The sequence below is a fragment of the Pedococcus sp. P2_D7 genome (genome assembly GCF_056404295.1).
The window spans coordinates 287,572-400,841 of record NZ_JBFUEH010000005.1 but is presented as its reverse complement, the minus strand read 5'-3'; the positions used below and the strand labels follow the sequence as shown (position 1 = coordinate 400,841).

The 113,270-nt window shown below is 69.8% G+C and carries 100 protein-coding genes, 5 tRNA genes and 3 pseudogenes (1 of these 108 running past the window's edge); 46 read left to right on the top strand and 62 right to left on the bottom strand.

Annotated elements, in window-relative coordinates; genetic code table 11:
- The 3 genes from AC1DWJ_RS14320 to AC1DWJ_RS14310 all read left to right on the top strand — a co-directional run.
- Positions 1-835 carry the 3' portion of an FAD-binding oxidoreductase gene (locus AC1DWJ_RS14320; RefSeq protein WP_477621129.1) on the top strand. Its footprint begins 521 nt before the window's first position, so only the last 835 of its 1,356 coding nucleotides appear in the window; the start codon falls outside the window, past its left edge; the stop codon is at positions 833-835.
- Between the two features lie 38 nt (positions 836-873).
- Positions 874-1,410 (top strand): NUDIX hydrolase family protein, encoded by a 537-nt coding sequence (locus tag AC1DWJ_RS14315; RefSeq protein WP_056923590.1) that lies wholly within the window; start codon positions 874-876, stop codon positions 1,408-1,410.
- Positions 1,411-1,534: 124 nt separating this feature from the next.
- Positions 1,535-3,094 (top strand): RNA polymerase sigma factor, encoded by a 1,560-nt coding sequence (locus AC1DWJ_RS14310; RefSeq protein WP_477621128.1) that lies wholly within the window; start codon positions 1,535-1,537, stop codon positions 3,092-3,094.
- Positions 3,095-3,125: 31 nt separating this feature from the next.
- On the opposite strand, the gene AC1DWJ_RS14305 is transcribed toward AC1DWJ_RS14310, so the two are convergent.
- Positions 3,126-3,869, bottom strand: coding sequence for a lysophospholipid acyltransferase family protein (locus AC1DWJ_RS14305; RefSeq protein WP_457255668.1), 744 nt, complete (start codon positions 3,867-3,869; stop codon positions 3,126-3,128).
- 149 nt (positions 3,870-4,018) lie between these two features.
- Here AC1DWJ_RS14305 and valS point away from each other — a divergent pair, with 149 nt between their 5' ends.
- Positions 4,019-6,688, top strand: a complete 2,670-nt coding sequence (valS, locus tag AC1DWJ_RS14300) for a valine--tRNA ligase (protein WP_477621127.1) — start codon at positions 4,019-4,021, stop codon at positions 6,686-6,688.
- Here the strand turns inward: valS and AC1DWJ_RS14295 are convergent.
- From AC1DWJ_RS14295 to AC1DWJ_RS14285, 3 genes are read right to left on the bottom strand one after another with little or no spacing between them, the layout of a single operon-like run.
- Positions 6,619-7,320 (bottom strand): hypothetical protein, encoded by a 702-nt coding sequence (locus AC1DWJ_RS14295; protein WP_457255666.1) that lies wholly within the window; start codon positions 7,318-7,320, stop codon positions 6,619-6,621. The genes valS and AC1DWJ_RS14295 overlap by 70 nt on opposite strands.
- 51 nt (positions 7,321-7,371) lie before the next feature.
- Entirely contained in the window at positions 7,372-7,980 is a 609-nt protein-coding gene (locus AC1DWJ_RS14290) for a TIGR03086 family metal-binding protein (protein ID WP_457255665.1), read from the bottom strand.
- Positions 7,977-8,984: a sigma-70 family RNA polymerase sigma factor gene (locus AC1DWJ_RS14285; RefSeq protein ID WP_457255664.1), complete on the bottom strand. Its 1,008-nt coding sequence runs from the start codon at positions 8,982-8,984 to the stop codon at positions 7,977-7,979. The genes AC1DWJ_RS14290 and AC1DWJ_RS14285 overlap by 4 nt, the downstream gene beginning before the upstream one ends.
- 215 nt (positions 8,985-9,199) lie before the next feature.
- Between AC1DWJ_RS14285 and AC1DWJ_RS14280 the strand changes: the two genes are divergently transcribed.
- The 5 genes from AC1DWJ_RS14280 to AC1DWJ_RS14260 are packed head-to-tail and all read left to right on the top strand — an operon-like array spanning position 9,200 to position 13,281.
- Positions 9,200-9,913, top strand: coding sequence for a DUF4129 domain-containing protein (locus AC1DWJ_RS14280; RefSeq protein WP_457255663.1), 714 nt, complete (start codon positions 9,200-9,202; stop codon positions 9,911-9,913).
- A complete protein-coding gene (locus AC1DWJ_RS14275; protein WP_457255662.1) occupies positions 9,910-10,401 on the top strand; it encodes a hypothetical protein in 492 nt (163 codons plus the stop codon). The genes AC1DWJ_RS14280 and AC1DWJ_RS14275 overlap by 4 nt, the downstream gene beginning before the upstream one ends.
- A gap of 2 nt (positions 10,402-10,403) precedes the next feature.
- The gene (locus tag AC1DWJ_RS14270) at positions 10,404-11,387 is read left to right on the top strand and encodes an AAA family ATPase (RefSeq protein WP_457255878.1); all 984 of its coding nucleotides are present in this window, start codon (positions 10,404-10,406) and stop codon (positions 11,385-11,387) included.
- Positions 11,384-12,760, top strand: a complete 1,377-nt coding sequence (locus tag AC1DWJ_RS14265; RefSeq protein ID WP_477621126.1) for a DUF58 domain-containing protein — start codon at positions 11,384-11,386, stop codon at positions 12,758-12,760. The genes AC1DWJ_RS14270 and AC1DWJ_RS14265 overlap by 4 nt, the downstream gene beginning before the upstream one ends.
- Complete coding sequence (locus AC1DWJ_RS14260) at positions 12,760-13,281, top strand: hypothetical protein (RefSeq protein ID WP_477621125.1); 522 nt, start codon at positions 12,760-12,762, stop codon at positions 13,279-13,281. The genes AC1DWJ_RS14265 and AC1DWJ_RS14260 overlap by 1 nt, the downstream gene beginning before the upstream one ends.
- Positions 13,282-13,450: 169 nt before the next feature.
- Here the strand turns inward: AC1DWJ_RS14260 and clpX are convergent, their stop codons facing one another.
- The 5 genes from clpX to AC1DWJ_RS14235 all read right to left on the bottom strand — a co-directional run bounded on the left by clpX (position 13,451) and on the right by AC1DWJ_RS14235 (position 17,862).
- Entirely contained in the window at positions 13,451-14,725 is a 1,275-nt protein-coding gene (gene clpX, locus AC1DWJ_RS14255; RefSeq protein WP_457255659.1) for an ATP-dependent Clp protease ATP-binding subunit ClpX, read from the bottom strand.
- 197 nt (positions 14,726-14,922) lie between these two features.
- Entirely contained in the window at positions 14,923-15,090 is a 168-nt protein-coding gene (locus AC1DWJ_RS14250) for a hypothetical protein (protein WP_457255658.1), read from the bottom strand.
- 107 nt (positions 15,091-15,197) lie between these two features.
- Positions 15,198-15,851 (bottom strand): ATP-dependent Clp protease proteolytic subunit, encoded by a 654-nt coding sequence (locus AC1DWJ_RS14245; RefSeq protein ID WP_457255877.1) that lies wholly within the window; start codon positions 15,849-15,851, stop codon positions 15,198-15,200.
- A 35-nt stretch (positions 15,852-15,886) separates the two neighbouring features.
- A complete protein-coding gene (locus tag AC1DWJ_RS14240; protein WP_457255657.1) occupies positions 15,887-16,522 on the bottom strand; it encodes an ATP-dependent Clp protease proteolytic subunit in 636 nt (211 codons plus the stop codon).
- Positions 16,523-16,635: 113 nt separating this feature from the next.
- Positions 16,636-17,862, bottom strand: coding sequence for an MFS transporter (locus AC1DWJ_RS14235; protein WP_477621124.1), 1,227 nt, complete (start codon positions 17,860-17,862; stop codon positions 16,636-16,638).
- 85 nt (positions 17,863-17,947) lie between these two features.
- Between AC1DWJ_RS14235 and AC1DWJ_RS14230 the strand changes: the two genes are divergently transcribed.
- On the top strand, positions 17,948-19,036 hold the full coding sequence (locus tag AC1DWJ_RS14230) for a LacI family DNA-binding transcriptional regulator (RefSeq protein WP_457255655.1): 1,089 nt from the start codon (positions 17,948-17,950) through the stop codon (positions 19,034-19,036).
- Positions 19,037-19,051: 15 nt separating this feature from the next.
- On the opposite strand, the gene AC1DWJ_RS14225 is transcribed toward AC1DWJ_RS14230, so the two are convergent.
- Both AC1DWJ_RS14225 and tig read right to left on the bottom strand, forming a co-directional pair.
- A complete protein-coding gene (locus AC1DWJ_RS14225; protein ID WP_477621123.1) occupies positions 19,052-19,564 on the bottom strand; it encodes a hypothetical protein in 513 nt (170 codons plus the stop codon).
- A gap of 115 nt (positions 19,565-19,679) precedes the next feature.
- Complete coding sequence (gene tig / locus AC1DWJ_RS14220) at positions 19,680-21,050, bottom strand: trigger factor (protein ID WP_477621122.1); 1,371 nt, start codon at positions 21,048-21,050, stop codon at positions 19,680-19,682.
- A gap of 433 nt (positions 21,051-21,483) precedes the next feature.
- Here tig and AC1DWJ_RS14215 point away from each other — a divergent pair, with 433 nt between their 5' ends.
- The 3 genes and pseudogenes from AC1DWJ_RS14215 to AC1DWJ_RS14205 all read left to right on the top strand — a co-directional run bounded on the left by AC1DWJ_RS14215 (position 21,484) and on the right by AC1DWJ_RS14205 (position 26,038).
- Complete coding sequence (locus tag AC1DWJ_RS14215; RefSeq protein ID WP_477621121.1) at positions 21,484-22,680, top strand: S53 family peptidase; 1,197 nt, start codon at positions 21,484-21,486, stop codon at positions 22,678-22,680.
- A gap of 290 nt (positions 22,681-22,970) precedes the next feature.
- Positions 22,971-24,278, top strand: a pseudogene (locus AC1DWJ_RS14210) (DUF11 domain-containing protein); the annotation flags it as partial.
- 302 nt (positions 24,279-24,580) lie between these two features.
- Positions 24,581-26,038 carry a dihydrolipoyl dehydrogenase family protein gene (locus tag AC1DWJ_RS14205; protein ID WP_477621120.1) on the top strand — a complete coding sequence of 486 codons (1,458 nt, stop codon included), beginning with the start codon at positions 24,581-24,583 and terminating at the stop codon, positions 26,036-26,038.
- Positions 26,039-26,141: 103 nt separating this feature from the next.
- On the opposite strand, the gene AC1DWJ_RS14200 is transcribed toward AC1DWJ_RS14205, so the two are convergent.
- A tRNA-Gly gene (locus tag AC1DWJ_RS14200) sits at positions 26,142-26,215 on the bottom strand.
- Positions 26,216-26,304: 89 nt separating this feature from the next.
- On the opposite strand from AC1DWJ_RS14200, the gene AC1DWJ_RS14195 reads away from it, so the two are divergent.
- A tRNA-Pro gene (locus AC1DWJ_RS14195) sits at positions 26,305-26,378 on the top strand.
- Here AC1DWJ_RS14195 and trmB read toward each other — a convergent pair.
- Positions 26,360-27,040: a tRNA (guanosine(46)-N7)-methyltransferase TrmB gene (gene trmB / locus AC1DWJ_RS14190; RefSeq protein ID WP_477621119.1), complete on the bottom strand. Its 681-nt coding sequence runs from the start codon at positions 27,038-27,040 to the stop codon at positions 26,360-26,362. The two genes, AC1DWJ_RS14195 and trmB, sit on opposite strands and share 19 nt — an antisense overlap.
- A 144-nt stretch (positions 27,041-27,184) precedes the next feature.
- Between trmB and AC1DWJ_RS14185 the strand changes: the two genes are divergently transcribed.
- Complete coding sequence (locus AC1DWJ_RS14185) at positions 27,185-27,388, top strand: antitoxin (RefSeq protein WP_477621118.1); 204 nt, start codon at positions 27,185-27,187, stop codon at positions 27,386-27,388.
- Positions 27,389-27,477: 89 nt separating this feature from the next.
- Positions 27,478-28,020 (top strand): DUF4395 domain-containing protein, encoded by a 543-nt coding sequence (locus AC1DWJ_RS14180; RefSeq protein ID WP_477621117.1) that lies wholly within the window; start codon positions 27,478-27,480, stop codon positions 28,018-28,020.
- Between the two features lie 55 nt (positions 28,021-28,075).
- Here AC1DWJ_RS14180 and AC1DWJ_RS14175 read toward each other — a convergent pair whose 3' ends face one another.
- From AC1DWJ_RS14175 to AC1DWJ_RS14165, 3 genes are all read right to left on the bottom strand, one after another.
- The gene (locus AC1DWJ_RS14175) at positions 28,076-29,131 is read right to left on the bottom strand and encodes a PP2C family protein-serine/threonine phosphatase (protein ID WP_477621116.1); all 1,056 of its coding nucleotides are present in this window, start codon (positions 29,129-29,131) and stop codon (positions 28,076-28,078) included.
- Between the two features lie 185 nt (positions 29,132-29,316).
- On the bottom strand, positions 29,317-29,784 hold the full coding sequence (locus AC1DWJ_RS14170) for a ribose-5-phosphate isomerase (RefSeq protein WP_477621115.1): 468 nt from the start codon (positions 29,782-29,784) through the stop codon (positions 29,317-29,319).
- A 65-nt stretch (positions 29,785-29,849) separates the two neighbouring features.
- Complete coding sequence (locus AC1DWJ_RS14165) at positions 29,850-30,476, bottom strand: mycothiol-dependent nitroreductase Rv2466c family protein (RefSeq protein ID WP_457255646.1); 627 nt, start codon at positions 30,474-30,476, stop codon at positions 29,850-29,852.
- Positions 30,477-30,615: 139 nt separating this feature from the next.
- Here AC1DWJ_RS14165 and pepN point away from each other — a divergent pair, with 139 nt between their 5' ends.
- The 6 genes from pepN to AC1DWJ_RS14135 all read left to right on the top strand — a co-directional run bounded on the left by pepN (position 30,616) and on the right by AC1DWJ_RS14135 (position 38,631).
- Positions 30,616-33,180 (top strand): aminopeptidase N, encoded by a 2,565-nt coding sequence (gene pepN / locus AC1DWJ_RS14160; protein WP_477621114.1) that lies wholly within the window; start codon positions 30,616-30,618, stop codon positions 33,178-33,180.
- Positions 33,173-34,111 carry a mechanosensitive ion channel family protein gene (locus tag AC1DWJ_RS14155; RefSeq protein WP_477621113.1) on the top strand — a complete coding sequence of 313 codons (939 nt, stop codon included), beginning with the start codon at positions 33,173-33,175 and terminating at the stop codon, positions 34,109-34,111. Before pepN ends, AC1DWJ_RS14155 begins: the two co-directional genes overlap by 8 nt.
- A gap of 58 nt (positions 34,112-34,169) precedes the next feature.
- Positions 34,170-34,580: a globin gene (locus AC1DWJ_RS14150; RefSeq protein WP_477621112.1), complete on the top strand. Its 411-nt coding sequence runs from the start codon at positions 34,170-34,172 to the stop codon at positions 34,578-34,580.
- Between the two features lie 89 nt (positions 34,581-34,669).
- Positions 34,670-36,370 carry a glycoside hydrolase family 13 protein gene (locus AC1DWJ_RS14145; protein ID WP_477621111.1) on the top strand — a complete coding sequence of 567 codons (1,701 nt, stop codon included), beginning with the start codon at positions 34,670-34,672 and terminating at the stop codon, positions 36,368-36,370.
- Positions 36,371-36,403: 33 nt separating this feature from the next.
- A complete protein-coding gene (locus AC1DWJ_RS14140) occupies positions 36,404-37,198 on the top strand; it encodes a glycerophosphodiester phosphodiesterase family protein (RefSeq protein WP_477621110.1) in 795 nt (264 codons plus the stop codon).
- Complete coding sequence (locus AC1DWJ_RS14135; protein ID WP_477621109.1) at positions 37,195-38,631, top strand: MFS transporter; 1,437 nt, start codon at positions 37,195-37,197, stop codon at positions 38,629-38,631. The genes AC1DWJ_RS14140 and AC1DWJ_RS14135 overlap by 4 nt, the downstream gene beginning before the upstream one ends.
- Here the strand turns inward: AC1DWJ_RS14135 and AC1DWJ_RS14130 are convergent.
- Together AC1DWJ_RS14130 and AC1DWJ_RS14125 are read right to left on the bottom strand one after the other, a co-directional pair.
- Positions 38,613-39,242, bottom strand: a complete 630-nt coding sequence (locus AC1DWJ_RS14130) for a DUF8185 domain-containing protein (RefSeq protein ID WP_457255639.1) — start codon at positions 39,240-39,242, stop codon at positions 38,613-38,615. The two genes, AC1DWJ_RS14135 and AC1DWJ_RS14130, sit on opposite strands and share 19 nt — an antisense overlap.
- A complete protein-coding gene (locus AC1DWJ_RS14125) occupies positions 39,242-39,760 on the bottom strand; it encodes an acyl-CoA thioesterase (RefSeq protein WP_457255638.1) in 519 nt (172 codons plus the stop codon). The genes AC1DWJ_RS14130 and AC1DWJ_RS14125 overlap by 1 nt, the downstream gene beginning before the upstream one ends.
- Positions 39,761-39,808: 48 nt before the next feature.
- Here AC1DWJ_RS14125 and AC1DWJ_RS14120 point away from each other — a divergent pair, with 48 nt between their 5' ends.
- Positions 39,809-41,926: a RecQ family ATP-dependent DNA helicase gene (locus AC1DWJ_RS14120; protein WP_457255637.1), complete on the top strand. Its 2,118-nt coding sequence runs from the start codon at positions 39,809-39,811 to the stop codon at positions 41,924-41,926.
- A gap of 72 nt (positions 41,927-41,998) precedes the next feature.
- On the opposite strand, the pseudogene yczE reads toward AC1DWJ_RS14120, so the two are convergent.
- Positions 41,999-42,598 (bottom strand): annotated as a pseudogene (gene yczE / locus AC1DWJ_RS14115) (membrane protein YczE); the annotation flags it as partial.
- A 62-nt stretch (positions 42,599-42,660) separates the two neighbouring features.
- Here yczE and yczR point away from each other — a divergent pair.
- Positions 42,661-44,112, top strand: coding sequence for a MocR-like transcription factor YczR (gene yczR, locus AC1DWJ_RS14110; RefSeq protein WP_477621108.1), 1,452 nt, complete (start codon positions 42,661-42,663; stop codon positions 44,110-44,112).
- Here yczR and AC1DWJ_RS14105 read toward each other — a convergent pair.
- The gene (locus tag AC1DWJ_RS14105; RefSeq protein WP_457255635.1) at positions 44,095-45,060 is read right to left on the bottom strand and encodes a DMT family transporter; all 966 of its coding nucleotides are present in this window, start codon (positions 45,058-45,060) and stop codon (positions 44,095-44,097) included. The genes yczR and AC1DWJ_RS14105 overlap by 18 nt on opposite strands.
- Before the next feature lie 83 nt (positions 45,061-45,143).
- On the opposite strand from AC1DWJ_RS14105, the gene AC1DWJ_RS14100 reads away from it, so the two are divergent.
- From AC1DWJ_RS14100 to AC1DWJ_RS14090, 3 genes are read left to right on the top strand one after another with little or no spacing between them, the layout of a single operon-like run.
- Positions 45,144-46,055 (top strand): LysR family transcriptional regulator, encoded by a 912-nt coding sequence (locus tag AC1DWJ_RS14100; RefSeq protein ID WP_457255873.1) that lies wholly within the window; start codon positions 45,144-45,146, stop codon positions 46,053-46,055.
- Positions 46,052-47,035 (top strand): acyl-CoA thioesterase, encoded by a 984-nt coding sequence (locus AC1DWJ_RS14095; RefSeq protein ID WP_477621107.1) that lies wholly within the window; start codon positions 46,052-46,054, stop codon positions 47,033-47,035. The genes AC1DWJ_RS14100 and AC1DWJ_RS14095 overlap by 4 nt, the downstream gene beginning before the upstream one ends.
- Positions 47,032-47,517, top strand: coding sequence for a GNAT family N-acetyltransferase (locus AC1DWJ_RS14090; RefSeq protein WP_457255633.1), 486 nt, complete (start codon positions 47,032-47,034; stop codon positions 47,515-47,517). Before AC1DWJ_RS14095 ends, AC1DWJ_RS14090 begins: the two co-directional genes overlap by 4 nt.
- Here AC1DWJ_RS14090 and treZ read toward each other — a convergent pair.
- The 3 genes from treZ to glgX all read right to left on the bottom strand — a co-directional run bounded on the left by treZ (position 47,496) and on the right by glgX (position 54,140).
- Positions 47,496-49,394, bottom strand: coding sequence for a malto-oligosyltrehalose trehalohydrolase (treZ, locus tag AC1DWJ_RS14085; protein WP_457255632.1), 1,899 nt, complete (start codon positions 49,392-49,394; stop codon positions 47,496-47,498). The genes AC1DWJ_RS14090 and treZ overlap by 22 nt on opposite strands.
- Before the next feature lie 64 nt (positions 49,395-49,458).
- Positions 49,459-51,978 (bottom strand): malto-oligosyltrehalose synthase, encoded by a 2,520-nt coding sequence (treY, locus tag AC1DWJ_RS14080; RefSeq protein WP_457255631.1) that lies wholly within the window; start codon positions 51,976-51,978, stop codon positions 49,459-49,461.
- A complete protein-coding gene (glgX, locus tag AC1DWJ_RS14075; protein ID WP_457255630.1) occupies positions 51,975-54,140 on the bottom strand; it encodes a glycogen debranching protein GlgX in 2,166 nt (721 codons plus the stop codon). The genes treY and glgX overlap by 4 nt, the downstream gene beginning before the upstream one ends.
- A 200-nt stretch (positions 54,141-54,340) precedes the next feature.
- Between glgX and fabG the strand changes: the two genes are divergently transcribed.
- The 3 genes from fabG (at position 54,341) to AC1DWJ_RS14060 (ending at position 56,174) form a co-directional block, all read left to right on the top strand.
- Positions 54,341-55,096: a 3-oxoacyl-ACP reductase FabG gene (gene fabG / locus AC1DWJ_RS14070; RefSeq protein ID WP_457255629.1), complete on the top strand. Its 756-nt coding sequence runs from the start codon at positions 54,341-54,343 to the stop codon at positions 55,094-55,096.
- A 149-nt stretch (positions 55,097-55,245) separates the two neighbouring features.
- Positions 55,246-55,686, top strand: coding sequence for an ArsR/SmtB family transcription factor (locus AC1DWJ_RS14065; RefSeq protein WP_457255628.1), 441 nt, complete (start codon positions 55,246-55,248; stop codon positions 55,684-55,686).
- Positions 55,683-56,174, top strand: a complete 492-nt coding sequence (locus AC1DWJ_RS14060; RefSeq protein ID WP_457255627.1) for an SRPBCC family protein — start codon at positions 55,683-55,685, stop codon at positions 56,172-56,174. The genes AC1DWJ_RS14065 and AC1DWJ_RS14060 overlap by 4 nt, the downstream gene beginning before the upstream one ends.
- Before the next feature lies 1 nt (position 56,175).
- Here the strand turns inward: AC1DWJ_RS14060 and AC1DWJ_RS14055 are convergent, their stop codons facing one another.
- Genes AC1DWJ_RS14055 through AC1DWJ_RS14045 form a run of 3 tightly spaced genes read right to left on the bottom strand, consistent with a single transcriptional unit; the run spans position 56,176 to position 59,171 of the window.
- Positions 56,176-57,162, bottom strand: coding sequence for an NADPH:quinone oxidoreductase family protein (locus tag AC1DWJ_RS14055; protein ID WP_477621106.1), 987 nt, complete (start codon positions 57,160-57,162; stop codon positions 56,176-56,178).
- Positions 57,163-57,211: 49 nt separating this feature from the next.
- Positions 57,212-58,024: an SDR family oxidoreductase gene (locus tag AC1DWJ_RS14050; RefSeq protein WP_457255625.1), complete on the bottom strand. Its 813-nt coding sequence runs from the start codon at positions 58,022-58,024 to the stop codon at positions 57,212-57,214.
- A gap of 1 nt (position 58,025) precedes the next feature.
- Complete coding sequence (locus tag AC1DWJ_RS14045) at positions 58,026-59,171, bottom strand: acyl-CoA dehydrogenase family protein (protein WP_457255624.1); 1,146 nt, start codon at positions 59,169-59,171, stop codon at positions 58,026-58,028.
- A 115-nt stretch (positions 59,172-59,286) separates the two neighbouring features.
- Here AC1DWJ_RS14045 and AC1DWJ_RS14040 point away from each other — a divergent pair, with 115 nt between their 5' ends.
- A complete protein-coding gene (locus AC1DWJ_RS14040; protein WP_457255623.1) occupies positions 59,287-59,898 on the top strand; it encodes a TetR/AcrR family transcriptional regulator in 612 nt (203 codons plus the stop codon).
- 124 nt (positions 59,899-60,022) lie between these two features.
- Here AC1DWJ_RS14040 and ettA read toward each other — a convergent pair whose 3' ends face one another.
- From ettA to AC1DWJ_RS14015, 5 genes are all read right to left on the bottom strand, one after another.
- The gene (ettA, locus tag AC1DWJ_RS14035; protein ID WP_457255622.1) at positions 60,023-61,705 is read right to left on the bottom strand and encodes an energy-dependent translational throttle protein EttA; all 1,683 of its coding nucleotides are present in this window, start codon (positions 61,703-61,705) and stop codon (positions 60,023-60,025) included.
- A 43-nt stretch (positions 61,706-61,748) separates the two neighbouring features.
- The gene (ssb, locus tag AC1DWJ_RS14030) at positions 61,749-62,348 is read right to left on the bottom strand and encodes a single-stranded DNA-binding protein (protein ID WP_457255872.1); all 600 of its coding nucleotides are present in this window, start codon (positions 62,346-62,348) and stop codon (positions 61,749-61,751) included.
- 161 nt (positions 62,349-62,509) lie between these two features.
- On the bottom strand, positions 62,510-64,201 hold the full coding sequence (locus AC1DWJ_RS14025; RefSeq protein ID WP_457255621.1) for a dynamin family protein: 1,692 nt from the start codon (positions 64,199-64,201) through the stop codon (positions 62,510-62,512).
- Entirely contained in the window at positions 64,198-65,904 is a 1,707-nt protein-coding gene (locus tag AC1DWJ_RS14020; protein WP_457255620.1) for a dynamin family protein, read from the bottom strand. The genes AC1DWJ_RS14025 and AC1DWJ_RS14020 overlap by 4 nt, the downstream gene beginning before the upstream one ends.
- 78 nt (positions 65,905-65,982) lie before the next feature.
- Entirely contained in the window at positions 65,983-66,696 is a 714-nt protein-coding gene (locus AC1DWJ_RS14015) for a hypothetical protein (protein WP_477621105.1), read from the bottom strand.
- A 165-nt stretch (positions 66,697-66,861) separates the two neighbouring features.
- Between AC1DWJ_RS14015 and thpR the strand changes: the two genes are divergently transcribed.
- Positions 66,862-67,428, top strand: a complete 567-nt coding sequence (gene thpR, locus AC1DWJ_RS14010; protein WP_457255618.1) for an RNA 2',3'-cyclic phosphodiesterase — start codon at positions 66,862-66,864, stop codon at positions 67,426-67,428.
- 129 nt (positions 67,429-67,557) lie between these two features.
- Here thpR and AC1DWJ_RS14005 read toward each other — a convergent pair whose 3' ends face one another.
- From AC1DWJ_RS14005 to AC1DWJ_RS13990, 4 genes are all read right to left on the bottom strand, one after another.
- Positions 67,558-68,301 (bottom strand): hypothetical protein, encoded by a 744-nt coding sequence (locus AC1DWJ_RS14005; protein ID WP_457255617.1) that lies wholly within the window; start codon positions 68,299-68,301, stop codon positions 67,558-67,560.
- A gap of 145 nt (positions 68,302-68,446) precedes the next feature.
- Positions 68,447-68,522 (bottom strand) — tRNA-Arg (locus AC1DWJ_RS14000).
- A gap of 13 nt (positions 68,523-68,535) precedes the next feature.
- The gene (locus AC1DWJ_RS13995) at positions 68,536-69,792 is read right to left on the bottom strand and encodes a M20 metallopeptidase family protein (protein WP_457255616.1); all 1,257 of its coding nucleotides are present in this window, start codon (positions 69,790-69,792) and stop codon (positions 68,536-68,538) included.
- 10 nt (positions 69,793-69,802) lie between these two features.
- Entirely contained in the window at positions 69,803-70,993 is a 1,191-nt protein-coding gene (locus tag AC1DWJ_RS13990) for a PrsW family intramembrane metalloprotease (RefSeq protein WP_457255615.1), read from the bottom strand.
- Between the two features lie 126 nt (positions 70,994-71,119).
- On the opposite strand from AC1DWJ_RS13990, the gene orn reads away from it, so the two are divergent.
- The 5 genes from orn (at position 71,120) to AC1DWJ_RS13965 (ending at position 73,728) form a co-directional block, all read left to right on the top strand.
- Entirely contained in the window at positions 71,120-71,689 is a 570-nt protein-coding gene (gene orn, locus AC1DWJ_RS13985; RefSeq protein WP_457255871.1) for an oligoribonuclease, read from the top strand.
- Positions 71,690-71,828: 139 nt separating this feature from the next.
- Positions 71,829-71,904 (top strand) — tRNA-His (locus AC1DWJ_RS13980).
- A gap of 363 nt (positions 71,905-72,267) precedes the next feature.
- A complete protein-coding gene (locus AC1DWJ_RS13975; protein WP_457255614.1) occupies positions 72,268-72,918 on the top strand; it encodes a class I SAM-dependent methyltransferase in 651 nt (216 codons plus the stop codon).
- Positions 72,919-72,973: 55 nt separating this feature from the next.
- Complete coding sequence (locus AC1DWJ_RS13970; RefSeq protein ID WP_457255870.1) at positions 72,974-73,594, top strand: copper resistance CopC family protein; 621 nt, start codon at positions 72,974-72,976, stop codon at positions 73,592-73,594.
- Positions 73,595-73,652: 58 nt separating this feature from the next.
- Positions 73,653-73,728 (top strand) — tRNA-Lys (locus tag AC1DWJ_RS13965).
- Positions 73,729-73,738: 10 nt separating this feature from the next.
- Here AC1DWJ_RS13965 and AC1DWJ_RS13960 read toward each other — a convergent pair.
- Positions 73,739-75,223 carry a tyrosine-type recombinase/integrase gene (locus AC1DWJ_RS13960; protein WP_477621104.1) on the bottom strand — a complete coding sequence of 495 codons (1,485 nt, stop codon included), beginning with the start codon at positions 75,221-75,223 and terminating at the stop codon, positions 73,739-73,741.
- A 9-nt stretch (positions 75,224-75,232) separates the two neighbouring features.
- Positions 75,233-75,439: a helix-turn-helix transcriptional regulator gene (locus AC1DWJ_RS13955; RefSeq protein ID WP_477621103.1), complete on the bottom strand. Its 207-nt coding sequence runs from the start codon at positions 75,437-75,439 to the stop codon at positions 75,233-75,235.
- 520 nt (positions 75,440-75,959) lie between these two features.
- On the opposite strand from AC1DWJ_RS13955, the gene AC1DWJ_RS13950 reads away from it, so the two are divergent.
- The 7 genes from AC1DWJ_RS13950 to bioD all read left to right on the top strand — a co-directional run bounded on the left by AC1DWJ_RS13950 (position 75,960) and on the right by bioD (position 82,435).
- Positions 75,960-76,784 carry a sensor histidine kinase gene (locus AC1DWJ_RS13950; protein ID WP_477621102.1) on the top strand — a complete coding sequence of 275 codons (825 nt, stop codon included), beginning with the start codon at positions 75,960-75,962 and terminating at the stop codon, positions 76,782-76,784.
- A 708-nt stretch (positions 76,785-77,492) separates the two neighbouring features.
- Positions 77,493-77,897 (top strand): response regulator, encoded by a 405-nt coding sequence (locus AC1DWJ_RS13945; protein ID WP_477621101.1) that lies wholly within the window; start codon positions 77,493-77,495, stop codon positions 77,895-77,897.
- A gap of 149 nt (positions 77,898-78,046) precedes the next feature.
- Positions 78,047-79,063, top strand: a complete 1,017-nt coding sequence (gene bioB, locus AC1DWJ_RS13940) for a biotin synthase BioB (protein ID WP_477621100.1) — start codon at positions 78,047-78,049, stop codon at positions 79,061-79,063.
- A gap of 7 nt (positions 79,064-79,070) precedes the next feature.
- On the top strand, positions 79,071-79,274 hold the full coding sequence (gene bsaP / locus AC1DWJ_RS13935) for a biotin synthase auxiliary protein BsaP (RefSeq protein ID WP_477621099.1): 204 nt from the start codon (positions 79,071-79,073) through the stop codon (positions 79,272-79,274).
- The gene (locus tag AC1DWJ_RS13930) at positions 79,267-80,592 is read left to right on the top strand and encodes an adenosylmethionine--8-amino-7-oxononanoate transaminase (protein WP_477621098.1); all 1,326 of its coding nucleotides are present in this window, start codon (positions 79,267-79,269) and stop codon (positions 80,590-80,592) included. The genes bsaP and AC1DWJ_RS13930 overlap by 8 nt, the downstream gene beginning before the upstream one ends.
- 12 nt (positions 80,593-80,604) lie before the next feature.
- Positions 80,605-81,729 carry an 8-amino-7-oxononanoate synthase gene (locus tag AC1DWJ_RS13925; protein ID WP_477621097.1) on the top strand — a complete coding sequence of 375 codons (1,125 nt, stop codon included), beginning with the start codon at positions 80,605-80,607 and terminating at the stop codon, positions 81,727-81,729.
- A complete protein-coding gene (bioD, locus tag AC1DWJ_RS13920) occupies positions 81,722-82,435 on the top strand; it encodes a dethiobiotin synthase (protein ID WP_477621096.1) in 714 nt (237 codons plus the stop codon). Before AC1DWJ_RS13925 ends, bioD begins: the two co-directional genes overlap by 8 nt.
- A 1,108-nt stretch (positions 82,436-83,543) precedes the next feature.
- Here bioD and AC1DWJ_RS13915 read toward each other — a convergent pair.
- From AC1DWJ_RS13915 to AC1DWJ_RS13870, 10 genes are all read right to left on the bottom strand, one after another.
- A complete protein-coding gene (locus AC1DWJ_RS13915; RefSeq protein WP_477621095.1) occupies positions 83,544-84,695 on the bottom strand; it encodes a CaiB/BaiF CoA transferase family protein in 1,152 nt (383 codons plus the stop codon).
- A gap of 3 nt (positions 84,696-84,698) precedes the next feature.
- Positions 84,699-85,151 (bottom strand): hypothetical protein, encoded by a 453-nt coding sequence (locus AC1DWJ_RS13910; protein ID WP_477621094.1) that lies wholly within the window; start codon positions 85,149-85,151, stop codon positions 84,699-84,701.
- Positions 85,148-85,897, bottom strand: coding sequence for an SDR family NAD(P)-dependent oxidoreductase (locus tag AC1DWJ_RS13905; RefSeq protein WP_477621093.1), 750 nt, complete (start codon positions 85,895-85,897; stop codon positions 85,148-85,150). The genes AC1DWJ_RS13910 and AC1DWJ_RS13905 overlap by 4 nt, the downstream gene beginning before the upstream one ends.
- Positions 85,898-86,010: 113 nt before the next feature.
- Complete coding sequence (locus AC1DWJ_RS13900; protein WP_477621092.1) at positions 86,011-87,663, bottom strand: ABC transporter substrate-binding protein; 1,653 nt, start codon at positions 87,661-87,663, stop codon at positions 86,011-86,013.
- The gene (locus tag AC1DWJ_RS13895; protein WP_477621091.1) at positions 87,660-88,496 is read right to left on the bottom strand and encodes an ABC transporter ATP-binding protein; all 837 of its coding nucleotides are present in this window, start codon (positions 88,494-88,496) and stop codon (positions 87,660-87,662) included. Before AC1DWJ_RS13895 ends, AC1DWJ_RS13900 begins: the two co-directional genes overlap by 4 nt.
- Positions 88,493-89,482: an ABC transporter ATP-binding protein gene (locus AC1DWJ_RS13890; RefSeq protein ID WP_477621090.1), complete on the bottom strand. Its 990-nt coding sequence runs from the start codon at positions 89,480-89,482 to the stop codon at positions 88,493-88,495. The genes AC1DWJ_RS13895 and AC1DWJ_RS13890 overlap by 4 nt, the downstream gene beginning before the upstream one ends.
- Positions 89,479-90,339 carry an ABC transporter permease gene (locus AC1DWJ_RS13885; protein WP_477621089.1) on the bottom strand — a complete coding sequence of 287 codons (861 nt, stop codon included), beginning with the start codon at positions 90,337-90,339 and terminating at the stop codon, positions 89,479-89,481. The genes AC1DWJ_RS13890 and AC1DWJ_RS13885 overlap by 4 nt, the downstream gene beginning before the upstream one ends.
- On the bottom strand, positions 90,336-91,295 hold the full coding sequence (locus tag AC1DWJ_RS13880) for an ABC transporter permease (protein ID WP_477621088.1): 960 nt from the start codon (positions 91,293-91,295) through the stop codon (positions 90,336-90,338). The genes AC1DWJ_RS13885 and AC1DWJ_RS13880 overlap by 4 nt, the downstream gene beginning before the upstream one ends.
- Before the next feature lie 44 nt (positions 91,296-91,339).
- Entirely contained in the window at positions 91,340-92,488 is a 1,149-nt protein-coding gene (locus tag AC1DWJ_RS13875; protein WP_477621087.1) for a thiolase family protein, read from the bottom strand.
- 85 nt (positions 92,489-92,573) lie between these two features.
- Positions 92,574-93,584, bottom strand: a complete 1,011-nt coding sequence (locus AC1DWJ_RS13870; protein WP_477621086.1) for a dipeptidase — start codon at positions 93,582-93,584, stop codon at positions 92,574-92,576.
- Between the two features lie 462 nt (positions 93,585-94,046).
- Here AC1DWJ_RS13870 and AC1DWJ_RS13865 point away from each other — a divergent pair, with 462 nt between their 5' ends.
- Positions 94,047-94,346 carry a hypothetical protein gene (locus AC1DWJ_RS13865; protein WP_477621085.1) on the top strand — a complete coding sequence of 100 codons (300 nt, stop codon included), beginning with the start codon at positions 94,047-94,049 and terminating at the stop codon, positions 94,344-94,346.
- A 54-nt stretch (positions 94,347-94,400) separates the two neighbouring features.
- Here the strand turns inward: AC1DWJ_RS13865 and AC1DWJ_RS13860 are convergent.
- The 12 genes and pseudogenes from AC1DWJ_RS13860 to glyA form a co-directional block, all read right to left on the bottom strand.
- Positions 94,401-95,167, bottom strand: a pseudogene (locus AC1DWJ_RS13860) (alpha/beta hydrolase fold domain-containing protein).
- 297 nt (positions 95,168-95,464) lie between these two features.
- On the bottom strand, positions 95,465-95,974 hold the full coding sequence (locus AC1DWJ_RS13855; protein WP_477621084.1) for a MarR family winged helix-turn-helix transcriptional regulator: 510 nt from the start codon (positions 95,972-95,974) through the stop codon (positions 95,465-95,467).
- Positions 95,975-95,999: 25 nt separating this feature from the next.
- Complete coding sequence (locus AC1DWJ_RS13850; RefSeq protein WP_477621083.1) at positions 96,000-97,046, bottom strand: serine hydrolase domain-containing protein; 1,047 nt, start codon at positions 97,044-97,046, stop codon at positions 96,000-96,002.
- Positions 97,043-98,614, bottom strand: coding sequence for an AMP-binding protein (locus AC1DWJ_RS13845; protein ID WP_477621082.1), 1,572 nt, complete (start codon positions 98,612-98,614; stop codon positions 97,043-97,045). The genes AC1DWJ_RS13850 and AC1DWJ_RS13845 overlap by 4 nt, the downstream gene beginning before the upstream one ends.
- The gene (locus AC1DWJ_RS13840) at positions 98,608-99,726 is read right to left on the bottom strand and encodes a DUF2817 domain-containing protein (RefSeq protein WP_477621081.1); all 1,119 of its coding nucleotides are present in this window, start codon (positions 99,724-99,726) and stop codon (positions 98,608-98,610) included. Before AC1DWJ_RS13840 ends, AC1DWJ_RS13845 begins: the two co-directional genes overlap by 7 nt.
- A 471-nt stretch (positions 99,727-100,197) precedes the next feature.
- Entirely contained in the window at positions 100,198-101,046 is an 849-nt protein-coding gene (purU, locus tag AC1DWJ_RS13835) for a formyltetrahydrofolate deformylase (RefSeq protein ID WP_477621080.1), read from the bottom strand.
- Positions 101,047-101,060: 14 nt separating this feature from the next.
- Complete coding sequence (locus tag AC1DWJ_RS13830) at positions 101,061-102,434, bottom strand: L-serine ammonia-lyase (RefSeq protein WP_477621079.1); 1,374 nt, start codon at positions 102,432-102,434, stop codon at positions 101,061-101,063.
- The gene (locus AC1DWJ_RS13825) at positions 102,425-103,033 is read right to left on the bottom strand and encodes a sarcosine oxidase subunit gamma (protein WP_477621078.1); all 609 of its coding nucleotides are present in this window, start codon (positions 103,031-103,033) and stop codon (positions 102,425-102,427) included. Before AC1DWJ_RS13825 ends, AC1DWJ_RS13830 begins: the two co-directional genes overlap by 10 nt.
- Positions 103,023-105,884, bottom strand: a complete 2,862-nt coding sequence (locus tag AC1DWJ_RS13820; RefSeq protein ID WP_477621077.1) for a 2Fe-2S iron-sulfur cluster-binding protein — start codon at positions 105,882-105,884, stop codon at positions 103,023-103,025. The genes AC1DWJ_RS13825 and AC1DWJ_RS13820 overlap by 11 nt, the downstream gene beginning before the upstream one ends.
- Positions 105,881-106,159 carry a sarcosine oxidase subunit delta gene (locus AC1DWJ_RS13815; RefSeq protein ID WP_477621076.1) on the bottom strand — a complete coding sequence of 93 codons (279 nt, stop codon included), beginning with the start codon at positions 106,157-106,159 and terminating at the stop codon, positions 105,881-105,883. Before AC1DWJ_RS13815 ends, AC1DWJ_RS13820 begins: the two co-directional genes overlap by 4 nt.
- A gap of 8 nt (positions 106,160-106,167) precedes the next feature.
- Entirely contained in the window at positions 106,168-107,415 is a 1,248-nt protein-coding gene (locus AC1DWJ_RS13810; protein ID WP_477621075.1) for a sarcosine oxidase subunit beta family protein, read from the bottom strand.
- On the bottom strand, positions 107,412-108,728 hold the full coding sequence (gene glyA, locus AC1DWJ_RS13805; RefSeq protein WP_477621074.1) for a serine hydroxymethyltransferase: 1,317 nt from the start codon (positions 108,726-108,728) through the stop codon (positions 107,412-107,414). Before glyA ends, AC1DWJ_RS13810 begins: the two co-directional genes overlap by 4 nt.
- A 65-nt stretch (positions 108,729-108,793) precedes the next feature.
- On the opposite strand from glyA, the gene AC1DWJ_RS13800 reads away from it, so the two are divergent.
- Positions 108,794-109,480 (top strand): GntR family transcriptional regulator, encoded by a 687-nt coding sequence (locus tag AC1DWJ_RS13800; protein ID WP_477621073.1) that lies wholly within the window; start codon positions 108,794-108,796, stop codon positions 109,478-109,480.
- A gap of 18 nt (positions 109,481-109,498) precedes the next feature.
- On the opposite strand, the gene AC1DWJ_RS13795 is transcribed toward AC1DWJ_RS13800, so the two are convergent.
- The 3 genes from AC1DWJ_RS13795 to gabT form a co-directional block, all read right to left on the bottom strand.
- A complete protein-coding gene (locus AC1DWJ_RS13795; protein WP_477621072.1) occupies positions 109,499-110,185 on the bottom strand; it encodes an adenylate kinase in 687 nt (228 codons plus the stop codon).
- A gap of 214 nt (positions 110,186-110,399) precedes the next feature.
- Positions 110,400-111,863, bottom strand: a complete 1,464-nt coding sequence (locus AC1DWJ_RS13790) for an NAD-dependent succinate-semialdehyde dehydrogenase (protein WP_477621071.1) — start codon at positions 111,861-111,863, stop codon at positions 110,400-110,402.
- 30 nt (positions 111,864-111,893) lie between these two features.
- Positions 111,894-113,234 (bottom strand): 4-aminobutyrate--2-oxoglutarate transaminase, encoded by a 1,341-nt coding sequence (gene gabT, locus AC1DWJ_RS13785; RefSeq protein WP_477621070.1) that lies wholly within the window; start codon positions 113,232-113,234, stop codon positions 111,894-111,896.
- Between the last annotated feature and the right edge of the window lie 36 nt (positions 113,235-113,270).

Below are 113,270 nucleotides of genomic sequence, written 5' to 3'. Positions count from 1 at the left end.
CCGCACCGCGAAGGGAGTGGCCGGCCTCGACCTCACCGGCCTGTTCGTCGGGTCGGAGGGCACCCTCGGGGTGGTCACCGAGGTGACCACCCGCCTGGTGTCGGCGCCCGACCCCGCCCTCACCGTGCTGGCGACCTTCGACTCCCTCGACACCGCCTCCGTGGCGATCGTCGCCCTGCGCCGCGAGCGCCACGTGCCCTCGCTCGTCGAGCTGCTCGACCGCGCCGCCGTGGCGGCGGTGCAGGCGCTCGCCGACTACGGCTTCCCCCAGGACTGCGAGGCGGTGCTGCTCGTCCAGTCGGACCGCCCGGACCACACCGGCGAGGACGTGCAGCGGTATGCCGCGCTGCTCACCGACGCGGGCGCCGTGGACGTGGCCGTGGCCGACGACCCCGCCGAGGCCGACCTGCTGCTGGCCGGCCGTCGCGCGCTGAGCCCGGCGCTGGAGGCCAAGGGCCCGCGCTACCTCGAGGACGTCTGCGTCCCCGTGGGTCGGCTGACCGACCTGATCCGCGCGGGTCAGGCCATCGCCGCCAGGCACGGCCTCGAGATCGTCATGGCCGGTCATGCCGGGGACGGCAACCTGCACCCGAGCATCTTCTTCGACCCGGCCGACCCCACGAGCCGGAGGCGGGCGCACCAGGCGTTCTCCGAGGTGGTCACCGCGGCCCTGCAGATGGGGGGCACCATCACCGGCGAGCACGGGGTGGGCACCCTCAAGGCGCCGTGGCTCGCGGAGGAGCTCGGTGAGCGTGAGCTCGAGCGCCAGCGCGCGGTGAAGGCACTGTTCGACCCGCGCGGAATCCTCAACCCCGGCCGGGTCTACTGGTCCTGACGGATGGGGCGCACGGTTCGACTGGTAGAAACAAGGCCATGAGCAACCTCGAACTCGACCGTAGTGAGGCCTGGTTGACCCGCGAGGAGCTCGACGCCGCGCGGGAGCGGCTGCCCATCCTCTACGTGGACGCTGTGCCGGTGCGGGTCGACGAGCGCGGGGCCGTGAGTGCGGTCGGTCTGCTCCTGCGGGCCTCAGACGGCGCGATCAACCGCGAGCTCGTCTCGGGCCGGGTGCTCTACCACGAGCGGGTCCGCGACGCCCTGATCCGGCACATCGAGAAGGACCTCGGGCCGATGGCCCTGCCCCAGGTCCCCGCGAGCCCCCAACCGTTCACCGTGGCCGAGTACTTCCCCACGCCCGGCGTCACCCCCTTCCACGACCCTCGCCAGCACGCCGTCTCGCTCGCGTTCGTGGTGCCGGTGGCCGGTGACTGCCAGCCGCAGCAGGACGCCCTCGACCTCGCGTGGCTGACCCCCGAGGAGGCCGTGGCGCCCTCGCTCCTGGAGGAGATGGACGGCGGGCACGGCGTGCTGCTCCGCCAGGCGATGGCCCATCTGGGACACCCGCTCTGAGCGCGGCAGGGCGGACCCGAACCACCCTTTGTAAGCCTGTCGACGCCGGTTTCGCGGCGTCATCCGGGCAACATCACCCGAACGGATGACGCGCATTCGCACGCAAGAGGACGAAACTGGGTACGTGCCGGGGGAAATCGCCATATACCTCCTCGGCGCCCAGGGCGGCGTCGCGGACGATTTCGCACGCCTCCACGCGGCCACGAACCCGGTGCTCCTGCGCTACCTGCGGGTGACCGCCGACGGCGACCACGCTGAGCTCGCCCGCACGGCCTGGACGACGGCCCTGCCGCAGCTGCAGGTCTGCCCGCCCGACGACGACGCCTGGCTCGAGCTGGTCGTCGGCGCTGCCCGCACCGCCGTCCTGGCCGGCGACGGCGCCTCCTCGTTGGCGCCCGCAGGCACGTCGACGCCGCCTTCCGACGTCGAGCCCGACGCACTGGGACACGCAGTCGCCGCGTTGCGCGCCTGCCCGCCGGCGGAGGCGGAGGTCCTCGCCATGGGCGCAGTGGCCAACCTCGGCCGCGACGCCGTGTCCCGGCTGACCGGCCTGGAGCCGAACACCGTCCTCACCCTCGTGCTGCAGGGCCAACAGCACCTCGACATGTCGTTGGAGGTGCTGATCGCCTCCCTGCGGGTGCCGGCAACTCCCGGTGAGCTCGCCGACCTGCCCTTCGCCGCAGGACTGTTCGCGGCTGGTTTCCCGGTGCTGCTCAGGCCGGTGACTCCCGCAGGACTGGTCGCGGCGGCGCCGGCGGCGCTGGCGGCTCCGGGTCGCGCGTTCGGCGCGGCAGCCACCGCAGCGCCCTCGATGGTGCCCGTTGGCGCGCTCCAGCAGCCGTCGGTGGTCGACATCCACAGCCTGCAGTCGTCTGCCCCGGCGAGCGCCCAGCGGATCCTCGGCACCCCCAGCCGGTCGGCCCGAGCCGGAGCCGCCGCTGCCGCGTGGCTGCTCGCCGTCGGCGGCATCAGCACGGCCGCAGCCATGAGCGGCCTGCTCAGCGTGGCCATCGACGGCATCCTCGGCCGCGATCGCGGTCCACTCGTCACGGCCGACGGCCCGATCGTCCCCGGCCCGCTGCCCTCGACCGAGACGCCCAACCAGACACCATCGCCCGGGCGGGTGCCCGCCCCGACGGAACCCTCCACCGGCACTCCCGGCTCCGGCGGGGGTCAGGACGGCAGCGGCGGCACCGACCAGGTCGTGAGCTCGCCCCGCGGCACCGAGGTCCAGGTCGTGGTGGCCGTCTTCAACCCGAACCCCGTGACGCCCTCCACGCCGACCGACACGCCGGCTCCCACGCCCACGCCCACCGAGCCGCCGGCCACCCCGACGCCTCCGGAGGTCCCCACCCCGTCGACGCCGCGGCCGCCCGTCGTGCCCACCGGCAACGGCGAGAGCAAGGCGAAGGGCAAGGTCCAGACCATCGGGAAGGGCAGCGGCAAGGCCCGGGGCAACGGGACCGTCAAACCGACCGCGACCGGGAACGGCAAGAGCAAGGCGAACGGCAAGGGCCACGCCAAGCACCAGGGCAAGCACCTCGCCAAGGGCCACGCCAAGCAGCACGGCACGCACCTCGCCAAGGGCCAGGCCACGACGCAGGGGAAGGCGAAGGCCCAGGCCAAGCAGGCCCTACAGGATCAGGCGCACGGCAAGGGTCACGTCAACAAGGGCAAGCACTAGACCCTCGCGGGCTGCGCACCGACCGGCTCGGTCAGTGGCTGCTGCGCCGGCGCCGGTCGGCCCGGTCCATCTCCTCGGCCTCCTCGACGGTGGGGGCCGTGCCCCCGAGCCGGACGGGCAACAGGTGTCGCTCCGCGTCGGGCCAGTGGGGGTAGCGGTCCTGCATGGCGTGCAGCTGCGTCTCCATCGCCGCCCGCACCCGAACCGTGGCCAGGCCCGGCTTCTCGTCGGCGCCGACCACGATGGGGGCGCCGGCCGTGATGAACAGGGGGATACCGTGCCGGCCCATCCTGCGCGGCTGGCCCTTGGTCCAGACGCGCTGCGAACCCCAGATCGTGACGGGCAGGATCGGCACGCCGCCCTCTTGTGCAAGGCGGACGGTGCCGGACTTGAAGGCCTTGAGCTCGAAGGACCTGGAGATGGTGGCCTCGGGGAAGACGCCGATGATCTCTCCGCTGCGCAGCGCGTCGCGGGCGGCATCGAAGGACCCCAGACCGGCCTCGCGGTCGACCGGGATGTGCTTCATCCCCTTCATCAGCGGGCCGGCCACCGGGTTGGACCAGATCGACTTCTTGGCCATGAACCGCACGTAGCGCCCGGCCTTGACACCCACCAACCCGGCATACGTGAAGTCGAAGTAGCCGGTGTGGTTGATCGCCATCACCGCCCCGCCGTGGCGGGGCACGTGCTCGGTGCCGGTCATCGTGATCTTGAGGCCCTGGGCAGCGAAGAGTGCGCGGGCCAACCCGATGACCGGGGTGTAGACGGGTTCCATGGACCAACCCTAGGGGGTGGTCAGCGACCGCCCCTACGGGTCGAGCTTGCGCAGCAGGCGCGCCAGCGTCGCCTGACCGCGCGAGTGAGCCCGCGGCATACCCGCAACCCGTTGGTCACCACTGGTGACGGGATGGGAAGATTCACGCCATGACCGATGCACCCAACACGTCCGGCGCCGCCACCATCCCCGACAAGCCCTCGATCGAGGGGCTCGAGGACAAGTGGGCGCAGGTATGGCGGGAGCAGGGCACCTACAGCTTCGACCGCGCCACGGCGCTCGCCCAGGGGCGTGAGTCGGTCTTCTCGATCGACACTCCCCCGCCGACCGCCTCGGGGTCCCTGCACATGGGGCACGTGTTCTCCTACACGCACACCGACTGCATGGCCCGGTACAAGCGGATGCAGGGCCTGGAGGTCTTCTACCCGATCGGCTGGGACGACAACGGCCTGCCGACCGAGAAGCGGGTCCAGAACTACTACGGCGTGCGGGGCGACGCGTCGCTCCCCTACGTCGAGGGCTTCGAGCCGCCGCACCGCGGTGACGCCAAGAGCCTCAAGGCCGCCGACACCCTCCCCATCTCGCGCCAGAACTTCATCGAGCTGTGTGACGAGCTGACCGTCGAGGACGAGAAGGCCTTCGAGTCGCTGTTCCGCCGGATGGGTTTCAGCCTCGACTGGGAGATCAGCTACCGCACCATCGACGACCACTCGCGCGCCACCGCCCAGCAGGCCTTCCTGCGCAACCTCGCCCGTGGTGAGGCCTACCAGTCCGAGGCGCCCGGCCTCTGGGACGTCACCTTCCAGACCGCGGTCGCCCAGGCCGAGCTCGAGGCCCGCGACTACCCCGGCGCCTACCACCGCGTCGCCTTCCACGGCGCCGACGGCCCGATCCACATCGAGACGACGCGGCCCGAGCTCATCCCCTCCGCGGTCGCTTTGATCGCCCACCCCGACGACGAGCGGTATGCCGCGCTGTTCGGGACCACGGTCCGCTCACCGCTGTTCGGGGTCGAGATCCCGGTGGTGGCCCACTCGGCGGCCGAGCCCGACAAGGGCGCCGGCATCGCCATGTGCTGCACCTTCGGTGACCTGACCGACGTGCTGTGGTGGCGTGAGCTGCAGCTGCCGACCCGGTCGGTCATCACCCGGTCCGGACGCATCCAGACCGAGACTCCCGAGTGGCTGGCCGGGAGCCCGGGTGAGCAGCTGTTCGCCGAGCAGGTCGCGGGCAAGACCACCTTCAGCGCTCGTGAGGCGATCGTCGCCGCGCTGCGCGAGTCCGGTGACCTCGACGGTGAGCCCAAGGCGACCCAGCGCAAGGCCAACTTCTACGAGCGCGGTGAGAAGCCGCTCGAGATCGTCACCTCCCGGCAGTGGTACATCCGCAACGGTGGGCGCGACGCCGACCTCAACGCGGAGATGATCGAGCGCGGCCGGCAGGTCGATTTCCACCCCGCCTTCATGCGGGCCCGCTACGAGAACTGGGTGAGCGGGCTGAACGGCGACTGGCTGGTCTCCCGCCAGCGGTTCTTCGGCGTGCCGATCCCCGTCTGGTACCCGCTCGACGACCACGGCGACCCGGTCTTCGACAAGCAGCTGGTGCCCACCGAGGACCAGCTGCCCGTCGACCCGGCCGCGCAGGCCCCTGAGGGCTACGAGGAGTCCCAGCGTGGGCAGGCCGGCGGCTTCGTCGGCGACCCCGACATCATGGACACCTGGGCCACGTCGTCCCTGACCCCGCAGATCGCCGGACGCTGGCGCGACGACCCCGAGCTGTTCGCCGGGGTGTTCCCCATGGACGTCCGACCGCAGGGGCACGACATCATCCGCACCTGGCTGTTCTCGACGGTCGTGCGCTCGCACTTCGAGTTCGGCTCGGTGCCGTGGCGCAATGCCGCCCTGTCCGGGTGGATCCTCGACCCCGACCGCAAGAAGATGAGCAAGTCCAAGGGGAACGTCGTCACGCCCGAGGACGTCGTCAAGGAGCACAGCACCGACGCCGTCCGGTACTGGGCCGCCTCGGGCCGCCTCGGCGCCGACGCCGCCTACGACACCGGGCAGATGAAGGTCGGTCGCCGCCTGGCGATCAAGATCCTCAACGCCACCAAGTTCGCGCTGTCCTTCGGCGAAGTCGACATCCAGCACAGCGGCGAAATCGACATCCAGCACAGCGGCGAAGTCGACGGCGCACTGGTCGCAGCGGTGACCAACCCGCTCGACCGCGCCATGCTCGCCCAGCTCGGCGACGTCGTCGCCAAGGCGACTGCCGGCTTCGAGTCGTGGGACCACACCCGCGCGCTCGAGGTCAGCGAGACCTTCTTCTGGACGTTCTGCGACGACTACCTCGAGCTGGTCAAGGACCGCGCCTACGGCGGGCAGGGCGAGGGCGAGGCGGCGTCCGCGCGCGCGGCGCTGCGCATCGCGCTCGACGTGATGCTGCGCCTCTTCGCGCCGATGCTGCCCTACGTCACCGAGGAGGCCTGGTCGTGGTGGCACGAAGGCTCCGTGCACCGGGCCCCGTGGCCGACGGCTGCTGACGCGGCGGTCGGCGAAGGCGGAGACCCCGCCCTGCTCATCGCCGTGGGCGAGGCCCTGGCCGGGGTCCGCAAGGCCAAGTCGGAGGCGAAGGTCGGCATGCGCGCCGAGGTGGCGTCGATCGTGCTGGCCGGCCAGGGCGCGTGGACCGACCGGGTCCGGCTCGCCGAGACCGACCTGCGAGCGGCCGGCCGGATCACCGGGACGGTCGACTACGCCGAGGCCGAAATGCCCGTCGTGCGCGACGCGGAGCTGATCCCCGTGGAGAAGCCGAAGGCCTGAATGCGGCGGGTTCCGTTGGGCTGCACCGTGATCCACGGCACGTCCCACCCGGCGATCCGCAGCTCACGACTGGCGAACCTGCCCTCGTCCAACATGGTCACCTGACCCGTCGCCGGATCGTAGACGTCGAGCACCCGGTCGCCGTCACCCGGCAGCACCAGCGTGACGTGGCGTGGCAGGAGGCCGTTGCCGATATAGAGCAGGGCGGGCTCGCCGTCGGCGACGACCTCGACCAGGCGCGCGTGCGCGTCACGCAGCGCGCTGCGGGTGAGCTGCCGGACCACCCGAAGCTCGTACTCGGTCCCCCGCCGCGACGCCCCGAACTCGAGCTCCTTGCGCGCCCCCCAGGGCGGGGTGCCCAGCGACCGGGGCCACGGGATGTTGAGCCGTCCGCCGCCGGAGAACAGGCGGTTGGTGCGCCTCATCACGACCCGCTCGTAGGCCGCGAATCGCTCCTTCTCGGTGGCGCCGGGTGGGGCGTCGGCGCGCGGGCCGTCACCGGAGGTGATCCACCGCGCGAAGACGGGGTTGACCAACATCCTGGCCACCGTGAGGCAGGCCGAACCGCAGGTCACCGGGGACTGCTGGACCGGCCCGATGTCACCGCTGCGCAACCGGTACCCCGAGGACATGCCCTCATCCTCGCGGGTGGCGCCGCAAACTTCCACCAACGGCGCGCCCGGTCACCAGCGGGTCGACCGCCCGGCGTGGGCGAGCAGCCTCGCAGCCGGGGTCGCCCAGTCCGACACCTGGACCGGCTGACCGAACCGGACCGGCCGGTCGGCGTCGGTGATGTGGTCGCGGGCCACCGGCCACAGGTCCATCGCCAGCCCCGGGGGGATCGAGCGCGGCTGGCCGATCGACTCGGCGACGTCCCAGCCGTGCAGGACGATCTCCAGCGCCCCGACCGCGCCGAGGAGGTCCCGCGACAGGCTCAGGTCACCCAGGCCCACCGGGCCGTCCGGCACCTCCTCCACCGGGTGCCAGTGGGCGAGCAGCCCCCGGGCCCGGTGGCAGATGCTGTCGAGCAGGTCGGTGCCCTCGGTCGGCGGGACGGACGGCACGAGGCTGAGCGAGGTGGCCTGCGCCGCCACCGCCATCGCCTCCAGCGAGTCGTCCATGTGGGTGAGCAGGTCGTGGAGCAGCCACCCACGGCACGGCGTGCGGCGCCCGAGGTCGGCTTCGGTCACGAGGACCAAGCTGGCCCGGGTGTAGCCGATCGCCCGCTCGAGCAGCTCGACGGCCCGCGGTGGCCGGCTCTGGCCGGCCGCGCTGGACACCTGCTGCCTCACGTCGGGCCGGAGTAGCCGGCCGGGAGTGAGGCGGGCAGACCGAAGGTCTCGAAGAGCGTCAGGTCGAAGAAGGCGGCGACGTGGCTGACCCCACCCGAGGCCTCGAGGGTGAGCACCTGGAGGTGGAAGGGCGTGAACGTGCCGTCGGGCTGGCGCATGTAGAGACCGAAGGCCGGCTGGCCGTTGGCGCTGGTCGCCACCATCGGCATGTCGTGGCGCTCCCCGGGGCACTGGGTGTCGATCAGGCGGCCGATGTTCTCGGCGCCGGTGTACCAGCCGGTGAAGGGCGGCATCTCCCAGACGGCCTCACGGGTGAGCATGGCGACGATGGCGTTCACGTCCTTGTCCCAGAACGCTTTGACGTAGCGGTCGAGCAGCTCCTGCTGGGCGGCGTCCAGCTCGGCGTGGACCTCGTCCTGGCTCACCTTCGCCTTCGCGATCTGGGCGTGCGCGCGCTGCAGGGCGCTGTTGACCGCGGCCTCGCTCGTCTCCAACGCCTCGGCGACCTCGGAGGCCTTCCAGCGCAGGACGTCGCGCAGGATCAGCACCGCGCGCTGGCGGGCGGGCAGGTGCTGGAGGGCCGCGACGAACGCGAGCCGGATGCTCTCTCGCTGCGCGACGATCGTCGCCGGGTCACTGGCGTCACCCGCGACCAGCGGGTCAGGCGCCGGCTCCAGCCAGGACACCTCGGTCGACTCCACGAGCCGGTCGGCCGCGTCGCTCGACGGCGTACCCAGCCCGGCCGGGAGGGGGCGGCGGTCCTTGCCCTCGAGCGCCGTGAGGCACACGTTCGTGGCGATCCGGTAGAGCCAGGTGCGCACCGACGACCGGCCCTCGAACGCCGCGTAGGCGCGCCAGGCGCGCAGGTAGGTCTCCTGCACGAGGTCCTCGGCGTCGTGGATCGAACCCGTCATCCGGTAGCAGTGGGCGGTCAGCTCGCGCCGGTAGCCGTCGGCGGCCTCCGGGAAGTCCTGCACGTCCACCCGCTCGCGCACCTCGGTCATCGGGTCCTCCTCCGTCGTCCGACCACTGGGCCTGCCCTGAACACCGTGCCCACCTTAGGCACACCGGTACGACAACCACACCGGTACGACAACCACACCGGTGCGACATCAAGGCAGACTCCGGTGGTCGCGCAAACTCATCGGTTCGTCACGAATCGGAGGGGATTTGCCGTGCTCGCTCGCCACCACGGGAGCCGTTGCTAGGGTCGACCATCGTGAACCAGCGTGGTGTGGCAGTGGGTGTGGGGGCAGGGGCGACGCTGCTGCTGGCTGCCTGGGTTTCCGCAGCCGGTCCGGTGGGCGTCTTCGCGCGCAAGGACTTCTCCGGCAAGGAGTCGAGCGCCCCCGGCGAGGACTTCGGGCCGGGCGCCAACCCCTTGCCCACCGGACGAGGTCTCAAGGGCGCGGATGTCCACCATGCCGACCCGTGGCTCGTCACCCTCGTCGAGCTCGCCATGAAGATCGTGCTCGTGGTCGTCATCGTCATCGTGCTGGTCGCCATCGGCAGGGCGCTGCTCGACCGCTGGCGCACGCGCGAGGTCACCGCGGACCTGGTGGGCTCGGTCGACGTCGTGCCGGAAGCGCTCCTCGAGGCCGCGCTCGAGGGAGAGCGCCAGCTGTCCCATGGCGCGCCGGCCAACGCCGTCATCGCCGCCTGGGTGGCCATGGAGGACGCGTGCCGCGCCGCCGGCGTCAGGGACGACGACTCTCGCACCTCAGCCGAGCTCGTCACGGCCGTCCTGCGCTCCCACCGGGTCGACCGTGCGCCCCTCGAGACACTCGCAGCGCTCTACCGCGAGGCCCGGTTCTCCGCCCACCCGATCGGCGAGGAGCACCGGACCTCCGCCCGCGACGCCCTGGTGCAGGTGCAGGCCGACCTCCGGCGCACCATGGCGCGACTCGCCCAGGAGAGGACCGTCACCCGGTGATCCGCCGTCTCGCGGGCCGCTCGCCGGCCCAGCTCTTCCTCGTCGTCCTCGGCGTCACCGTGGTCATCGGCGCCCTCGCGGTGTCGGTGTCTGCCCTGGGCAACGTCGGCCTGCTGATCGCCTCCACCGGGCTGGTCGCGGCGCTGGCGATCGTGGCCCAGTGGCTCTGGCAGGCACGCCAGTCGACGGACTGGGACAACACCTTCACCGACACGGCCACGGCCCGCGGCGTCGACTCCCGGATCAGCAGGCTCGCCACGGACGTGCGCGAAGCCGGCTCCGGCGCCCCCGTCCCGAGCGCCCGACTCCACGCCACGCTCAGCAGCCTGGCCACCGAACGGCTCCGCAGCCGCGGCGACGGGACCATGACCGACGCTGGCGCGGTCCTGGGTCGCGACCTCGCGGCATACCTCGCCGCACCCCCGACCACCCGCCTCACCGCCGCCCAGCTCGCGGCGTTCACCACCACCTTGGAGGAGCTCTCGTGACCCTGACCCTCGACGAGGTCGCCGCACGCGCGACCGCCATCCTCACCGAGGTCGAACGCGCCGTCGTCGGCAAGCGCCAGAGCCTGGAGATCGTGCTGTCCGGCATCCTGGCCGGTGGCCACGTGCTGATGGAGGACTTCCCCGGGCTGGGCAAGACGCTGGCGGCACGTTCGTTCGCGCAGGCGTTGGGGCTCGACTTCGCGCGGGCCCAGTTCACCCCCGACCTGTTGCCCAGCGACCTGACCGGCTCGTTCCTCTACGACCAGCGCAGCCACGAGTTCACCTTCCGCAAGGGGCCGTTGTTCACCGGGCTGCTGCTCGCCGACGAGATCAACCGGACGCCTCCCAAGACCCAGTCCGCGCTGCTCGAGGCGATGCAGGAGGGTCAGGTGACGGTCGAGGGCGAGACCTTCGTGCTGCCCAAGCCGTTCCACGTGCTCGCCACGGCGAATCCCGTTGAGTACGAAGGGACTTACCCGCTTCCCGAGGCGCAGCTCGACCGGTTCCTGCTGCGGGTGAGCTTCGGCTACCCGAGCGCTGCCGACGAGTGGGAGGTCCTCCAGCGGCGGATGGCGCGCCAGCAGGAGGCCCAGGTGGTCGCCAGCGTGACCGACGGTGCGGGCCTCATCGAGATGCAGCGGGCCGTCGAGACCGTCACCGTCGACGAGGGCGTCGGCCAGTACTGCGTGCGGCTCGTCGGAGCGACGCGCACCCACCAGAACCTGCTCATGGGCGCCTCGCCGCGCGCCTCGCTCGCCCTCCTGCTGACGTCCCGCGCGTATGCCGTGCTGCGCGGCCGCGACTACGTCACCCCCGAGGACGTCAAGGCGGTGGCGCACGCGGCCCTCGACCACCGCGTCACCGTGCGTCCCGAGCTGTGGATGAACGACGTCTCCGCGGCCAGCGTTGTCGACAGCGTGCTGTCCTCGGTGCCGACCCCGGCGGCCACGGCAACCGGCCCGCGGACTGGTTTCGAGCGTCCGTGACTACCACACCCGGGCGCCCGCTGGAGGCGCGCTGGCGCGTGACCTCGGCCCACCTCCGGGCGCTGTTCCTGGGGCTGCTGCTGGCCGCGATCGGCGTCCTGCTGCGCCGTCCGGACGCCCTGGTGATCGGCGCCCCGCTGCTCGTCGTCGGGCTGTGGGCCACCGTCACCCGCCCCAAGGCCACCCCGACCGTCGTCGCCAGGCTGGTCCACCCCCTGCTGCGGGAGGGACAGGCGACCAGGTGGCAGGCCACGATCTCGCCCGGCGCAGGGGTCGAGGAGGCCGGCCTCGCGCTCCTGCCGACCCCGCACACCGAGTTCACCCCCGGACACCGAGCCATCGCCGCGGCCTTCGGCGGTGACGACCAGCCCCGCTCCCTCGAGATCATCTGCCGGAGCACGCGCTGGGGTCGGCGCCCCCTCGGGCCGGCGATCCTCGCCGTGAGTGGGCCGTTCGGCGCCTTTCGGTGGGAGCCGCAGTCGGTGTCCCTCCCGGCCATCCCGACCGTCCCGCTCCCCGACACCTTCTCGGCCCGGGTCCCCGTGCCCCACCCCGACGGCCTGGTCGGCCAGAACCGCTCCCACCACCAGGGCTCCGGCGGCGAGCTCGACCAGATCCGGCCGTTCCGGTTCGGCGACCGGCTCCGCCGGGTGCACTGGCCGGTCTCGGTGCGCACCGGCGAGCTGCACGTCACCGCGACCCACGCCGACCAGGACACCGAGATCCTCCTGCTCGTCGATGCCATGCACGACATCGGGCAGAGCACCGGCATCGAGGGGTCGAGCAGCAGTCTCGACAACGCCGTGCGAGCCGCGGGCGCGATCGCGGAGCACTACCTGCGCAGCGGCGACCGCGTCGGGCTCCTCGTGCTCGGGTCCCGCGACACCCCTCACGTCACCGCGGCCGCCGGGAGCAACCACCTTCGCCGCCTGCTCGACGTGCTGGCCCGCGTCACCGTCGCCGACGGCACCGTGAGCGACGAGAAGCGCCTCCGGTCCCAGCTGCGACACCACGTCTCGGCCGGCACCCTCGCCATCATCCTCACCCCGGCTGTCTCTCCCGAGGTGCTCGCCCACGCGGTCGCCCTGGCCAGGCGCGGCATCTCCGTCATCACGGTCGACACGCTGCCTTCAGGCCTGGCCTCACCCGACATCCCCCAGGCGTCGCTGGCGCAGCTCGCCTCGACCACGCAGGAGCACCCCACGGAGACCCGGCTGGCCTGGCGGCTGCGGCTGCTCGAGCGCCACCGAGAGATGACGAGGGCGCGCGAGGCGGGCGTGCCGATCGTCCCGTGGGCCGGACCGGGCACGCTCGACCTCGTGCTCCGCGACCTCCACCGTCGGTCGCGCGCCCCGAGGGTGGTGAGCCGCTGATGTCGCGCTCCCAGCTCGTCCTGCGCGGTCTGCTCTGCGCGGCGTCGCTGACCTTCCTGGTCCTCACCCTCGTCTCGTCCCCCCACCCGATCGTCGTGGTGGCCATCGGCATCGTGGCGCTCACCGGGTATGCCGCGGTGGAGCCGGACTCGGTGCTTGTGACGGTGCTGCTCGGGGCCCAGGCGCTGCACTGGGCCGCTGCCGTCCCCGTCCCCACCACCACCGGTGCGTGGGTCGCGCTGCTGGGTGCTGCGTGGTCCGGCCTGGTCCTGCACCTCACCGCCAGCCTCGCTGCCAGCCTGCCGGGCCCGGCTCCCGTCCCGGCCGTGAGCCTGCGCCGGTGGGCCCGCCGTGGCGCCGTCGTGGCCGCCGCCACGGTGCCGGTGTGGGCGGTGGCGCTGCTCGCCGGGCAGGAGAGCGCCCGGGGTCAGGTCTCCCTGACGTATGCCGCGATCGCCGCCGTCGCGCTGCTCGCGTTCGCGACCTGGCTGCTCAGCCGCGAGGACCGCCCCCGCCCCTGACGCACACGTTCCACCTCCCCGACATCTGGCCACCCATGCCCCACCCAGCGGCAGAAAAGCCCTCCACACCCAGCACGCGTGGCCAGAAGTCGGTGCTGTCCGGGGCAGCCGTGAGGGCCGCCCGGAGTACCGGACGGCCCTCACGAGGTGACTGCGGGCGAACGCCCTCTCAGGCGGAGCGCTTGCGGGTGCGCTTGGGCTCCTCGTCGCGCCGGACGATGGTCGGCAGCACGTTGTCGAGAACGACCTCGCGGCTGACGACCACGCGGGAGATGCCCTCGTCGCTCGGGACGTCGAACATCACCGGCATGAGCACCTCCTCCATGATCGCGCGCAGGCCGCGGGCACCCGTGCCGCGCTTGAGGGCCTGGTCGGCGATGGCCTCGAGGGCGTCGTCGGTGAACTCGAGCTCGACGTTGTCGATCTCGAACATCTTCTTGTACTGCTTCACCAGGGCGTTGCGCGGCTGCGACAGGATCGTCACGAGCGAGGCCTGGTCGAGCGGGCTCACCGTGGTGATGACGGGCAGGCGGCCGATGAACTCGGGGATGAGCCCGAACTTCATGAGGTCCTCGGGCATGACCTCGTGGATCGAGTCGGCGAGGTCCTTGGGCGTGTGGAGCTCGGAGCCGAAGCCCAGCCCCTTCTTGCCGTTGCGCGACTCGATGAGCTTCTCGAGACCGGCGAACGCGCCACCCACGATGAACAGCACGTTCGTCGTGTCGATCTGGATGAACTCCTGGTGGGGGTGCTTGCGTCCACCCTGCGGCGGGACCGAGGCGGTGGTGCCCTCGAGGATCTTCAGGAGGGCCTGCTGCACGCCCTCACCGGACACGTCGCGGGTGATCGACGGGTTCTCGGACTTGCGGGCGATCTTGTCGACCTCGTCGATGTAGATGATGCCCGTCTCGGCCTTCTTGACGTCGTAGTCAGCGGCCTGGATCAGCTTGAGGAGGATGTTCTCGACGTCCTCGCCGACGTAGCCGGCCTCCGTCAGCGCCGTCGCGTCGGCGATCGCGAACGGGACGTTCAGCATGCGGGCCAGGGTCTGCGCGAGGTAGGTCTTGCCACAGCCCGTGGGGCCGATCAGCAGGATGTTGGACTTCGCGATGTCGACCGACTCGGCGTCCTTCTTGCCGGCCGTCTCGCCCGCCTGGATCCGCTTGTAGTGGTTGTAGACCGCGACCGCCAGCGCGCGCTTGGCCACGTCCTGGCCGATCACGTAGTTCTCGAGGAACTCGAAGATCTCGCGGGGCTTGGGCAGCTCGTCGAGGCCCAGCTCGGAGGACTCGGCCAGCTCCTCCTCGATGATCTCGTTGCACAGGTCGATGCACTCGTCGCAGATGTAGACCCCGGGGCCGGCGATGAGCTTCTTGACCTGCTTCTGGCTCTTTCCGCAGAACGAGCACTTCAGCAGGTCGCCGCTCTCTCCCATGCGTGCCACGCGAAGTCCCTCCGGTCTGTCTGACGAACCTGTCTGACGAATCTGCCCGACGGTGTGCGGTCCACCTCGGACCGGCAACGCCCCGACGCTACAGCGCAGGAGACCGCCTTCGCTCCATTGAAACGGTCGAGTCGCCGGTTCGTCGCGCTTGTCCGCTGAGGGCGGACAACACGCCGAGGGACCGCCGCGACCCCTCGTCACTGTCTCCGGCGACCACGCTGGACCACCACGACCAGGGCCACTCCCAGCACGAGCGCGAGGGCCAGTCCACCGAGCAGCGGGACCAGCCAGGCCCGCTCCGACACCGGGGAGGCGAACACCAGCGGGACGACCAGCAGCGCACGCTTCATGACGGTCGGACGCACCTCACCAGTGTGCCGTTCCCCACCCCCCGACGCAGGTATGCCGCCCGCTCTCATGAGCGGGCGGCATACCGGGTGGTGCGGTGTCGGGGACGCTGCCCCGGAACAGGTCAGTCCGAGAGGGTGCCCTTGCGCGAGAGCAGGACCTCGTCGATCAGGCCGTACTCGACGGCCTCGGCCGCGGACAGGATCTTGTCGCGCTCGATGTCAGCGCGGACCTGCTCGGGGGTGCGGCCCGAGTGGGCGGCCCAGGTCTCCTCGAGCCAGGTGCGCATGCGCAGCACCTCGTTGGCCTGGATCTCGATGTCGGACGCCTGGCCGTAGTCGCCACCGACCAGCGCGGGCTGGTGGATGAGGATCCGGGCGTTCGGGAGGGCGAACCGCTTGCCTTTCGCGCCGGCCGACAGCAGCACCGCGGCAGCCGAGGCGGCCTGGCCGATGACGAACGTCTGCACGTCGGGCTTGATGTACTGCATGGTGTCGTAGATCGCGGCCATCGCCGTGAACGAGCCACCGGGGCTGTTGATGTACATCAGGATGTCGCGGTCGGGGTCCTGGGACTCCAGCACGATCAGCTGGGCGATGACGTCGTCCGCGGACGCGTCGTCGACCTGCACGCCGAGGAAGATGATGCGGTCCTCGAAGAGCTTGGTGTAGGGGTCGAGCCGCTTCATGCCGTAGGAGGTGCGCTCCTCGAACTGGGGCAGGATGTAGCGGCTGGACGGACCCGGCACGTGCAGGCCGCCGGGGCCTGCCGAGTGCATGGAGGGGTTGATGTTGGCGTTCATGTGTCGATCCCTCACTTGTCCCCGGTGACCGGGTTGTCGTCGCTGCCGCTGCGGCCACCGGCCTGTGCGGCACTGCTGAACACATGGTCCACGAAGCCGTACTCCTTGGCCTCCTCGGCGCTGAACCAGCGGTCGCGGTCGGAGTCCTTCTCGATCTGTTCCTTGGTCTGACCCGTGTGCTCGGCGATCAGCTCGGCCATCTGCTTCTTCACGTAGAGCATCTGCTCGGCCTGGATCTTGATGTCCGAGGCCGTGCCACCGATGCCGCCGGAGGGCTGGTGCATCATCACGCGGGCGTGCGGCGTGGCGTAGCGCTTGCCCTGGGTGCCGGCGGACAGCAGGAACTGGCCCATCGAGGCCGCCATGCCCATCGCCACGGTCGCGACGTCGTTGGGGATCCACTTCATCGTGTCGTAGATCGCCATGCCCGCGGAGATGGAGCCGCCGGGGCTGTTGATGTAGAGCCAGATGTCCTTGCTCGGGTCCTCCGCGGCGAGCAGCAGCAGCTGTGCGCAGATCGCGTTCGCGTTGTCATCGCGCACGTCGGAGCCCAGGAAGATGATCCGCTCCTTGAGCAGACGGTTGTAGATGTGGTCGTCCAGACCACCCTGCGGGCCCTCGCCCGCGCCGACAATCTCGTTCACCATGTCTCCATCACTTGAGGTCCTTGCCTGTCAGTGACCCTAACGCGGTCATGGTGGGCAGAAGTCCCCGATCCGCTCCATGTTCGCCCTGAGCGCACAGGACTCAAGGCGGCGACTCAGGCAGCTGGACGCTCGCCCGACTCGCGGGTGGCCGGGATGACCAGCATCGCGAGCGCCACCATGCCGGTGACGGCCATCAGGGCCCGCAGCACGGTGAAGTGGTCGCCCAGGAAGCCGAGCAGCGGCGGACCGGCGATGAACGCGGTGTAGCCGATGGTCGCGACGACCGACATGCGGGCGGCGGCGCGGGCCGGGTCGTCGGCCGACGCGCTCATGCCGACCGGGAAGCCGAGCGACGCGCCGACACCCCAGACCGCCGTGCCCAGGTAGGCCAGCCAGGCCGGTCCGAAGATCACCATGAGCGACCCGACGGCAGCCATGGCGAAGGTGACGCGCAGGACCGGGACGCGCCCGTGGGTGTCGAGCAGCCGGGTGCCGACCAGGCGGCCCAGCGTCATGAACGAGAGGAACGAGGCGAAGGCCAGCACCCCGGCCCACGCGGGCACCCCGTGGCCCTCGACGAAGGCGACGGAGATCCAGTCGTTGGCGGTGCCCTCGGTGAAGGCGGCAGCCAGGACGACCAGCCCGATCATGAGGGTCCGCGGCTCCAGCCAGGCCGACCGCGGCCGGGTGCCTGCCGCAGCGGCAGCCTCCTGCTCGTCGGTCTGCGTGACCTCGACGTCCCGGGGCAGGAACGACCGAAGGGCCCAGACCCCGAGGACTGCGGAGGCCACGATGGCGATGGAGAAGTGCACGAGGAGCGGCACCGAACCCCACGACATCCCGGCTCCGACCAGGGCGCTGAGCACGGTGCCGCCGGAGAAGGCGGCGTGGAAGTGCGGCATGACCGTCTTGCCGAGCAACCGCTCGACGGCCGCCCCTTCGAGGTTCATCGCGACGTCCCAGACCCCGACGCCCATCCCGAGCAGGTAGAGCCCCACGGCCATCACCCACCGCGACTCGAACACGTCGACGGCGGCCGCGATGATCACGAGCCCGGTGAACCCGAACACCATGCCGAGGTGGATGGTCCGCGTGGCGCCCAGCCGGTCCGCGAGGCGACCCGCCGACGGGAGGGCCGTGAGCGACCCGGCGGAGGCGGCGAACAGGGTGAGCCCCAGCTCACCGGCGCTCAGTCCGAGCTGCACCTTGCTGTCCGCGATGCGCGACGCGAAGGTCGCGAACGCGATCCCGGCGAGCGCGAAGACGATGAAGACGGCGTTGCGAGCCTGGACCGCGCGGGCGGTGTCGAGGGTGGTTGCGGGGGCGGCGGGCTGGCTCACTACGGCTCTCTCTGGAAGGGGTCTGCGACAGGGGTTCTGACGGATCGAATCGATTCGGTCGAATCGATTCGATAGTCTGTCGCCCATGAGCCGTCCGCGTCAACCTCGTCCCACCCTGCGCGCCGTGGCGCAGGCCGCGGGGGTGTCCACCTCGACGGCGTCGCTCGCCTACAGCGGGAAGGGCCCTGTGGCGCCGGAGACCGTCGCCCGCGTGCGTGCCGCCGCGGAGCAGCTCGGGTATGCCGGGCCGGACCCCCTCGCGTCGTCACTGCGGCAGGGGCGCTCCGGCGTGGTCGGCGTCGTCGTCGAGGGCCGGCTGCTGCACGCCTTCCGCGACCCCTTTGCGGTCAGCGTCCTGGACGGCCTCTCCCAGGTGCTGGACGAGATCCCCGCCGGGATGCTGCTCATCGCCCAGCCCGCGGGCACCCCGGAGCGGGCCATCACCCAGCTGTCCGCCACGGCCCTCGACGCGGTGGTCTTCTCGCTGTGCGGGCCGGACACGAACCCGGCGGTCGACCACCTGGCCGCGCGCGGCATACCGATGCTCGGGGACGGCTCCCCCGCCGACCCCCGCATCACGCACCTCGCCCTGGACAACCGCGGCGCCACGGTCGAGCTGGGCCGGCACCTGGAGTCGCTGGGTCACCGGCGGGTGGCGCACGTGATGATGCCGCTGCGGCACGACTCCGCGACCGGGCCGGCCAGCCTGGCCGACGTCGGCGCGGCAGAGTTCGCCGACACCCGCGACCGGGCGCTCGGCTTCCTCGACGTCTTCGGCGACGCGGGCGGGGTGCCGCGTGCGCCTTCGGGCCTCGTGCAGACCTCGATCCCCGACGTCGAACAGGGCGCCGTCGCCGCCCGCCTGCTGTTGGACGTGCCGACCGCCCAGCGCCCGACGGCGGTCGTCGCGCAGTCGGACCTGCTCGCGATGGGGGTCGTCCGCGCAGCCGAGGAGCTGGGGCTGCGGGTGCCGGACGACCTGAGTGTCACCGGGTTCGACGGCGTGGAGCTGCCGTGGTTCCCGGGCACGCTGACGACCATCGACCAGCACGGCGGCGCCAAGGGACGGCTGATGGGCGAGATGCTGCGCAGCCTGTTGGACGGCGACCGACCCGCGGACGCCGTGCAGCGCACCGACCTACGGATCGGCACGACCACGGCGCCGGTCGGCTGAGCCAGCCCGACCGGGTCAGGAGCGCAGGATGCTGACGCTCTGCTGGGCCTGGACGGACTCGCCCTCGCCGGCCTCGGCGGCGAGCTGGGCCTGTCGCTCGGCCTCCCGCTCTGCCTCGGCGGCCTGGGCCGCCTGGACCGCCTTGGTGGCGTCGGACGGCTCGGCCACGACGTGCACGGTGATGTAGCGACCCTTGTCGTCCACCGTCACCGCGGCCTCGAAGTCCATCAGGCTGTCCGTGCACGACACGTGGTGCGCTTCCCAGGCCGTGTCGACCGCCACGGTCTGCCACAGCCGCTCCAGGCCCATGCCGGCTTCCCACGGGAGCACGCCGTCGGCGCATCGGCAGACCCCGATGACCAGCTGGTCGGGGTCGTCGGTGTGACCGAGCTCGACCTCGCCGAACAGCCGGCTCTCGGACAGGGCGGCCTGCAGCGCGTGCCGCAGGTGGGTGGCCAGGGCGGGGTCTGCCGGGCTGGCATTCTCCTGCACCGCGAGCCGCAGCTTGTGGAAACTGGTGACGTCCATGCCTCATGGTCGGGCGCGGCAGGCCTCCAAGAAATCACCCAAATGCAGTAGGTCGCGTGCCCGAGAGGGGACGCGACCTACTGTTTGGTGCTGGATGACCTCGTTAGGAGGTCGGTCAGGCGTGGTCGTGACCCTCGTGGTCGCCGTGGTCGTGGCCGTGGTCGTGGCCCTCGTGGTCGTGCTCCGAGCCGCCCTCGAACAGCTGCGAGGCGACGTCCGTGGCAGTGACCTCGTTGAGGTCGACGGGCTGACCGGCCGTGTCGACGACCTTGGCCTGCTCGAGCACCGTGGCCAGCGCCTTGCGACGGGCCACCTCGGCGACCATCGCGGGGACCTGGCCCTGCTGGTCGATCGCCTGCGCGAACTGGTTGGGGTCCATGCCGTACTGCTGCGCGGACATCACGAGGTACTCGATGAGCTCGGGCTGCTCGACCTTGACCTCGGTCTTCTCCGCGATGGCGTCGAGCAGGAACTGCGCCTTGAGGGCCTTGCGCGTGTTGGCGTCGACCTCGGCGCGGTGCTCGTCGTCCTCGAGGCGGTTCTCGCCCTCGAGGTGCTGGTTGACCTCTGCCTCGACGACGCCGTCGGGCACGGGGATGTCGATGGTCTCGAGCAGCTGCTCGAGGACCTTGTCGCGGGCCTGGACGCCCTGCTCGAACTTCGCGGCCTGCTCGGCCTGCTTGGTGACGTCCTCGCGCAGCTCCTTGAGGGTATCGAACTCCGAGGCCAGCTGGGCGAAGTCGTCGTCGAGCGCGGGGAGCTCGCGGACCTTGACCGACTGCACGGTCACGACCACGTCGGCGTCCTCGCCCTCGCGGTCGCCGCCGGCGAGCGGCGCGGTGAACGACTTGGTCTCCTCGGCGGCCATGCCGCTGAGGGCCTCGTCGAGCCCGTCGAGCATGTTGCCCGAGCCGACCTCGTAGGAGACACCCGTGACGGAGTCGATCTCCTCGTCGCCGATGCTGGCCTTGAGGTCGATCGAGACGAAGTCGCCGTTCTGGACGGTGCGCTCGACGCCCTTGAGGGTGCCGAAGCGCTCCTGCAGCGCGATGAGCCGCGCCTCGACGTCCTCAGGGGAGGCCTTGGCCTCGTCGACCTCGACCGTGATGCCGCTGAAGTCCTCGGGCAGGTCGACCTCGGGACGCACGTCGACCTCGACGGTGAACTTGAGGTCCTGGCCGTCCTCGGCCGGCACCTCGGTCACGTCGACCTCGGGCTGACCGATGGGGCGGACCTTGTTCTCCTCGACGGCTTGGCCGTAGAACTGCGGCAGGGCCTCGTTGACGGCCTCCTGGAGGACCGCGCCGCGGCCGACCCGCTGGTCGATGATGCGCGAGGGGACCTTGCCCTTGCGGAAACCGGGCACCTGGATCTGCGAGCCGATGGTGGCGTAGGCGGCGTCGAGGCTCGGCTTGAGCTCCTCGAACGGCACCTCGACGGTCAGCTTGACCCGGGTCGGGTTCAGGGTCTCGACGGCACTCTTCACTGCGGGATACTCCAAGGTCGTGGGGGGCGTGGTGCTGGTGGTGGTGCTGGTGGTGGTGCTGGGGCGTGGTGCGTGCCCGTGGTGCTGGGCACCACCGGTCACCTCGTGATGGGGCAATGCGAAGGCCCGCTGCGCCGGCTTCAACAGGCGGCGACCGGGCCAAAACCTCATCGTAGCCGTTGCACGCCCACGCTCCGAACCGGCGACCCACCGGCCTCAGGAGTATGCCGCGTGGGACCGGCCCCACATCGCCGGCCCGAGTGCCCATGACATCCGTCACGACTTTGCGTCAAGGGTCTCCCCAGCGCTGCCCATTTCTTCGCCAGCAGCAGCGTTGGACGCCGAAATCCATTGCCAGCCAAGGCGTTCGGAGCAAGTCTTCGACGCGAGGGGCGGTAGTGGCCGCCTCCTTCCACGTCAGGAGACACCTCGTATGCGCACGCAGATCCTCTCTGTCGCGTTGGCAGCCTCGGCATCCCTGGGGCTCGTCACGACCGCGGTCACCGCCGCTTCGGCAGCCCCCTCCCCCCACGCGCACGCCCAACGCGTGTGCGCGACGCCGAGCTCACCCAGCCTCGCGGCCTGCCACGCCCTCAAGCTGGTCGATGCCGATGGCCGGGCAGTCAGCCCCACGGGCGGGCCGGTCACCCCGAATGCCATCTCCGGCAAGACCCCCACCGACATCCAGAGCGCCTACAAGGTGACCGGGCTGTCGGCCGGCGGTCGCACCGTCGCGATCGTCGACGCCTACGGCTACCCGAACGCCGAGCGCGACCTGGGGACCTACCGCGCCCAGTGGGGCCTGTCCGCCTGCACCACCGCCAACGGCTGCCTGCGCATCATCAACCAGACGGGCGGGACGGCACTCCCCCGCTTCAACGTCGGCTGGGCCGGCGAGCAGGCCCTCGACCTCGACGCCGTCTCGGCGACCTGCCCGAGCTGCAAGATCGTGCTGGTGCAGGCGAACAGCGCCAGCCTCACCGACCTCGGGGCGGCCGTGAACACCGCAGCCACGCAGGCCGGCGTCGCCGCGATCTCGAACAGCTACGGCGGTGGTGACCTCGCCGACAGCTCGTACGGCGCGGCATACAACCACCCCGGCATCGCCGTGACCGCGTCGACCGGTGACAACGGGTACCAGGGCGGCAGCTTCCCCGCGTCCTCGCACTACGTCACCGCCATCGGTGGCACGTCGCTGCTGAAGGACTCCAGCGCCCGCGGGTGGTCGGAGTCGGCCTGGAACGGCGCCGGTTCGGGCTGCACGACCCTCAACGCGGCACCGGCTGGTCAGACCTCGGCGATGACCAGCTGCAGCGGCCGCGCGATCGCGGACGTCTCGGCCGTGGCCGACCCGGCGACGGGGCTGGCCACCTACGCACCGACGTCGAGGACCTCCTCGTCGTGGGCGCAGTACGGCGGCACCAGCCTCTCCTCGCCGATCGTCGCCTCGGTCTACGCGCTCAGCGGCAACACCGCGGGCTACGCGAACACCCTCCCCTACGCCAACCCGGCGGGCCTGTTCGACGTGACGTCGGGGTCCAACGGCACCTGCGCCTCGTGGTGCACGGCGAAGTCCGGCTGGGACGGCCCGACCGGACTCGGCACGCCGAACGGCACCTCGGCGTTCTGACCCGTCCCGAGTCACGCTGACGGCCCCGGGGGGACGATTCCCCGGGGCCGTCGGCGTCCCCGATGCCTCCGCGTCCCCTTCCCCCTCCCACCCGAAACCTCGCCGTTCACGCCCGTTGGCGTGCAGTTGGGAGACAGTGGACAAGGCTGGGACGAGTGACCATTGGCGCATCCGCACCTCGCACCTAGCATGTGCCGAACGGCCAACGGCGGCCGCTGTTCGGCGCCACCGCCAGACGGACGTCGAGTGGACGAAGAAGGGTTCGCGCTGTGCCGTCAGTCCAGTACTCGATGCGGCGTCGGGCTGCGGCTCCCCGACGAGGTTTCCTGGTGCTGGTCGTCGCCCTGACCACGGCCGTCACGGTCATCGCTCCGGCGGACCGGGCGCTGGCTGCCGCGGTGCCGCCCTCAGTTCAGCTCTCCTCCGCGCCGACCCACGGCTCGCCAGCAGCGAGCCCGGCGGTGGCCCGGGTCCAGTCGCCCACCGCCGAGCCGAAGCACGCCGACCGGACCGCCACGGTGTCCGCCGCGGCAGCCCCCTCCGCCGACGTCTCCCTCGTGAAGACCGTCTCGCCGCAGGTGCTGGTGCCGGAGCAAGCCGTCACCTTCACCATGACGATCGACAACGACGGCCCCTCGACGGCCACGGAGGTCACCGTCGAGGACGTCCTCGATGTCGCGTTGTTCGGAGCGACGGTGACGACGACGGCTGGCACGTGCGCACCCGTGGGCGCGGACCACACCGTGCGCTGCTCACTGGGGTCCGTGGACCCCACCGACGGGCCGGTGACGATCAGCGTGGTCGCGCTCCTCGACGGCGACTTCACGGGCGCCCTCTCCAACACCGCCACCGTCGGCAGCGCGACGCCGGACCCCGACCCCGCCGACAACATCGACGCGGTGACGGCCTCGACCGGCCCGTTCGCCGACCTGTCGCTGCTGACGTCGGTCAGGCCACGCGCTCCCGTCGCCGGCAGGCGGGCGACCTACACCGTCACGGTGCACAACCCCGGCCCGTTCGCCGCGACCGGCGTCACGGTCACGGACCTGCTCGACGAGTTCCTGCTCGACGCGTCCGTGTCCACCACCCTGGGCACCTGTGCAGCGATCACCATCGACCACACGGTCGGCTGCACGCTCGGCTCCCTCGCCGACGGACAGACGGCCACCATCACCATCAGGGCGCTCGTCGCGGGAGGCGCCACTGGTGCCCTCACCAACACGGCGTCGGTCGCCTCCCCCACGCGCGACCCGAATGAGGCTGACAACGCCGACACCGTCACGACCCGGGTCGTCGTCGACACGGACGTGAGCCTCCGCAAGACCGTCTCGAGCTCGACGGCCGAGGTGGGCGACGACGTCGTCTACACGATCCTGGTGTCGAACGCCGGGCCGTCGACCGCGCGCCGCGTCGTCCTGACCGACCCCCTCCCATCGGGGCTGCGGGTGTCAGGGACCCCCGAGGCCGACGGCCGCCGGTGCTCGGTCTCCGGTCGCAGGGTCACCTGCAGACTCGACGACCTCGCGGCGGGTGAGTCCACCAAGGTCCGCGTGGCCGCGAGGGTGCTCTCGGCGGCGGGGGGCACGTCCCTGAGCAACACCGCCGGCGTGGTCACGTCGTCGAACGACCGGGTGGACGAGAACGACCACGACTCGGCGGGGCTGTCCGTCGCCATGCCGCAGGCTCCTCCACCGCCGGCGTCGCCCGTGCCGCAGCACCCAACGGTCCCCGACAGGTGTCCGGGGTGCCCCGACGGACTGGCCGTCACGGGATCGAGCCTCGTGCCCCAGACCGCCCTGGCCCTGGCCCTGCTGCTGGCCGGGTTGCTGCTGACCTGGGTCGGCCGCCGTCGTGGGCTGCTCCTCGCGCAGGCCGACCGCACGCCGTCTACGTTGAGGTCATGGCCGAAACCAACCTCTCGAGCACGTCCGACCTGCCCCCCGAGTGGGACGTCATCGTCGTGGGCGCCGGCCCCGTGGGCGAGAACGCCGCGGACCGGGTCCACGAGGCCGGCCTCACGGTCGCGATCGTCGAGAAGCACCTCGTGGGTGGCGAGTGCAGCTTCTACGCGTGCTCGCCGAGCAAGGCCCTGCTGCGGCCGATCCACGCCACCCGCGCCTCGCAGCGGGTGCAGGGCTCCGCCGGGGCTCGCATCGACCCCGCGGGGGTGCTGGCCAGGCGGGACTCGTGGATCAACCGGATCGGCACGACCGACACGTTCGACGACAGCGGCCAGGTCGGCTGGCTCGACCACGTCGGCATCACGCTGCTGCGCGGGGAGGCCCGCCTGACCGGTGAGCTCGCGATCGAGGTCGACGGCAAGCCGTTCCGTGCCCGACAGGCCGTGGTGCTCGCGACCGGCACCACCTCGACGATTCCTCCGATCCCCGGGCTGCGCGAGGCGCACCCGTGGACCAACCGTGCGGCCACGACGAGCCGGCGGATCCCCGACCGGTTGGCCGTCCTCGGGGGCGGCGTGGTCGCGTGCGAGCTGGCCCAGGTCTATGCCGCGATCGGGTCGAAGGTCACCATCATCGAGCTGGCCGACGGGCTCCTCGGCCGCCACGAGGAGTTCGCGGGACGAGCCGTCGCCGAGGCACTGGAGCGCGACGGCGTCGACGTCCGCCTGGGCACGCGGGCCGAGTCCGTCTCGCGCCTGGGGCCCACCGGCGAGGTGACCGTCCAGCTGTCCGACGGCACCAGCGTCACCGCCGACGAGCTGCTCGTGGCCGTGGGCCGCACGCCGGCCACGCAGGGCCTCGGGGTGCAGGAGGTCGGCGGCGAGCTCGACGACGCGGGCTACGTCCGGGTCACCGAGCGCATGGAGGTCGAGGGGATCTCACCCGACCAGCCCTGGCTGTATGCCGTGGGCGACGTCAACGGCAAAGCCCTCCTCACGCACATGGGCAAGTACCAGGCCAGGGCGGTCGGCGACCTGCTCGGCGCCCGCGCGGCCGGTCGTGAGCCGGACCCGCGGACCACCGTTCCCTGGGCGGTCGGGGTCGGGTCGCCGCAGGTCGTCTTCACCGACCCCGAGGTCGCCGCGGCCGGGCTCAGCGAGGCCGAGGCCCGCGAGCGCGGCCTCACCATCCGGGTGGTCGACCTGCCGATGGACTCCGCAGCCGGCGCAGGACTCCAGGCGGAGGGCTACCAGGGGCAGGCGAGGATCATCGTCGACGAGGACGCCGGCGTCCTCGTCGGTGCGACCTTCGTCGGACAGGACGTCGCCGAGCTGGTCCACGCCGCCACGGTGGCGATCGTCGGCAAGGTCCCGCTGACGACGCTGTGGCACGCCGTCCCGTCCTACCCCACGATGAGCGAGATCTGGCTGCGCCTGCTGGAGGAGTACGGCGTCTGAGCCCGCGGGGCCGCAAGGGCGCGCCGGAGGGGGAAGGGCTGACCCGCCTCGGCACCGTCAGCGAGGGCCCGCACCGATGTCCGGTGCGGGCCCTCGCTGACGGTGGAGCGGGTGACGAGAATCGAACTCGCGTAGCTAGTTTGGAAGACTAGGGCTCTACCATTGAGCTACACCCGCACGGGCCGGCAGACCCCCGAAGGAGCGGCTGATCCGAGGCGTTAGCCTAATGCCCGCGATCGTGTGACCTGAAATCGGCACACCGTCGACGGGGTATGGCGCAGGTTGGTAGCGCGTCCGCTTTGGGAGCGGAAGGTCGCCGGTTCAAATCCGGCTACCCCGACGAGGATCTGGCACAGCACGGAACTCGCTGACCCGACGACCGGCTGCCAGCCCCTTGGCCTCGAAGCCGTCGGTGGGCCGCCACGGCGGCCGCTCCCCCTCGGTGACGTCGAACCCACCGTGGCTCGCGAGCTCTGACCGCACGTGGGCGGCATACCCGTCGTGGTCGGTGGCGAGCAGGAGGTGGCCACCGGGCTGGAGCCGGTCGGCGACCAGGTCGAGGGTCTCTCGCGAGACGAAGCGGCGCTTGGCGTGCTTGGCCTTGGGCCACGGGTCGGGGAAGAAGACGTGCACCGCGGCGAGCGAGCCGGGGAGTACCCGGTCGGCCAGCAGCAGCACCGCGTCGCCCTGGTGGACCCAGACGTTGCCGAGCCCCTGGCGCTCCGCCTCGGCCAGCATCCGAGCCAGCGCAGGGGTGAACACGTCGACGGCGAGCACGTCGTGCGTCGGGTGCGTGGCGGCGTAGGCGAGCGCTGCGGCGCCGTGACCGCAGCCGACCTCCAGCACGACGGGGGCCTTGCGACCGAACGCCTGCTCCGGCACGAGCGGGCCGTCGGCAGGGACCGAGTGGCGGGGGGCGAGGGTCTGCATCCGTGCGACGGTGAGCGCCGACAGCCGTCCGCGGCGGGCGTTGTAGGACCGCACGCGCCCCTCGGTAACCATCGCCCCAGCGTAGGGAAGGCACCCTCAGGCCCGGGCACCGCGTCACGTCGACGGCACTCGCGAGTCGTTCTACGGTTGACGGGCCGGTCGACCACCCGGTCGACGCCGAACGGGAAGCCGTCGCACCCAACAGAAGGGCACGCCATGAGCATGTTCGACAACATCAAGGACAAGGCAGAGGGCCTGGTCGACAGCCAGGGCGAGAAGGTCGGCGAGGGGCTCGACCGAGCCGGCGACTTCGTCGACGAGAAGACCGGTGACAAGTACGGCGACCAGATCGACCAGGGATCGGACCGGGCCAAGGACGCGCTCGACGGGCTCGACGGCAAGGACGACGACATCCCCTGAGCCCGGCGGCCGGTGCGGGCCTCCACCCGCCCGTCTTGACCAGCGACCCACCAGTCGATAACCGGTGCTTATGTAATCCATAATGGGGCATGCGCATCTCCCGCTTCCCCAACATCGTCGACGACGTCACCGTCCGCCTCATCGCGGGCGTCATCCTCGTGCTCGCCGTCGTCGCCCTCGCGGCCCACCAGTGGTGGCTGTATGCCGTGCTCGCGGCGGACTTCGTCCTGCGCGCGGGCTGGGGACCGTCGGCCAGCCCGGTGGCGATCCTCGTCAACCGCTGGGTCCGACCCCGCGTCTCGGCGGCCCCGCGCTACACCGCGGGGCCGCCCAAGCGCTTCGCCGCCGCCGTCGGGGCTGTCTTCACCCTCACCGCGACGATCCTCTGGCTGGCCGGGACGAGCCTGCCGGTCATCCTCATCGGCGTGGTCATGGTGGTCTTCCCGGCCCTGGAGTCGCTCGCCGGGATCTGCGTGGGCTGCATCGTCTTCGGGTGGCTGATGCGGCTCGGCGTGATCCCCGAGTCGGTCTGCCTCGAGTGCGCCGACATCACCCGCCGCGCTGCCCAGCGGCAAGCGGCAGCCACGGCAGCCAGGGCGGCCACCGGCGCCGCGACGAGCTCGCCGGCCTGACTGTCGGGCCGGCGCTGACGGGGACCAGAGCCGCGGACCCGAGCTCGGCTCGGGCTCAGCGCCGCCAGACGACGACGGCCGCGCGGTCGTCGGTCTCGCCCGCGCGCGCCGCGGTGCACATCTTCGCGGCCATCCCCTCGAAGCCCTTGCCGATCATCCGCTCCGCCGTCCCGAGCATGCGGTCGATGCCGTCGCGCAGGTCGCGGTTGCGGACCTCGATGACCCCGTCGGTGTAGAGCAGCAGCGCGTCGCCGCGGCCGAGCTGACCGCGGATCCGCGGGAAGGCCGGGCCCTCGGTCACGCCGAGCACCGGTCCCTCGTCACCCTCGAGGACCTCCCAGCGGCCCGAGCCGGCCGAGAAGCGGACGCCCGGGGGGTGACCGGCCGAGCCCAGGCTGTACTCCCCCGTGGTCAGGTTGATCATGGCGTGCGCCGCGGTCGCGAAGCCCTCGTCCCACGCCTGGCGGAGCAGGTAGGAGTTCGCGGCCGGGAGGAAGGTGTCGTAGGGCAGCGACCCGAGCAGGCCCCCGAACGCACCCGACAGCAGCAGTGACCGGGTGCCGGCGGCGATGCCCTTGCCCGAGACGTCGACCAGCGCGAGCTCGAGGACGTCGTCGTGGCGGCTGGTGACGAGGAAGTCGCCTGAGAAGGAGTCACCGTAGGCGGACAGGACGGACAGCTCCGCGCCCCACCCGGTCGGGAGCTCCGGGAGCTCGCCCTGGGTGCGCAGCCGGTCGCGCAGGTCGACCAGCATCGACTCCCCGAGGTTGCCCTGCACCCCCAGGCGGGCCCGCGACGCGGCGACCCAGAACATGATGATCATGACGCTGGTCAGCACGCCGTAAGCGCCCAGGATGGCGGGGATGGCGTCGTGGTCCACCACCGTGTAGGCCCCCGCGATGAGGATCGCGACGTCGACCGCTGCCAGCACCTTCGGCGTGAGGAAGAGGCCCGCGAGGACCGCCACCGGGACGTACGCCGAGAAGGGGACGTTGTCCGGCCAGAGGGACATGGTCCAGCAGAGCAGGGTGTTCGCGGCGATGAGTGCCGCCGCGGTCAATGGCTGGCCCCAGCGCACGAACCTGGTCCGACTGCGCTGGACCCGGGACATGATGGATCGCCGAGCGAGATAAGTCCTCTCGACAACCACTGTGAAGTTCCTTCGGCAAGGCAGGGCGTGAGCACCTTCAGCGTCTGCGGGATGGGTCGGCCCCGATCCGACCCGCCGCCAGCGTAGTGGGACGTCGGTCAGCGCGCGCCAGATCGGAGGATCAGCGGCGGGGTCAGCCGGCGAGCTCAGGCCTCGGGCGGCAGCGTGCCGGACCCCTCGTACGCGCTGACCATGTCGATGCGGCGCTGGTGCCTCGGCGCGCCGGAGAACGGCGTGGCGAGGAACGCCGCGACCATCGCCTTGGCCTCCTCGACGGTGTTCATCCGCCCCCCGATCGAGATGACCTGGGCGTTGTTGTGCTCGCGCGCGAGCGTGGCGAGCTCGGCGTTGTAGCACAGCGCCGCGCGGATGCCGGCGACCTTGTTGGCCGCCATCTGCTCGCCGTTGCCCGAGCCACCGAGCACGACACCCAGGGAGTCCGGGTCGGCGGCGACGGCCTCGGCCGCACGCAGCACGAAGACCGGGTAGTCGTCCTCGGGGTCGAGGGTGTGGGGCCCGTGGTTGGTCACCTCGTGGCCCTCGGCCTCGAGGAACGAGACCAGCTCGCCGAGCAGCTCGTATGCCGCGTGGTCGCCGCCGATGTGGACGCGCATCTGGGTGCTCCTCAGTCGAAGTTCGTCGCTCGCGGCGATCCTATTGCTGTCGTCGCCAGTCGGCGTCAGTCGAAGATCGGGCCGACGGTGCGGGACCGCTTGAGCTCGTAGAAGCCGGGCGTGCCGGCCACGAGGACGCAACCGTCCCAGAGCCGTCCAGCTGCCTCACCCTTGGGAGCGGGCGAGACGACCGGGCCGAAGAAGGCCTCGCCGTTCACCGCGACGACCGGCGTGCCGACGTCGTCACCGACCAGGTCGATGGCCCGCTGGTGGCTCGCGCGCAGCTCCGCGTCGAGGACGTCGGAGTCGGCCAGATCGGCCAGCTCCCAAGGCAGGCCGACCTCCTCGAGGGCCGGGCCGATGACCTTGGCGTAGTCCTTCTCGCCACCGAGGTGGATGCGCGTGCCCATCGCGTCGTAGAGGGGCTTGATGACCTTGTCGCCGTGGTCGCGGGCCGCAGCGATGATGACGCGCACCGGGCCCCAGGCCCGATCCATCATCTGCCGGTAGCTGTCGGGGAGGTCGCGACCCTCGTTGAGGACCGCCAGGCTCATGACCGACCAGGTCACGTCGACGGGACGGACCTCCTCGACCTCCATCATCCAGCGTGACGTCATCCACGCCCACGGACACAGGGGGTCGAACCAGAACTCGGCGGACGTACGGGTCTCGGACACAGGGGTGGCAGTCACACGCCCAATCCTGCCACTGGCCCTCGAGGCCGGCACCAGCGGTGGTCCCCCGGCCGTCCACCCGTGCGAGGATGGCCGCCGAAACCATCGACCACAGCCACCATCCCCGCTGTCACCCCACTACCGCGCAGGAGCACCGTTGCCCGGCATGAACCTCACCCGCGACGAGGCCACCGCCCGCGCCGCTGTCGTCGCCGTCGACCACTACGACGTCACCCTCGACCTCACCACCTCGGACACGACGTTCCGGAGCACGACCACGGTGACGTTCACGAGCACGGAGCCCGGCGCCGAGACCTTCGTCGACCTGATCGCCCCGTCCGTCGAGTCGATCATGCTCAACGGCGAGCCGCTGGACCCCGCCACCCACTTCGACGGGGTCCGCGTGCGGGTCCCGGCCACGGCGGAGCGCAACACGCTCACCGTCGACGCCACCGCGGCATACATGAACACCGGGGAGGGGCTGCACCGCTTCACCGACCCGGTGGACGGCGAGGTCTACCTCTACTCGCAGTTCGAGGTGGCCGACTGCCGCAGGATGTTCGCGGTCTTCGAGCAGCCCGACCTCAAGGCCACCTTCGCCTTCACGGTGACCGCCGCCGACCACTGGCAGGTCGTGTCCAACTCCCCCACGCCCCAGCCGACGCCGGTGCGCGACGGCGTGGCCACGTGGGCCTTCGGCACCACCCCGCGGATGTCCTGCTACATCACCGCGCTCATCGCCGGCCCGTATGCCGTGGTGCGTGACGAGGTGCAGACGCGGCGCGGCACCGTGCCCCTGGGGATCTTCTGCCGCCAGTCGCTCCTGGCGCACCTGGACGCCGACAACATCTTCGACTGCACCAAGCTCGGCTTCGCCTTCTTCGAGGAGGAGTTCGACTGCGAGTACCCGTTCGAGAAGTACGACCAGCTCTTCACGCCGGAGTACAACATGGGCGCGATGGAGAACGCCGGCGCGGTCACCGTCAGCGAGATCTACGTCTTCCGCTCGAAGGTCACCGAGGCCCTCGTCGAGCGTCGCGCCCTCACCCTGCTCCACGAGCTGGCCCACATGTGGTTCGGCAACCTCGTGACGATGAAGTGGTGGAACGACCTCTGGCTCAACGAGTCGTTCGCCGAGTGGGCGTCGACCACCTGCCAGGCCGAGGCCACCGAGTGGACCAGCGCCTGGACCACCTTCGGCACCTCCGAGAAGGCCTGGGCCTATCGCCAGGACCAGCTGTCCTCGACCCACCCGATCGTCGCGCCGATCCGCGACCTGCAGGACGTCGAGGTCAACTTCGACGGCATCACCTACGCCAAGGGCGCCTCGGTGCTCAAGCAGCTCGTCGCCTACGTCGGGCGCGAGCCGTTCACCGCCGGTCTGCGGGCCTACTTCGCCAAGCACGCCTGGGGCAACACCCGGCTCGAGGACCTGCTGCGCGAGCTCGAGGCCACCTCCGGTCGCGACCTGGGGTCCTGGTCGAAGCTGTGGCTGGAGACCGCGGGCGTCAACACGTTGCACCCCGAGATCGCCACCGACGACCAGGGCCTGGTCTCCTCCGCGCGCATCGTCCAGACCTACGCCGAGGGGTTCGAGACGCTGCGCCCGCACCGGCTCGCGGTGGGCCTGTACGACATCGACGGCACCGACGCCGCGGGCGACCGGCTCGTCCGCACCGACCGCTTCGAGCTCGACGTGGACGGCGAGTCCACCGACCTGCCACAGCTCATCGGCCGCCCCGCTCCCGACCTCCTGCTGGTCAACGACGACGACCTCGCCTACGCCAAGATCCGCCTGGACGAGCGTTCGCTGGCGACCGCCCTGTCCCACCCCCGCGGGTTCCAGGACAGCCTGCCGCGGGCGCTGGTCCTCGGCGCGGCGTGGGACATGACCCGTGACGCCGAGATGTCGGCGCGCGACTTCGCCTCGCTCGTCCTCGCCTCGCTCCCCGGCGAGACCGACTCGACCCTGCTGCGGGTGCTCCTGGGCCAGCTGCAGACGGCGCTGCACCTCTACGTCGCGCCGGCCCACCGTGATGCGGCTCTCGCGAGCGCGGCAGCCGACCTGCGCGCCCTCGCCGTGGCGGCCGAACCCGGCAGCGACGCCCAGCTCCAGCTGGTCGGCGCGTATGCCGCGCACCAGCGCGGCGGCGACGACGCGGCATACCTGCGGGGCCTCCTCGACGGCACGCAGGTGCTGGACGGCCTCTCCGTCGACACCGACATGCGGTGGCGGCTGCTGACCACCCTCGCCGCCTGCGGCGCCGCGACGACGGCCGACATCGACGCCGAGCTGGCGCGCGACAACACGGCCACGGGGCGCGAGCACTCCGAACAGGCCCGCGCCTCCTTCCCGACCGCCGAGGCCAAGGCCGAGGCCTGGCGCCGCGGCGTCGAGGAGACCGGCCTGCCCAACTCGGTCCTCGAGTCGGTCGCCGCCGGGTTCGCGACGGTGCACGACAACGCGCTCCTGGAGCCCTACGTCGAGAAGTACCACGCGATGCTCGACACCGTGGAGGGCAAGGGGTCGCACGCCATCATCGAGATCCTGGTCCGCGGCTTCTACCCCACGATCCTGGCCGACCAGCGCCTCCACGACGCCACCGAGGCCTGGCTGTCCGCGCACCCCGACGCGCCAGCAGCCCTGCGCCGCCTGGTCACCGAGAACCGCGACCCGATCGCCCGCGCCCTGCGCGCGCAGCAGCGTGATGCCGATGCCTGAGGCTGTCACGCAGGTCCTCGCCGCCCTGTCCGAGGTCACGCCCGAGTCGGCGTGGGACTGGTTCACCGGCAAGCCTTTGGACATCGTCATCACCGTCGTCGCGGCCGTCATCCTGCGGTGGCTGGCGCTGCGGTCCATCGGTCGGGTGGTCTCCTCGACCATCGCGCGGTCGGATTCCCGGCGGGCGGGCGAGACCACCCGCGCAGGACGAGTCCTGGCCCAGGCCACCGGCTCGGCCCACGAGCGGCACCGTCAGCGCACGCTGACGATGGGCTCGTTGCTCCGCAGCATGGTCACCTTCGTCGTGGTCCTGATCACGATCCTGACGATCATGACCACGGTCGGCATCCAGCTCGGACCGGTGCTCGCCACGGCCGGGGTCGGTGGCGTGGCCCTCGGGTTCGGCGCCCAGAGCCTCGTCAAGGACTTCCTCTCTGGCATCTTCATGATCCTCGAGGACCAGTACGGCGTCGGTGACGTCATCGACACCGGCGAGGCCATCGGCACCGTCGAGGAGGTCTCGCTCCGGGTCACCCGGCTGCGCGACGGCCAGGGTGTCGTCTGGTACATCCGGAACGGCGAGATCATCCGGGTCGGCAACAAGAGCCAGGGCTGGTCCACCGCGATGGTCGACATCCCGGTCGCCTACTCCGAGAACCTCGACAAGGTGATCCCGCTGATCCGCACCGTGGTGCACGAGCTCGACCAGAGCCCCGACTGGACCGACAAGCTGCTGGAGGAGCCGCAGGTCGTCGGTGTCGAGTCGATGACCGGCTCGGTCGTGACCATCCGCGTGATCGCCAAGACCGCCCCCGAGCAGCAGTACGGCGTCTCGCGCGAGATCCGCGAGCGGGTCAAGGCGGCGTTCGACGAGAACGGTGTCAAGGCTCCGGTCATGACGCCCTTCGGCCCCGCGGCCGGTGCCCGATGAACATCACCCCCCAAAGTTCTGCGCTCCTTCGTCGCTCCGATATTTTGCGGGGACCCCGATGAGCGCCCAGTCGCCCGGTGGCGAGCAGTTCGGCAGCTTCTACGACCAGGTCGGCGGGCACGAGACCTTCCGGAAGCTGGTCCACGAGTTCTACCGGGGAGTGGCCACCGACCCCCCGCTGCGCGCCCTCTACCCCGAGGACGACCTCGGACCGGCCGAGGAGCGGTTCCGCATGTTCCTCGAGCAGTACTGGGGTGGCCCGACCACCTACTCCGACCAACGCGGCCACCCCCGGCTGCGGATGCGGCACCACCCGTTCAAGGTGACTCCGCTGCAGCGCGACCGCTGGCTGCACCACATCATGGCGGCGGTCGACACCCTCGACCTCCCCCCGGCGAACGACCTGCTGCTGCGCGACTACCTCGAGCGCGCCGCCCACTCGATGGTGAACTCGCTCGACGAGGAGTGAGCCCGGCGCCGTTCCAGCCTGCGAGACACCGGGCCCCCGGTGAGGATCCGGTTTCCCCGAACGCGTTCGATGCGTCAGCATGGTTCCCCGTGACGACGACCCTCTCCACCACCCTCATCCACCCCGCAGCCTCGGCCGACGCCGCCTGGTGGCGGCACGCCGTGATCTACCAGATCTACCCCAGGTCCTGGGCCGACGCCGACGGTGACGGCATCGGCGACCTGCCCGGTGTCACCGCGCGGCTCGACTACCTCAAGGCGCTCGGAGTCGACGCCGTGTGGTTCAGCCCGTTCTACAAGTCGCCCCAGGCCGACGCGGGCTACGACGTCGCCGACTACCGCGACATCGACGACCTGTTCGGCAGCCTCGAGGACGCCGACGCGATGGTCGCGCGGTCGCACGAGCTCGGCCTGAAGGTGATCGTCGACCTCGTGCCCAACCACACCAGCGACGAGCACGAGTGGTTCAAGGCGGCGCTCGCCGCTGCCCCCGGCAGCGCCGAGCGCGACCGCTACATCTTCCGGGACGGCAAGGGCCCGCACGGCGAGCTGCCGCCCAACGACTGGCACTCGGTGTTCGGCGGCGACGGCTGGACCCGCATCACCGAGGCCGACGGACAGCCCGGACAGTGGTACCTCCACCTGTTCGACACCAAGCAGCCCGACCTCAACTGGGACAACCCCGAGATCGGCGACGAGTTCGAGTCGATCCTGCGCTTCTGGCTCGACCGCGGCATCGACGGCTTCCGGGTCGACGTCGCCCACGGCCTCATCAAGGAGAAGGGGCTTCCCGACTACGACGCCGAGCTGCACATCCTCGACGGCGAGGTGAAGCCCGGCGCCCCGATGCCTCCCATGTGGGACCAGGACCCGGTCCACGACGTCTACCGCCGCTGGCACCAGGTGCTGGCCGAGTACGGCGAGCCCGACCGCATCCTCGTGGCCGAGGCCTGGGTGCGCCCGCAGGAGCGCGCGGTGCGCTACGTCCGGGCGGACGAGATGCACCAGGCCTTCAACTTCGACTTCCTGATGAGCCAGTGGCGTGCTCCGGACCTGCGTGAGGTCATCGAGGCCTCTCTCGTGGCAGCCGACTCGGTGGGCGCTCCGAGCACCTGGGTGCTGTCCAACCACGATGTGGTGCGGCACGTCTCACGGCTGGGCCTGCCGGTCGGCAAGCGCCGTCCCAACGGCATCAGCGCCGAGGACCCCCAGCCCGACCGGGCCCTCGGACTGCGGCGCGCCCGCGCGGCGACCCAGCTGATGCTTGCGCTGCCCGGCGGCGCATACCTCTACCAGGGCGAGGAGCTCGGGCTGCCCGAGTCGACGGACATGCCGGCCGAGTTCCGCCAGGACCCGACCTTCATCCGCTCCAAGGGCAAGGAGATCGGCCGCGACGGGTGCCGCGTCCCGATGCCGTGGGAGAAGGACGCGCCGTCGTTCGGCTTCGGCCCGACCGACCAGACCTGGCTCCCGCAGCCCGCGATCTACGGCGACTACGCCGTCGACCAGCAGGACGGGGTCGAGGGCTCGACCCTCGAGCTCTACCGCTCCCTGCTGCGGACCAGGCGCGACCGCGACCTCGGCACGGGTGGGCTGCGGTTCGTCGATGGGTTCGGTGTCGACGTGGTCGCCCTGGTGAACACCGGCCAGGGCGAGGACACCCTCGTCGTCGCGAACCTCGGCACCGAGCCGGTGGCCCTGCCCGACGGCGCGACCGTGGTGGTGGCCTCGGGTGACCTGACCGACCAGGGCCTCGTGCCGACCGACACGACGGTCTGGGCAGCCCTCTGATCAGGTCCGCTGCTCTCACGGCAGACTGACGCCGTGAGAGCAGCGGACTTCGCCTACTTCGATGCGCCGACCCCCATCGGGCTGGCGCACCGGGGCGGGGCCAAGCTCGCGGCCAACCTCCACCTCGAGAACTCCCTCGCGGCCTTCCGCGCAGCGGTGCGAATGGGCTACCGCTACCTCGAGACCGACGTCCACGCCACGGCGGACGGCACGCTGCTCGCCTTCCACGACCAGCGGCTCGACCGGGTCACCGACCAGCGCGGCCTGATCGCAGACCTCCCGTATGCCGTGGTGCGGGCAGCGCGGATCCACGGCACCGAGCCGATCCCCCTCCTCTCGGACCTGCTCGAGGAGTTCCCCGACACCCGCATCAACATCGACGTCAAGGCACCCGGCGCCATCGCGCCCCTGGCCGAGGTGATCCGGCGCCAGGCGGCGATCGACCGCATCTGCGTCGGCTCGTTCTCCGATCGGCGACTGCGGGCCGTGCGCCGGCTCCTCGGCCCCGCGCTGGCCACCGCGACCGGACCGGCAGAGGTGACCGCCCTGCGCCTGGCACCGCAGCGGGTCGCCTCGTGGCTGCGCTCCCCCGCGGCCGTCCTGCAGATCCCGACCGGGCACGTCGTCGGCGGTCGCCGCCTCGACCTGGTCACCCCCGGACTGGTCGAGCGCGTCCACGCCATGGGCAAGCACGTCCACGTGTGGACCATCGACGACGCTGCCGAGATGCACCGGCTCTTCGACCTCGGCGTGGATGGCATCGTGTCCGACCGCATCGACACCCTCGCCGATGTCCTGGCCGAGCGCGGCGTACCGTTGCGCCGGTGACCGCGCCCACCCCCCGCCCCACCCCAGAGCGTGTCGAGGGTGCGGGTGCGGGCACCACCGGCGCGGGGCGGGTCGGTGTCTTCCACCCTCGCTACGTGCTGCTGTCCGTCTCCCTGCTGGCGCTCATCACGGTGATCGCCTTCGAGGGCATGGCGGTCTCCACCGCCATGCCGGACGCCGCCCGCGAGCTGGACGCGGTGCGGTCCTACGGGCTCGCCTTCTCGGTCATGCTGACCACCCAGCTGCTCGGCATCGTGCTGGCCGGGGTCTGGTGCGACCGGTCGGGTCCCCTGCCATCGCTCTTCGCGGGCCAGCTGCTCTTCGCGGCCGGGTGCGGACTGTGTGGGGGCGCGCAGTCGTTCGGGCCGTTCCTGGCTGGGCGTGGCGTGGCCGGCCTCGGAGCCGGGTTGATCATCGTCGCCGGCTATGTCGTCATCGGCCGCGCCTACCCGGAGTCGTTGCGGCCCAAGGTGTTCAGCGTGATCTCGGCTGCGTGGGTGCTGCCCTCGCTGCTCGGTCCACCGATCGCCGCGTGGGTCACGACGACCTGGTCCTGGCGCTGGGTCTTCTGGCTGGTGGTCGTGCCGGTCGTGGCCGCCATCGCGCTGGTGTTCGCCCGGCGGTCGCAGATCGTAGCGGCGGACGAGGGCATCGACGGGTCCAGCCGTGACCACCGCGCGCACGCCAGGGCGGCCTGGTTCGGCGTCCTGATCGCGGCCTCCGCCGGCGCCCTCCAGTGGGGCACGCACGACCTCGAGTTCACCTGGTCGGTCAAGACAGCGGTCGCCGTCCTCGGCGTCGTGGGGATCGCGGCCACCGCACCCATGCTGCTCCCGCGCGGCACGTGGCTGATGCGTCGCGGGCTGCCCTCGGTGATGCTGGCGCGCTTCCTGCTGACCTGTTCGTTCTTCGGCACCATCACCTACATCCCGCTCATGCTGGTCAACGAGCGCGGCCAGTCCCTCGCCACTGCCGGCACGAGCCTCGCCGTCGGCTCGCTCGGCTGGTCGGCCGGCTCCTGGGTCCAGGGCCGGGACCGCTGGGCGGGGCGCCGCCACCAGCTCGTCAGCGTCGGAGGCCTCCTCCTCGCGACGGGGCTGCTCGGCGTCGTGGCGGTCACCCACCTCGACGGGCACCCGTGGCTCATCGCCGTGGCGCTCGTCGCGTGCGGCATGGGCATGGGGCTGGGCACCGCGAGCCTCTCGGTCCTCTCGCTCACCCTCACGTCGCCCGCCGACCACGGCACGACATCGTCGTCACTCCAGCTCGCCGACGTCCTCGGTTCGGTGCTCGGGATCGCCGCGGCCGGCGCGGTCTTCGCGGCCCGCCACACGACCGCGGGTCAGGACATCCCGGTCTTCGTGAGCATGTGGCTGGGACTCAGCGTCGTCGCCGCCCTCGTCGTGGTCGCCGGTCAGCGGATCAGGACGTGACCGCCGGGCGTCGAGAGCCGCGTCCAGCGGCCGTGCGCCCACACCGTCACCGGCGCGTCGCCAGCACTTTTCACGAACCCGAGCACGTATGCCGCGAACGCACCGCCCGCGGGCACGGGCGGGGTCGTGGTCGTCAGACGCCCCCACACCTGCCGGCGAAGTGCCGCGACGGCTGAGCCACCGGCATCCGCCGGCGCACCCGAGGCGACCTCCTCGATCCCCTGCCGCGCCACGGCATACATGTCGTCGGCGGCGACCGCCCCGACGCGTTCCCACCCGCCACGGGGTGGCGCCATCGCCGCCCAGGCGACGCTGACGGTCACTGGCGGCACGGACAGGGTGGTGCCGCCCTCGCGCGCGAGGCGGTCGGTGACTGCGGCCAACGGCACCGTGACGTCGAGGTCGGCCGGCTCGGCCAGGGGCATCGCCCGCAGGCCGATCACGACCCCCTCGGCCATCAGGCCGCTACCGGGCAGGACCCCGACGTAGGCGGCCAGGGTCGGTCCGGTCGCCTGCAGCCGGATCGCGCCGTCCTCGTCGGCGGCCTTGGCACGGGCGACGTAGGTGCGCAGGTCGTCGAGACCCTGCAGGTCGGGGAAGGTCAGCTCCATCAGCGTCGGCGCCAGCGGAAGGGCACCGGCTCACCCGAGTGCGACCTGAGCATGGCCCGCAGCGACTCGTCCATCCGTCGCGGGGTGCTGGTCACGAAGTCGTAGAGGACCAGCGTGGTCTCCGCGCGGGCGTAGACCACGTCGCCCTCGCCACCGTCGGCCGACGGCCGCCCGTCGCGCACCTCGTAGGCGAGGTCGAAGCCGGCCCCCCCGATCTTCGTGGCCCACATCTCCACGACGATGGGCGGCACCCGGAACAGCAGGGGCGCGAGGTACTCGATCTCGTGGCGCGCCACGAGGATGCCCTCCGAGAGCACCGACCGGTCCTGGCCGAACCAGTCCTCGAAGCCGATCACGCGGGCGTCCTCCAGCAGTCGGAGGAACTGCACGTTGTTGACGTGCCCATAGGCGTCCATGTCGCTCCAGCGGAGCGGCACGTTGACCCGGTAGCGGCCGGTGGGCCCGCTCGGCTCGGGGCGGTCGTCGGAGACCTGGACGGGACTCTCTTCGCTGGCCATGTGGACATCCTCGCAGGGCTGTCGGGCCGGCGGCATACGGTGGTCGCCATGGAGACCACCGCGGCACCCGACCTGCACACCCAGGCCACCACCGTGCTGCGGCGCCTCGTCGGCCGCGACGACGTCGACTTCCGCGACGGCCAGCTCGAGGCCGTCGAGGCGCTGGTCGGCCAGCGTCGGCGGGTGCTCGTCGTGCAGCGCACCGGCTGGGGCAAGTCGGCGGTCTACTTCGTGTCCACCGCCCTGCGCCGGGCCGAGGGCGCCGGGCCGACCGTGATCGTCTCGCCGCTGCTGGCGCTGATGCGCGACCAGATCGCGGCCGCCGGCCGGGCCGGGATCCGCGCGGTGACCATGAACTCCGCGAACGCCGACGAATGGGGGCAGGTCTCGGCGGCGCTGGCCGCCGACGAGGTCGACGTCCTGCTGGTCAGCCCAGAGCGCCTGAACAACCCGAGGTTCCGCGACGAGCAGCTGCCCGACCTTGCTCGCCGGTGCGGTCTGCTCGTGGTCGACGAGGCGCACTGTGTGTCCGACTGGGGCCACGACTTCCGCCCCGACTACCGCCGGATCCGTGACCTGCTCACGGTGCTGCCCGCCGACACCCCGGTGCTGGCGACCACGGCCACCGCCAACGCCCGCGTCGTGACCGACGTGGTCGAGCAGCTCGGGGCCGGCGGCCACGACGTGCTGACCCTGCGTGGCGGCCTCGCCCGCGACTCGCTGCGCCTGGGGGTGATGGCCCTGACCTCGCCCGAGCAGCGGCTGGCGTGGCTGCTCGCCCACCTCGACTCGCTCCCGGGCAGCGGCATCGTCTACACGCTCACCGTCTCGGCCGCCGAGGACATCGCCGTCGCCCTGCGCGAGGCGGGTCACGAGGTGCGGGCCTACACCGGACGCACCGACCCGGCCGACCGCGAGCGCCTCGAGGCGATGCTGCGCGACAACCAGGTCAAGGCACTGGTGGCGACCTCGGCGCTGGGCATGGGGTTCGACAAGCCCGACCTGGGCTTCGTGCTCCACCTCGGCGCGCCCTCGTCGCCGGTCGCCTACTACCAGCAGGTCGGTCGTGCCGGTCGGGCCACCGAGCGGGCCGACGTGCTGCTCCTGCCCGGCCCGGAGGACAAGGACATCTGGGCCTACTTCGCCTCCGCCTCGATGCCACGCCAGGAGCAGGCCGACGCGGTGCTCACGGCGCTCGCGGGCTCGGCCAAGGCGCTCTCCACGGCAGCGTTGGAGTCCATCGTCGACATCCGGCGCACCCGGCTCGAGCTCCTGCTCAAGGTGCTCGACGTCGACGGCGCCGTCCAGCGGGTGCCAGGTGGTTGGACCTCGACCGGCCAGCCCTGGACCTACGACGCCGAGCGCTACGCGCGGGTGACGGCGGCCCGCGTGCGCGAGCAGGACCTCATGGTCACCTACGAGCAGACCGCCGGGTGCCGGATGGAGTTCCTCCAGGAGTCGCTCGACGACGACTCCGCAGCCGCGTGCGGACGGTGCGACTCGTGTGCCGGCGTGTGGTTCCCCACCGACATCCCTGACGTCGCAGTCACCACGGCCCGTGGTCGCCTCGAGCGGGCCGGGGTCGAGCTGGAGTCAAGGGCCCAGTGGCCGACGGGGATGGACCGGCTGGGTGTCCCGGTGCGCGGGAAGATCAGCCCCGACGAGGCGATGGAGACCGGTCGGGCGGTCGCCCGGCTCACCGACCTGGGCTGGGGTCAACAGCTCCGGTCGCTGCTGCGGGCCACCGATGCCGCGGTGCCGCCCGAGCTGGTGCGGGCCTGCGTGCCGATCCTGCGCGACTGGGGCTGGGCCGAGCGGCCAGTGGCCGTGGCCATGGTCCCCTCGCGCACCCGGCCCCTCCTGGTCGAGTCGCTGGGCCGGGGCATCGCCGAGCTGGGTCGGATGCAGTGGCTGGGCGCCCTCGACCCCGTCGATGGTGGACCGGTCGGCGAGGCCGGTGGCAACAGCGCCTTCCGGCTGGCCGGCGTGTGGGGTCGTCTGGAGGTCGGCGCCGAGCAGGCGTCAGGCCTGCGCGGCCTCGACGGACCCGTCCTGCTGGTCGACGACGTCGCCAACTCGCGCTGGACGCTCACGGTCGCGGCCGCCGCCCTGCGCCGTGCGGGCGCCACCGGCGTGCTGCCGTTCGTCCTGGCCCTCGACGCCTGACCCCGATCCGTCCGCAGCGCCGGCCGGGCCCGGCACGCCGTCGAGCGGCACCGTGAAGATCGGCAGGAACACCTGCACGACCGGGCCGATCAGCACGGCATACAGCACCGTCCCGAGCCCGACCACTCCGCCGAGCAGCCAACCCACGACGAGCACGGTCACCTCGATGCTGGTCCGCACCAGCCGGAAGCTGCGCCCGGTGCGGCGCACCAGCCCCGTCATCAGGCCGTCGCGGGGTCCGGGGCCGAACTGGCTCCCGATGTAGAGCGCACCAGCCAGCCCGTTGAGGACGATCCCCCCGACGAGGAGCACCACCCGCACGGCCATGGCGTCGGGAGCGTCGAGCAGCGCCAACGTCGCGTCGGTGGCCAGCCCGATGACGACCACGTTGGCGACGGTGCCGAGTCCCGGCCACTGCCGCAGCGGGATCCAGAGCAGCAGCACAGCCACGCCGACGATGATCGTCACGGTGCCAAAGCTGACCGGCAGGTGCTGGGCGATGCCGTAGTGGAAGACGTCCCACGGGTCGAGCCCGAGCCCGGAGCGGACCATCATCCCCATCGAGACCCCGTAGAGGGTCAGGCCTACGGCGAGCTGGACGAGCCGGCGGGTGGTCCGACCGGCCCGCAGCTGCTGCCGTGGGGTGAGGGAGGCGAGGGAGGTACGGGTCATGGTGCCAAGATTGGCCTGCATTGGTCTGTTCCTCCATAGCCAATCGTGAGAAAGTGGTCTGCATGTCGACCCGAGCGATCTCCGCGACCCGGCTGGTCCCCATGCTGGGCGCCGCCCTCGAGACGGCGCCGGCCTACCGCGGGCTCGCCGACGCGGTCCGGCTCCTCGTCGCCGACGGGCGCGTGCCCGTCGGGGCCCGCCTGCCCAGCGAGCGCGACCTCACGACGGCCCTCGGGGTGAGCCGCACGACCGTCACGCGGGCGTATGCCGAGCTGCGCGACCGCGGCTACCTCACCTCGCGGCAGGGCTCCGGCAGCGTCGTGGCCCTGCCGGGCGACCCGGCCGGGCGTCGTCAGGGCACCGCCCTCCACCCGTCGTCCGAGCAGCGCGACGCAGGCGTGATCGACCTCACCTGTGCCTCGATGAGCGCCCCGCCGGGCACGGTCGCCGCCTACGAGCGGGCCGTGGCCGAGCTGCCGCGCTACCTCGCCGGCACGGGCTACCACCCCCTCGGCCTGATGTCGCTGCGCGAGGCCCTCGCCGAGCGGTTCACCGAGCGCGGGCTGGCGACGACACCCGACCAGGTCATGGTGACCAGCGGCGCCCTCTCAGGGCTCGCGGTGACGGCTCGCGCGCTGCTCTCCCCCGGCGACCGCGTGCTGCTCGAGATCCCGACCTACCCCAACGCGATCGACACCCTGCGACGCTCCGGGGCCCGCGCCGTGGCCCTGCCCCTCGACCGCAACGGCTGGGACATCGGCGCCGCTGAGGCCGCCCTGCGCCAGACCGCACCGCGCGCCGCCTACCTGATCCCCGACTTCCACAACCCGACCGGCGCCCTCCTGCCCGACGCCCAGCGGGCCGAGCTCGGTGACGCCCTGGCCGGCACCCACACCGTCGGTGTCGTCGACGAGACGCTGGTCGACCTCGCCCACGACCCCGACCTCCGCATGCCCCGCCCCCTGGGCGCCCACCACCCCCGCACGGTGACCCTCGGCGGCGCGAGCAAGTCGTTCTGGGGAGGGCTGCGAGTGGGTTGGATCCGCGCCCCTCGCGAGCTGATGCCGGCGCTGGTCGGGGCCCGGCTGACCCTCGACCTCGGCGCCCCCGTGCTGGAGCAGCTGGTGCTGACCGACCTCCTCGGGCACCGGGAGCAGATCATCGCCGACCGGCGCGCGGCCATCGTCTCGACGCGCGACGCCCTTGTGGATGCCTTGCGAAATCGCCTGCCGCAGTGGAGGTTCCGCATTCCCGAGGGAGGCCTGTGCCTGTGGGTCGAACTGCCCGAGGCGCTGTCGACCCCGCTGTGCGCGGCAGCCGACCAGAGGGGCATCGTGCTGGCCCCCGGGGCCCAGTTCGCGGTCGAGGGGGGCATGGAGCGGTTCCTGCGACTGCCCTTCACCGGTCACGCACCGGAGTTGGTCGACGAGGCGGTCGAGCGCCTGGCCCTCGCGTGGGACGACGCGCAGTCGGCCCGGCCGTCGAGGCAGGGCGGCTCACCGCTCGTCGCGTGAGCGGGGGCGCCGGCGGCTGACCACAACGCCGACGAGGCAGACGGCTCCCCCGACGAGGGCGAGCGTGCTCGGCACCTCCGACAGGAAGGCCCAGGACATCAGCACCGAGAGCACGGTCACGAGGTAACCGAGCGGACCGAGGCGACCAGCCGGCATACGACGCAGTGCGTAGGCCCACGTCGTGAACGCGACGGCCGTCGGGAAGGCGCCGAGGTAGGCCGCGCCGAGGAGAGCCGACGTCGGGGCACCCTGTGCCTCGTGCACCAGCTCGCCGGCGTACGGCAGCGTGACCACGGTCCCGACCAGGCACCCGAGCCAGGTGGCCCGCAGGGCGTCGACGCTCCGGAGGGTGACCTTCTGCAGGAGCACCGACGACGCGTAGAGCACCGCGGCCACGAGGGCGAAGGCGATGCCTGCGCCATCGCGCCGTCCACTGGAGTCGGACGCCATCAGGGCGACCCCGGCGAAGGCCACCGCACACCCGAGGAAGACCGGTCGCGAGAAGCCCTCACGCAGGAAGAGCCCGCCGCCGAGGGCGATGAGGACGGGGGCGACGTTGACCAGGAGGGCCGCGGTGCCGGCGTCGACGTGCCGCTCGGCGGCATTGAGTGCCACGTTGTAGCCGGCGAACCACAGCGCGCCGTACCCGACGACGGGAAGCACTGCGCGCCAGCCCCGGGGCAGCAGCGGACCTGCGGCGCGTCCGCGCCCCAGCAGCACGAAGGGGGTGAGCACCACCGCGGCGACCGCGACCCTGGCCAGCGCCATCGGTCCCGGCGACAGGTGCGCACCGCTGCTGCGGATCACGACGAAGGCCGACGCCCAGAGCACGATCGTGACGAGCGCTGCCCCCGACGCCCGGGCCGGCGGGCTGACCAGGCGTCGCGGCGACGGCTCAGGCAGGGGGGCGTCGCACGGCTCGAGGACTGGACTGGTCGCGGTGGTCACCGGTCCATCGTCGAGGAACCTGACACATCAGCACAAGCGATGCTTTCTTCACTTTCGTTAAGCCTGACTGTATGGTCGTGAGTATGCTCGACGTGCACCGGCTCCGTGTCCTGCGCACCGTCGTCGCCACCGGGTCGGTCGGTGCGGCGGCCACCACCCTCGGCTACACGCCGTCCGCCGTGAGCCAGCACCTCGCCACCCTGCAGCGCGAGACCGGCCTGCTCCTCATCGAGCGCAAGGGCCGTGGCATCCAGCCGACGGCCGCGGGGCGCACCCTGGCCGACGAGGCCGGCCGGGTCCTGGAGTCGCTCAGCGGTGTCGAGGGGGTGGTCGGTGACCTGCGCGCCGGTCGCGTGGGGCGGCTGTCGATCAGCTACTTCGCCTCCGCCGGAGCGGCCTGGATCCCGCCGGTCGTCGCCGGGCTGATGCAGGAGTTCCCCGAGCTGCGCCTCGACCTGCGGCTCATCGAGCTGCTCGGCGACGAGCACCCCGACCCCGACCTCGAGATCTTCGTCGGAGGTGCCGACGAGCACCTGCGCCCCGGTCGCGCGCAGTCCCGGGTGCACCACCTGCTCGACGACCCCTATGCCGTGGTGGTGCCGACCGACCACCCGCTGGCCCGGCTGGCGAGCGTCCCGCTCGCAGACCTGGCGAGCGAGCAGTGGGTGGACAACGACTTCAACCGTGGCTTCTGTCGCCAGGTCATCCTCGATGCCTGCGCCGAGGCGGGTTTCAGCCCCGACTTCCGCATCGAGACCCACGACTACCCCACCGCGATCTCCTTCGTCGCGGCCGGCGTCGGGGTCACGGTCCTGCCCGGGCTGGGGGCCACCCGGCTGCCCGACGGGGTCGTCGCGATCCCCCTCGTGGCACCCACGCCGGTGCGCCACGTCTACGTCGCCGTGAAGGCGTCCGTCGAGCACCACCCGGCCGCCCGGAGGGCCGTCGAACTGCTGCGTGAGCGCGTCACCGCTCCCGCTAGGGTCGAGGCGTGAGCGACGAGAGCACCCCTGACTCCGCCGCCGGCGTCGACGCCGGCCCCGACGCAGGCTTCGACCCTCTGACCGACCTGCTCGACACCCTCGACCTCGAGGAGCTCGGCACGGCCAGGATCACCGTCGAGGGCGTCGGCGACCGCGCCGACTTCGGCGAGTCAGGGGCGACGGTCTTCCTGGGGCGCAGCCAGAAGATGCCCCACGGGCGCGTCTTCGGCGGCCAGGTCCTCGCACAGTGCGTGATCGCCGCCGGCCGGACGATGCAGGACGTCGACGACGGCGACGGACCCCGACACATCCACTCCCTGCACGGCTACTTCATGCGTCCCGGTGACGACACCCAGCCCATCCGGTTCGCCGTCGAACGGATGCGCGACGGCAACTCGTTCTCGACGCGGCGGGTGCACGCCATCCAGGACGGCCTGCCGATCCTGTCGATGATCACGTCGTTCCAGGAGGCCTCCGGTGGTCTCGACCACCAGGACCCGATGCCCGTCGTACCCGGCCCCGACGAGCTCCGCTCGCTCGCCGAGGAGTTCGGCGGGATCGACCACCCGGGGGCCCGACACCTGGTCAAGCGCCCGATCGAGCACCGGCACGTCGAGAACAACCTCTTCGTGGCACCCGGCCCCGAGCTCACCGCCCACCAGAGCGTCTGGATGAGGGCGCTGGGGCGGCTGCCCGACGACCCGCTGATCCACGCAGCCGTGCTGGCCTATGCCTCCGACTACACCCTCCTCGAGCCGGTGATCCGCAAGCACGGGCTGACCTGGACCGACCGGCGGCTGCGACCGGCGAGCCTCGACCACGCGATGTGGTTCCACCGGCCGGTCCACGCCGACGAGTGGATCCTCTACACCCAGGAGTCGCCCTCGGCCTCGGGCGGGCGCGGCCTGGGGATCGGTCGCATGTTCGCCGCCGACGGCACCCTCGTCGCGACCGTCGCCCAGGAGGGCATGGTCCGCGTCAAGGACGCGTGAGCGTGCCCGACGCGGCGCCGCGTGACCCGGGCCAGTGGGTGGTCGACGACCTGCGCGCCGACGACCACGAGGCCTGGGCACGACTGCACCGCGGCTACCTCGACTTCTACGAGTCCTCCCGCCCCGACGAGGTCAGCGCCATCGTCTGGGGCTGGCTGACGGACCCGGCCCACGAGCTCGAGTGCCTCGTGGTCCGCGCGCGTCCGGGCTCGGATCCCGTTGGTATCGCCCACATCCGGCCATTCGTCCGGCCGCTCCACGGATCGGTGTCCTGCTTCCTCGACGACCTGTTCGTGGCACCGGAGCACCGTGGCACCGGAGCCGTCGACGCGCTCCTCTCCGGGGTGCAGCGACGCGCCCGGGAGCGCGGGTGGACCACGGTCCGCTGGATCACGCGAGCGTCGAACACCCGGGCCCGGTCGACCTACGACCGGCTCGCCGTGGAGACCGACCTGGTGACCTACGACCTCGCCGTCGACTGACCCATCCGCACCACGGCCGCCGTGAACGGCGGCAGGTGCACGCCATGGCCGCGCAGCCGGGTCTGCGTCGGCTCCCAGGCGAGCACCACGCTCTCGGGCTCCGCATCGAGGGGCACCGTCCAGCGCGACTCGGCAAGGTTGACGACCACCCGGTAGGCGCCACGGCGGACGACCAACCAGCCGTCGCCCTCGTCGAAGTCGACCGCCACCGACTCGAGGCTGCCGTTGCCCAGGTCGAACTCGCCCCGCCGCAACGCGATCAACGCTCGGTACCACGCGAACATCCGCGCGTGCTCGCCCTCGTGCAGCTCGGCCCAGTCGAGCTGCGAGCGACGGTAGGTCTGCTCGTCCTGCGGGTCCGGCACGTCCTCGGCGGCCCAGCCGTGGGCCTCGAACTCGCGACGTCGCCCCTCGGTGACGGCGCGCTGCATCTCCGGCTCGTCGAAGTCCGTGAAGAACTGGAACGGCGTCGAGGCCGCCCACTCCTCCCCCATGAACACCATCGGCGTGAACGGACCAGTGAGGTAGAGGGCCGCCCCCATAGCCTGGCGACCCGGTGTCACGACTGCGGAGATGCGGTCGCCGACGGCCCGGTTGCCGACCTGGTCGTGGGTCTGCAGGTAGGCGAGGAACCGCCGTCCGTCGACCTTCCGGCGGTCGACCGGGGCACCCCACTCGGCGTCCCGGAAGCTCGACCAGCGGCCGTCGTGGAGGAACGCCCTCGTGAGCGTCTTGGCCAGCACCGCGAGCGGTCCGCCGTCCGGCATGGCCCGGCAGTGGCCGGCGAAGTCGCCGTAGTAGCCCTGCGTCTCGCCGGTCAGCGTGACGTGGAGGGCATGGTGGATGTCGTCGTCCCACTGGGCGTCCATGCCGAGCCCACCGTCGGCCGTCGGCGTGACAGTGCGGGGGTCGTTGACGTCGCTCTCCGCGATGAGGTCGAGGGGCCGACCCAGGCGCGCGCTCAGCGACGCCACCTCGTCGGCCAGCTGGGCCAGCACGTGCTGGTCGGAGTCGTCCTTGAGCTCGTGCACGGCGTCGAGGCGCAGGGCGTCCACGTGGAAGTCGGCGAACCACCGCAACGCGTTGTCGATGATCCACCGCCGCACGTGCAGGCTGCCCGGGCCGTCGAGGTTGAACCCGTTGCCCCACGGCGTGGGGTGGGCGTCGGTGAAGTAGGGACCGAACCGCGACAGGTAGTTGCCGACCGGGCCGAGGTGGTTGTAGACCACGTCGAGGCAGACCCCGAGGCCGAGGCCGTGGCACGCGTCGACGAAGCGCTGGAGCGCCGCAGGGCCGTCGTACTCGTCGTCGACCGCCCACGGCCCGACGCCGTCGTAGCCCCAGTTCCACCGACCCGGCCACGAGGCCACCGGCATCAGCTCGACCACGTCGACCCCGAGGTCGACCAGGTGCTGCAGCCGGCGCTGGGCTGCGTCGAGGGTGCCCTCCGGCGTGAAGGTCCCGACGTGCAGCTCGTAGACCACGGCACCGAGGACCCCCGCACCGTGCTGCGGTCCGGCCCAGGTCGCGTCGCGCCAGGTGTGCCGGCTCGCGTCGAACCAGCGGCTCTCGCCGTGCACGCCGTGGGGCTGCCAAGCCGAGCGCGGGTCAGGGGTGACCTCACCGCCGTCGACGCGGAACGCATAGTCCAGACAGGGGTATGCCGCCGTGCCCCACTCCGCGGCAGGGGCCTCCCACCGCCACCAGCCGTCGTCCTTGCGGTCCATCGCCGAGCGCCGCGCCGGGCCGTCGTCGAGGGACCACTCGACCTCCACGTCCTGGGCGGCCGGGGCCCACACGGTGAGCTCGGGCCCGGTAAGGACCGGCTCGCCGGCCGGCTTCGTCGCGGACAGGGACGTCATCTGTGGGGTGTTCATCGGGGCTCTGTGTTCACTTACGGTCGGTGCTCGTGTGCGGACGGCGTTCAGGTGCGGTGATGCGTCAGGTGCGCTCTAGGCTGCCATGCCGCGCGAGCAGGGCAACCGGAAGGGCCTCCAGCAGCTCGGTGAGGAGCACCGACCCCGCCGTCCCGGGTGTCACGCGGCGGTCGGTGAGCAGGTCCACCCAGGTGCCCTCGGGGAGGTCGATCCGGGCCGCGCCCCAGCCGCCGTCCGCGCGCAACCGCTCGCCGAGCCGGGTGGCGACGGCGACCACCTGCGTGCCACTCGCGTCGCCACGTCCCAGGGCCAGCGCGTGCCCGCTCGACGTGGGGACGGCGGCATACGTGGCGTGCTCACCGGTGAACCACTCGGGGTGGTCACGGCGCAGCCGGAGGGCGCGGGCGGTGACGAGCAGCTTCTCGTCGTCGAGGTCGCGGGCGGGCGCGCCGCCGTCGAGCCGGGCGAGGCGCTGCCTGCGGGCGGAGTAGTCGACCGGGCGACGGTTGTCGGGGTCGACGAGGGAGAGGTCGACGAGCTCGGTGCCCTGGTAGACGTCGGGGACGCCGGGCAGGACGAGCTGGAGCAGCTTCTGGCCCAGCAGGATCTCGCGGGCGGCCGGGGCGGCTCGCTCCACCCACCGACGTACCTGCTCGACGAGCGAGGGGTCGGTGGTCAGGGCCTCCACGAAGGTCGCGACGTCGGCCTCGTAGGCGCTGTCCGGGTCGGTCCAGGTGGTGTGCAACTTGGCCTCGCGGACCGCCTTGGTGGCGTAGGCCCGCAGGCGGTCGGTGTCGACCGGCCAGGCGCTGACGGCCGTCTGGAGGAGGAGGTACTCGGTGGCCGGGTCGAGCCGGTCGCCCCGGTGGGCGGCCGCACGGTCGCGGGTCTCGCCCACCCACGCCGCCCACTCCCCCGGTAGCTCGGAGAGGACCGAGAGCCGGGCACGGACGTCCTCGGACCGCTTGGTGTCGTGGGTGGACAGCGTCGTCATCGTGGTGGGCCAGGTGGCGAGCTGCCGGCTCGCGAACGCGTGCAGCTCGGTCGGGTCGAGCCCGAGCCGGCCGGGATCGCCACCGACCTCGTTGAGGCCGGTGAGGCGCGCGTAGCGGTAGAACGCGGTGTCCTCGATGCCCTTGGCCATCACCGGGCCACAGGTCTGCTGGAACCGCACCATGAACTCGCGGTGGGCGTCCTCCGCCGCCTCGTCCAGCTCGTCGAGTGGAGTGCCCGCGGCCAGGAGCGAGACGATCCCGACCGCGTCCTGGTCGGCGTCGGCGACCTGCGCGGCTGCTCGGGCCTCGGCGTGGGCCAGCACCTGCAGCTGCTCGTGGTCATCGGCCTGGCCGGGCACGAGGTAGGCGCGGTAGCGGTCCATCGCCACGAGGAGCGCGCCCAGCCCACGGCGCAAGGAGGCCTGGTCCTCGTCGGGCACGATCCTGGCCAGCAACCGCATGAGCCGGTTGACCTCGGCCTCCTGGACCTGCGCGACGACCTGTTCCTTGGCGGCCAGCACCAGCGCGTCGAGCTCCTGTCGCTCCCCCACGAGCTCGGTGAGCAGGTCGGTCAGTGGCGCCTCGCCGTCGGGGTCGACGAACACCTGCTGCACCCGCAGGAGGGTGTCGTAGCCCGTCGTGCCCGCACACCGCCAGTCGTCGGGCAGCTGCTCGTGACCCTCGAGGATCTTCTCGGCCACCACCCAGGCGTCACCGGTGGCGTCGGCGAGCCCTGCGAGGTAGCCGCCCGGGTCGGCCAGCCCGTCGGGGTGGTCGATCCGGAACCCGTCGATCGTGCCCGCCCCGAACTCCTCCAGGAGGAGCCGGTGGGTGTGGTGGAACACGTCCGGGTCCTCGACCCTGACGGCGGCCAGGGTGGTGACGTCGAAGAACCGACGGTAGTTGAGGCGGCTGCCACCCTCGCGCCAGTCGCAGAGCCGATAGTGCTGCGCTGCAACGAGATCGGCGAGGTCGAGCGATTCAGTCCCAGGTCTGACCGGGAACACGTGGTCGTAGTAGCGCAGGACCGTCTCGTCACCGTGCGGTCCACCCCCGCCCTCCACCGAGAGCTCGTCGGCAGCGAGCACCGCCTCCAACGACTGGCCGAGCACCGGCACCAGGACGCGACCGTCCTCGACCTCCCAGTCGACGTCGAACCAGTGGGCGTGGTCGGAGTCGCGACCGTCGCGCAGCAGGAACCACCAGGGGTGGTTGAGCGAGGCCGGCGTCGGGGTCGTCATGTGGTTGGGCACAACGTCGACGACCGCCCCGAGCCCCGCCTCCCGGAGGGCTTCGGTGAGCAAGTCGAACCCCTCTGCGCCACCCGCCTCCTCGTTGAGGAACTCGTGGCTGACCACGTCGTACCCGTGCGTCGACCCCGGTGCCGGAGCCAGGATGGGTGACAGGTAGGCGTGCGAAACCCCCAGTGCGGCAAGGTAGTCCGCCTGCTCGGCGGCATCGCCGAAGGTGAAGGCCGGTTGGACCTGCAGCCGGTAGGTCGCGGTGGGAACCACCCGCCCGGGGGCGGGCCGGTGCGCTGCCGCGCCCTGCGGCATACCGGCCTGCACCGCGCCCGTCGACGAGCTCATCGGCGGGCGAGCGCCGCTCCGGCGGGCGATCCCGAGGGGAGCACTCGAGGACAGCGCAACACCACGACGCTGCGGCCGTGCGCCTTCACCTTTGCGTCGGGCCTGTACTCCTTGGCCTCGACCTCCTGCGCGAAGGTGTCCAGCTCGGTGACCCAGCGTTCGCCGTACTCCTTGCCCGGCAGGACGAAGGGCAGCACGTCGTGGTGGCCGTTGAAGATCACCAGGAAGTGGTCGTCGAGGGTCTGCTGACCGCGCGTGTCGGGCTCGGGAATGCTCTGCCCGTTGAGGAAGACCATCATCGAGCGCGCGTAGCCGTTGGCCCAGGAGTCCTCGTCCATGTGGTTGCCGCCGGGCTCGAACCACGCGATGTCGCCGACCGGGCTCTCGCCACCGTGGTCGGCCGAGCCGGCGAAGAACCGGCGGCGGCGGAAGACGGGGTGGTCACGACGCAGCTCGACGAGCCGCTGGGTGAAGGCGATGAGGTCGAGCTGGTCCTGGTCGAGGTTCCAGTCGATCCACGAGATCTCGTTGTCCTGGCAGTAGCCGTTGTTGTTGCCACCCTGCGTGCGACCCAGCTCGTCACCGTGCAGGATCATCGGGACCCCCTGCGAGACCAGGAGCGTCGCGAGCAGGTTGCGCTGCTGGCGCAGCCGCAGGGCATTGACCCGCTTGTCCTTCGAAGGGCCCTCGACGCCGCAGTTCCACGAACGGTTGTGGCTCTCGCCGTCGTTGCCGCCCTCACCGTTGGCGTCGTTGTGCTTCTCGTTGTAGGACACCAGGTCTCGCAACGTGAAGCCGTCATGGGCCGTGACGAAGTTGATCGAGGCGATCGGCTTGCGGCCGCTGTGCTCGTAGAGGTCGCTGGAGCCGGTGAGGCGCGAGGCGAACTCACCGAGGGTCGCGCTGTCGCCGCGCCAGAAGTCACGGACCGTGTCACGGTACTTGCCGTTCCACTCGGTCCACAGGGGCGGGAAGTTGCCGACCTGGTAGCCGCCGTCGCCGACGTCCCAGGGCTCCGCGATGAGCTTGACCTGGCTGACCACCGGGTCCTGCTGGACGAGATCGAAGAACGCCGACAGCTTGTCGACCTCGTGGAACTGGCGGGCCAGCGTCGCCGCGAGGTCGAACCGGAAGCCGTCGACGTGCATCTCGGTCACCCAGTAGCGCAGCGAGTCCATGATCAGCTGCAACACGTGGGGGTGCCGCATGAGCAGGCTGTTCCCCGTGCCCGTGGTGTCGTAGTAGTGCGCCTTGTCGTCGTCGACGAGCCGGTAGTAGGCCGCGTTGTCGATCCCGCGGAAGCAGATGGTGGGGCCGAGCTGGTTGCCCTCGGCCGTGTGGTTGTAGACCACGTCGAGGATGACCTCGATGCCCGCCTCGTGGAGCGCCTTGACCATGCCCTTGAACTCAGCCACCTGCTCACCGCGGGTGCCGTATGCCGCGTAGCCGTTGTGCGGCGCGAGGAACCCGATCGTGTTGTAGCCCCAGTAGTTCGACAGGCCCTTGTCGCGCAGGGTGAAGTCGTTCACGAACTGGTGCACCGGCATCAGCTCGATCGCCGTGATGCCGAGGCCCTTGAGGTGCTCGATGATCACCGGGTGGGCGATCGCGGCGTAGGTGCCGCGGATGTCCTCCGGGATGTCGGGGTGGGTCTGGGTGAGGCCCTTGACGTGGGCCTCGTAGATGACCGTGTTGTGGTACTCGTGGCGAGGGAGGCGGTCCTGGCCCCAGTCGAAGAAGGGGTTGATGACCACGCCCATCATCGTGTGTCCGAGGCTGTCCTCGACGTTGGCCCTGGCCGGGTCCTCGCTCGGCGAGTCGAAGTCGTAGGAGAACAGCGACTGGTCGCCGTCCGGCTGACCGTCGATCGCCTTGGCGTAGGGGTCGAGCAGCAGCTTCTGGGGGTTGCAGCGGTGACCGTTGGCCGGGTCGTAGGGACCGTGGACGCGGTAGCCGTAGCGCTGACCGGGCTGGACGCCGGGCAGGAAGGCGTGCCACACGAAGCCATCGACCTCGGGCAGCTCGACGCGCGTCTCCGCGCCCTCGTCGTCGATGAGGCAGAGCTCGACCTTGTGCGCCACCTCGGAGAACAGCGCGAAGTTGACCCCCGTGCCGTCATAGGTCGCGCCGAGGGGGTAGGACTTGCCGGGCCAGATTTCCATGCATCGCCTTCGTCGTAGATCAGCCCACGGGTGCGGGGCCGGGTGAAGAAGGACGTCGACGGCCTCCAGCGAACCCATTGTGCACGACTCCTCGCCTTTGACACGCCAGGTCCGCCCCACGCACTAAGCGGGCGCTTAGTACACTCGCCGGAAGACCCACGGCGCATCCCCGGCGTCACCCACCAGCAGCAGGAGTCCCCATGAGCACCCAGCGCGTCGCAGTCGTCACCGGAGCAGCCCGCGGCATCGGGGCGGCCACCGCGCTGCGCCTTGCTCGTGACGGCAACGCGGTCGCGGTCCTGGACCTCGACGAGGCGTCGTGCGCCGGCACCGTCGAGGCGATCGAGGCGGCGGGCGGTCGGGCCATCGCCGTCGGTGTCGACGTCAGCAAGGCCGACCAGGTCGAGGCGGCCGTTGCCCGGGTCGCCGACGAGCTCGGGCCGCCGACGATCCTCGTCAACAACGCCGGCATCATCCGCGACAACCTCATCTTCAAGATGACCGAGGACGACTGGGACGCCGTCATGGGCGTGCACCTGCGGGGGTCCTTCCTCATGACCCGCGCGGTGCAGGCGCACATGTCCGCCGAGAAGTACGGACGCATCGTCAACCTGTCGTCGTCCTCGGCGCAGGGCAACCGTGGCCAGGCCAACTACTCCGCGGCCAAGGCAGGGCTCCAGGGCTTCACCAAGACCCTCGCCATCGAGCTGGGTCGGTTCGGGGTCACCGCCAACGCGGTCGCCCCGGGCTTCATCCAGACGGACATGACGGCATCCACGGCCGAGCGGATCGGCGTGCCGTTCGAGGACTTCATCAAGCACTCGGCCGCCCAGATCCCGGTGCAGCGGGTCGGCCAGCCGGAGGACATCGCGGCCACCATCTCCTTCCTGTGCTCGGAGGAGGCCGGCTTCGTCTCGGGCCAGGTCATCTACGTGGCCGGTGGCCCGCTCGACTGAGGGGTGCCCGGTTCCTCCGATTCTTCGCGCAGCCCTCCAGCAGCTGCGTACGGCTGTCCCCAGGTCCTTCTGAGCCGGGGGCCTTGACAGGCGGCCTTGTCCGGGTTGATAGTTTCCGTATCAGTTAATAAACCGATCGGTTAAGGATCATGAACCACCACGACCAGCTCAGCACCACCTTCGCCGCCCTGGCAGACCCGACGCGACGCGCGATCCTCGAGCGCCTCGCCGACGGTGACGCCACGGTCGGCGAGCTCGCCGAGCCGTTCGCCATGACCCTGCCGGCCATCTCCAAGCACCTCTCGGTGCTCGAGCGGGCCGGGCTGGTCGCCAAGGACCGTGACGGCCAGCGACGCAACTGCCGCATCACCGCCACCCCACTGAAGAGCGCGACGTCGTGGCTCGAGGAGTACCGCCGCCACTGGGAGGCCAACCTCGACAACCTCGACGCCTACCTCAACCGCATCCAACAGCCCCGCATCCAACAGCCCCGCATCCAACAGCCCCGCATCCAACAGCCCCGCATCCAGGGGACCGCACGCCCCACCACCACCGGTCACGCCGACACGCACCAGGAGAAGCAGTCATGAGCAACGCAGCCGACACCCACCAGCGCGCCACCATCACCCACGACGGCTGCGAGGTCGTCATCACCCGCACCTTCGCCGCACCCGCAGCCCTCGTCTACGAGGCGATGACCAAGCCCGAGCACATCCGCCAGTGGTGGGGTGCCGGGCACGGCGAGGTCACCACCTGCGAGGTCGACCTCCGCGTCGGCGGCAAGTGGCACTTCGCGCAGACCACCCCCGCCGGCGACGAGGTGTCGTTCTCCGGCGAGTACCGCGAGCTCGACCCGCCCGGCCGGATGGTGCACACCGAGATCTTCGACAACATCCAGAGCCCGGAGTCCGTCATCGAGTCCACGTTCGCCGAGCAGGACGGGTTCACGACGCTGACCGCCGTGATCACCTACGACTCGCCGGAGACGGTCGAGATGGTGCTCGCGTCGGGCATGGAGACCGGCATGAACGACTCCTACGACGCCCTGGAGAAGATCGCCCAGGGCCTCGCGGCCTGAGTCAGGCGCCGAGCACGACCAGGCGTCCGGTGCTCTCCCCGGCTCCCAGCCGGGCGAGGGCTCCGGGCGCCTCGTCGAACGGCACCACCTGCGACACGAACGGTCGCACGACACCAGCGTCGGCCCAGGACACCAGCTGGTCGTGCGCCGCAGCAGCGACGGCGTGGTCGCGCTGGAGGTACAGGCCCCAGTGCAGACCCAGGATCGAGTAGTTCTTGACCAGGGCGTGGTTGAGCGCGGGGGCCGGGATCGTGCCGCTGGTGAAGCCCACCACCACGAGCCGGCCCTCGAACGCCACCACCTTGGTCGAGGCGTCGTACGCCGCGCCGCCCACGGGGTCGAAGACGACGTCGGCGCCGTTGCGGCCGAGCGCCTCCTTCAGGGCGGCCACGAGGTCGCCGGCCGAGCGGTCGACGACCACATCGGCCCCGGCCGCTCGCGCGACCTCCGCCTTGGCCCCGCTGCCGACCACGGCCACGACCCGCGCGTCGAGCGCCTTGCCGACCTGCACCGCCGCCGTGCCGACTCCGCCCGCCGCCGCGTGCACCAGCAGGCTTTCCCCCGCCCGGAGCGCGGCTCGCCGCACGAGCCCCACGTATGCCGTCTGGTAGCCGATCGTCAGCGCGCTCGCCTCGGCGTCGGGGAGCGACGCCGGCGCCGCGAACGTCCCGGTGGCGGGCATGAGGCACTCCTGCGCCAGCCCTCCGTGGGGCGCCGCGGTCGTGCCGACGACCCGCTCGCCGATCGCGAAGCCCGTGACACCCTCCCCGAGCTCGAGCACCTCGCCGCAGACCTCGACGCCCGGGGTGAACGGCAGGTCGGGTCGCACCTGGTAGTGGCCCCGCACCATCAGCACGTCGGGGAAGTTCAGCGCGGTGGCCAGCACCCGGACCCGCAGGTGCCCGGGCACGACGGCGGGGAACGGCGCGTCGACGGCCTGCAGCACATCGGCCGGCTCACCCAGCGCCGTGACCTGCCAGGCCCTCATGCGTCCGTCCACTTCACGACGACGCTCCCGACCGAATGACGTTGCGACACTAGAGATTTCCGCCGAGCGTCACGCCACCATCGACCACGAGGGTCTGCCCGGTCACCCAGCTGGCGTCGGGAGAGAGGAGGAACGACACGGCCCCGGCGATGTCGTCAGGAGCGCCGAGTCGCTTCATCGGATAGCGCGCCGCGACCTTCTCCTCGCGTCCCTCGTACAACGCTTGCGCGAACTGCGTCTTGACGATGGCCGGCGCCACGGCGTTCACGCGGATCGACGGCCCGAGCTGGTACGCCAGCTCGACGGTGAGGTGGATCAACGCAGCCTTGCTCACGGCATACCAGCCGATCGTGCCGGTGGCCCCGAGTCCGGCGATGGACGCGACGTTGACGATGGCGCCGGGTCGGTCGCCCTCCCCCAGCCCGGCGGCGATCGCCTTCTGGGTCCACGAGAACGCGGCCAGCACGTTGACGTCCATGATCTTGCGCGCGACGTCGAGTGGTGCGTCGAGGATGGGGCCGTAGACGGGGTTGATGCCGGTGTTGTTGACCAGGTGGTCGAGGCCGCCGAAGGCCTCGTGAGCGAGTCGGATCACCTCGTCCTGGTGCGCCTCGTCGGCGGCGTTGCCCGCGACGCCGAGCGCCGTGGACTCGCCGCCGAGCTGCTCGACCGCCTCGGCCAGCGCCTCCGGCTTGCGCGCCGTGATGACGACGCGGGCGCCCTCGGCCACCAGCTTCTGGGCGATCCCCAGCCCGATGCCCCGGGAGGCGCCGGTGACGATCGCGACCTTGCCCGCGTGGACTCCCTGTCGGGCCGGGGCCGAGGCAGCGGTGTCAGGAGCAGCGGTGTCAGGAGCAGCCACGTCAGAGACCGAGGTCTCGGCCGATGAGCTCCTTCATGATTTCGTTCGACCCGGCCCAGATCTTGGAGACCCGGGCATCGCGCCAGGCGCGAGCCACGCGGTACTCGTTCATGAAGCCGTACCCGCCGTAGAGCTGGACGCACTCGTCGAGCACGTCGTTCTGCACCTGGGCGGAGAACCACTTGGCCTTGGCGGCGTCGACCGCGGTGAGCTTCTGCTCGGCGTGGGCGGCGATGCAGTCGTCGACGTAGGCCTGGGTGACCTCGAGCTTGGTCTGCAGCTCGGCCATCTTGAACTTGTTGTGCTGGAACGAGCCGACTGCCTGACCGAAGGCCTTGCGCTCCTTGGTGTAGGCGACCGTCTCGCGGAAGATCTGGAAGGCGTGCGCGGTGTTGGCGACCGCCGCCCCGACCCGCTCCTGCGGGAGGCGCTGCATCATCGAGATGAAGCCCAGGCCCTCCTCGCCGAGCCGGTTGGCGTCGGGGACCAAGACGTCCTCGAAGAACAGCTCGGACGTGTCGGCCTCCTCCTGACCGACCTTGTCGAGCTTGCGGCCGCGGCTGAAGCCCTCCATCCCGGCCTCGACCATGAACAACGTGATCCCCTTGGCGCCCTTGGACGGGTCGGTGCGGGCGGCGACGATCACGAGATCAGCCTGGTAGCCGTTGGTGATGAACGTCTTGGAACCGTTGAGGACCCAGCCGTCACCGTCGCGGACGGCGGTGGTCCTGAGCGCGGCGAGGTCGGACCCGCCGGATGGCTCGGTCATCGCGATGGCGCAGATGAGGTCGCCGTTGGCCATGCCGGGCAGCCAGCGCTCCTTCTGCTCCTGGGTGCCGAGGTCGACGATGTAGGGCGGGCACACGTCGGAGTGGATGCCGAAGCACGACGAGACGGCGAAGTTGAAGCCCGCGATCTCCTCGGCGGCGATGGCGTTGAACCGGTAGTCATCGGCGCCCGCGCCACCGAACTCCTCGGGGATGTCGAGCCCGAACAGGCCCTGCTTGCCCGCTTCCTTCCAGATGTCACGGTCGACCGACTTCACCTCGAGCATCTGCTCGGCGCGCGGCTTGAGCGTGCGCTCGACGAACTCTCGGACCGAGCTGCGGAAGGCCTCGTGGTCGGGACCGTAGACATTGCGGGGCATGGCTCTCCTTGACGGTGACGCTGAATCCTCGGTGGCGCGGGATCCTCGGTGATGGTTCAAACCTGGGTTACTAAGCGCTTGCTTAGTGTCCGATGACTGGGGCATGCTGTCAACCATGTCCAGCCCCGCGCGCTCCGTGCCTGCGTTGTCCAACGACGCCGGCACCGCCACGGCCCACCGCCTGCTCGAGGCGGCGGCCGAGGCGTTCGCCGACCGGGGCTTCCACGCGACGACCACCCGCGACATCGCCTCGCGCGCCGGGCTGTCCCCCGCCGGGGTCTACGTGCACTTCGCCTCGAAGGAGGAGCTGCTCTACCAGCTCAGCCGGGAGGGCCACGTGGCAGCGCGCGACATGCTCCGCGCCGCGGCGGAGGGGGCGGCGACCCCCACCGAGGCGCTGCGAGCGATCATGGGCCAGTTCGCCACCTGGCACGCCGAGCACTTCCGCGTGGCGCGGATCGTCCAGTACGAGTTCGCGAACCTCACACCCGAGCACCGCGACGCCGTCCTCGCCCTGCGCAAGCAGATCGACGCCGTCGTGCGCGACGTGGTGACGGCCGGTGTCGCCAGCGGCGAGTTCTCCGTCGACGACATCCCCGACACCACCTTGGCGCTGATGTCGATGGCCGTCGACGTCGCCCGCTGGTACGACCCTGAGATCAAGCGCACCCCCGACGCCATCGGCGCGGCATACGCCGACCTCGGCATCCGCCTCGTCACCGGCTGAACCACCTGCACCACGGCCCCCGGCGTGCCGAACAACGCGACGAGGTCGTCCCAGTCCCGCTCGGTGAGCGGGGCGGTGACGACCTCGTCGGGGTTCGTGGTCATGCGTCGTGCAGTCGGGCCCGTCAGTCGCGGGTCAGCTTGCGGTAGGTGACGCGGTGCGGTCGGGCGGCGTCGGCGCCGAGGCGGTCGACCTTGTTGGCCTCGTAGGACTCGAAGTTGCCCTCGAACCAGTACCACTTGGCGGGGTTCTCGTCGTCACCCTCGTAGGCGAGGATGTGCGTCGCCACCCGGTCGAGGAACCACCGGTCGTGGCTGATCACCACGGCGCACCCGGGGAACTCGAGCAGGGCGTTCTCCAGCGAACCCAGGGTCTCGACGTCGAGGTCGTTGGTCGGCTCGTCGAGCAGGAGCAGGTTGCCGCCCTCCTTGAGGGTGAGCGCCAGGTTGAGCCGGTTGCGCTCGCCACCGGACAGGATGCCGGTCTTCTTCTGCTGGTCCGGCCCCTTGAAGCCGAACTGCGACACGTAGGCCCGCGACGGGATCTCGACCTGGCCGACGTTGATGTAGTCGTGGCCGCCGGACACCGTCTCCCAGAGGTTCTTCTCGGGGTCGAGACCGCCGCGGCTCTGGTCGACGTAGGAGATCTTGACCGTCTCGCCCACCTTGACCGAGCCGCTGTCGGCCTCCTCGAGGCCGACGATGGTCTTGAAGAGGGTGGTCTTGCCGACACCGTTGGGCCCGATGACGCCGACGATTCCGTTGCGCGGCAATGTGAACGAGAGCTTGTCGATGAGGACGCGGTCGCCGAACCCCTTCTTCAGGTCCTTGACCTCGATCACCGTCGACCCCAGGCGCGGGCCCGGCGGGATGGCGATCTCGTCGAAGTCGAGCTTGCGCGTGCGGTCGGCCTCGGCTGCCATCTCCTCGTAGCGGGCCAGGCGAGCCTTGGACTTCACCTGACGGGCCTTGGCGTTGGACCGCACCCACTCGAGCTCTTCCTTGAGCCGCTTGGACAGCTTGGCGTCCTTCTTGCCCTGCACCTGCAGACGGGCCTGCTTCTTCTCGAGGTAGGTCGAGTAGTTGCCCTCGTAGGGGTAGGCGCGGCCGCGGTCGAGCTCGAGGATCCACTGGGCGACGTTGTCCATGAAGTAGCGGTCGTGGGTGACCGCGACGACGGCACCGTGGTAGGCCCCGAGGTGCTGCTCGAGCCAGAGGACCGACTCCGCGTCGAGGTGGTTGGTGGGCTCGTCGAGCAGCAGCAGGTCGGGCTTCTGCAGGAGCAGCTTGCAGAGGGCGACCCGGCGGCGCTCACCACCGGAGAGGACGGTCACGTCGGCGTCCGGCGGCGGGCAGCGCAGGGCGTCCATCGCCTGCTCGAGCTGGGAGTCGAGGTCCCAGGCGTCGGCGGCGTCGATGGCCTCCTGCAGCTTGCCCATCTCCTCCATCAGCGCGTCGAAGTCGGCGTCTGGCTCGGCCATCTCGGCGGAGATGGCGTTGTAGCGGTCGAGCTGCGCCTTGATCTCGCCGGCGCCCTCCTCGACGTTGCCGAGCACCGTCTTCTCCTCGTTGAGCTCGGGCTCCTGCATGAGGATCCCGACGGTGTAACCGGGCGTCAGCCGGGCCTCACCGTTGGACGGCTGGTCGAGGCCGGCCATGATCTTGAGGACCGATGACTTGCCGGCTCCGTTCGGCCCGACGACGCCGATCTTGGCGCCGGGGTAGAAGGAGATGGTGACGTCATCGAGGATGACCTTGTCGCCGTGGGCCTTGCGGGCCTTCGACATGACGTAGATGAACTCGGGCATGGGGGCAAGGCTATCGGCCGGGGCCCCCACGCCCGAATCCGCGTCACACGGTCGAGAGCTCGCGACCGCCGTCACCCCGAGGCACTTCACCGGTCGGCTCGAGCGCCACCTCGTAGTCGTCCGTCTCCGGGTCGTGCTCCCCCGTGGCCCGCCGGGTGGCGAGGTCGCCGGGGTCGTAGGAGGCGAAGTCCTCCTCGACCGCGACCGGTTCACCCTCGAGTGCCGCCATCGCATCCTGCACCCCCTCGTCGGCCATCCGGTCCTGCGTGTCGAGCTGGGCCCGGGACACGCGGGTCAGCGAGGTGGTGCCCCAGCTGAGGTCGTGACCGACGTTGTAGGCGTCGATCTCGACCGAGGTTGCGTGGCTGTTGTCCTGGCGCAGCCACTGGTTGATCCGGAGCCGGCCGTAGACGACCACGGGCTCGCCCTTCTTGAGCGAGTTCGCGACGTTGGCGCCGAGGGACCGGAACGCCGTCACGTTGTAGAAGCTGGTGCCGCCGTCCTCGTACTCCCGCGTCTTGGGATTGAGCCGGCGCACCGTCGACGCCAGTCGGAAGGCCGCGAACGGCACCCCGTGGCGGGTGGTCCGCGACTCGGGGTCGGCCACCACCCGACCGGTCACCGTGATGTAGGACTCGTTCATCTCGCTCACCTCATCTGTGTCGTCTCACCTGTCCATGAGCCCGGGGTACGACCCCGGGTTACGAGGCAACTGTGGTGTGGCTGCCAGGGCCCCCGCGACAGGGCACGCTCGCGCCTGTGGACACCCCGAGGGAGTGGGACGACCGGTGCACGAGCAACGCCTCAACGGCGCGAAAGCTGCTCCGCCCGCTCGAGCGACTCGCGGGTCTGGCGGTGCCGATCGAGCACGGCCCGCACCGGGCCGACGATGCGCTCGCCAGCGACCTCGGCGACCTTGTCGGTGAGGCGCCGTCGGATCTGCCGACCCCGGTGTCGTGCGCCCCGGCGCCCGAGGGCACGGGCCAGTGCGGCCAGGCCGAGCCCGAGGAGCAGGCCCCCGACGAACATCAGCAGCGGGTAGGGCAACGGACCGAGCCGCGGCGTCTCGATGTCGGGGAGCGCGAGCCACCCCATCACCACGAGCACGGCGAGCCAGAGGAAACCGAGCACCGCGACCAGGGCCAGCACGAGCTGCGCCGCTCCGAACAGCCGCCACCACAGGGGAGCCCGCATCTTCAGCGACGTGCCCACGACCGCCTGGTCGAGCGCGTCGGCGAGCTCGGGGCCCGGCGGTGTCGCCGCGTCGGCGACCGCCTCGGCCCACCGGCTGGGCAGGCCCTCGGCCGCCTGGTCTCCCACGCGACGGGTGGCCAGCTCGACCGCCGAGCGCGCTGCAGGGGTCGGGGGCGGCAGCGACGAGCGACCGAGCACGGTGCGCACGTCGCCGGCCGTGACGGCGAGCTTCTCCTCGACCGCGTCACGGGTGTTGAGCCGAAGCCGCTTCATCGGGTCGGGCCGCAGGGCGCGGACCCAGCGGGTGAACGGCCAGCCGGTGCGGCCCCAGGCCTGGTTGCGGTAGTCACGCTCGACCGCGGCCACGACCGTGGGGATGCCGGCGGCCCGCGAGAGTGCGTCGACGAGCTCGGCATCCACCGTCTCGGACAGGGTCGCCTCGGTCGGGGCCACTCCGCCGCGCAACGTCGCGGCGCTGGCCGACACGTCGGCGAGCAGGCGGTGCTGGGCGGCGTTCTGGGCGGCCACCGCCGTCGCGAGCCGCATCCGCAGGTCGTCGACCCCGACGCCGCTGGTGGCAGAGGTGGTGATGACCTGGACGCCGGGGATCCCGTCGACCGCCGCGAGCCGCGTGAGGTCGTTGCGGATCTGGCCGGTCGCCTCGCGGGTGAGGCGGTCGGACTGGTTGAGGACGACCACGGTCACGGCGTCGTGCGTGGCCAGGACGCGCAGGTAGTCGTCGTGCAGCCGCGCGTCCGCGTACTTCTGCGGGTCGGTGACCCACACGAACACGTCCACCAGCTCGAGCACCCGCTCGGACTCCTCGCGGTGGGCGACCACCCGCGAGTCGAAGTCGGGCAGGTCGAGCAGCACCAGGCCGTCGAGGGTCCAGGGCGTGACGCGGGTCGCGTCGGTCGCCCGAGGCGTCACGTGGTGGCGCTGCGCCACGGACAGCCAGTCCAGCAGCTCGGTGGCGTCGTCGTCGCCCCAGACCGCTGCCACGGGCCGCGAGGTCGTGGGCCGTCGAGCGCCGACCACGGCGACGTCGGCTTCGACCAACGCGTTGAAGAGGCTGGACTTGCCCGAACCGGTGGCGCCCGCGAGCGCGACCACGGTGTGGTTGCCGGCCTTCGAGATCCGCTCGCCGATCTTGTCGACCACGGCGCGGGCGGACGCAACTGCGGCAGGGTCGAGCTCCCGCCCGCCGGCCTCGATGGCCTGCTCGAGGGCGCCGGTCCTGGCAGTCAGCTCCTCCGAGCTGACTGCCTTGACCTGCTTGCTGCCCATGGTCAACGGGCTCATCGAACCGCCTTCACCGCTGCTGCCGCGTCGGCGAGGCGTTGCGCCTGGCCTGGTTTGGTCTCCACGTCCTCGAGGGCCGCGTCGTAGCGGACCCGCTCCGCGGCATACAGCTCCTGCACGTGCTCAAGGAGGCGCTTGCGCGCCTTGGTCGCCATGTCTCGCACCGCCTGGTCGCCGAAGATGGCCTCGAGGACCTTCTGGGCCAGGACCGCGGTGCCGCCGGCGATGCCCACCTCGGCGCCGACCAGGCCGCCGGTGTGCGCGAAGGCCACCAGCATGAGAATCACGCCGATGCCGTTGAGTCCGTATGCCGCGATGCGGGCTGTCGTGCGACGGTCCTTGCCCTCGCCGCGCACCAGCTCGAGCACCTCGCCCTGCCAGTCACGGACCAGCCGCTCGGTGCGCTCACCCAGGTCGGGGGACGCCTTCGACAGCCCCGTCGCCTGGTCGAGCAGCGCGTCGCCGCCCGGGAGCTTGCGCCACTGACGGGCTGCGGTCGCCGCGGCGCCCTGCCCCTGGGCATTGATCAGGGCCGCGACTCCGGTCTGCAGCGCCTCACCGAGGTCTCCGGAGGGTGGGGCCTGGCCCTTGAGCGCCGCAGTGATCCGGTCACGGACCTTGGAGATGGTCGACTCGACCTGCTTGAAGAACTCGCCGGTGCCGACGTACTCCTGCCAGCGAGCGAGCACCTCTCCACGCAGGAGGGTGCCGTCGGTCATGCCGTGCTCGACGTTGGCGAGCGCCTCGCGGTAGGCCGCGTCGGACTCCTGGTGGAGGGCCGCCAGGGCCTGCGCCTGCTGCTGGGTCGCCGTCACCAGCACACGGGCGCGCTCGTCGAGGCTGCCCAGGGCGCCGTCCAGGGTCTGCGTGACGATCACCGAGCGGGCCCGGGCGTCGCTGGCCAGCGCGGTGAGCCACGACCGCAGTCGGGCCACGTCGGGCTCAGGCAGGCGCCCCTCGGCCGTGAGGGGCGCCTCCGGGATGCCGAAGATGGGTGCGGTGGACAGGCCCTGCTCACGCAGCATCGACGCGAGGTGGCTGCGGATGTCGGCCATCGCCTCCGGCGGGACCCGGTCGAGGACGATCGCGACGGCGGTGCCGCGTTCGGAGGCTTCGCGCAGCAGGTCCCACGGCACCGCATCCGCGTAGCGCGCGGCGGTCGTGACGAAGAGCCAGAGGTCCGCGGCGGCGAGCAGCTGCGAGGCCAGCGCGCGGTTGGCGCTGACCACCGAGTCGATGTCGGGGGCGTCGAGCAGTGCCATGCCGGGCGGGAGGGAGCTGGACTGCACGAGGCGCAGGGACCCGCCTCCCTCACCCTTGCTCGGGGCACCGGTGACCCGGCTCAGGTTGGGGAGCACGCGGTCGTCGGAGAACCACCGCTCGTCCTGGGGGTGGTGCACCAGCACCGGCGTCGTGGTCGTGGGTCGCAGCACCCCGGAGCGACTGACCTCTGCGTCGACGATCGAGTTGACCAGCGTCGACTTGCCGGCTCCTGTCGACCCCCCGACGACGGCCAGCAGGGGCGCATCGAGGGAGCGGAGCCGCGGGATGACGTAGTCGTCGAGCTGCTTGAGGAGGGCGTCGCGGGTCGCTCGTCCGGTCATCGCGTCAGGGATGTCGAGAGGCAGCCGGGCCTGTTCGACCTCTTCGCGGAGGGTCGAGACGGCGCCCAGCATGGACACGGCGTCGTCCCTGGAAATCACACCGCAAGCCTAACGAACCGAACGACCGCGACTGCACGCGACAGACCCGACCGGAGGCATGCGTTCGAAAAGAGGACCCTAGAACCTGCGGAAGTAGTCGTCGTAGCCGCTGCCCGTCGAGCCGTCGCCGCCGTCGTCGCGCGGGTGCAGGCGCTCGACCGGCTCGATCAGCTCCACCCCGTCGAGGGTGAGGTCGTCGACATTGGCGTCGGGCGCGGGTGCAGGCCGCCAGCGGCGGGGCGCCCGGGCCGACGTGTCCGGCTCGTCGTCAGGCGCCTCGAAGTCGACGGGGAGCCGCAGCCACCAGAGCGCCGAGACCGACAGCAGGAGGAGACACAGCACCGGAAGGGTCGCCCCGGCCGCCAGCACCTCGATGATGCTGGGCCCGGTGTCAAGGCGAACCACCCCGTCATCCGGCGGCGCGTTGGGGTCACCGCGGAACAGTGCCACCACCACCGAGAGGACCAATGCCAGGTTGCCCAGGAACACGACCGCCCAGAGACTGAAGACCTCCCAGCGCAGCACCGACGCGTGGTTGACCGGCTGGGCGAAGTGCAGGACGGCGACCAGCCCGAGCACGAGCAGGCAGGCGATCGGGGCGCCGAACGGGGTCTGCCCGTACCCGAAGCCGTACATCGCGAAGAGCGTGACGCGGTCGAGGAACGGAGGTGCAGCCGTCGGGGTGCCGTCTTCGCCGAAGTTCTGCGCCGTGGACTGGTAGACCTGCCAGCTCTGGAGGAGCCACCCGAGGATGGCCACCGCGGCTGCGAGCTCGAGGAGCCTGGCGGTCACGAACCAGGTGCGCGGCGGCGTCCACTCGAAGCGAGACGTTGAACGTCCTGCTGCGCCCGGAAAGCTCGACAGCTGCATGGGGCCCCTTCCTCCTCGCGCCAATCTAATCCAGCGCTGCGCCACACGGAGCACTCCACGGGAATGCCTCCCCGACAGAATGGGACGATGCGCATCTTTGCCGCCGTCGTCCCTCCCGAGTCGGTCCTGGACGACCTCGCGGAGTTCCTCGACCCGCGCCGGGACGCCGGGCCGGACCTGCGCTGGACCGATCCCAGCCTCTGGCACGTCACGACGGCGTTCATGGCCGACATCCCGAGCCGGCTGGTCGACCCGATGGTCGAGGGAGTCGCCGAGGCGGTCGCGAGCCGCCGACCCCTGGCGCTGTCGATCCGCGGTGGGGGCGCCTTCCCCAACCCGTACGAGGCACGCGTCACCTGGATGGGGATCGACGGCGACCCGCACGATCTCGAGTCACTGGCCGGACTGGCCCGTGCGGTCCGTCGCGCGTGCAGCCATGCCGGCGCCAACCCCGAGGGTGGGCCCTTCACGCCGCACCTCACCGTGGCCAGGTCACGCCATCCATTCGAGGCGACGCGGTGGTTGCGGGTGCTCGACGCGTATGCCGGTCCGGCCTGGACCGCGGACGAGGTCACCGTGTTCGCGTCGCACCGCGGCGAGGGCAAGGGGCGGCCGCACTACGAGCCGATCGCCGTCGTCGAGCTCTCCGGCTGACCGCCGATCCGCGAGGTCGCGACGCGCGAGGTCGCGACGCGCGACGGCGGACGCGCGAGGGCAGGACGCGCGAGGGCAGGACGCGCCAGTGCGGGACGCGACGCGAGGTAGCCCCACCGGCGTCGCGGGTCAGAGCGCGAGCATGCCTTCGGACAGCCTGCTGCGGACCTCCCACTGCGCGTCGCCGTCGGTCTGGCCCGGGAAGCCGCCCTGGCTGAAGACGAGGTTGAGGTAGGCGACGAAGGGCATGGCGACCTCTCCGACGAAGAGTCCCTCCGCGGTGCGGTCCGGAAGGGGCACGCCGTAGGGGCCGCCGCCGCTGATGTTGGCTTTGTGCAGCCGGTCGGGAGCCAAGGGGAGCAGGAACGGTTCGTCGTCCCCGGCGTCGCGCGCCTCCTGCCAGGCCTCGTGCTCGTCCTCGAAGTAGTCGCGGATGGAGGAGTCCGGGTACTGCGAGCCCTCCGCCTCGAGCACGAGCGGGTCGGCCTGGGAGGACTCCCGCCACCGCGGGTGCGTGCCGACCAGCCACACGTCTCCGACCAACCGGATCCACGACGACAGGGCCATCGGGATCGGCCCGAGACGGTCCTCCAGCCAGGCGACGTGGGCCCGCGCCTCGGGGCCCGGCGGGTGGAACGGCTCGACGGCGGCCTGCCGGTTGTCGTTCACGTGAAAGCGGTACCCCTGCTCGCGGAGCCGGTCCACGACCAACCGGACGTTGTGCGCGGCGCGCGTCGCCATCTCGTCGCACACGGCCTGGGCCTCAGCGGCGAACTCGGGCGCACGCACCCGGTCACCCAGCTGGCGCAGCTCGTGCCACACCAGCTCGCGCTCCCCTGCTTGGTACCGCTCCAGCCATCGCCCTTCAGCCATGCCGGCGATCCTGCCAGCCGGAAGCGCGACTCGCGATCGGCCCGCCAAGCCGCCGCCTGAAGGCACCACTTCTGGCCAGAGGTGCTGGATCAATGGCCCGATCGGGGCCCGCGCTGAAGCATGGATGGCCAGGAGTCGCGGTGGTTGGTGCCCCCGGCAGGACTCGAACCTGCGACCCAGTCATTAGAAGTGACTCGCTCTATCCGCTGAGCTACGGGGGCAATGCCGCAGAGTCTAGGACGATCGCGTGCTCCCTCCGGGATCCGCCAGCTGGCGCAGGCGACGGAGGGCGAGCTCGGCGAGCAGGGCCGCACCGTCGGGGACGACCGAGTCGTCGAAGTCGGCCCGCGGGGAGTGGTTGTCGGGGGCCGACGCGTAGTTCGTGGCTGGACAGGCGCTGAGGTTCACGTAGGCGCTGGGCACCTCCTGCCCGACGAAGGCGAAGTCCTCCGCACCCATCTCCGGGTTCCGCTGGTGGACGTAACGATCCGTTCCGAACAGGTCGACGATGGTGCCCTTGGCGAAGGCGTACTCGCCCTCGTCGTTCACCGTCACGGGGTAACCGGGGATGTATTCGACCTCGGCGGTCAGGCCGTGGGCCCCGGCCAGGCGAGTCGAGAGCAGCTCGATCTTCGCCGCCATCTCGGCGCGGGCCTTCTCGGACAGGCTGCGCAGCGTCGCCTCGAAGACCGCGTCGTCCGGGATGATGTTGTCCTTGGTGCCGCCGACGAACTTCCCGACCGTGATGACCACGGGGTCGAAGACGTCGAACTGTCGCGTGACCAGCGTCTGCAACGCCACGACGATCTCGCACGCGACCGGGATGGGGTCCTTGGCGCGGAACGGCTGCGACCCGTGTCCGCCCTCGCCGACCACCCGCACCTTCACCTCGTCCGCGGCAGCCATGAGGGGGCCGGGCCGACCGAACCACGTGCCGAGCGGATGCTCGGAGGAGTAGACGTGCAGGGCGTATGCCGCGTCGACCCGGCGCCCGGCCACGTCGAGCAGGCCCTCGTCGATCATCGGCTTCGCACCACCGGGGCCCTCCTCCCCCGGCTGGAACATGAAGACGACGTCACCCTCGAGCTCGTCGCGCAGCTCGTGGAGGATCCGCGCGGCGCCCACGAGCCCCGCCACGTGCAGGTCGTGACCACAGGCGTGCATGAGGCCCTGGTGCTGCGAGACGTAGTCGAGCGGCAGGTCCTCGGTCACGGGCAGGGCGTCCATGTCACCCCGCAGCAGCACGACCGGGCGCTCCGCCGCGGTCGCGTCGGCACCCGAGTCGGTCGTCGTGCCACGGCCGCGCAGGACGGCGACGACGGACGACAGCGACTCACCCAGCGTGATCTCCAGGTCGAGCCCGTCGAGCGCCTCGAGCACCGCCTGCTGGGTGAGCGGGAGCGACATCCCGAGCTCGGGGATCTGGTGGAGCCGGCGGCGGAGCGCGATCAGGTCCGGACCGATGGCGGAGGCGAGTTCGAGGGTGCGCACGCCCTGCACGCTAGTACGCGCCGAGGAAGTCCCTGCGGCTGGCGGTGATGGCCAGCAGGAGCTCGCGCTCGGTCTCGAGCGCACGGGTGTCGGCAGCGCTGTGGTGCATCCGTGCTCGCAGGAGGGCCAGCTCGCTCGCGGAGTCCTGGAACCGGCGCATCGACCGCAGCATGGCCCGGCCACCGGACGTGCGAGCCCAGACCCGGGCCGAGCGACGGCCGTTCATGGTGGACAACATCTGCACCTCGCTGGGCGACAGCCAGCCTGCGTCGGCGTACTCGCTGAGGTGCCGGCCGATGAGGCGTCCCTCCCTACGACGGGCCCAGACGACCAGCGCGACGAACCCGATGAAGATCGGCACCTCGACGACGAGGTAGACCGAGAGCATCCCGGCGCCCCCGGTGATGGCAGCCAGGTTCCACACAGCGTGGGACAGCACGGCCAGGAGGTAGCCACCGACCGGTGCCAGCACTTTGAGGCCACGGTTGCGGGTCGTGGCGGCGATCCCGATCCCGATCCCCGTCAGCACAGTGAACATGGGGTGGGCGAACGGCGTGAACAGGCAGCGGGCAATGAAGGTGCCAGTGAGGGCCGAGTCGCCACCGTCGCTGTAGGCCATCCCGAGGTACTGGATGTTCTCGGTGAAGGCGAAGCCGGCCGCGACCACCCCGGCATAGACCATCCCGTCGATGATCCCGTCGAACTCGCGACGCCGGAACCACCAGATCAGCAGGACGAGCAGACCCTTCGACGCCTCCTCCACCAGGGGCGCGGAGAAGACCGCGGTCGCGAGCAGCGCGTCGTCCTCACGACCGGTCGCGGCCTGGAAGGCGATGTTGGCGCCGGTGTTGAAGATGCCGGCGACCAGCGCGGCGACCAGCGCCCCCCACAGGAACGCCGTGACGAGGTAGCGGGCCGGCTCCGCCTCGAAGCGGTCGAGCCAGAGGAAGGTGGGGATGACGATGCCGAGCGGAATGGCGGCGAGCACCAGCGCCAGGAGCGTCGTCACCAGGCCGAGGGTGCCGCCGTAGTAGACGGCGAGCACGACTGCCGCGAGGCCGAACCCGACGACGATGAGCCCGACCAGGAGCCACCCACGCAGGCGGCGGCGGCCGGAGGGCGTCGACCCGGCACCGGCGGGCGTGGGCGCGCCCGTGGGCGGTGCGTCCGCGGCATACTCCTGGCCCTGTCCCCACGTCATGCCGGGAAGGGTAGTCGAGGAGGTCGCGCAGCCGCCCGTGTCACACCGGGGCAATAAGGTGGCCCGGTGACTGCCACCCCCACCGACCGCTCTGTCAACGACCGCATCGTCTGGATCGACTGCGAGATGACCGGGCTCTCCCTCGAGGCCGACGCCCTCATCGAGGTCGCGGCCCTCGTGACCGACTTCGAGCTCAACCAGCTCGGCGACGGCGTCGACGTCGTGATCCGTCCGCCGGACGCGGCCCTGGAGCAGATGGACGCCTTCGTCCGCAGCATGCACACGACCTCGGGTCTGCTCGAGGAGCTGCCCGCCGGCACGACCATGGAAGCAGCGCAGGAGCAGGTGCTCGCCTACGTCCGTGAGTGGGTGCCCGAGCCACGCAAGGCCCCGCTGGGCGGCAACACCGTCGGCACCGACCGCAACTTCCTCGCCCGCGACATGGCCGAGCTCGAGGCCCACCTGCACTACCGCATCATCGACGTCTCCTCCATCAAGGAGCTGTCCCGCCGCTGGTACCCGCGCGCCTACTTCGGCTCGCCCAAGAAGTCCGGTGGCCACCGCGCGCTCGCCGACATCCGCGAGTCGATCGCCGAGCTGCGCTACTACCGGGAGGCCGTCTTCGTGGCACCGCCCGGGCCGGACAGCGACACCGCCAAGGGCATCGCGGCGCGGCACATCGTCGACCACGACTGACCGCCGCACCACGACAAGTCGGTATGCCGCGGCCTCGCCGGCCGCTCTGCGTCACTCCCGGGGTGGTCACGAGCACCGGTCGGGAACAGGTACTATTGGCGTCGCTTCCGCGACCGGCATTGTCCGGTCGCGACGCATGGTGGGCGTAGCTCAGCTGGTAGAGCACCGCGTTGTGGTCGCGGGGGTCGCGGGTTCAAGCCCCGTCGCTCACCCCAAACCGAAGGCCCCTGACCGACACGGTCAGGGGCCTTCGTCGTCTACTCCTCCAAGACCCGCCAGACCGCGACGAGGTTGCTGGCCAACAGCACGGCAGCAATGTAGAACCACAGAGGCAGCAGGAGTCCTCCGGGGCAGAGGGCCAGGGTGAGGAGGGAGGTCCTCTGGGCACCCTGGCGCGAGACCTTCGGTCTGCACGGTGCGCATCACGACGACGGTTCACCCTTCCACCCTCAGATGTACAGGTCACAGTGACACGTGTTGACAAGAGATCTATGGACATGTGGTCATGAAGAGCGCCCCAGGTCTTCATCGCTCCGGTGGCTCTGGCGCCGGCCGGTGCGGGCCGCGAGACTGACTGCATGCCCGGCTGTTGCGACCCGCACGGGTTCGACAAGGTGTTCAGCCCGCGGTTCGCCCGCCGAATGGCGCGGCGCTACCGCAAGCGCGGGCTGGGCAGGGCCGAGCGCGACATGGTGGCCTTCCTGGCCGCGCAGGGGCTCGACGGTGCGACGGTCCTGGAGATCGGTGGCGGAGTCGGCGAGATCCAGCTGGAGCTGCTGCGGCGTGGGGCCTCCCGCACCACCAACCTCGAGCTGGTCACGTCCTACGACGGCCTGGCCGACGAGCTGGCCCGGGAGGCCGGCGTGGCCGACCGGGTCGAACGCCGTCTGCACGACATCGTCGAGGAGCCCGACGCGGTCGAGCGTGCGGACGTCGTAGTGCTGCACCGGGTCGTCTGCTGCTACCCCGACTACGAACGCCTGCTGGGGACGGCTGCCGACCACGCAGGCCGACTCCTGGTCTTCAGCCACCCGCCGCGGACCTTGGTGACCCGCGCCTTCGTCGCCAGCCAGAACGCGGTCCTGCGGCTGACCGGCCATCACTACCAGTCCTTCGCCCACCCACCCGAGGCCATGCTCGGGGTGCTGCGCGAGCACGGGATGACCGTCGCCCACTCGCGTCGTGGGCCTGTCTGGCACACCGAGGGGCTGGTGCGCGAGGCCGCGTGAGGTCCGGGGTGGCGGGGGCACGGCAGGCGACGTCGGGCAGGATGGTCGGGTGTTCATGGACTCCGAGGGCAAGCGCAAGGTCATCAGGATCGGCGTGTGGGTCGCCATCCTCGGCCTGCTGCTGGGGGTCCTCAGCTCACTCGTCATGGCGACCGGCGCCGACGCCCATGCAGCATTGAGGTCGATCTCCCCGAAGGACGGCGCGACGGTGACCGCCGTCCCCACGAAGGTCGTGCTGACGTTCAACGAGCCGATCGGCACGAGCTTCGCCACCGTCAGCGTGGCCGGCCCCGACGGGTCCGTGTCTGAGGGCAGGGCCGTCGTCGACGGGTCGACGGTCACCCAGGCCCTGGCGGACAACCTGCCGAACGGCCGCTACACGGTGTCCTTCCACGTGGTCAGCGAGGACGGCCACCCGGTCTCCGACCGCACCACCTTCTCGGTGGCTGCCGTCCCCACCGCCACACCGCTTCCCAGCACCCCGGCGACGACCTCGACCACGACCGAGCCCACCACCAGCGAGCCGACCACCCCCGCGCCCTCGGCTCTGCCTGCCGACGATGACGAGGGAAGAGGCCGCGCCCTGCGGATCGGGCTCGCCGTCGGAGTGGCCGCCCTCGCCCTGGCCGGAGGCACCGCCCTCGTGGCCGCAAGCCGGCGTCGGACCGGCGAATGAGCCGTGGCGTCAGCCGATTTCACGCCGCCCGCATCGTCCTGCTAAGGTCTCTCCTCGCGCGCCATTAGCTCAATTGGCAGAGCAGCTGACTCTTAATCAGCGGGTTCGGGGTTCGAGTCCCTGATGGCGCACCAAAACTGCAGGTCACACGTCTGTCTCGCCGTGCGGAACTCGACTTCCCTCCGGGAAACCCTCCGGCTTTGACTCCGGCCTCCGGTTCAGCGCGGAGTCCAGCGCCGCAGCGGCTCCAGGGTTCTTGGCCCGCCGGCCCATGTACACGTCCTGGGTCATCGATGGCCTGGCGTGCCCGAGCTGGTCGGCGATCTGCCGAGCCGACTGGCCCGCCTCGTCCAAGATGGTCGCAGTCGTCTTCCTGAAGCTGTGCGACGTGATCCAGGCCAAGGCGTCCCCCGCCTCGGGTTGCGACGCCTCCTTGGCCTGGCTCAACAGCGCGGATCGATCTCCGGCTTTGACCCCGTAGAGATCCGCGAGGGCCGCGGCGGTGTCCACCTCGACGCGCACCCGTCCCGCCTCGACGAGTTCGACACGTGAGCGGGGCCAGTCGAACGCCTTGGCCACCCCCTGTCGAGACAGCTTCGCCGAGCGACGGGCTCGAGCGAGGGAAGCGCCGAGGCTCTGACGGGCCTGACTCCCGTGGGGCGCGCGGGCTCGGCGAAGGTCGCGACGCACGTTGTTCGGGTCACGGAAACCGCCCAGCGCGTCGCAGAAGACGGGCTCGGTCAGGTGGACGCCTCGCGCGCGTCGTGCCTCGAGGATCTCTGCGCACCATCTCGGAAGCTTGAGGAGCCTCTCACCCGCCGCGCTCTTTGTGCCGACCAGGACGAGTCCCTCCCCCTTGACCCGCATGACCTGGTGTCGAATCTCAACCTCGCCGGTCGACAGGTTGACGTCCGACCAGAGGAGGCCGAGGGCCTCGCCAATCCTGACCCCGGTGGCGAGGAGGAACGATGTCAGGTCGGAAAGGTCCGCAGCGACCGCCGTGGGATCGCTTGCGAGCATGGCGAACCAGGCTCGACGCTCGTCCTCGTCCAGCGCTCGGGGATGCCGTTTCGGTCTGGAGGCGATGGTCTCGACGTCGCGGACCGGGTTCGTGACGATAGCCCCATGTCGCACCGCCAAGTTCAGGACACCCGAGATGACGGTCCGGCTGGACTTGGCTGTCGGTGGACCAACGCGTTGCTTGATTGACCGGATCACGCTGTCCACCAGGGGCGTCGTGATCTCGCCCAGGCGGACCTCTCCCAACGCAGGTAGTACGTGGCTGTCCAGCTTTCGCCTGTACGCCTCGCGGGTACCAGGCGACCGCCGGCCGTCGGCCACCATCTCTCCCACACGCTCGAACCACTGCTCGGCCGCGACGGAGAACTTGTCCGTCGACTTCAGGGAGCCTCCGTGCTGGGCGCTGGCCCGCTCACGCAGCTTGTTCAAGAGCCTGGCTTCGGCTGCGCTCTTGGTGCGCCCTTCGGCCGCCACCTCGCGGGTCAGGCCATCGAAGTCGCGGTAGAGCGCACGCGCCCTGAAGGACGTGGGCTTGCCGTTTCGGCCGATGGAGCCAACGCTGACCCAGATGCGGCCCCATGACCCAAGCTCAAGCACCGGCCTAGACACGCTGATTCCTCAGGAGACGAGCTGCTTGCGGCTGTCGACCCAGGCTACGACGTCCTCGGGTACGTACCTCAGGTGCTTGCCAACTCGCAGACATGGAGGCCCGTGCTTCTCCAGCCGCCACTTGTAGAGCGTCTTGACGGGCACGGCGAGATATCCGGCGACGTCCTCGGTGGTCCACAGTGGCCGCGGTTGAGGAGCCTTCTGTATGAGATCCATGGGCCTGTCCATTCCCTTAGCGCTGCGCATCTTGGGACACGCAAGACATCCTGATGGGACAACGCGTCCAAAGGGGCACCATCGGGAGACCCGCCATGCGGCCCGCCACCATAGGTGGCCTCAGAAGTGGATCAACAGACCAACGTATGCCGCCCGCTCACCAGCGACTTCTCGGCTCACCAACGAACTTCGCCGCGGATTCCCCGCGGACGGTCGACGTCAGTCGACGGTTTTCGTGCACGCCCAGACCATTGGACGCAACGATCCGCGGCACTACGCCCAAACTAAGGGCGCCCCGCTCCGCCCTCGGAGGGTGTGCTCGAGCCGGCCGAAGATGGCTCGACCGTCGGCCGCTCAGGCGCCCTCCACAATGTGGACTTGCCATTCCTTTACCTTTCGCTGCCGCAATCATTACTGTCGGTCCGGCAACGCGGATCGTCGGTGGCCGGATATCGCTGGCCGATTGGTCGATAAGTGCGTCGAGCAGGTCGAGAAGACGTGCGCGTGATCAAGGGGGCAGATGTCCGCGGTATCAGTTCACGAGGGCACTCGGGCGTCCGGCCGCAGTTCCGCAAAGCACGCTGTCGGGGATAGTCCGAGGACGCTGCTGAGCGACGACGCTGCGCCGACCGCGGACCTCTTCGCGTCGCTGGCCGAGCGCGGCGCGGCCCTGGTTGATCGACAGCACGAAGTGCTGGAAGCCCTGCAGCACCGCGAGGAGGACCCCGAACGCCTCGCTGGTCTGTTCAGACTCGACCACCTCGCGGCCCAGCTGCGCCGCAACAGCAACGCCGCCCTGGTCCTTGCGGGACTGCCCACCGTCCGCAGCATTTATGCGCCGACGGTGCTCAGCGAACTAGCGTGCGCGGCGGTTTCAGAGGTCAATGGGTACCAACGCGTGACCGTTGGGGCCTTCCCTACCCGTCGCGTGCAGGCACACGTCGCATCGGACCTGGTGCACGTGATGGGCGATCTCCTCGAGAACGCTCTGGCCGTGTCGCCGCGGTCCGGCGGGGTTTGGGTTCGCGGTGAACGACCAACATCCGCAGGAACCGGTTCAGCCACCTTGGTCAGGGTCGGCGACAGCGGACCAGACGTCTCGGACGACGCTCTGGACCGCCTCAACGACATCGTCGCGGGGCGCGCCTCCCAAGTCGGGTCCGCCTCCGGGGTCGGCCTCGTCGTCAGCCGCGAGATCGCCGACCGGCACGGGCTGACCGTCCGTTTCAGGCGGCTGGTGAGCGGAGGACTGGTCGCGACCGTCTCGCTGCCCGACGCACTTTTTGAGCCCCCGCGTCAAGGAAATCCCCCTCCAAGAGGTTTGACGACCCGATCAGTTCGGTGAGTGCGACCTCACCAGATCTACCGCCGCAGATCCGGTGACGTTTTCAGCCGCCGGTTCGCACATCCACTGACAGGCAGGGCGCGGGCCAAGGCGGTCCAGCTTTGCAAAACCCGTTGTACACAAGGCTTCCGGTCTGGTTCGCCCGGACCCTCTGCGTCGTGCGCGAAGCAGCCGTCCGAGCGGGCCGCGGTCGGCTCGGCGCACACGCACGCGCAGCCGGAACACGTCGAGATTCTCGCCCGGCCACCCACGGCAACGGCGGACAGACTCCAGCCCGTCGTCACTCGCCATCAATGTCCGGGGGTGCTGCGACCCGGCGCGCCGCTTACGGCCCGCGCGCGATAGAGCGTGATTCGGGTGTCATGTTTGCGCGGAGTCGACGCGCGTGAGCCACGTCACACCATTATCAGGGAGGTACCCGACCGTAGCGATGCCGTTGTGCTGTCTAATTCCATGTAGTCACAATCTGACACCTTTGAGCCACGCCCTTTACGTAGCAACGGAAAGTTGTACAACGACATCCGGGTGACGTGGGTGATGTTAAGTCGGTTGGGGATCATCGATTGTGAATCCGCTGGGGCCGCATCTTCGCGGGAAGATTGCAAGAGGCCTGCACTGTGCCCTCGTCGTTGATGGCGCATGAGCCGCCCTGACGCCGTGCGAAAGGGCGCGGCTGGGATGCACCGTCCCCCCAACCAGTCTTTCGCCTTGATCGCCGACGATGATGCGAACGTTCGCGCAACACTGTCCGCGGCTGTGGGCCTGGCTGGTCTTGAATCGGTATCGGTTGAGGACGGACGAGAGGCCATCGAGATGCTGGCCGACCTTTACCCGAGCGTGGTCCTCCTCGACGTGCAACTGCCCGGCCTTGGTGGGATCGAATTGTGCTGGTGGATCCGTCGGCAGCGCCACCTCGCAGACGTTCCGGTGATCCTGATCAGCGACCTCACTTCACAGGTCGAGAGCGATGCGGGCCGGCTGGCCGGCGCCAACCACTACATTGCGAAGCCGCTCACCCCCGCCCACATCACGGCCCTCGTCGCGCACCACCTCGTTGGGCGCCCCTTGTTGCCGCCCCCCGCCCGCGTGATCATCGCCGACCCAGTGAAGTGAGGGGCAAGGTTCGTGGCGGACGCGCCGGAGACGTCCTCGGCACGGGCTGTCGTTGATCAGCAACATCACGCCCGCGCTCATACTCGTGTGCCACGTTCGGGGTGTGAGATCGATCCGCCCCCGCCACGCCGCTGCGCCAGAATCCCTGCATGACTGCTGAGGCAACCGTCAGTGCCGACATCCTCCAGGTCGCTCGCGAGCAGGTGTTGGATCGTGGCGAACCGCTGACCTACGGCCAGATCCTCGACGTGCTGCGGACCCGGGACGACAAGCTTGAGGATCTGCTGGCTCTTGCCCACCAGGTCCGGCTGGCGTTCAACGGACCTGAGGTCGAGGTGGAGGGCATCGTCTCCATCAAGACGGGCGGCTGCCCGGAGGACTGCCACTTCTGCAGCCAGTCCGGCCAGTTCAGCTCTCCGGTGCGCTCGGTGTGGCTCGACATCCCCGAGCTGGTCCGCGCGGCGCGGCAGACCCGTGAGACCGGGGCGAGCGAGTTCTGCATCGTCGCCGCGGTGCGTGGACCGGATGCTCGGTTGATGGCCCAGATGCGCGATGGCGTCGCAGCGATCAAGGCGGAGGTCGACATCCAGGTCGCGGCCTCCTTGGGCATGCTCAGCCAGGACCAGGTCGACGACCTGGTCGACATGGGCGTGCACCGCTACAACCACAACCTCGAAGCCGGGCGCTCGTTCTTCCCGCAGGTGGTGACCACGCACTCGTTCGAGGAGCGGTGGGACACCTGCCTGATGGTGAAGGAGTCCGGGATGGAGCTGTGCTGCGGCGGCCTGGTCGGGATGGGCGAGACGCTCGAGCAGCGGGCCGAGCTGGCCGCCCAGCTGGGAGAGCTGGCCCCGCACGAGGTGCCGCTCAACTTCCTCAACCCGCGTCCCGGCACCCCCTTCGGCGACCTGCCGGTCATGGACTCCAAGGACGCCTTGCGCACGATTGCCGCGTTCCGTCTCGCGCTGCCGCGCACGATCCTGCGGTACGCCGGCGGACGGGAGCTCACCCTGGGAGACCTGGGCACCCGTGACGGACTGCTCGGCGGGATCAACGCCGTCATCGTCGGCAACTACCTCACCACCCTTGGCCGGGACCCGAAGGAAGACCTCAGCCTGCTCGCGGACCTCGGGATGCCGATCAAGGCCCTGAGCGAGACGTTCTGAGAGCGGGATGGGCATGCCGGTCGGAGACCTGTGGTGCGGCCGCTGCGGTCAGGCGCGGGAGCAAGGGGACCACTCTGCGTGCGACCCTGCCTTGGCGCTGGAGCCGCCTCGGTTCTGCGGCCAGTGCCGTCGGCGGATGAAGGTGCAGGTCCTGCCGCGGGGCTGGTCCGCGCAGTGCGCAGTGCACGGAGAGACCCTCGCTGATGGCTGACGCGATGACAGACGGCGACCGCTTGATGGCTTTCGACCGGGACCATGTCTGGCACCCGTACTCCTCCGCTGGGACTGCCTCGGCGGCATACCTCGTGGAGTCGGCGTCGGGCGTGCGGCTGTCGTTGCGTATGCCGGACGGTTCAGGCCTGGACGCCATCGATGCGATGTCGTCGTGGTGGTGTGCGATCCACGGCTACGCCGTGCCACAGCTCGACGAGGCAGCCCGCGCCCAGCTGGACCGTATGAGCCACGTCATGTTCGGCGGCCTGACCCATGAGCCTGCGGTCCGGCTGGCCGAGCGACTCGTCGAGCTGACACCACCCGCTCTTCAGCGGGTGTTCTTCGCGGACTCGGGCTCGGTGTCCGTCGAGGTGGCCATGAAGATGGCACTGCAGTTCCACGTCGGCGCCGGCACCCGGCGCACTCGATTCTTCACCATCCGCGGCGGGTACCACGGCGACACGTTCAACCCGATGTCGGTGACCGACCCCGTCGGAGGGATGCACTCGCTGTTCACCGGCTTACTCCCCCAGCACGTCTTCGCCCCCACTCCGCCGCCCGGCATCGACGTCCCGGCTGACGATCCGGCCATGGCGGCCTGGGAGCGCCAGACCCGCACTCTCTACGCGGAGCACGCGCACGAGGTTGCCGCCGTCATCCTGGAGCCACTGCTCCAAGGTGCCGGCGGGATGCGGTTCCACAGCCCCCACGTGGTGCAGGTCCTTGCCGACCTGGCGCGCGAGCACGGCGCCTTGATGATCCTCGACGAGATCGCCACCGGGTTCGGGCGCACCGGCACCATGTTCGCGCTGGAGCGTGCCGCGGTCGTCCCGGACATCCTGTGCGTCGGCAAGGCCCTGACCGGCGGCTACCTCTCCCTGGCGGCCGTGTTGTGCACCGACGAGGTGGCCGAGGGCGTGAGCAGCGAACGGGCCGGAGGCGCGCTGATGCACGGGCCGACGTTCATGGCCAACCCGTTGGCCTGCTCGGTCGCGCTGGCCAGCCTCACCCTGTTGCAGGACAACGACTTCGCCGCCCAGGTGAGCGACCTGGAGACCGGACTGACGGCCGGCCTCAAGCCCGCGCAGGACCTTCCCGCCGTGGCCGACGTCCGGGTCCTCGGCGGAGCGGGCGTGATCCAGCTGCGCGAGCCGGCCCGTGTCGCCGAGCTCACGGCAGCGACGCTGGAGCGAGGGGTGTGGGTCCGCCCGTTCCGCGACCTCGTCTACGCGATGCCGCCGTACGTCACGACCTCCGAGGACCTGAGCACGATCTGCGACGCCATGGTGCAGGCCGTGGCCACGGTTCACGGCTGAGAGGATGCACCAGTGAGCGTGTTCCTCGACTGGCTGGCCGACCGTGCCTCCGAGCGTGACCGCCGGGGGCTGCGCCGGCAGGTCAGGCCGTTCAAGTCCGGTGAGCTGGTCGACCTGGCGGGCAACGACTACCTGGGACTGCGCCGCCACCCCGCCGTGATCGCTGGCGCCGTCGCCGCCGCAGAGACCTACGGCGGCGGGGCTGGGGCGTCCCGGCTCGTCACCGGGACCCTGGAGATCCACGAACAGCTGGAGCGTGCCTTGTGCCTGCTCACCGGCGCCCCGTCGGCGCTTGTGCTGTCGACGGGCTACCACGCCAACCTCGCGGTCCTCACCTCGTTGGCCGACCCCGACACCCTCATCGTCTCCGACGCCCACGCGCACGCCTCCCTCATCGACGGAGCCCGCCTGAGCCGCGCCACCGTGGCCGTCAGCCGCCACAACGACCTCGACCATGTCCGCGAGCTGCTCGCCGAACGCACGCAGTCGCGGGCGATCGTCGTGGTGGAGTCGGTCTACTCGGTCCTCGGCGACGCGGCGCCGTTGCGGCAGCTCTCGGACCTAGGCGTCGAGTTCGACGCAGTCCTCCTGGTTGACGACGCCCATGGTCTCGGCGTGGTGGGCGAACGAGGTGAGGGCGGCCCCGCACAGGCCGGTATCACTGCGAGCGCCCACGTCGTGGTGACGGTGACGTTGTCGAAATCGCTTGCAGCCCAAGGAGGAGCGGTCCTGGCCCACGAGGCTGTGCGCGATCACCTCGTCAACACCGCACGCCCGTTCATCTACGACACCGGGCTCGCGCCGGCCGCCGCCGGCGCCGCCCTCGGGGCCCTCGACGTCCTGGCCCGGGACACCCACCTGCCCGCCGCGGCTCGAGCGAACTCAGCGCTGCTCGCTGAAGCGTGTGGTGTCGCCACACCCGCGGGCGCGGTCCTGTCAGTCACCATGCCCGGCCCAGCCGAAGCACTCGCAGCCGTCGCCCACGCCGAGGAACGCGGCATACGCATCGGCTGCTTCCGGCCACCATCCACGCCGGACGGCAGCTCGCGACTTCGCCTGACCGCCCATGCCGACCATAGTCCGGACGTGCTCGACCACGCCGTCGAGGTCCTTCGCGGACTGGTCACTGATGTCTGAACCGATTTCGCTTCCCAGGGTCGTCTTCGTCACGGGCACCAGCACAGGAGTCGGGAAGACAGTGGTGACAGCCGCTCTCACCGTCACGCTGCGCAGACGAGGAGCAACCGTCGCAGTGGTGAAGCCGCTGCAGACCGGTGTCACAGCAGACGAGGACGGCGACCTCCAGGTCGTGCAGCAACTCCTCGGCGAAGACCCCGGAGTCACCTTCCACGAGTTCGTCCGACTACAGGCGCCACTCGCACCGGACACCGCCGCGCGACTGCAAGACGTCACTCTGCCGAGCGTCGTCGAGCACGCACGCTCCATCGCCGCCATCGCGAACAAGGTCGACGTCGTCCTCGTCGAAGGCGCCGGCGGGCTGCTCGTCCACCTCGACAGCCACGGCGGGACCGTGGCCGACATCGGAACCGCACTGCGCTCCAACGGAATCAGCATCGGCTACGTCCTCGTGGCCAGCCCAAGACTCGGGACCCTGAACCACACCGCCCTCACCGCCGAAGCCCTCGCCTCCCGTGGCCTCCCCCTGCTCGGCATCGTGGTCGGCTCCTACCCAGCAGACCCCGGCCTTGCCGAGCGGTCGAACCTGCTCGACCTCTCGCAGGTAGCCAACGCCCCCCTGCTCGGGACCCTGCCGACTGGCGTTGGTGTCTTGCCCGTCGACGAGTTTGCCCTAGGGACGGCCGAATGGCTGTCAAGGACCTAGCCGGTCCCCGACCACTACGCCTTGCGATGCGTTGAGGATGCAGCTCGCTGCGTTCCCGCATACGGCGTGTGGGCCACGGCGCCGCAGATTTGCCATAAGCACCGACCCGCATACGCCAGCGGCCACATGTGGTTGGACACGGGGCCCAGACGCGGGAGGCGCGTAGCGCTGAACCTAGGGGCACAAATGGAGCACACGCCACATCAGTCACGAGCCCAGCGGCCTATCGCAGCATGGCTCTACGTGCCAGTCGCTCGTCGGTGCCCTGCTCATTGCGAAGGCTTCCAAAAGTTCGAGCAAGGAGTGAAAACGTGCTCAAGCCGTGACTTGCGAGTGCATGCAGTGCGGGGTGCCGCGGCCCGGGGGCACAACGGGGGCACAAAGCCAGTAGTACAGGTGCCGTCGACAGTTGACGCATGAGTTGTGGCACGCAGACTCCCAAAGGCCCTGTGGCTTGCGTAGCCGCCTCTGCCTGAAGATCGGAAGGTCGCCCGGAGAAGCCGAGGTCATAGTGTCGTGCTCTTGAAAGGTAGAGAAGGCCCCTCCGTCGCGCCGAGGTACCGCCGACTCGGGTTGGGCAATGGGTCGGCAACAGCGTGAAACTACCTCTCCGTGTCCACGACATCTGCATCTCGGCAGGTGAAGGGGTCGAACGTTCGAGCCCTCTCGCGACGGATCTACAAACCGAGGCCGCCGTCCGACCGGCCTGCGCTTTCGCTTGTCACCACTGCGACACGCGGTGGGCACGGAGCATCCTGAACGGGGTGTGCGGGACTTCAGCCCATGCCTGCGCTGGACCTCATGCTCGCATCGCGTCGCGTGCCGGGAGGCGAGGCTGTCTCGCTCGGCATCGCCATCACGGCCGTCGAGGAGGCAGACCTTCAGGGCGCGGCCGAGAGCATGGCCGCCCGGCTCGCGCGGACCGGCCGTCGCCGCGGGCGCCGCGCGCTCATCCTTTCGGGGCAGCCTCGGCGCCGGCTTCGACGAGCACCTCGACCAGGAGGCTGCGACCATCGCACGGCTCGGCCCCGGCGAGGAGACGGGGGCAACTGATCGAGGTACTTCTTGCACCGAGAAGCTGATCTCCAGCCCCGCGTGGCCCTAAGACCTACACGGCCACGCCGGACTCGATCAGGGCTTCCACGTCCTCGATCCCCCACGCCGAGAGCGCGGCTCGCGTCGAGGCGCCCACCGCGGTCGGAGGACTGCCGATCTCGCCGTCGGTGCGACTGAACCGCGGCGCAGACCCCGGCTCGACGCGGCCGTCGCGGTCGACCAATGTCCCGCGGGCACGTAGGTGCGGATGCCGAGCCGCCTCGCTCGGCCGCAGCACCGGCGCGACGCACGCGTCGGTGTACTCGAAGATTTCCGCCCACTCTGACATCGTCCGGGTGGCGAATGTCGAGACGAACAGCTCGCGCATCTCGGCATAGCCTGTCGCGTCGTCCTGCGGAGGACACGTGTCGGCGACCCCGAGCAGGACGATGAAGGTCTGGAAGAACTTCGGCTCGAGCGCAGCGACGGCCATGTGCCTACCGTCCGCGGTCTCATAGACATCGTAGAAGGGCGCACCGCCGTCGAGCAGGTTGGCGGCGCGGTTCTCGACCGAGGCACCCGAGGCCAGCCAGCCCCACGCCATAGCGCTCAGGTGCGAGACGCCGTCGACGATGGCCGCGTCGACCACCTGGCCCCGTCCGCTGCTTCTCGCTTCTTGGAGGGCGGCAAGGACGCCGATCACTAGGTAGGCGGAACCGCCGCCAAAGTCGCCCAAGAGGTTCGCGGGGAAGTGTGGGCGCCCCGATGCCTGGCCCAGCCCGTAGAGGGCTCCCGAGGTCGCGATGTAGGTCAGGTCGTGGCCGGCGTACGCCGCGAGCGGCCCATCCTGGCCCCATCCGGTCATGCGTCCGTAGACGAGTCTCTCGTTGACTTCGTGACACTGCTCAGGGCCGAACCCGAGTCGCTCTGCGACGCCGGGGCGCAGCCCCTCGATGAGCATATCCGCCGCCTCGACGAGTCGCAGAACGACGTTGATCGCCTCGGGCCGCTTGAGGTCGAGTACCACCGACGGCCGGCCACGGGTCAGCAGGTCGTCGGCCCCGCCGCCGAGCGCCTGCCCACCCGGCCTCTCGATGCGGATCACCTCGGCGCCGAGGTCGGCGAGCAGCATGCAGGCGTGCGGCCCCGGTCCGATCCCGCCGATCTCCACGACACGGACACCGCGGAGCGGGCCGGACCTCCGGCCGAGGGCGAGCGCGGTCACCGGCTACTCCTCACGTGCGCCGGCGGGACTGCCGGTCATCCCGGCCACCATGAGATCGGCGAGCAGCCGATGGGCCTGGGCGTCGGCCAGCGCGGTCAGTACGCCGAGCTCGCCACGCTGGATCGACTCCATGACGGTCCCGGTGACTGCACCGATGAACGCAGAATCGACCGTGCGATCGGGGCGCGCGGCCGCCGTCATGAGCTCCTTCACGCGGTCGATCGCGAGCGGATCGACCGACTCCACGTTCTCGCAGCCGCCGTAGTTGCGGCGACCCGGGTAGCCCTCGGCGTAGTTGTCGGTCAGCACCGAGTCTTGGGCCTGCATTACCGCAACTGGCGCGATGTTCTCCGAGGCGATCATCTCCAGCGTCATCTGCTGGCGGTCAAGCGCGGCACCGATGGTGCGATGCACGTCAGGATCGACGGCCGCGAGATCGAGGTCGAGGTTCCTCAACGCGGTGCCATTCGCAATGACCCATCGATCCGGATGACTTCGCCGTTGAGGTAGTCGTTCTCAACAATCGCCAGCGCGAGGTGCGCGAACTCCGAGGGGTCGCCGAGCCGCGTCGGGAACGGGACGCCCGCAGAGAGGTCGGCACGGACGTCGTCCGACACAGTCATGAGCAGCGGAGTGAGCATGACTCCAGGGGCAATCGTCATAACCCGGATCCCGTGCTGCGCAAGGTCACGAGCCGCAGGAAGCGTCAGCCCGACGACTCCACCCTTCGACGACGCGTAGGCCGCCTGGCCAACTTGGCCGTCGAACGCAGCAATGGACGCCGTGTTGATCACGACACCGCGCTGCCCCTGGTTGTCAGGCTCTGTTGCCGCCATCGCCGCCGCAGCAGTGGCGAGAACAGTGAAGGTGCCGAGCAGATTCACGCGGATGACCTTGGCGTAGAGATCGAGATCGTGAGTGCCCTTGCTGCCGACGATACGAGCTGAAGGGCCGATCCCAGCGCAGTTGACGACCGTTCGAAGCGGCGCCCCCGCAGCGGCTTGGACAACCGCGGCGCGAACATCGTCCGCATTCGCCACGTCGGCCGACACGTATGTCACGCCATCAATCGCCGACGCGTTGTCGATGTTCAGGTCGACTCCGAACACGTGTGCCCCCTTGACCGCAAGTGCTTCGGCGGTAGCCGCACCCAACCCCGAAGCGGCACCGGTGACAATCGCAGCGGTGTTCCTGATGTCCATTTGGTCTCCTTGAGTGTGCAGAACTGACAAGACCCGGCGGGTTCACCTCCGTGAACAACGCGGAAGAGTCGAACCCGCCGGGTGCACGAGTGCCGAGTGGTCTGGTGCGGCCCTTACGTGGCCGATCCGGTCTGAGCGAGCCACGGGGTGTACTCCCACCGTGGCGACGCGATAGCCGTACCTGCAAGTCGCTTGTTGAGCGTCAAGGCCTGGTACTCATACACGTACGGAATCCACGGAAGGTCGGCCATGATCAGCGCCTGTGCCTTGACCACGATCTTGGCTCGCTCGACCGCATCATCAGTTGCTGAGGCTTCTTCAATGAGCTTGGTGAGATCCGGATTCTCGTACCCGCCAAAGTTTGCGGAGCCACCAGGAATGCCGACGGCCGAGTAAAGCTCAGTCGGGTCTGCTGCGAAACCGAGCCACTGGGTGGAGAAGAGGTCGTACTTGGCGCGCGCCTTGGCATCGGAATAGAGAGCGTAGAAGTCCGCCTGCGGAAGTGACTTCTCCTCCACGTTCAGCCCGACCTCCTTGGCGGTGGCCGCAAACGAATGTGAGAACGCCGCGTAGTCTGGCAAGAAGCTGGGAACTGCCAGAACGACCGTCGGATTCGCCTGTCCGGAAGCCTTGACGGCTTCCTTCGCTGCTTTTAGGTCCTGCTTGCCGCCTGGGAGCTCGTCGTAGGCCTTCTTGTAGATGTTGAACACCTCCGAGCCCTCTGGGCCCCACGATCCGCTCGGAGCCAGGGCCTTCAGTGCCTCGGCGTGGCCGCTGAACAGCGCCTGAGCAGCGCCGTTGTAGTCGATGATCAACCGAATGGCTTCGCGGATCTTCGGGTTGCCGATGACGCCGCCGGGGTGGGTAACGACAAGTGCATCGAAGGTCGTGGACGGTCCCGTGTAGACGTTGAGACTCTTAGATGCCGCGAGCGCTCCCAATGAAGAGGCTGGGGGGTAGAACGTACCGTCGATCTCGCCGGTCTTGAGTCCAGCGCTCAGCGTCGCGTCGTCCGTCGCGAAGACGAACTTCGCGCTCTTGGTCAGCTGCTTGTCGCCCTTCCACCAGTCCGGATTAGCCTTAACCGAGATGGATTGCCCGGACTCCCAGGATGTAACCTCGTAGGGACCTGTGCACATGGGCAACGACGTCGCCGTGCCATAGGCCTTGCCGGCCGCTACGACGTACTTCTTCTCGACTACCTGGCCCATCGGGCTGGCAAGCATCTGATAAAAGACGGGGTCTGCCTTCTTGAGTTTGACCGTGACCTGGTTGGTCCCGGTCGCCTCGACAGACGCGACGTTCTTCCCGTAGCTGCCGAAGAACGAGCCGGCCGTCGGGTCGATCGTGCGCTTGAGGCTGAAGACGACGTCATCGGCCGTCATCGGTGAACCGTCGAAGAACTTGACGTCGGTGCGCAGGGTGAAGACGTACGTCGTCGGGTCGGCGTGATCTACCTTCGAGGCGAGCAGTGGCTCGATGCTGTTGTCCGCGGCCATGCTGACCAAGCTTTCGCAGACGTTGCCCAAGATCACCAGGCTGTTGCCTCCGAAGGCGCTGGCGGAGTCCAAGGTCCCGGGCTCGCCGCGGGTCGCCCAGGTGAGCGAGTCAACCTGGCCCTTGGCCGCCGGCGGCTTGTCGAAGGTCGGACGCTCAGTCGTGTTCGGCGCATGAGATCGACCACTGCACCCTCCAAGGGCAACCGCGGCGGTGGCTGCTGTGAACCAGACGGCGAGGCGCCTGGTTGCTGACGGGCGACTACTCATCGTTTCTCTCCTATGTAGATGGTTGATCCCACGCGGCCATCGCTTGGGTCCGGGGGTACTGGGCGCCAGCCCTCCCGAGGCACGCTGGCGACGAGTCGAATGGTGTATTCGTGCCGAGGATGGTCGAGCAGTTGAGACGTAGGGCCTTCTTCGACAACACGGCCCCGCCTCATCACCAAGCAGCGGTCCGTCACTTGGCGGGCAACCGCGAGGTCGTGGGTGATGAACAGGAAACTCGTCGATGCGTGCTCGCGGATGTCGTTGAGGAGGTTGAGCACTTGGGCTTGGATCGAGACGTCCAGCGCCGAGACCGCTTCATCGAGGATGATCACGGCTGGTGCCGGCGCCAGTGCCTTCGCTATGGCGACTCGCTGGCGTTGCCCGCCCGAAAGGTCACGGGGAATTGCTCCGAACTGCCGCTCCGTGAGGCCCACCGTCTCCGCGAGCTCACCCACCCGGATCTCGCGTTGCCGGGAGTCCATGGATGGCTCATGAAGCCGCAAGATCTCGTCCACCGCGCCGCGTCCCGATTGTGATGGATCGAGACTCGCGTAGGGGTCCTGGAACACCACCTGAACCAGTTTCGCCTGCCGGCGCCAATCACCAGTGCGCATCCGGTGTGGCCGCCGGTACCCGCAGATCGTGATCCGACCCGACGTCGGCCCTTCGATCCCCAGGACCATGCGCGCAAGAGTCGTCTTGCCGGATCCGGACTCACCGATAACACCAAGCGACTCCCTCTCGCCTAGCGTGAAGGACACGTCGTCGACAGCCACGACGTCACCGAATCTCTTCGTCGCCCCCTGGACGACCAGACGCTGTTCATCACTCATGACTCAACCCCGGTCCCCGTGGCGGCAATCTCGGCCACCCGCAGACATCGCGCCGAGCCACCCGGGTATGGGTCCGGAAGCGGGTGAGCGCCGTGACACACATCGGCGACGTGCGGACACCGACTAGCGAAAGAACATGCCGCGGCGGGGGCCTCAAACGCACCGATGGGTCGTCCCGGGATCACGGCCAGCCGGTCGTGGCGCTCCGTGGCATCGGGTCGGGCTCCGAGAAGTCCCACCGTGTAGGGATGACGCGGGACCCGGTGAAGGCCGACGCTCGAGGCGGTCTCCACGATTTCGCCGGCATACATGACAGCCGTCCGATCGCATACCGCGGCGGCGATGTCGAGATTGTGCGTAATGAGTATCAGCGAGATTCCCGCCTCTGCTTGAAGCTCCTTGATCAGATGCAGTACGTCGTTCTGGGTGGACACGTCCAGAGCTGTCGTGGCCTCATCAGCGATCAGCAGGCGCGGATGCATTGCGAGCGCGCTGGCAATCATGACTCTCTGGAGGAGCCCGCCGGACAGCTCACGTGGCCGTTGGCGCAGGCGGCGCTCGGGGTCAGGAATGCCCACGCGCTCCAGCAGTGCGGTGGCACGCTTGGTTGCCTCTGGGCGGGGCAGGTTGCCCATGACGGTCATGCCTTCACAGAGGAAGTCGCCAATGCGTTGCCTTGGATTGATGTGGGCCCGTGGATCCTGGAAGATCATCGCCGCTTCACTTCCGCGATATCCTCGTAGTGCGTGCCGAGGCATCGTCAGGACTTCCCGACCGTCGAATCGAATGGATCCGCTGACCGCCGCTCGTCGTGGGAAGAGTCCGATGGCCCCGCGAGCAGTGAGAGACTTCCCCGAACCCGACTCACCGACAAGTCCCAGGGTTTCGCCTTCGCCGATCGTCAGGTCGATTCCGCGAAGAAGTTCGCGGCGGCCACGGCCTTGCGGGACCGTCAGTGTCAGTCCCTCAATGCTGAGCATGCTCATCGCGCAACCTCCTCGGCACGTCGGGTGAGGCGATGTCCGACGACGATGAAGCTCACGACCGCAACCACTAGGCACAATCCGGCCGCGATTGATGCGGTGGGATAGCCCTGCAGAACGCCTGTCTTCCCCTCGGCCACCATGACTCCCCAGTCCACGGCGGGTTGCTGCACGCCCAGGCCAAGGAAGGAGAGCGCCGCCAAGTCGACGGTCGACCACGCTAGCGTCACGGACGCTTGCCCTAACACGAATGTCCGCAGGTTCGGAAGGACATGGTGCAATGTGATGTTTGGGACCGACATCCCTTGGATCCGCAACGCGAGGACGTAGTCCTTTGCGATCTGTTCTTCGGCGACGCTTCGCACAAGTCGAATCATGTGCGGCGTGTAGGCCAAACTGAGGGCGATCACGGCCGCGACCAATCCAGGCGAGAACACGCTTGCGGCGAGTGCCGCGATGAGCAGGCCCGGGAAGGCGAACATCACGGAGGTGACTCCCGAAAGCACCAGTCCAAGTGTGCGGACCCAAGCCGCCAGAAAGGCCAGAGAGGTTCCCAGCACCGTGACGATGGTGGCGACCACAAGGGGGCCGAGAAAGCTCGTTCGGGCTCCGGCTAACAGCCTTGAGAAGATGTCGCGGCCTAGACCGTCATACCCCAGCAGGTGGCTTGAATCACTACCCAGATTGGCCTGGATCAGGCTTCCAGCACCCGGGTCTTGGGGGGTCAACCACGGGCCAGCGATTGCGAGCAAGACGAAAAGGCCCACCCCGGACAACGCGAGAATGCCGACGACGTCGAACCCCCGCGATCCGCCGTGGGCCACAGGCTCCTGCGCCTCGAGCATCACCCCCGCGCTCATGCCTGAACTCCTGACACCACAGTGGGCGAATCGAGCAGCCAGGTAGCGAACTCCACCGCGATGTTCACCACGACGAAAGCACTGACCAAGAACAGACACGTCGCCTGGACTAGCGGAAAGTCGCGCGACGTCACGGAGGAGATCAGCAATGCTCCGACACCGGGCAACTGAAACACGACCTCAACTAGCGCAGACGAAGCCAGCAGGCCCGTGACCGCCAGACCGAGTGCGGTGAGAATCGGCCGCTGCGCATTGGGAAGGACATGCCGCCAGAAGATGCGCCCAGAGCCGAATCCTCGAGCCCTTGCTGTCTCGACGTACTCGCTACTCAACTGCTTGGCCAGGGCCGAGCGGACGGTCTGCGTAACGAGCGGGATCCACGCGAGCGCCAGTGCGACACACGCGAGCAGCAAGTGGACCACTCGGTCGGCTCCCGGCTCACCTGCTCCAAACACTGGGAGCCAGCCGAGCTCGACTCCAAAGAAGAAGACCAAGATCAGCGCCGCCACGAAGGCGGGCGTGGCACTGAGCACGCTCGTCGAAGCCACGACGAGGTCGTCCACCAGGCCGCCTCGGTAGGCGGCGATGGTTCCGAAGATCATCCCCACCACGAGAACCAGAATCAGGCTCATCCCAACGATCTGAAGAGTGATAGGGATGCCGTCAGCCAGCATGGTCCCGACAGAACGATGCTGGATGGCCGACGCCCCAAAATCACCGTGTACAGCGTCGCGGAGCCAGAGTCCGTATCGGCTGAGGAACGGTTCGTCCAGGTGGTACTGCTCTCGAACCTGGGCGACCAGTTCGGGCGACGCCGGCCGGTTGCCGAGAAGAAAGTCGGTCGGGCTGCCGGGGGCCAGGTCAAGCCCTCCGAACACCACAAAGGACGATACAAGCAACGCCGAGACCCCGATGATCACCCTGCTCAACGCGAACCGAGCCAGTTCTCGTAGCATGACAACCACTCCTCATTTCCTCGATTCCTGTTGGGTCGGTCAGGTCATCCAGCCGACTCGATCACGGTGGCGGTTGCGATTCCTCCGCCGCCACACATCGTGGAGAGCCCGATGCCCCCACCGGCGGCACGCAGCGCGTGGGCGAGGTGGAGCAACTGCCGGGCTCCCGTCGCGCCGAACGGGTGACCAATGCTGATGGCACCGCCGTCGAGGTTGACGCGGTCCAGGCTCACGCCGAAGTGCTCCTGGAAGATCAGGACCGGGACCGCGTATGCCTCGTGGACGTCGATGAGCCTCATGTCGTCGAGGGTGAGCCCGGTTCGGTCGAGGATCTTGGCGGTCGCGTAGTTGGGGCCGTCGAAGATGATGTCGGGGTCGTTGCCCACCCAGCTCGTCGACCGGATCCAGGCGAGCGGGCTCAGGCCGAGGCGGGCGCAGGCCTCCTCGGAGGCTAGGACCATCGCCGCGCTGCCATCGGAGAGTTGGCTGGAGTTGGCGGCGTTGTTCACACCGTCGGACCGGTAGACGGATGGCAGCGTGCGGGCCTTGTCGACGTTGGAGTCCGGCCTGATGCCTTCGTCGCGGTCCAGCAGGACGGTGCCGTCGACCGTGACGGGCACGATCTCGTCGTTGAACGCGCCGCGCTCCCAGGCCGCGTGCGCGGCGAGGTGCGAGCGGACGCCATACTCGTCGCACGCCTCGCGCGTAATGCCGTACTTGTCTGCGGCGCGCTCGGCGGCCTCACCCTGGTGCGGCATGTCCCAGTGAGTGAACAAGCTTGGTGAGAACGGGCCGTCCTCACCGACCTCGGTCGCGATGCCCATGGGCACCCGAGTCAGCGACTCCACGCCTCCGGTGATGACCACCGACGCGTCCCCGGCCGCGATCGAGGCTGCGCCGAGATGGGTGGCCAACTGGCTGGAGGGGCACTGCGCGTCGAGGGTGGAGATGGGCACCGCCATCGGAAAGCCGACCGAGAGCCAGGCGTTGCGGCCAATGTTCTGCGCTTGTCCCCCGGCCTGGCCAGTGGCACCGACGAGGCCCATGTCGACGTCCGCCGGGTTGAGCCCGGCGGCCGCGATGGCGCCGTTGAAGGAAGCGGCGAGCAGATCGACGGGGTGGACGTCGCGGTAAGACTTGTCCCTTTTCGCTACAGGAGTGCGGACACCGGCGACGATGGCAACGCGGGTCATGAGGGTTCCAATCTGTTGGGATGAGTGCGGAGGCAGCCAAACGTTCGGACGCACACCGGTCGGCGGTGTCGCCGATGAGGTCAGCTCAGGACCAGACCTGGCCGTAGACCCGCAGCCAGTTCTCCCCGAGGACACCGCGGACCTCCTCGGCGGTGTACCCGCGCTCGAGCATCCGCTCCGCGAGCTTGGGAAAGCCGCTCGGGCCGCCCTGTCCGAGGCCGTCAGGGAAATTGAACGGCGGAGGCGGGTAGGTCTCCCGACGCCAGACCTGTGCCTTGATGAGGCCCTCGTACTGCTCCATGGTCAACATCGCGTCGTCGTCGACCTGGGTGCCGCGGCAGTAGTCGATGCCGAGGCCCACGTGACCGGTGCCGACCAGGCTGTCCACGTGGACCATGTGATCGATGAACTGGTCGAGCGTGGGGGCGGTGTCGGCCGCGACGAAGAACGGCAGGCCGTTCATGCCGATGACTCCCCCGCTCGCGGCGATCGCCTTGATGACCTCGTCGGGGATGTTGCGCGTGCTCGCGTGCACGGCGTAGGCGTTCGAGTGCGAGGCGATAACCGGCGCGCTTGACGCCTCGATGACCTCCAGCGCTGAGCGCCATCCGGTGTGGCTGACATCGACCAGAATGCCGAGGCGGTTCAGTTCTGCGAGCATCTGCTCGCCGAGCTTGCTGAGCCCGGCGTCCTGCGGCTCCTCGCAGCCGTCGCACATGACCCCGCGACGGTTGTAGGCGACCTGCACGATCCGCAGCCCCATCCGCCAGTAGGCCTCGATCAGGGAGGGCTCGTACTCCAGCGGCCGAGTGCCCTGGAAGTGGAACACCACCGCCATCTCACCGGCGGCCTTGGCTGCCCGGATCTCTTCCACCGAGGTCGCCAGTCGAATGCCCTGGGTGTTGCGGATGAACTCGAAGCACCTGCCGAAGGCGAACAGGGCCTCCCGGGCAGCGCCGAGCGCCGCGACCGTGAGCACGCACACGGTCGTGCCGCCCTTTTGCCACTGGTCCAGGTGGGTGCGCCAGTAGTCGAACTCGCAGGCCGAGTCGATGACGACTGCGTCTTCGAAGACGAACGGACCAGTTCCACTCATGTGCCTTGCCGCCTTACTCGTCGTGTTGGTTGTCAGCTAGTGCGCGTGATGTCGAGCCCGGCGTTTCACCTCAGCTGCGTGCGTTCGACCTCTGAAGCCGAGGCGATGCCGTGATGCGGCCTTGAGCGCCATGATCAGGAACGTCGGTGGCGATATGTGAGGAACTGCGCGTAGGCCCTCGACGGCCCGCTAAAGGATCGATGTGCGGTGTTTTCTAAGTTACATGCATTACCAACTATCCGCAAGCCATTGATTGGATATTTCAATCCACCTTGTTAGCCCCGTGGCCGCTGGCCGTTGCTCGGTGGATTGCTGGTGGCGCGGCCATTCATGGCAAGAGGCCCTCACGGGGGGGCCGTTTGCCCTCGCGCTGCTGCTGACGCTCGCACCGTCCGACCGTGACCTTGAGGTCGGCTGCGCGGCCGAGAGTGGAGCATCCCGACGCTCGGTGCGGTCGAGCTGATGGCCAACGTGATCTTCACGGTTCCGGTCACCTTGCTGGCCGGGGTGTCGTCCCGGCGGCCAGTGGTGGTCGCGGTCGTCGCCAGCCGTGCGTCGGCCCTGGTCGAGGTGTTCCAGGCATTCGCGACCGCGCTCGGGAGGAACTGCTCCACCAACAATTGGCTCCCCAACACCATCCGCGCCGCTCTCGGCCCGGTCCTGGCGCCGGCGGCGTTCTCGCTCGCGTCGCGACGACGTCGGACAGGTGCCAGGTCGACGGGGCGCCCGCCCGCGGACGCTATATCGCGAACAACCGGTTGACCCAGGCCTCGCGCGCGGCCGTCATCGCCTTGGCCAGGGGGGTGTCCGGTGCCGTCAGGTCGAAGGCGTGGAATCCGCCCGGCCACACGCGCAGCGTGGCCTGGATGCCGCAGCGCCACAGGCTCGCCGCGCAGGCGACGTCCTCGTCACGAACACCTCCGCCGACCCACAGTCGATGAACGCTGGTGGAAGGCCGAAGAGGTCGGTGGCGCGGGCGGGTGCCGCATAAATGGAGACGTCGTCGCCGGCGCGCCGTTCGCCCAGCAGCGTCGACCAGACGGTCACGTTGCTGGCGCGGTCGCACACGCCGACCCCGTCGAACTGCGCGGACGAGCCGGTCTGGTCTCGGTCGTCGAGCATCGGGTGCATCAGGACCTGACCCAGAAGCGGCGGGCCGTGCCGATCTCTCGCGAGCAGACCAGTGCCGCCGGCGAGGCCACCACCGGCGCTGGCCCCGGCGACGATCAGCCGCGCGGGGTCGATGCCAGCTCGCCGGCGTGCTCGGCGGCCCAGGCGAGACCCGCGTAGCTGTCCTCGACCGGGCAGGGATCCGGGAACTCCGGCGCCAACCGGTAGTCAACCGTCACCGCCACCGCGTCGTGCGGCACGACCCGAGGCAGGATCTGCGCCAAGCCCAGGAACCGGTCGCCAAGGAAGATGCCTACGGCGTGCAGGTAGCAGATGCCGGGACCCGCGCCTTTTGTGGTCGGTTCGTCGCAGCACCGACACCTCGATGTCCGCCCTCGTAGCCGGTGATGGTGTGGTCGATCGCTCGAGCCCGGCCTCGACGAGCATATCGTCGTCGACGACGACAGCCTCACGGTCGACGCTTCGCAACGCCGGGATCATCTCCAGGGTGATCGACGACACAGCCCGCTCGGTCGTCGGTGCGAGCGCCTTCTCGAGCTTGGGTCGAAGGGTGGACGCGGGACGTGACCGGTCGTGGATCTCCTTGGTTCTTTGCCGCTATGGGTGGCGGAGGTCCTGGGATGATCTTCAAGTGAGCGTGCGGGTCTGGCTCTCGAAGTGCTCGACGTGCTCCGAGTCCCGCTCACGCTCTACGCGGCCCTGCAGTAGGACCGGGCTCCCTGGCGATCACGTGCCTAGTAGGACCCGGCTCAGTCGGAGGTGTCGATCCGCCCTTCGACGAGCAGCCTGACCTGTCGGAGCATGGCTGCTAGCTCGTCTAGCGATTCCGCCGAGACGCCCCCGAGTCCGAACTGGCTGCTGTCCATCGAGGTGGCGACCGCCTCCTGGGCGGACTCCCCCGCGGGGAGGATCCTGACGACTGTGACCCGGCGGTCGCTGCCCTGTGACCGTCGGACGAGCTTGCCGCGCTCGAGCCGGTCGACGGTGCGGGTGATGGTAGTCGGGTGCGCCCCAACGCGCAGTGCCAGCTTGGCGGTCGGCATCTGCTTGGCCGGATGGAAGCTGAGCGCGGTCAGCGCCTGCCAGCCGGCGAAGGTGAGGTTCTCCGCTGCGAGCGCGGGCTGGGCGGCCACCTGAACTAGACGGTTGATCCGCTCCACCTCGAGGGAGACGGCGAGCTGGCGGTGGGCGTGGACACCACGGCGCTCGAACTCCTGTTGTGTGGCCTCAACGAGGTCACGATCCAAGTCCAAGTCCACTTCGTCAGCCTTTCCATCGGAGGGTTCAGCGCGGGCAGTACGGAACGAGGGTATCCATGAAGGCGAGGTCGATCGGCTTGCCGTGGGCGACCGCCACGTGCTCGGGGAAGGCGCCGAGCAGGTTGGTCAGCACGATCAGTGTGAGCCCATCGGGGTAGCGAGCGATCTGGGCCTTCCCGCCACCGCCCGGCGCCGGTACCAGACCCTGCGGCCGCTCAAAGACGAGCCACCCGATGCCCCATAGCCCTGGGCTGCCGTCAAAGGCAGGCACTGGAGTCCACAGTTGGTTGCGGCTTGCCTGGGAGAGCAACGCACCGCTCTCGAGCGCGGACATCCACGCGGCCAGGTCGTCGGCGGTGCTGTGCAGTCCCGCCGCGGTGCGGAGCAGGTGCGGCCAGTCCAGCCGGCTCTTGTCGATACTTCCGGTTGGCTCACCCTGGGCGTTGATGCTCATGTAGGTGTCGGCCCGGTGAGGGATGAGGTCGTGGTCGTTGGCGTAGCGTGTGTGGGTCATTCCGGCGACGTTGAACTGGCGCTCGGTGATGAATTCGACAAACGGCTTCCCGCTCAGCCGGTCGATGACCTTGCCGAGGAGGGCGTAGTTGGTCTGGACGTAGTTGTAGCCACGGCCGGACTCGAACTCCATGGGCGCGGCGTGCACGACGGCCCAAGCCGCCTCCTCGTCGGCCGCGACCAGCCCGACGGAGCTGTCCGCTCCGTATGCCATGATCTCTGGCAGCCCGGAGGTGAGGGTCGCGAGCTGTCTGATCGTGATCGGCTGCCACGCCTCAGGCAGCGCATCGAGGTAGCGCGAGACCGGGGCCGCGAGGTCGAGGTCGCCGGCTTCGACCAGCTGCATCAGGGCGACGCCGGTGAACGCTTTGGCCATGGAGTTGATGGAGAACACCGACTCCCGGGTCACCGCTACGTCGTGCTCGAGGTTGGCCAAGCCGAGCACCTCCGAGGCGACCACCTCGCCATGGCGAAGCACCGCCGCCTGCAGCCCAGGGACGTGCCGCTCATCCATCAGTCGGGTGAGTTGTTCGCGCAGGCCGTGTGTCGTCGTGCTCATCGCTTGTCTCCGCTCGTCTCGGGTGCTTCCTGCTCGACGAAGGCGCGTCGGAGCGCCTTCTTGTCCCGCTTGCCCACCTGGGTCAGGGGGATTCGCTCGACGATCTCGATGCGTTTGGGCGTCTGGACGGGGCCCTTGCGTTTGCGCACGTGCGCCTTGAGCTCCTCGACCGTGACGCTCGGGTCGCGGAGCTCTACCGCGGCCACGAGGATCTCGCCCCAGTAGTCATCAGGTGCGCCGAAGACCGACGCTGCTGCCACGGCGGGATGTTCCTCGAGGGCGTCCTCTACGTTGCGGGGGTACACGTTGAACCCGCCGGTGATGACGAGGTCCTTGGCACGGTCGACGATGCGCAGGAAGCCGTCGGCATCGCGCACCGCGACGTCGCCGGTGTGGAGCCACCCGCCACGCATCGCCTCCGCCGTGTCCTCGGGTCGGTTGAGGTAGCCGCTCATCAGGAGGGGACCGCGGACGCACAGCTCGCCCGGTTGTCCGTCGGGCACCTCCACATCGTCGTGGTCGACCAGGCGCACATCCGCTTCGGCGACCGGGCGTCCGCAGGAGGCCATGCGTTCCTCGGACGTGACGTCGTGTTCCTCGCGCCGCATCACACAGACGGTGGTCGGCGCCTCGGCTTGGCCGTAGAACTGGAAGAAGATGGGCCCGAACCAGGCGATGGCTTCCTTGAGGCGCTGGGGGGAGATGGGTGAGGCGCCGTAGAACACCGTGGCGAGGCTGGAGGTGTCGTGTTCGCGCAGCCGCGGGTGGTCGAGGATCGCGCTGATCATCGTCGGCACGAGCAGGGCACACGTAATGCGGTGCCGTTCGACCGCGGCGAGGAACTCTCCAGCGTCGAAGGACTGCTGGACGTAGAGCGTGCCCCCCTGCGCGATCGTCGGCAGGAAGTTCACCCCACCCGCATGGCTGAGTGGAGCGGCCAGCAGGTTGCGGATCTCGTCGGGCCACTGCCAGTCCATGAGCTCGATGCCGTACATCGTCGACATGCTCCGAAAGCTGACCTGGCTTGCCTTGGGTACACCGGTGGTGCCCCCGGTGTAGACGATGCGGCAGATCGCCTCGGGGTCAGTCGGACGCAGCTCGAGGGCGGTGGCGGTCTCGGCAGCCATGAGCACCAGCAGGTCGCTAGGTCCCCCGCCGCCGATGCTCAAGACGCGAGCGCTGCTGCGGGCCATCTGCACCGCTTCGGTGATTTCGTCGATCCGCGCGCAGTCCACGACCACGTGGGTGGCTGCTGCGTCGTCGAGGATGTGCGCGAAGTCAGTCGGGCTCCCCAATGGATGCAGCGGCACGAAGACTCCGCCCAGCGCTGCGACGGCCTGCTGCACAAACAGCACCTCGATGCGGTTGCCGGAGAGCAGCGCGACCCGGTCGCCGGACTGAAGGCCGAGTCCGTCCAGCACTGCGGCGCACCGCGCGATCGCGGTCTCGAGCTGCGCGCCGGTCCAGGTCGTGCCGTCGGCCTCGACGACCAACGACTTGGCCGAGTGGGCGCGCAGTGCCTGGACCAGCAGGTCGTTCAGGTGTGGGAAGGCTCGGCCGGTCACCATTGCGTCAGTCCTTCGAGCATGCGCCTCTGGGCGTCGAGCCCATTGGTCATGGCGGCCTCACGCCAGGCCGGCGCGGCGGGGTTGAGCCCCTCCATCATTAGGTCCAGCATCTCATCGCGCGAGGTATAGGTCTGGCCCGTGGCGTACTTCAACCACCGGTCGATGCGGACGGTGTTGAGCACCGTCAGGTTGTCGTAGGTGCCGACTTCGATCAGAAGTCCGGACCACTCTGCCCACGGTGCGGTGCTGGGCAGCCAGGCGGAGAAGAAGCCGGTGTATGACGGGGTGTGCCCCTCCGACATCCTGGCCGAGGAGGAGAAGCTGGTGCGGGCCGACTCCCCCAGCCAGTCAATCACCCGGTCGTGACCCGGCGACCCGGCGGGCAGGCTGCAGATGTGCGCAAGCTCGCCCCACTCGCCGATGCCGGTGTGCCATTCAATGAAGGCGACCTTCTCGGCGTTGGCCAGCACCCGCGGCAGGAGGTCGGCGACGACCTTGTGCGACCATGCCGGCCGGTCCCCGACATAGGTGATGCCAGTCGGCTCGACGGCTTGGCCGCCCGACAGGGCCGTGATCATCTGCTGCGGTCCATGGGCGCGCACCATCTCCTCCAGGACCCCGCTCCAGTCGCTCGTCTCCTCGGTCCAGTCATTAGGGCACAGCGTGGGGAACAGCTCGCGGTAGAGGTCGTTGCGGGGGAACGGGACGTCGTGGTCGAGAAAATTGCGGTTGAGGTCGATGTTGTCCTCGTCTGTGCGCGAGTGGTGTGAGAAGCCCCACGGGTTCAGCGCATGCAGTACCACGACGTTGACCCCCTCTGGAATCTTGAGGTCGCGAAGAAGCTCAAGTTGTAGGGCCGAGCCGAGAAATCCCTCCTGGCCGTGGGTGCCCGAGACGACGAGGAACGTCTTGCGGGCCATCGGATCACCAAAAGTGGCGAGGTCGATAGCCAGCTCCTCGCCTTCAGCGCCGCGCTCGGTCGGGTGGGGCACCGACTCGAGCCGAGCCCCTAGATCAGCCGCCAAATTGAGGAAACGGCGGCGCGCCTCGGCATAGCTCTTGCTGAACGCTTCAATCACGGAGACCTCCCGTTGTGTGACGGCCTCGGTCATGGATCAGCCTCATGGTCTGTATAGTTACATGCATTACCATCTAATGGCAATGCATATTTCCATCGATTCAGCATTGAGCGTCCTAGGATCGCGCCGCGCACGGTGGTGGAGTTCCATTACGGTGACGCCGAGGTCGTCACTCTGCAACCTCCTTCATAAGGTCCGGTGGAGGGCTCGCAAGGTTGCCGACTCGGTGGACATGCGTGTCGTCAACCGTTAGCAAGCCCGGGACGGGACCTTCGGCTGTCGTCCCGCCCGCTGCCGGCAACCGACTGGGGTCGCCCTATGCTCACCGGCCCGACGCAGGCGTCGGGCAAAGTTGGGCTGCGGCTCGCTCAACGAAGACATCGGCCCGAAGCGTCGGGCTCAACGTGACGCGCGCTCCGTTCCGGTGCATCCAGACCTTGTCGCCATCCTGCACAGGCACGTCGCCGTAGTCGCCGTAGTCGTCGAAGGCGCGGGCATGGCGGCCTAGCGGAACACGACGGTGCGATCCTTGTTGAGCAGGACCCGGTGTTCGCCCTGCCACCGCACGGCCCGGGCCAGGGCCATGCACTCGGCGTCGCGGCCGACCGTGACGAGGTCCTCAGGACCGTAGGTGTGGTCCACCCTGATCACTTCCTGCTCGATGATCGGTCCCTCGTCGAGTTCTGGCGTTACGTAGTGAGCGGTTGCCCCGACCTGCTTGACCCCGCGTGCAAACGCCTGGTGGTAGGGCTTGGCTCCCTTGAAGCTGGGCAGGAAGGAGTGGTGGATGTTGATCGCGCGGCCCTCAAGCTCCTTGCAGAGCTGGTTGGAGAGCACTTGCATGTAGCGCGCGAGGACGACCACGTCGACCTCATGTCGGTCGACGAGCTCGAGCAGCCGCGCCTCAGCGGCACTCTTGCCCTCGCTGCTCACCGGCACGTGGATGAACGGCACCCCGGCGGATGCCGCAATCGACCTCAGGTCCTCGTGGTTGGAGACCACCAGCGCGATGTCGGCTCCGAGGCTGCCCGCCTGCCAGCGGTAGAGGAGGTCGTTGAGGCAGTGCCCGAACTTGGAGACCATGACCATCACCCTCGTCCGCCGGGTGGCGTCGTGGAGCTGCCACGTCATGCCGTATGCCGCGGCAACCGTCTCAAAGGCCGCCGCCATCTCCTGGTGCCCGGCCTGCGGGGAGACAAAGCTCGTCCGCATGAAGAGAAGTCCATGCACCGGGTCGTCGAACTGCTGGTGCTCGGTGATGTCGCACCCTTGCCGGACGAGCACCGAGGTCACGGCGTGCACGAGCCCTGGCCGTTCGGGGCACGTGAGGGTGAGTACGAATCGCTGGCTCATGGTGACTGCTCCATTCAGCACTCCACGACGTTGAGGGCTAGGCCGCCCCGCGACGTCTCCTTGTACTTGTCCTTCATGTCCGCCCCGGTCTCTCGCATTGTCTTGATCGCTTTGTCCAGCGAGACGTGGTGGCGGCCGTCGCCCAGGACGGCCATTCGCGCAGCTGTGATGGCCTTGACGGCGGCGACCGCGTTCAGCTCGATGCAGGGGATCTGCACGAGACCGCGGACCGGGTCGCACGTGAGACCGAGGTTGTGCTCGATGCGGATCTCGGCTGCGTTCTCGACCTGCTCCGGGGTGCCACCGAGCACCTCGGTGAGCCCGGCGGAAGCCATCGAACATGCTGAGCCGACCTCACCCTGGCAACCGACCTCGGCACCGGAGATCGACGCGTTCTCCTTGAAGAGCAAGCCGACGGCAGCTGCTGTCAGCAGGAACCGCACGACGCTGTCCTCACTGAACGACGGCAGGAACCGCTGGTAGTAGTGCAGGACCGCCGGGATGATGCCATCGGCGCCGTTCGTAGGCGCTGTCACCACCCTGCCACCGGCGGCGTTCTCCTCGTTGACCGCCAGCGCAAGGAGCATCACCCAGTCCATGGCGGCCAGTGGGTCACTGTTGTCGGGTTGCTGGTCCAGGTTGCGCCGCAGGTGAGCGGCCCGCCGCCGGACCTTGAGGCCGCCTGGCAGGACCCCGTCGGTTGCGCAGCCTCGCGCGACGCACTCCTGCATCACCGCCCAGATGCGCAGCAGGCCAGCGCGGACCTCCTCCTCGGAGTGCCATGAGAGCTCGTTGTCGAGCATGACCTGGCTGATCGGCAGGCCGGTCTCGCGGCAGTGCGCAAGAAGTTCGGCGCCACTCGTGAAGGGGTAGCGGACCGGCGTCGGGTCAGGCACGAGAGGCTTTTCACCGATCTCCGACTCGTCTAGGACGAACCCACCGCCGACCGAGTAGTACTCCCGGGAAGAGACCACCGCACCACGACTGTCACGGGCTACGAACACCATCCCGTTGGTGTGGAAGGGCAGCCGCTTGCGGCGGTGGAGCAAGACGTCCTCGGCGATGTCGAATGCAATGGTGTGGCGGCCGAGCAGGGTGACCTGTCCAGCCTCCCGCACCAACTCCACCGCCGGGTCGCCCGCTACCGGGTCAACCTCGTCGGGCGCCTCGCCCTGCAGGCCGAGGACGACGGCCCTGACGCTGCCATGGCCGTGTCCGGTCGCGCCGAGCGAGCCGAAGAGCTCCGCTCGCACGCTGTGGACGGACGTCAGCAGCTGGTCCTGCTGCAGGCTTGTGACAAACAGGCGGGCAGCTCGCATGGGTCCGACAGTGTGTGAACTGGACGGGCCGATCCCGACCTTGAACAGGTCGAATACGCTTATTGCCACGAGGGGTCGTCCAGGTACTCGTTGCACGCGTCAATGAGCCAGTCCGCGAGATAGCGGGCAAACGACGAACGCACGAGGACCCAGAAATCGGTGCCCGTCTCGTCGCGCGCGACGATGACCACCCCGGCGAGCGCCAGAACGGTCTGGACACAGGTGCCCATGGGACTGACACGCGGGTCGAGGTCGATCGCGCAGCCGTGCGCCAGGAGGTCACGTGCCCGGCGGCCGCCGATGGCGACGGTGGTTCGCTGGGCTGAGACGTCGATCACCGCGCCGTCCTGACCGAGTGCCTCGGCGAGGTCGCGCTCGAGCCCGTCACGGGCGGACGGTGCGACGACGAGCCACTCGTCCGGGCCGAGCCACAGCACTTCCAGGCCGTCAGCCCCCACAACCTTGGTGCATGGCGTGGTGGGCAGCGCCGCACCGAGGATGCGGGCGACCTCGAGGGCTGCGGAGCTCCCTGGCGGGACCCGCACGTCCAGCTGGGTAAGAAACGGAACCTCCCTGATGCGGACGGCGCCGGGTAGCGCGGCCAGCCGATCGGCATACGTCCCCAGTGGACTGGTGCGCGGGGTCTGCCCCACCATCTCAACCGTCACGGCGGCTTCCCTCCTTGTCGAAGACGACGCTGTCGGTGACGGTCACCGGCACCACGGCGTCCCCCAGCGGAACGAACAGGGTCTGCCCGATGCGCTCGCGACCGGAGCGGACGAGGGCAAGGGCGAAGGTACGGCCCAGGGCCGCACTGCGGTAGCTGGAGGTGACGTGTCCAAGCATCGGGACCGGAGGCTCCGGCAGGCGTTCGGCTTCGATGACCTGGCCGCCCTCCGGCAGCAGTACGGAGGGGTCCAGGGGCAGCAGGCCGACGAGCTGCTTGCGATCGGGACGCTGGTTCTCCGGTCGGCTGAAGGACCGCTTGCCGATGAAGTCCTCCTTCTTCTTCGACACGACCCAGCTCATACCCAGGTCCTGCGGGGTGATGGTGCCGTCCGTGTCCTGACCGATGATCGGATAGCCCTTCTCGGCTCGAAGCACGTGCATGGTCTCGGTGCCGTAGGGCGTGATCCCGTAGGGCTGACCCGCAGCCCAGAGCCCCTCCCAGGTGGCGAGCCCATCCCATGCGTTGACGTTGACCTCATAGGCGAGCTCCCCGGAGAAGCTGATCCGGCAGACCCGGGCCGCGATTCCAGCCACAGTGGTGTCGCGCCAGGTCATGAAGGGAAAGCCCTCGTTGGACACATCGAGCTCCGGGGCAACCGCCGCGAGCACATCCCGCGAGTGGGGACCCACGAGCGGGATCGTCGTCCACTGCTCGGTGACCGACGTGAGCCGGACCCGCAGCTCCGGCCACTCGGTCTGGAGCCATTCCTCCATCCAGTCGAGGATCTTGGCGGCATTGCCAGTCGTTGTCGTGACCAGGAAGCGGTCCTCTGCCACCCGGATAACGGTGCCGTCGTCCATGACCATGCCGTCAACCGCGCACATGACGCCGTAGCGGACCGAGCCGACCTTGAGGCTGCTCATTAGGTTGGTGTAGAGCCGGTCGAGCAGCTCGGCGGCGTCGGCTCCTTGGACGTCGATCTTGCCGAGTGTCGAGCCATCCATCAACGCCACGGAGTCGCGCGCGGCCGCGCATTCCCGCAAGACCGCAGTCTCGATGTCCTCGCCGTCCTGAGGGTAGTACCACGGCCGTTTCCACTGCCCGACGTTCTCGAACTCGGCGCCGTGCAGGACGTGCCAGTCGTGGATCGCGGTGACCCGCACGGGGTCGTGCAGCTCGCCGCGGTCGCGGCCGGCGAGGGCGGCGAAGGAGACTGGGGTGTACGGCGGCCGGAACGTGGTCGTGCCGAGCGAGCCGACGTCGACGCCGAGGGCGTCGGCGACGATGCCCGACGCGATGACGCCGGACGTCTTGCCTTGGTCGTGAGCTGTGCCGATGGTGGTGTAGCGCTTGACGTGTTCCACCGAGCGCAGCCCTGCCTTGGTGGCGCGGAGGATGTCCGCGACGGTGGCGTCGCGCTGCACGTCGACGAACCGTCGGTCGCCGTGCGAGGCGAGGGGGTCCGGGTCGGGCACGGCCCAGAGCACGCGCGGGGACTGGCCCTCGGGCTGCCGCTCGGTTCCCGGTAGGTCGGTGGACGTGACGTCCATGCCCAGCGCCTCCAGTGCCCCGACGGCGGCGTGCAGACCACCAGTGAGGGCTCCCTCGAGGGTGAACTCGCCAGTCGCCGAGCCGGCCACGGTGGTGCCAGCGAGCTCCTCCCCGGGGAGGAACGCGCCGAGCGCGGCGTCATACCGGAGCCGCCCACGGGCCTGGCTGAACAGGTGCACGGTCGGGTTCCAGCCACCAGAGACCAGGAGCAGGTCGCAGGCGATTCCGGTGCGCGGACCGAGGACGCCGTCCTCGAAGGTCGCGACGTGGGCGCGGGTGATCCGGTTGGTGCCACTCGTGCCCGTCACGACATGGCCAGCGCGCACGTCGATACCGCGGCGCGCGCACTCAGCGGCCCAGTGCGCGGGTGCGCTCGGACGGGCCTCGATGACGGCAGCCACCTCGGCGCCGGCATCGGCAAGGTCGATCGCGGCCCGATAGGCCGCGTCGTCGGAGGTGAAGACGACGACGCTGCGACCCGCGAGGACCCCATAACGGTTCAGATAGGTGCGGGCCGCCCCGGCGAGCATGATGCCCGGACGGTCGTTGCCGGTGAAGACGATCGGGCGTTCGTGGGCGCCCGCCGCCACGACGACATGGCGCGTGCGGATCCGCCAGACCCGCTGGCGGGCCTTTCCCGCGGCGGCGGCGGCGCCGAGGTGATCGGTGCGCTTCTCGAGGGCGAGGACGAAGCCGTCGTCATAGTGGCCGAAGGCCGTAGTGCGCTGCAGGATCCGCACATCGGGGTATGCCGCGAGCTCATCGACGGCGCGCGAGACCCAGTCCAGGGCGGGAGCCTCATCGAGCAGGTCTTGACTCCCGAGAAGTGAGCCACCCGCTTCCGACTGCTCGTCGACCAGCACCACGCGGGCGCCTGCGTGGGCTGCGGTGAGCGCCGCGATCAGGCCTGCCGGGCCTGCGCCGACGACGAGCACGTCGCAGTGGGCGTGGACCGCGTCGTACCGCGCGGGGTCGGGACGGTCGGCGAGCCGGCCCTGGCCGGGCAGTCCCCTGGCGACCAGCCCGTCATACAGCTCGACGGTTGTGGCGGTGAGCATCGGCTCAGGAAACGGTTCCTCCACCTGGACGAGGGCGTTTGACTCCTCTGCGCCCGCGGCCACGATGCCACGCGGCCGGCCGAGGTTGGTGCTGGTCGCGACGTGATGGACGCCGTTGGCGAGCAGGGCGGAGGCCAGCGTGTCTCCGATGTGCCCGGTGAAGGCTTCGCCGTTGAAGGTGAAGGCCAGCTCGGTGGAGCGGTCGATGCGGCCCCCGCTGGAGCGGCGGAAAGTGGTCATGCGATCACCGGCTTCGGTTCGTCGAGGCGGTAGACCGCCAGGAATGCGTGGGTGCTGGTGTCGCGGACGGCGTTGAACCACCTGCGACACCCGCTGGCGTGCATCCAGCGCTCCGCGAACTGCCCCTTGGAGTTGTCGCGGAAGAACACGTACTGGCTCCACTCCTCGTCCGAAAGCGTCTCGTTGTCCGCCGGGTAGACGACGTGCGCCTCTCCCCCGTAGTGGAACTCCACCTCTTCGCGTGGCCCGCAGTGCGGGCAGCTGATGAGCTGCATGGTGACTCCTAGTGGGCGACGGCGGCGGCGCCGTGCTCGTCGACGAGCGCGCCTGAGGTGAAGCGCTCCAACGTGAACGGGGCGAGGTAGGGGTGCGGGGTGCCGTTGGCGATCGTGTCCGCGAAACACCAACCCAGTCCCGGCGTGGCCTTGAAGCCACCGGTGCCCCAGCCACAGTTGAGGTACAGGTCGTCGATAGGCGTGAGCCCGACGATGGGTGAGGCGTCCGGTGTCGTGTCGACGATTCCGGCCCAGCTGCGCAGCAGGTGTGCGCGGGCGAAGATCGGGAAAAGCTCGAGGGCTGCGGCCATCTGGCGTTCGATGATGTGGAACGCGCCGCGCTGGCCATATCCGTTGTAGCTGTCGATGCCGGCGCCCATCACGAGTTCGCCCTTGTGCGCCTGCGAGACGTACACGTGCACGGCGTTGGACATCACGACGGTGGGGTGGACAGGCTCGAGCAGCTCGGAGACAAGGGCCTGCAGCGGGTGTGACTGGATCGGGAGCCGCAAGCCTGCCATCTCGCTGAGTACCGAGGTGTGCCCCGCCGCGGCGAGGGCCACGCTGCCTGCCTTGATGTTGCCGCGGTTGGTGCGCACGCCCGTGACCCGGCCGTTCTCGATGTCCAGGCCCCGCACCTCGCAATTCTGGATCAGGTCGACACCGAGGTCGTTGGCCCGGCGCGCGTAGCCCCACGCGACGTAGTCGTGCTTGGCGATGCCGGCGCGCGGCTGGTAGGTCGCGCCGAGGACGGGGTAGCGCACGTCCGGGCTGATGTTGACGATCGGGCAGACTTCCTTGACCTGCTGGGGGTCCAGCCATTCGGCGTCGACGCCGTTGAGCTGGTTCGCGTGCACGCGCCGCATGGAGTCGCGCACGTCCTGCAGGCTGTGGGCGAGGTTGAGCACGCCGCGCTGGCTGAACAGGATCGGGTAGTCGAGCTCCTCCTCCATCTGCTCCCACAGCTTGAGGGAGTGCTCGTAGATCCGAGAGCTCTCGTCCCAGAGGTAGTTCGACCGGATGATCGTGGTGTTCCGGGCCATGTTGCCGCCGGCCAGCCACCCCTTCTCGAGCACGGCGACGTTGGTGATGCCGTGGTTCTTCGCCAGGTAGTAGGCCGTGGCGAGCCCGTGGCCGCCCCCTCCGACGATGACCACGTCATATGAGGGCTTCGGGTCGGGGTTGCGCCACAGGAAGTCAGGGTGGTCCGGCAGGTCGGCCCCGGGGGCGTCGGCGGCCAGTCCGTTGTGGCTCATCGGACCTCCTCGTCCAGGTTTGGGTAGAGCGGGTGCTTTGTGGCGAGGGCCTCGACGCGGCGACGCAACTCGGCCCTGGTCTGGTCCTCGAGTTCGGGCACCAGCGCACGCGCGATCACGTCGGCGACTTCGGCGAAGTCCTCGTCTCCGAAGCCGCGAGTGGCCAGCGCCGGCGTGCCGATCCGCAAGCCAGAGGTGACCATTGGCGGTCGCGGGTCGTTCGGGACGGCGTTGCGGTTCACGGTGATGCCGATCTCGTCCAGCCGATCCTGGGCCTGCCGGCCGTCGAGCTCGGAGTCGCGCAGGTCGACGAGCACGAGGTGCACGTCGGTGCCGCCGGTGAGCACCCTGACCCCCACTGAGGAGGCGTCTGGGCGGCTCAACCGCTCGGCGAGGATGCGGGCACCCTGCAGCGTCCGTTGCTGCCGATCCTTGAACTCGGCGCCTGCCGCGATCCTGAAGGACACCGCCTTGGCGGCAATGACGTGCTCAAGCGGTCCCCCCTGCATGCCGGGAAAGACTGCTGAGTTGACCTTCTTGGCGATCGCTTGGTCGTTGGTGAGGATGACACCGCCACGGGGGCCGCCCAACGTCTTGTGCGTCGTCGTCGTGGTCACGTCGGCATACGGCACCGGGGACGGGTGGAGGCCGGCGGCGACCAACCCGGCGAAGTGCGCCATGTCGACCATGAGATAGGCACCGACGGCGTCGGCGATGGCCCGGAACCGGGCGAAGTCGAGCTGGCGCGGGTAGGCCGACCAGCCGGCGACGATCAGTTTGGGCTTGTGCTCCATGGCCAACCGCTCGACCTCGTCCATGTCCACCAGACCGTCCGAGTCGGAGACGTGGTAGGGAACGACGTGGAACATCTTGCCGGAGTAGTTGAGCTTCATCCCGTGCGTCAGGTGCCCGCCGTGCGCGAGGCTCAGGCCGAGGATGGTGTCACCAGGCTGCAGCAGCGCGAAGAACACGGCCGTGTTGGCTTGGGCGCCCGAGTGCGGCTGGACGTTGGCGAACCCCGCGCCGAACAGCTCCTTGACCCGGTCGATGGCCAGCTGCTCCACCACGTCCACGTGCTCGCAGCCGCCGTAGTAGCGGCGGCCGGGGTAGCCCTCGGCGTACTTGTTGGTGAGCACCGAGCCCTGCGCCTGCATCACCGCGACCGGCGCGAAGTTCTCCGACGCGATCATCTCGAGAGTGAGCTGTTGCCTGCGTAGCTCGGCGGCGATGGCCGTGGCGATCTCAGGGTCGAGGTCGGCGAGTGGACGGGACAGGGTCCCAGCGCCAGTGGCGGTGTTGGAGGTCGTCGTCATGGGAGCACCTTGATGGCTGTGTGTTCGAAGACTGATATATCAGTTGTGCTGCTAAGGTAAAGGGCATGACAGCGGACGTCAAGACGTCATCCACTGACGGGGCCCGGACCATCGATGACGGGCTCTCGTTCGCCGAACGCGCCTACCGTCACATCCGTGACCGGCTCGTCATGCTGGATATCTCCCCCGGCTCCCCGCTCAACGATGACGACCTCGCCGAGTCCCTGGGCGTGGGCCGTACCCCTGTCCGCGAGGCCCTGAAGCGGCTCGAGTACGAGCGGCTGGTCGTCGCGTACCCGCGCCGCGGCACCTTCGCGACCGAGGTGAACATCACCGACCTCGCCCATATCTCCGAGGTCCGCCAGCAGCTCGAACCTCCCGCCGCGGCAAGCGCGGCACTGCGTGCCGGCGCTCAGGACCGCGCACACTTGGCCGAACTACTCAGTCAGCTGGAGTCCTACGACCCTTCAGTAGGGGGGACCCGAGGCTTGATGAACCTCGACATGGCCGTCCACCGGGCCATTTATGCAGCGACGCGGAACCCCTTCCTCGAGGACACGCTGGTCCGCTACGACAACCTCGCCACGCGCATCTGGTGCCTCTTCCTCGACCGACTGCCCGACATGGCGGGACACGTGACGGAACACCGGCCCATGATCCATGCCGTCCTGGATCGTGACGGCCAGGCCGCGGCTGACCTGACTCGTGAGCACATTCGGCACTTCGACTCCGCGATCAGGGGGGCCCTCTGAGACGACGCCATGGGCCCTCTACTGAGGGGACGCGTCTGGGTCCCGGCAGGCTCTAAGGCCCGCGGGCGGCGGATGGCGCGGCCGTGTGCATCCCGGCCCAGTCCCGAGGCGATCCAAACCCAAATCCCCCGCCCATTCGCGGTTGGTGCGGACGGCGGCGATCCGGCCGTCCACGACGTCCAGGTCCTGTACCTCGCAGTTCTGGATCTTGAGAATGCCGCGGGCGTGAAACGTCGCCATAAGCGGTTCAGCCTGTTCGCGAAATTTTTGCTGACGGTGTGTGATCACGGTCTCTGTGTCCTCCGAGCGACCCTCAGAGGCCGCACGTTCGAGCAGCCTCCGAACGAGTTCCCGTTCAGGCACACCCAGGACTATGACAAGGTCCAAGGTTTGGCCGCAGTCGCGGCAAAGCCTATCCAACTCGTCGGCCTGTGCCGGCGTCCTCGGATACCCATCGAGGAGCCAGCCATAGCGAGCATCGTTCTGGGCCAAGCGATCCCGAACCATGTCGTTGGTGACCCAGTCAGGCACGTAGTCGCCAGCATCGATGTACCGCTTAACTTCTCGCCCTAGAGGCGTGAGCCTGGCGACGTTGGCCCTGAAGATATCGCCGGTAGAGATCGCGGGGATGTCAAGCCGCTCCGCGAGTCGGACTGCTTGGGTGCCCTTGCCGGCTCCAGGAGGTCCCGTCAGAACGAGTCTCACGCGATACCGACCTTCGACGGTCGATGCCGGACGGTCCTGCGGCGGTGGGCCGCGCCAGCTTGACCCAAAGCGAGCCCGCGCCACTCGTCCAAACCTGGGTCAGCCCGCCTGTGGCCTACGTCGATCGGGCACCGGTTCGCGATATGCATGCGGTACCCGGTCTCTTGTTCCCTGGCCTGTGCAGCTGTTTGGACCTGTGGTCATCATTTGGAGCTCACACGATTCCCACATAGGTCGTCTCGAGGTACTCCTCGATGCCTTCGAACCCACCCTCGCGCCCGAAGCCTGAGGCCTTCATCCCGCCGAACGGCGCGGCGGCGTTGGACACGATGCCCTGGTTGACCCCGACCATGCCGAACTCCAGCCGCTCGGCGACCCGCAGTACTCTCGAGACGTCGCGGGTGAAGAAGTAGGCAGCGAGTCCGTACTCGGTGTCGTTGGCTCGCGAGATGGCCTCGTCCTCAGTCTCGAAGGTCGCGATCGGCGCCACGGGGCCGAAGATTTCCTCGCGCAGGAGCCGTGCATCGACGGGCACGTCGGTGACGACCGTGGGTGCGTAGAAGTAGCCCTTCTCCCCCACGGGCTTGCCTCCGCACGCAATCCGGGCGCCGCGCAGGACCGCATCCTCCACGAGCTCCTCCACCTTCGCCTGGGCCGACGCATCGATCAGCGGCCCGACATCCACGCCGGCGTCGGTTCCGCGTCCGACGGATGACTGCTCCATCCGCGCTGTGAGTCTGGTGGCGAACTCGTCGGCCACCCCGGACTGCACGAGGAAGCGGTTGGCCGCCGTGCACGCCTCGCCCATGTTGCGCATCTTGGCGAGCATCGCGCCGTCCACGGCGGCGTCGAGGTCGGCATCCTCGAACACGACGAACGGGGCGTTGCCGCCCAGCTCCATGGAGACCCGCAGCAGCTGGGTGGCGGACTGCTCGACCAGCTTCCGTCCAACTTGGGTCGACCCGGTGAAGGTGAGCTTGCGGGTGCGCGCGTCGCGGACGAGCGGCTCGACCACCTGCGCGGTCCGGGTCGTCGTGATGACGTTGAGCACCCCCGCTGGGAGCCCGACCTCGTCGAGAAGGGCGGCCAGGGCGAGCATCGACAACGGTGTCTGCGTCGCAGGCTTGACCACCATGGTGCAGCCGGCGGCGATGGCGGGCCCGATCTTGCGAGTCCCCATCGCCAGCGGGAAGTTCCACGGGGTGATCATCAGGGTCGGCCCGACCGGCTTCTTCATGGTGAGCAGCCGCGTGGCACCGTTGGGCGCGGTCATCCACCGCCCCGAGATGCGCACCGCCTCCTCGGAGAACCACCGGAAGAACTCGGCGCCGTAGGCCACCTCTCCCCGTGCCTCGGCAAGTGGCTTACCCATCTCCAGGGTCATCAGCGTCGCGAAGTCCTCGGCCCGCTCGGTGAGCAGCTCGTATGCCGCGCGCAGCAGTTCGCCGCGCTCGCGCGGCGCGGTCGCGGCCCAGTTCGCCTGAGCCGCCGAGGCGGCGGCAAGAGCGTCGCCACCGTCGGACACGGTGGCGTCAGCCACGGTGGCGAAGACCAGACCTGTGGAGGGGTCCTCCACCTGCACTCGCGCGCCGTCGGACGCTTCGCGCCATACCCCGTTGATGAACAGGCCGGTCGGGACAGTGGCGACGAGCGTCCGCTCGGCGGGTGACAACGTCATGTGGTGAATCTCTCTGTGCTGCAGCGGTTGTCAGGCGTGGTCGGCGAAGGCCTGCTCGAGGATGTCGAGCCCTTCATGCAGCAGCTCGTCAGAGATCGCCAGCGGCGGCAGGAAGCGGAGCACGTTGCCGTAGGTCCCGGCCGTCAAGGTGACCAGACCCTGCTCGTGACAGGATGCGCTGATCCGCGCGGTCAGCCCGGGGTTGGGGGTGTCGTCCCCGCCCCCCGTGACGAGCTCGACGGCGAGCATTGCGCCGCGGCCGCGGATCTCCCCGACGACGTCGAACTTCTCGGCGAGCTGCCGGAGCCGTTCGGTGAACAGCGCCTCGACCTGGCGGGCGCGGCCACACAGGTCCTCCGCCTCCATGGTCTCGATCGCGCCGAGCGCGGCAGCGCAGGCCACCGGGTTGCCTCCGTAGGTACCGCCGAGGCCGCCCGCGTGCACGGCATCCATGATCTCCGCACGGCCGGTGACCGCCGCCAGGGGCAGGCCGCCCGCGATCCCCTTCGCCGTCGTGATGAGGTCCGGGACGACGCCCTCGTGGTCGCAGGCGAACCAGTCACCGGTGCGGCAGAAGCCGGTCTGGATCTCGTCGGCGATGAAGACGATGCCGTGCTCTCGGCACCAGTCGGCCACTCGGCGCAACCAGCCCTCGGGCGGCACGATGAACCCGCCCTCCCCCTGGATCGGCTCGATGATGACGGCCGCGACGTTCTGCTCACCGACCTGGGCGTGCACCTGGGCGGTGAAGGCCTCGAAGGCCTCGTCTGCCACCCGCGTGCGGTCGCCCGTCCAGCGGTACGGGTAGGCCATCGGGACCCGGTAGACCTCGGACGCGAACGGCCCGAACCCCTGCTTGTAGGGCATGTTCTTCGCGGTCAGAGCCATGGTCAGGTTCGTGCGCCCGTGGTAGGCGTGGTCGAAGGCCACGACAGCACTGCGGCCGGTGAACACCCTCGCGATCTTCACGGCGTTCTCGACGGCCTCAGCGCCGGAGTTGAACAGCGCCGACCGCTTATCGTGCGTCCCCGGCGTGAGGGCAGCGAGCTTCTCGCAGACCGCGAGGTACTCCTCGTAGGGCGTCACCATGAAGCACGTGTGGGTGAACTCCTCCACCTGCCTCTGCACGCGCTCGACGACCCGCGGCGCGGAGCTGCCCACAGTGGTCACCGCGATGCCCGAGCCGAAGTCGATGAGGTAGTTGCCGTCGACATCGACCAGGACTCCCCCGGCAGCCCGCTCGATGTACACCGGCAGACCCGTGCCGACCCCAGCGGCGACCGTCGCCACCTTCCGCGCCTGCAGCGCCTGGGACCGCGGACCGGGGATCGCGGTGACGAGTCGGCGGCGCTGCTCGACGGCTACAGACATGGAATCTCCTCGGGGGACAGCGGAAAGACGCAGGTA

What these genes read in the sequence shown, in the direction of transcription:
- AC1DWJ_RS14315 (WP_056923590.1), top strand. Translation starts at nt 874, where the DNA reads ATGAGCAACCTCGAACTCGACCGTAGTGAGGCCTGGTTGACCCGCGAG.
- AC1DWJ_RS14305 (WP_457255668.1), bottom strand. Translation starts at nt 3,869, where the DNA reads ATGGAACCCGTCTACACCCCGGTCATCGGGTTGGCCCGCGCACTCTTC.
- valS (WP_477621127.1), top strand. Translation starts at nt 4,019, where the DNA reads ATGACCGATGCACCCAACACGTCCGGCGCCGCCACCATCCCCGACAAG.
- AC1DWJ_RS14295 (WP_457255666.1), bottom strand. Translation starts at nt 7,320, where the DNA reads ATGTCCTCGGGGTACCGGTTGCGCAGCGGTGACATCGGGCCGGTCCAG.
- AC1DWJ_RS14285 (WP_457255664.1), bottom strand. Translation starts at nt 8,984, where the DNA reads ATGACCGAGGTGCGCGAGCGGGTGGACGTGCAGGACTTCCCGGAGGCC.
- AC1DWJ_RS14260 (WP_477621125.1), top strand. Translation starts at nt 12,760, where the DNA reads ATGTCGCGCTCCCAGCTCGTCCTGCGCGGTCTGCTCTGCGCGGCGTCG.
- AC1DWJ_RS14245 (WP_457255877.1), bottom strand. Translation starts at nt 15,851, where the DNA reads ATGCACTCGGCAGGCCCCGGCGGCCTGCACGTGCCGGGTCCGTCCAGC.
- AC1DWJ_RS14240 (WP_457255657.1), bottom strand. Translation starts at nt 16,522, where the DNA reads ATGGTGAACGAGATTGTCGGCGCGGGCGAGGGCCCGCAGGGTGGTCTG.
- AC1DWJ_RS14230 (WP_457255655.1), top strand. Translation starts at nt 17,948, where the DNA reads ATGAGCCGTCCGCGTCAACCTCGTCCCACCCTGCGCGCCGTGGCGCAG.
- AC1DWJ_RS14225 (WP_477621123.1), bottom strand. Translation starts at nt 19,564, where the DNA reads ATGGACGTCACCAGTTTCCACAAGCTGCGGCTCGCGGTGCAGGAGAAT.
- AC1DWJ_RS14215 (WP_477621121.1), top strand. Translation starts at nt 21,484, where the DNA reads ATGCGCACGCAGATCCTCTCTGTCGCGTTGGCAGCCTCGGCATCCCTG.
- AC1DWJ_RS14205 (WP_477621120.1), top strand. Translation starts at nt 24,581, where the DNA reads ATGGCCGAAACCAACCTCTCGAGCACGTCCGACCTGCCCCCCGAGTGG.
- trmB (WP_477621119.1), bottom strand. Translation starts at nt 27,040, where the DNA reads ATGGTTACCGAGGGGCGCGTGCGGTCCTACAACGCCCGCCGCGGACGG.
- AC1DWJ_RS14185 (WP_477621118.1), top strand. Translation starts at nt 27,185, where the DNA reads ATGAGCATGTTCGACAACATCAAGGACAAGGCAGAGGGCCTGGTCGAC.
- AC1DWJ_RS14180 (WP_477621117.1), top strand. Translation starts at nt 27,478, where the DNA reads ATGCGCATCTCCCGCTTCCCCAACATCGTCGACGACGTCACCGTCCGC.
- AC1DWJ_RS14175 (WP_477621116.1), bottom strand. Translation starts at nt 29,131, where the DNA reads ATGTCCCGGGTCCAGCGCAGTCGGACCAGGTTCGTGCGCTGGGGCCAG.
- AC1DWJ_RS14170 (WP_477621115.1), bottom strand. Translation starts at nt 29,784, where the DNA reads ATGCGCGTCCACATCGGCGGCGACCACGCGGCATACGAGCTGCTCGGC.
- AC1DWJ_RS14155 (WP_477621113.1), top strand. Translation starts at nt 33,173, where the DNA reads ATGCCTGAGGCTGTCACGCAGGTCCTCGCCGCCCTGTCCGAGGTCACG.
- AC1DWJ_RS14150 (WP_477621112.1), top strand. Translation starts at nt 34,170, where the DNA reads ATGAGCGCCCAGTCGCCCGGTGGCGAGCAGTTCGGCAGCTTCTACGAC.
- AC1DWJ_RS14130 (WP_457255639.1), bottom strand. Translation starts at nt 39,242, where the DNA reads ATGGAGCTGACCTTCCCCGACCTGCAGGGTCTCGACGACCTGCGCACC.
- AC1DWJ_RS14125 (WP_457255638.1), bottom strand. Translation starts at nt 39,760, where the DNA reads ATGGCCAGCGAAGAGAGTCCCGTCCAGGTCTCCGACGACCGCCCCGAG.
- AC1DWJ_RS14120 (WP_457255637.1), top strand. Translation starts at nt 39,809, where the DNA reads ATGGAGACCACCGCGGCACCCGACCTGCACACCCAGGCCACCACCGTG.
- yczR (WP_477621108.1), top strand. Translation starts at nt 42,661, where the DNA reads ATGTCGACCCGAGCGATCTCCGCGACCCGGCTGGTCCCCATGCTGGGC.
- AC1DWJ_RS14100 (WP_457255873.1), top strand. Translation starts at nt 45,144, where the DNA reads ATGCTCGACGTGCACCGGCTCCGTGTCCTGCGCACCGTCGTCGCCACC.
- treZ (WP_457255632.1), bottom strand. Translation starts at nt 49,394, where the DNA reads ATGAACACCCCACAGATGACGTCCCTGTCCGCGACGAAGCCGGCCGGC.
- treY (WP_457255631.1), bottom strand. Translation starts at nt 51,978, where the DNA reads ATGAGCTCGTCGACGGGCGCGGTGCAGGCCGGTATGCCGCAGGGCGCG.
- glgX (WP_457255630.1), bottom strand. Translation starts at nt 54,140, where the DNA reads ATGGAAATCTGGCCCGGCAAGTCCTACCCCCTCGGCGCGACCTATGAC.
- fabG (WP_457255629.1), top strand. Translation starts at nt 54,341, where the DNA reads ATGAGCACCCAGCGCGTCGCAGTCGTCACCGGAGCAGCCCGCGGCATC.
- AC1DWJ_RS14065 (WP_457255628.1), top strand. Translation starts at nt 55,246, where the DNA reads ATGAACCACCACGACCAGCTCAGCACCACCTTCGCCGCCCTGGCAGAC.
- AC1DWJ_RS14060 (WP_457255627.1), top strand. Translation starts at nt 55,683, where the DNA reads ATGAGCAACGCAGCCGACACCCACCAGCGCGCCACCATCACCCACGAC.
- AC1DWJ_RS14055 (WP_477621106.1), bottom strand. Translation starts at nt 57,162, where the DNA reads ATGAGGGCCTGGCAGGTCACGGCGCTGGGTGAGCCGGCCGATGTGCTG.
- AC1DWJ_RS14045 (WP_457255624.1), bottom strand. Translation starts at nt 59,171, where the DNA reads ATGCCCCGCAATGTCTACGGTCCCGACCACGAGGCCTTCCGCAGCTCG.
- AC1DWJ_RS14040 (WP_457255623.1), top strand. Translation starts at nt 59,287, where the DNA reads ATGTCCAGCCCCGCGCGCTCCGTGCCTGCGTTGTCCAACGACGCCGGC.
- ettA (WP_457255622.1), bottom strand. Translation starts at nt 61,705, where the DNA reads ATGCCCGAGTTCATCTACGTCATGTCGAAGGCCCGCAAGGCCCACGGC.
- ssb (WP_457255872.1), bottom strand. Translation starts at nt 62,348, where the DNA reads ATGAACGAGTCCTACATCACGGTGACCGGTCGGGTGGTGGCCGACCCC.
- AC1DWJ_RS14025 (WP_457255621.1), bottom strand. Translation starts at nt 64,201, where the DNA reads ATGAGCCCGTTGACCATGGGCAGCAAGCAGGTCAAGGCAGTCAGCTCG.
- thpR (WP_457255618.1), top strand. Translation starts at nt 66,862, where the DNA reads ATGCGCATCTTTGCCGCCGTCGTCCCTCCCGAGTCGGTCCTGGACGAC.
- AC1DWJ_RS14005 (WP_457255617.1), bottom strand. Translation starts at nt 68,301, where the DNA reads ATGGCTGAAGGGCGATGGCTGGAGCGGTACCAAGCAGGGGAGCGCGAG.
- AC1DWJ_RS13990 (WP_457255615.1), bottom strand. Translation starts at nt 70,993, where the DNA reads ATGACGTGGGGACAGGGCCAGGAGTATGCCGCGGACGCACCGCCCACG.
- orn (WP_457255871.1), top strand. Translation starts at nt 71,120, where the DNA reads ATGACCGGGCTCTCCCTCGAGGCCGACGCCCTCATCGAGGTCGCGGCC.
- AC1DWJ_RS13975 (WP_457255614.1), top strand. Translation starts at nt 72,268, where the DNA reads ATGCCCGGCTGTTGCGACCCGCACGGGTTCGACAAGGTGTTCAGCCCG.
- AC1DWJ_RS13970 (WP_457255870.1), top strand. Translation starts at nt 72,974, where the DNA reads ATGGACTCCGAGGGCAAGCGCAAGGTCATCAGGATCGGCGTGTGGGTC.
- AC1DWJ_RS13955 (WP_477621103.1), bottom strand. Translation starts at nt 75,439, where the DNA reads ATGGATCTCATACAGAAGGCTCCTCAACCGCGGCCACTGTGGACCACC.
- AC1DWJ_RS13950 (WP_477621102.1), top strand. Translation starts at nt 75,960, where the DNA reads ATGTCCGCGGTATCAGTTCACGAGGGCACTCGGGCGTCCGGCCGCAGT.
- bioB (WP_477621100.1), top strand. Translation starts at nt 78,047, where the DNA reads ATGACTGCTGAGGCAACCGTCAGTGCCGACATCCTCCAGGTCGCTCGC.
- bsaP (WP_477621099.1), top strand. Translation starts at nt 79,071, where the DNA reads ATGGGCATGCCGGTCGGAGACCTGTGGTGCGGCCGCTGCGGTCAGGCG.
- AC1DWJ_RS13930 (WP_477621098.1), top strand. Translation starts at nt 79,267, where the DNA reads ATGGCTGACGCGATGACAGACGGCGACCGCTTGATGGCTTTCGACCGG.
- bioD (WP_477621096.1), top strand. Translation starts at nt 81,722, where the DNA reads ATGTCTGAACCGATTTCGCTTCCCAGGGTCGTCTTCGTCACGGGCACC.
- AC1DWJ_RS13905 (WP_477621093.1), bottom strand. Translation starts at nt 85,897, where the DNA reads ATGGACATCAGGAACACCGCTGCGATTGTCACCGGTGCCGCTTCGGGG.
- AC1DWJ_RS13900 (WP_477621092.1), bottom strand. Translation starts at nt 87,663, where the DNA reads ATGAGTAGTCGCCCGTCAGCAACCAGGCGCCTCGCCGTCTGGTTCACA.
- AC1DWJ_RS13895 (WP_477621091.1), bottom strand. Translation starts at nt 88,496, where the DNA reads ATGAGTGATGAACAGCGTCTGGTCGTCCAGGGGGCGACGAAGAGATTC.
- AC1DWJ_RS13890 (WP_477621090.1), bottom strand. Translation starts at nt 89,482, where the DNA reads ATGAGCATGCTCAGCATTGAGGGACTGACACTGACGGTCCCGCAAGGC.
- AC1DWJ_RS13885 (WP_477621089.1), bottom strand. Translation starts at nt 90,339, where the DNA reads ATGAGCGCGGGGGTGATGCTCGAGGCGCAGGAGCCTGTGGCCCACGGC.
- AC1DWJ_RS13880 (WP_477621088.1), bottom strand. Translation starts at nt 91,295, where the DNA reads ATGCTACGAGAACTGGCTCGGTTCGCGTTGAGCAGGGTGATCATCGGG.
- AC1DWJ_RS13875 (WP_477621087.1), bottom strand. Translation starts at nt 92,488, where the DNA reads ATGACCCGCGTTGCCATCGTCGCCGGTGTCCGCACTCCTGTAGCGAAA.
- AC1DWJ_RS13870 (WP_477621086.1), bottom strand. Translation starts at nt 93,584, where the DNA reads ATGAGTGGAACTGGTCCGTTCGTCTTCGAAGACGCAGTCGTCATCGAC.
- AC1DWJ_RS13865 (WP_477621085.1), top strand. Translation starts at nt 94,047, where the DNA reads ATGGCCAACGTGATCTTCACGGTTCCGGTCACCTTGCTGGCCGGGGTG.
- AC1DWJ_RS13850 (WP_477621083.1), bottom strand. Translation starts at nt 97,046, where the DNA reads ATGAGCACGACGACACACGGCCTGCGCGAACAACTCACCCGACTGATG.
- AC1DWJ_RS13845 (WP_477621082.1), bottom strand. Translation starts at nt 98,614, where the DNA reads ATGGTGACCGGCCGAGCCTTCCCACACCTGAACGACCTGCTGGTCCAG.
- AC1DWJ_RS13840 (WP_477621081.1), bottom strand. Translation starts at nt 99,726, where the DNA reads ATGACCGAGGCCGTCACACAACGGGAGGTCTCCGTGATTGAAGCGTTC.
- purU (WP_477621080.1), bottom strand. Translation starts at nt 101,046, where the DNA reads ATGAGCCAGCGATTCGTACTCACCCTCACGTGCCCCGAACGGCCAGGG.
- AC1DWJ_RS13820 (WP_477621077.1), bottom strand. Translation starts at nt 105,884, where the DNA reads ATGACCACTTTCCGCCGCTCCAGCGGGGGCCGCATCGACCGCTCCACC.
- AC1DWJ_RS13815 (WP_477621076.1), bottom strand. Translation starts at nt 106,159, where the DNA reads ATGCAGCTCATCAGCTGCCCGCACTGCGGGCCACGCGAAGAGGTGGAG.
- AC1DWJ_RS13810 (WP_477621075.1), bottom strand. Translation starts at nt 107,415, where the DNA reads ATGAGCCACAACGGACTGGCCGCCGACGCCCCCGGGGCCGACCTGCCG.
- glyA (WP_477621074.1), bottom strand. Translation starts at nt 108,728, where the DNA reads ATGACGACGACCTCCAACACCGCCACTGGCGCTGGGACCCTGTCCCGT.
- AC1DWJ_RS13800 (WP_477621073.1), top strand. Translation starts at nt 108,794, where the DNA reads ATGACAGCGGACGTCAAGACGTCATCCACTGACGGGGCCCGGACCATC.
- AC1DWJ_RS13790 (WP_477621071.1), bottom strand. Translation starts at nt 111,863, where the DNA reads ATGACGTTGTCACCCGCCGAGCGGACGCTCGTCGCCACTGTCCCGACC.
- gabT (WP_477621070.1), bottom strand. Translation starts at nt 113,234, where the DNA reads ATGTCTGTAGCCGTCGAGCAGCGCCGCCGACTCGTCACCGCGATCCCC.